87 protein-coding genes and 4 tRNA genes are annotated in these 114,512 nt (G+C 72.8%); 44 read left to right on the forward strand and 47 right to left on the reverse strand.

The features are described from left to right. The first annotated feature begins 122 nt into the window (after nt 1-122). Nucleotides 123-1,523 carry a choice-of-anchor A family protein gene (locus tag ACIQGQ_RS06450; RefSeq protein WP_402391414.1) on the forward strand — a complete coding sequence of 467 codons (1,401 nt, stop codon included), beginning with the start codon at nt 123-125 and terminating at the stop codon, nt 1,521-1,523. Between the two features lie 60 nt (nt 1,524-1,583). On the opposite strand, the gene ACIQGQ_RS06455 is transcribed toward ACIQGQ_RS06450, so the two are convergent. Both ACIQGQ_RS06455 and ACIQGQ_RS06460 read right to left on the reverse strand, forming a co-directional pair. Continuing rightward, complete coding sequence (locus ACIQGQ_RS06455) at nt 1,584-3,056, reverse strand: aminopeptidase (RefSeq protein WP_402391417.1); 1,473 nt, start codon at nt 3,054-3,056, stop codon at nt 1,584-1,586. A gap of 67 nt (nt 3,057-3,123) precedes the next feature. Then, on the reverse strand, nt 3,124-3,591 hold the full coding sequence (locus tag ACIQGQ_RS06460) for a hypothetical protein (RefSeq protein WP_402391992.1): 468 nt from the start codon (nt 3,589-3,591) through the stop codon (nt 3,124-3,126). 162 nt (nt 3,592-3,753) lie between these two features. Between ACIQGQ_RS06460 and ACIQGQ_RS06465 the strand changes: the two genes are divergently transcribed. After that, complete coding sequence (locus ACIQGQ_RS06465) at nt 3,754-4,275, forward strand: hypothetical protein (protein WP_402391419.1); 522 nt, start codon at nt 3,754-3,756, stop codon at nt 4,273-4,275. Nucleotides 4,276-4,296: 21 nt separating this feature from the next. On the opposite strand, the gene ACIQGQ_RS06470 is transcribed toward ACIQGQ_RS06465, so the two are convergent. The 3 genes from ACIQGQ_RS06470 to speB all read right to left on the reverse strand — a co-directional run bounded on the left by ACIQGQ_RS06470 (nt 4,297) and on the right by speB (nt 10,315). Further along, nucleotides 4,297-8,067: an ABC transporter ATP-binding protein gene (locus ACIQGQ_RS06470; protein ID WP_402391421.1), complete on the reverse strand. Its 3,771-nt coding sequence runs from the start codon at nt 8,065-8,067 to the stop codon at nt 4,297-4,299. A 112-nt stretch (nt 8,068-8,179) separates the two neighbouring features. Beyond that, a complete protein-coding gene (locus ACIQGQ_RS06475; RefSeq protein WP_402391424.1) occupies nt 8,180-9,157 on the reverse strand; it encodes a serine hydrolase in 978 nt (325 codons plus the stop codon). 189 nt (nt 9,158-9,346) lie between these two features. After that, nucleotides 9,347-10,315 carry an agmatinase gene (gene speB / locus ACIQGQ_RS06480; RefSeq protein WP_352273855.1) on the reverse strand — a complete coding sequence of 323 codons (969 nt, stop codon included), beginning with the start codon at nt 10,313-10,315 and terminating at the stop codon, nt 9,347-9,349. Nucleotides 10,316-10,471: 156 nt separating this feature from the next. Here speB and ACIQGQ_RS06485 point away from each other — a divergent pair, with 156 nt between their 5' ends. After that, on the forward strand, nt 10,472-11,971 hold the full coding sequence (locus ACIQGQ_RS06485; protein WP_402391427.1) for a PucR family transcriptional regulator ligand-binding domain-containing protein: 1,500 nt from the start codon (nt 10,472-10,474) through the stop codon (nt 11,969-11,971). Nucleotides 11,972-11,978: 7 nt separating this feature from the next. Here the strand turns inward: ACIQGQ_RS06485 and ACIQGQ_RS06490 are convergent, their stop codons facing one another. From ACIQGQ_RS06490 to ACIQGQ_RS06505, 4 genes are all read right to left on the reverse strand, one after another. Beyond that, the gene (locus tag ACIQGQ_RS06490; protein WP_402391430.1) at nt 11,979-13,169 is read right to left on the reverse strand and encodes a lanthionine synthetase LanC family protein; all 1,191 of its coding nucleotides are present in this window, start codon (nt 13,167-13,169) and stop codon (nt 11,979-11,981) included. A gap of 176 nt (nt 13,170-13,345) precedes the next feature. Further along, the gene (locus ACIQGQ_RS06495) at nt 13,346-13,510 is read right to left on the reverse strand and encodes a hypothetical protein (RefSeq protein ID WP_402391433.1); all 165 of its coding nucleotides are present in this window, start codon (nt 13,508-13,510) and stop codon (nt 13,346-13,348) included. After that, nucleotides 13,474-16,188, reverse strand: a complete 2,715-nt coding sequence (locus tag ACIQGQ_RS06500) for a lantibiotic dehydratase (RefSeq protein ID WP_402391436.1) — start codon at nt 16,186-16,188, stop codon at nt 13,474-13,476. The genes ACIQGQ_RS06495 and ACIQGQ_RS06500 overlap by 37 nt, the downstream gene beginning before the upstream one ends. Before the next feature lies 1 nt (nt 16,189). Continuing rightward, nucleotides 16,190-17,029 carry a thiopeptide-type bacteriocin biosynthesis protein gene (locus ACIQGQ_RS06505; RefSeq protein WP_402391439.1) on the reverse strand — a complete coding sequence of 280 codons (840 nt, stop codon included), beginning with the start codon at nt 17,027-17,029 and terminating at the stop codon, nt 16,190-16,192. Between the two features lie 537 nt (nt 17,030-17,566). Here ACIQGQ_RS06505 and ACIQGQ_RS06510 point away from each other — a divergent pair. From ACIQGQ_RS06510 to ACIQGQ_RS06525, 4 genes are all read left to right on the forward strand, one after another. Beyond that, nucleotides 17,567-17,980 (forward strand): peptidase inhibitor family I36 protein, encoded by a 414-nt coding sequence (locus tag ACIQGQ_RS06510; RefSeq protein WP_402391442.1) that lies wholly within the window; start codon nt 17,567-17,569, stop codon nt 17,978-17,980. A 160-nt stretch (nt 17,981-18,140) separates the two neighbouring features. Continuing rightward, the gene (locus ACIQGQ_RS06515; RefSeq protein WP_402391444.1) at nt 18,141-19,298 is read left to right on the forward strand and encodes an acyl-CoA dehydrogenase family protein; all 1,158 of its coding nucleotides are present in this window, start codon (nt 18,141-18,143) and stop codon (nt 19,296-19,298) included. Nucleotides 19,299-19,318: 20 nt separating this feature from the next. After that, nucleotides 19,319-20,194, forward strand: coding sequence for an acyl-CoA thioesterase (locus ACIQGQ_RS06520; protein WP_402391447.1), 876 nt, complete (start codon nt 19,319-19,321; stop codon nt 20,192-20,194). Nucleotides 20,195-20,589: 395 nt separating this feature from the next. After that, nucleotides 20,590-21,321 carry a DUF6308 family protein gene (locus ACIQGQ_RS06525; protein WP_402391450.1) on the forward strand — a complete coding sequence of 244 codons (732 nt, stop codon included), beginning with the start codon at nt 20,590-20,592 and terminating at the stop codon, nt 21,319-21,321. Between the two features lie 187 nt (nt 21,322-21,508). Here ACIQGQ_RS06525 and ACIQGQ_RS06530 read toward each other — a convergent pair whose 3' ends face one another. The 4 genes from ACIQGQ_RS06530 to ACIQGQ_RS06545 all read right to left on the reverse strand — a co-directional run bounded on the left by ACIQGQ_RS06530 (nt 21,509) and on the right by ACIQGQ_RS06545 (nt 26,160). Next, complete coding sequence (locus ACIQGQ_RS06530; RefSeq protein ID WP_352273845.1) at nt 21,509-22,294, reverse strand: phosphatase; 786 nt, start codon at nt 22,292-22,294, stop codon at nt 21,509-21,511. Between the two features lie 15 nt (nt 22,295-22,309). After that, nucleotides 22,310-23,833: a DUF6056 family protein gene (locus ACIQGQ_RS06535; protein ID WP_402391453.1), complete on the reverse strand. Its 1,524-nt coding sequence runs from the start codon at nt 23,831-23,833 to the stop codon at nt 22,310-22,312. Then, a complete protein-coding gene (locus ACIQGQ_RS06540) occupies nt 23,830-25,374 on the reverse strand; it encodes a glycosyltransferase (RefSeq protein WP_402391456.1) in 1,545 nt (514 codons plus the stop codon). The genes ACIQGQ_RS06535 and ACIQGQ_RS06540 overlap by 4 nt, the downstream gene beginning before the upstream one ends. A 177-nt stretch (nt 25,375-25,551) precedes the next feature. Beyond that, the gene (locus ACIQGQ_RS06545) at nt 25,552-26,160 is read right to left on the reverse strand and encodes a TetR/AcrR family transcriptional regulator (protein ID WP_402391458.1); all 609 of its coding nucleotides are present in this window, start codon (nt 26,158-26,160) and stop codon (nt 25,552-25,554) included. A gap of 98 nt (nt 26,161-26,258) precedes the next feature. On the opposite strand from ACIQGQ_RS06545, the gene ACIQGQ_RS06550 reads away from it, so the two are divergent. Genes ACIQGQ_RS06550 through ACIQGQ_RS06565 form a run of 4 tightly spaced genes read left to right on the forward strand, consistent with a single transcriptional unit; the run spans nt 26,259 to nt 32,133 of the window. After that, entirely contained in the window at nt 26,259-27,866 is a 1,608-nt protein-coding gene (locus ACIQGQ_RS06550) for a carboxyl transferase domain-containing protein (RefSeq protein WP_402391461.1), read from the forward strand. Nucleotides 27,867-27,873: 7 nt separating this feature from the next. After that, nucleotides 27,874-29,988 carry an acetyl/propionyl/methylcrotonyl-CoA carboxylase subunit alpha gene (locus tag ACIQGQ_RS06555; RefSeq protein ID WP_402391463.1) on the forward strand — a complete coding sequence of 705 codons (2,115 nt, stop codon included), beginning with the start codon at nt 27,874-27,876 and terminating at the stop codon, nt 29,986-29,988. Then, a complete protein-coding gene (locus tag ACIQGQ_RS06560) occupies nt 29,985-30,929 on the forward strand; it encodes a hydroxymethylglutaryl-CoA lyase (RefSeq protein ID WP_366296938.1) in 945 nt (314 codons plus the stop codon). Before ACIQGQ_RS06555 ends, ACIQGQ_RS06560 begins: the two co-directional genes overlap by 4 nt. 37 nt (nt 30,930-30,966) lie before the next feature. Continuing rightward, the gene (locus ACIQGQ_RS06565; protein ID WP_402391466.1) at nt 30,967-32,133 is read left to right on the forward strand and encodes an acyl-CoA dehydrogenase family protein; all 1,167 of its coding nucleotides are present in this window, start codon (nt 30,967-30,969) and stop codon (nt 32,131-32,133) included. Between the two features lie 74 nt (nt 32,134-32,207). On the opposite strand, the gene ACIQGQ_RS06570 is transcribed toward ACIQGQ_RS06565, so the two are convergent. The 3 genes from ACIQGQ_RS06570 to ACIQGQ_RS06580 form a co-directional block, all read right to left on the reverse strand. Beyond that, nucleotides 32,208-32,654, reverse strand: a complete 447-nt coding sequence (locus ACIQGQ_RS06570) for an RICIN domain-containing protein (protein WP_402391469.1) — start codon at nt 32,652-32,654, stop codon at nt 32,208-32,210. A gap of 274 nt (nt 32,655-32,928) precedes the next feature. Next, nucleotides 32,929-33,696 carry a hypothetical protein gene (locus tag ACIQGQ_RS06575; RefSeq protein WP_402391472.1) on the reverse strand — a complete coding sequence of 256 codons (768 nt, stop codon included), beginning with the start codon at nt 33,694-33,696 and terminating at the stop codon, nt 32,929-32,931. A 125-nt stretch (nt 33,697-33,821) separates the two neighbouring features. Beyond that, the gene (locus ACIQGQ_RS06580) at nt 33,822-35,264 is read right to left on the reverse strand and encodes an MFS transporter (protein WP_402391474.1); all 1,443 of its coding nucleotides are present in this window, start codon (nt 35,262-35,264) and stop codon (nt 33,822-33,824) included. A 193-nt stretch (nt 35,265-35,457) separates the two neighbouring features. Here ACIQGQ_RS06580 and ACIQGQ_RS06585 point away from each other — a divergent pair, with 193 nt between their 5' ends. The 3 genes from ACIQGQ_RS06585 to ACIQGQ_RS06595 all read left to right on the forward strand — a co-directional run bounded on the left by ACIQGQ_RS06585 (nt 35,458) and on the right by ACIQGQ_RS06595 (nt 36,983). Continuing rightward, complete coding sequence (locus ACIQGQ_RS06585; RefSeq protein ID WP_352273834.1) at nt 35,458-35,913, forward strand: MarR family transcriptional regulator; 456 nt, start codon at nt 35,458-35,460, stop codon at nt 35,911-35,913. Nucleotides 35,914-35,985: 72 nt separating this feature from the next. Continuing rightward, a complete protein-coding gene (locus ACIQGQ_RS06590) occupies nt 35,986-36,627 on the forward strand; it encodes a GNAT family N-acetyltransferase (protein WP_402391478.1) in 642 nt (213 codons plus the stop codon). Next, nucleotides 36,624-36,983, forward strand: a complete 360-nt coding sequence (locus ACIQGQ_RS06595) for a hypothetical protein (protein WP_402391480.1) — start codon at nt 36,624-36,626, stop codon at nt 36,981-36,983. Before ACIQGQ_RS06590 ends, ACIQGQ_RS06595 begins: the two co-directional genes overlap by 4 nt. 22 nt (nt 36,984-37,005) lie before the next feature. On the opposite strand, the gene ACIQGQ_RS06600 is transcribed toward ACIQGQ_RS06595, so the two are convergent. After that, entirely contained in the window at nt 37,006-37,923 is a 918-nt protein-coding gene (locus ACIQGQ_RS06600) for an NAD(P)-dependent oxidoreductase (RefSeq protein ID WP_402391483.1), read from the reverse strand. Between the two features lie 97 nt (nt 37,924-38,020). On the opposite strand from ACIQGQ_RS06600, the gene ACIQGQ_RS06605 reads away from it, so the two are divergent. From ACIQGQ_RS06605 to glmS, 4 genes are all read left to right on the forward strand, one after another. Next, complete coding sequence (locus ACIQGQ_RS06605; protein ID WP_402391486.1) at nt 38,021-38,362, forward strand: winged helix-turn-helix transcriptional regulator; 342 nt, start codon at nt 38,021-38,023, stop codon at nt 38,360-38,362. 33 nt (nt 38,363-38,395) lie between these two features. Then, nucleotides 38,396-39,301: a DUF4429 domain-containing protein gene (locus ACIQGQ_RS06610; protein ID WP_402391489.1), complete on the forward strand. Its 906-nt coding sequence runs from the start codon at nt 38,396-38,398 to the stop codon at nt 39,299-39,301. 108 nt (nt 39,302-39,409) lie between these two features. After that, entirely contained in the window at nt 39,410-39,685 is a 276-nt protein-coding gene (locus ACIQGQ_RS06615; protein WP_365245908.1) for a hypothetical protein, read from the forward strand. Between the two features lie 76 nt (nt 39,686-39,761). After that, nucleotides 39,762-41,591, forward strand: coding sequence for a glutamine--fructose-6-phosphate transaminase (isomerizing) (glmS, locus tag ACIQGQ_RS06620; protein ID WP_402391492.1), 1,830 nt, complete (start codon nt 39,762-39,764; stop codon nt 41,589-41,591). 181 nt (nt 41,592-41,772) lie between these two features. On the opposite strand, the gene ACIQGQ_RS06625 is transcribed toward glmS, so the two are convergent. After that, on the reverse strand, nt 41,773-42,294 hold the full coding sequence (locus ACIQGQ_RS06625) for a universal stress protein (RefSeq protein WP_352273826.1): 522 nt from the start codon (nt 42,292-42,294) through the stop codon (nt 41,773-41,775). 971 nt (nt 42,295-43,265) lie between these two features. Between ACIQGQ_RS06625 and ACIQGQ_RS06630 the strand changes: the two genes are divergently transcribed. The 3 genes from ACIQGQ_RS06630 (at nt 43,266) to ACIQGQ_RS06640 (ending at nt 45,360) form a co-directional block, all read left to right on the forward strand. Next, nucleotides 43,266-44,462, forward strand: a complete 1,197-nt coding sequence (locus ACIQGQ_RS06630; protein WP_366296950.1) for a helix-turn-helix domain-containing protein — start codon at nt 43,266-43,268, stop codon at nt 44,460-44,462. 9 nt (nt 44,463-44,471) lie between these two features. Further along, a complete protein-coding gene (gene orn / locus ACIQGQ_RS06635) occupies nt 44,472-45,074 on the forward strand; it encodes an oligoribonuclease (RefSeq protein WP_366296951.1) in 603 nt (200 codons plus the stop codon). A gap of 213 nt (nt 45,075-45,287) precedes the next feature. Then, a tRNA-His gene (locus ACIQGQ_RS06640) sits at nt 45,288-45,360 on the forward strand. A gap of 256 nt (nt 45,361-45,616) precedes the next feature. Here ACIQGQ_RS06640 and ACIQGQ_RS06645 read toward each other — a convergent pair. Continuing rightward, nucleotides 45,617-46,189: a suppressor of fused domain protein gene (locus ACIQGQ_RS06645; RefSeq protein WP_402391497.1), complete on the reverse strand. Its 573-nt coding sequence runs from the start codon at nt 46,187-46,189 to the stop codon at nt 45,617-45,619. A 223-nt stretch (nt 46,190-46,412) separates the two neighbouring features. Between ACIQGQ_RS06645 and ACIQGQ_RS06650 the strand changes: the two genes are divergently transcribed. Beyond that, complete coding sequence (locus ACIQGQ_RS06650) at nt 46,413-46,667, forward strand: hypothetical protein (RefSeq protein ID WP_402391500.1); 255 nt, start codon at nt 46,413-46,415, stop codon at nt 46,665-46,667. Between the two features lie 270 nt (nt 46,668-46,937). Then, the gene (locus ACIQGQ_RS06655; protein WP_402391503.1) at nt 46,938-47,468 is read left to right on the forward strand and encodes a TerD family protein; all 531 of its coding nucleotides are present in this window, start codon (nt 46,938-46,940) and stop codon (nt 47,466-47,468) included. A gap of 374 nt (nt 47,469-47,842) precedes the next feature. Here ACIQGQ_RS06655 and ACIQGQ_RS06660 read toward each other — a convergent pair whose 3' ends face one another. The 7 genes from ACIQGQ_RS06660 to ACIQGQ_RS06690 form a co-directional block, all read right to left on the reverse strand. Further along, a complete protein-coding gene (locus tag ACIQGQ_RS06660; RefSeq protein ID WP_402391506.1) occupies nt 47,843-48,874 on the reverse strand; it encodes a LacI family DNA-binding transcriptional regulator in 1,032 nt (343 codons plus the stop codon). Nucleotides 48,875-49,071: 197 nt separating this feature from the next. Further along, nucleotides 49,072-50,568 carry a GH1 family beta-glucosidase gene (locus tag ACIQGQ_RS06665; protein WP_402391509.1) on the reverse strand — a complete coding sequence of 499 codons (1,497 nt, stop codon included), beginning with the start codon at nt 50,566-50,568 and terminating at the stop codon, nt 49,072-49,074. A 135-nt stretch (nt 50,569-50,703) separates the two neighbouring features. Then, entirely contained in the window at nt 50,704-51,639 is a 936-nt protein-coding gene (locus ACIQGQ_RS06670) for a carbohydrate ABC transporter permease (protein WP_402391512.1), read from the reverse strand. 15 nt (nt 51,640-51,654) lie between these two features. Beyond that, nucleotides 51,655-52,653 (reverse strand): sugar ABC transporter permease, encoded by a 999-nt coding sequence (locus ACIQGQ_RS06675; RefSeq protein ID WP_366296957.1) that lies wholly within the window; start codon nt 52,651-52,653, stop codon nt 51,655-51,657. 121 nt (nt 52,654-52,774) lie between these two features. Further along, entirely contained in the window at nt 52,775-54,106 is a 1,332-nt protein-coding gene (locus tag ACIQGQ_RS06680; RefSeq protein ID WP_402391515.1) for an extracellular solute-binding protein, read from the reverse strand. Nucleotides 54,107-54,681: 575 nt separating this feature from the next. After that, the gene (locus ACIQGQ_RS06685) at nt 54,682-55,620 is read right to left on the reverse strand and encodes a spermidine synthase (protein WP_402391518.1); all 939 of its coding nucleotides are present in this window, start codon (nt 55,618-55,620) and stop codon (nt 54,682-54,684) included. 109 nt (nt 55,621-55,729) lie between these two features. Next, nucleotides 55,730-56,191, reverse strand: coding sequence for a hypothetical protein (locus tag ACIQGQ_RS06690; protein WP_402391521.1), 462 nt, complete (start codon nt 56,189-56,191; stop codon nt 55,730-55,732). A gap of 268 nt (nt 56,192-56,459) precedes the next feature. Here ACIQGQ_RS06690 and ACIQGQ_RS06695 point away from each other — a divergent pair, with 268 nt between their 5' ends. Beyond that, on the forward strand, nt 56,460-57,803 hold the full coding sequence (locus tag ACIQGQ_RS06695; RefSeq protein WP_402391524.1) for a tetratricopeptide repeat protein: 1,344 nt from the start codon (nt 56,460-56,462) through the stop codon (nt 57,801-57,803). An 88-nt stretch (nt 57,804-57,891) separates the two neighbouring features. Here the strand turns inward: ACIQGQ_RS06695 and ACIQGQ_RS06700 are convergent, their stop codons facing one another. Beyond that, nucleotides 57,892-58,488 (reverse strand): histidine phosphatase family protein, encoded by a 597-nt coding sequence (locus ACIQGQ_RS06700; RefSeq protein ID WP_366296962.1) that lies wholly within the window; start codon nt 58,486-58,488, stop codon nt 57,892-57,894. Between the two features lie 319 nt (nt 58,489-58,807). Here ACIQGQ_RS06700 and ACIQGQ_RS06705 point away from each other — a divergent pair, with 319 nt between their 5' ends. The 4 genes from ACIQGQ_RS06705 to ACIQGQ_RS06720 all read left to right on the forward strand — a co-directional run bounded on the left by ACIQGQ_RS06705 (nt 58,808) and on the right by ACIQGQ_RS06720 (nt 64,900). After that, nucleotides 58,808-59,812, forward strand: a complete 1,005-nt coding sequence (locus tag ACIQGQ_RS06705) for a phosphatase PAP2 family protein (RefSeq protein ID WP_402391995.1) — start codon at nt 58,808-58,810, stop codon at nt 59,810-59,812. Between the two features lie 1,062 nt (nt 59,813-60,874). After that, nucleotides 60,875-62,467, forward strand: coding sequence for a hypothetical protein (locus ACIQGQ_RS06710; protein ID WP_402391527.1), 1,593 nt, complete (start codon nt 60,875-60,877; stop codon nt 62,465-62,467). Beyond that, nucleotides 62,464-63,798 carry an AAA domain-containing protein gene (locus ACIQGQ_RS06715; protein WP_402391530.1) on the forward strand — a complete coding sequence of 445 codons (1,335 nt, stop codon included), beginning with the start codon at nt 62,464-62,466 and terminating at the stop codon, nt 63,796-63,798. The genes ACIQGQ_RS06710 and ACIQGQ_RS06715 overlap by 4 nt, the downstream gene beginning before the upstream one ends. 460 nt (nt 63,799-64,258) lie before the next feature. Then, a complete protein-coding gene (locus ACIQGQ_RS06720) occupies nt 64,259-64,900 on the forward strand; it encodes a class I SAM-dependent methyltransferase (RefSeq protein ID WP_402391533.1) in 642 nt (213 codons plus the stop codon). Between the two features lie 25 nt (nt 64,901-64,925). Here the strand turns inward: ACIQGQ_RS06720 and ACIQGQ_RS06725 are convergent, their stop codons facing one another. Continuing rightward, nucleotides 64,926-65,447 carry an Imm21 family immunity protein gene (locus ACIQGQ_RS06725; protein ID WP_402391997.1) on the reverse strand — a complete coding sequence of 174 codons (522 nt, stop codon included), beginning with the start codon at nt 65,445-65,447 and terminating at the stop codon, nt 64,926-64,928. Nucleotides 65,448-66,013: 566 nt separating this feature from the next. On the opposite strand from ACIQGQ_RS06725, the gene ACIQGQ_RS06730 reads away from it, so the two are divergent. The 5 genes from ACIQGQ_RS06730 to ACIQGQ_RS06750 all read left to right on the forward strand — a co-directional run bounded on the left by ACIQGQ_RS06730 (nt 66,014) and on the right by ACIQGQ_RS06750 (nt 84,018). Then, nucleotides 66,014-71,182, forward strand: coding sequence for an acyltransferase domain-containing protein (locus ACIQGQ_RS06730; protein WP_402391536.1), 5,169 nt, complete (start codon nt 66,014-66,016; stop codon nt 71,180-71,182). Then, nucleotides 71,179-74,418: a type I polyketide synthase gene (locus tag ACIQGQ_RS06735; protein ID WP_402391539.1), complete on the forward strand. Its 3,240-nt coding sequence runs from the start codon at nt 71,179-71,181 to the stop codon at nt 74,416-74,418. The genes ACIQGQ_RS06730 and ACIQGQ_RS06735 overlap by 4 nt, the downstream gene beginning before the upstream one ends. After that, the gene (locus tag ACIQGQ_RS06740) at nt 74,415-82,415 is read left to right on the forward strand and encodes an amino acid adenylation domain-containing protein (RefSeq protein WP_402391542.1); all 8,001 of its coding nucleotides are present in this window, start codon (nt 74,415-74,417) and stop codon (nt 82,413-82,415) included. Before ACIQGQ_RS06735 ends, ACIQGQ_RS06740 begins: the two co-directional genes overlap by 4 nt. Before the next feature lie 48 nt (nt 82,416-82,463). After that, entirely contained in the window at nt 82,464-83,015 is a 552-nt protein-coding gene (locus tag ACIQGQ_RS06745; protein WP_366296973.1) for a carboxymuconolactone decarboxylase family protein, read from the forward strand. A gap of 88 nt (nt 83,016-83,103) precedes the next feature. Beyond that, a complete protein-coding gene (locus tag ACIQGQ_RS06750; protein WP_402391545.1) occupies nt 83,104-84,018 on the forward strand; it encodes a hypothetical protein in 915 nt (304 codons plus the stop codon). A 198-nt stretch (nt 84,019-84,216) separates the two neighbouring features. Here the strand turns inward: ACIQGQ_RS06750 and ACIQGQ_RS06755 are convergent, their stop codons facing one another. Further along, on the reverse strand, nt 84,217-84,678 hold the full coding sequence (locus ACIQGQ_RS06755; RefSeq protein WP_402391548.1) for a MarR family winged helix-turn-helix transcriptional regulator: 462 nt from the start codon (nt 84,676-84,678) through the stop codon (nt 84,217-84,219). Between the two features lie 953 nt (nt 84,679-85,631). Between ACIQGQ_RS06755 and ACIQGQ_RS06760 the strand changes: the two genes are divergently transcribed. After that, entirely contained in the window at nt 85,632-85,985 is a 354-nt protein-coding gene (locus tag ACIQGQ_RS06760) for a hypothetical protein (protein ID WP_402391551.1), read from the forward strand. A gap of 353 nt (nt 85,986-86,338) precedes the next feature. Here ACIQGQ_RS06760 and ACIQGQ_RS06765 read toward each other — a convergent pair whose 3' ends face one another. Next, a complete protein-coding gene (locus ACIQGQ_RS06765) occupies nt 86,339-86,944 on the reverse strand; it encodes a TetR/AcrR family transcriptional regulator (protein ID WP_402391554.1) in 606 nt (201 codons plus the stop codon). A 69-nt stretch (nt 86,945-87,013) separates the two neighbouring features. On the opposite strand from ACIQGQ_RS06765, the gene ACIQGQ_RS06770 reads away from it, so the two are divergent. Both ACIQGQ_RS06770 and ACIQGQ_RS06775 read left to right on the forward strand, forming a co-directional pair. Further along, on the forward strand, nt 87,014-87,907 hold the full coding sequence (locus tag ACIQGQ_RS06770) for an NADP-dependent oxidoreductase (protein ID WP_402391557.1): 894 nt from the start codon (nt 87,014-87,016) through the stop codon (nt 87,905-87,907). A gap of 263 nt (nt 87,908-88,170) precedes the next feature. Next, on the forward strand, nt 88,171-88,578 hold the full coding sequence (locus ACIQGQ_RS06775) for an SDR family oxidoreductase (RefSeq protein ID WP_402391560.1): 408 nt from the start codon (nt 88,171-88,173) through the stop codon (nt 88,576-88,578). 379 nt (nt 88,579-88,957) lie between these two features. Here ACIQGQ_RS06775 and ACIQGQ_RS06780 read toward each other — a convergent pair whose 3' ends face one another. Both ACIQGQ_RS06780 and ACIQGQ_RS06785 read right to left on the reverse strand, forming a co-directional pair. Further along, entirely contained in the window at nt 88,958-89,302 is a 345-nt protein-coding gene (locus tag ACIQGQ_RS06780; RefSeq protein WP_402391563.1) for a hypothetical protein, read from the reverse strand. Beyond that, nucleotides 89,299-89,877, reverse strand: a complete 579-nt coding sequence (locus tag ACIQGQ_RS06785; RefSeq protein ID WP_402391566.1) for a DUF6232 family protein — start codon at nt 89,875-89,877, stop codon at nt 89,299-89,301. Before ACIQGQ_RS06785 ends, ACIQGQ_RS06780 begins: the two co-directional genes overlap by 4 nt. A gap of 334 nt (nt 89,878-90,211) precedes the next feature. On the opposite strand from ACIQGQ_RS06785, the gene ACIQGQ_RS06790 reads away from it, so the two are divergent. The 3 genes from ACIQGQ_RS06790 (at nt 90,212) to ACIQGQ_RS06800 (ending at nt 91,474) form a co-directional block, all read left to right on the forward strand. Beyond that, entirely contained in the window at nt 90,212-90,553 is a 342-nt protein-coding gene (locus ACIQGQ_RS06790) for a hypothetical protein (protein ID WP_366296191.1), read from the forward strand. Nucleotides 90,554-90,726: 173 nt separating this feature from the next. Further along, on the forward strand, nt 90,727-91,410 hold the full coding sequence (locus ACIQGQ_RS06795; protein ID WP_402391569.1) for a hypothetical protein: 684 nt from the start codon (nt 90,727-90,729) through the stop codon (nt 91,408-91,410). Then, nucleotides 91,401-91,474: transfer RNA gene (locus ACIQGQ_RS06800), tRNA-Lys, on the forward strand. Before ACIQGQ_RS06795 ends, ACIQGQ_RS06800 begins: the two co-directional genes overlap by 10 nt. Nucleotides 91,475-91,559: 85 nt before the next feature. Here the strand turns inward: ACIQGQ_RS06800 and ACIQGQ_RS06805 are convergent. Next, nucleotides 91,560-92,774, reverse strand: a complete 1,215-nt coding sequence (locus ACIQGQ_RS06805; RefSeq protein WP_402392000.1) for a M6 family metalloprotease domain-containing protein — start codon at nt 92,772-92,774, stop codon at nt 91,560-91,562. Nucleotides 92,775-93,208: 434 nt separating this feature from the next. Between ACIQGQ_RS06805 and ACIQGQ_RS06810 the strand changes: the two genes are divergently transcribed. Next, complete coding sequence (locus tag ACIQGQ_RS06810; RefSeq protein ID WP_402391572.1) at nt 93,209-95,095, forward strand: putative bifunctional diguanylate cyclase/phosphodiesterase; 1,887 nt, start codon at nt 93,209-93,211, stop codon at nt 95,093-95,095. Nucleotides 95,096-95,126: 31 nt separating this feature from the next. Here the strand turns inward: ACIQGQ_RS06810 and ACIQGQ_RS06815 are convergent, their stop codons facing one another. Continuing rightward, nucleotides 95,127-96,269: an LLM class flavin-dependent oxidoreductase gene (locus ACIQGQ_RS06815; protein WP_402391575.1), complete on the reverse strand. Its 1,143-nt coding sequence runs from the start codon at nt 96,267-96,269 to the stop codon at nt 95,127-95,129. A 62-nt stretch (nt 96,270-96,331) separates the two neighbouring features. Further along, a complete protein-coding gene (locus ACIQGQ_RS06820; protein ID WP_402392003.1) occupies nt 96,332-97,123 on the reverse strand; it encodes a decarboxylase in 792 nt (263 codons plus the stop codon). A gap of 196 nt (nt 97,124-97,319) precedes the next feature. Here ACIQGQ_RS06820 and ACIQGQ_RS06825 point away from each other — a divergent pair, with 196 nt between their 5' ends. From ACIQGQ_RS06825 to ACIQGQ_RS06835, 3 genes are all read left to right on the forward strand, one after another. Next, nucleotides 97,320-98,273, forward strand: coding sequence for a D-2-hydroxyacid dehydrogenase (locus ACIQGQ_RS06825; protein ID WP_402391578.1), 954 nt, complete (start codon nt 97,320-97,322; stop codon nt 98,271-98,273). A gap of 69 nt (nt 98,274-98,342) precedes the next feature. After that, a tRNA-Lys gene (locus tag ACIQGQ_RS06830) sits at nt 98,343-98,416 on the forward strand. Between the two features lie 168 nt (nt 98,417-98,584). After that, nucleotides 98,585-100,132, forward strand: coding sequence for an MFS transporter (locus ACIQGQ_RS06835; protein WP_402391581.1), 1,548 nt, complete (start codon nt 98,585-98,587; stop codon nt 100,130-100,132). 160 nt (nt 100,133-100,292) lie between these two features. Here the strand turns inward: ACIQGQ_RS06835 and ACIQGQ_RS06840 are convergent, their stop codons facing one another. The 4 genes from ACIQGQ_RS06840 to ACIQGQ_RS06855 form a co-directional block, all read right to left on the reverse strand. After that, entirely contained in the window at nt 100,293-102,008 is a 1,716-nt protein-coding gene (locus tag ACIQGQ_RS06840) for an AMP-binding protein (RefSeq protein ID WP_402391584.1), read from the reverse strand. A 26-nt stretch (nt 102,009-102,034) separates the two neighbouring features. Beyond that, the gene (locus tag ACIQGQ_RS06845; protein WP_402391586.1) at nt 102,035-102,625 is read right to left on the reverse strand and encodes a lytic polysaccharide monooxygenase; all 591 of its coding nucleotides are present in this window, start codon (nt 102,623-102,625) and stop codon (nt 102,035-102,037) included. Between the two features lie 148 nt (nt 102,626-102,773). Beyond that, the gene (locus ACIQGQ_RS06850; RefSeq protein WP_402391589.1) at nt 102,774-104,684 is read right to left on the reverse strand and encodes an SPFH domain-containing protein; all 1,911 of its coding nucleotides are present in this window, start codon (nt 104,682-104,684) and stop codon (nt 102,774-102,776) included. Between the two features lie 394 nt (nt 104,685-105,078). Next, complete coding sequence (locus ACIQGQ_RS06855) at nt 105,079-106,392, reverse strand: peptidoglycan-binding protein (protein WP_402391591.1); 1,314 nt, start codon at nt 106,390-106,392, stop codon at nt 105,079-105,081. Nucleotides 106,393-106,576: 184 nt separating this feature from the next. Here ACIQGQ_RS06855 and ACIQGQ_RS06860 point away from each other — a divergent pair. Continuing rightward, nucleotides 106,577-106,650 (forward strand) — tRNA-Lys (locus tag ACIQGQ_RS06860). Nucleotides 106,651-107,044: 394 nt separating this feature from the next. On the opposite strand, the gene ACIQGQ_RS06865 is transcribed toward ACIQGQ_RS06860, so the two are convergent. The 8 genes from ACIQGQ_RS06865 to ACIQGQ_RS06900 form a co-directional block, all read right to left on the reverse strand. Beyond that, nucleotides 107,045-107,635, reverse strand: coding sequence for a hypothetical protein (locus ACIQGQ_RS06865; RefSeq protein WP_402391594.1), 591 nt, complete (start codon nt 107,633-107,635; stop codon nt 107,045-107,047). Between the two features lie 73 nt (nt 107,636-107,708). Beyond that, nucleotides 107,709-108,497 (reverse strand): HAD-IIA family hydrolase, encoded by a 789-nt coding sequence (locus ACIQGQ_RS06870; RefSeq protein WP_402391597.1) that lies wholly within the window; start codon nt 108,495-108,497, stop codon nt 107,709-107,711. A gap of 112 nt (nt 108,498-108,609) precedes the next feature. Then, the gene (locus ACIQGQ_RS06875; RefSeq protein ID WP_402391599.1) at nt 108,610-109,671 is read right to left on the reverse strand and encodes a 2-aminoethylphosphonate ABC transporter substrate-binding protein; all 1,062 of its coding nucleotides are present in this window, start codon (nt 109,669-109,671) and stop codon (nt 108,610-108,612) included. Nucleotides 109,672-109,770: 99 nt separating this feature from the next. Next, nucleotides 109,771-110,568 carry an ABC transporter permease gene (locus ACIQGQ_RS06880; protein WP_402391601.1) on the reverse strand — a complete coding sequence of 266 codons (798 nt, stop codon included), beginning with the start codon at nt 110,566-110,568 and terminating at the stop codon, nt 109,771-109,773. After that, entirely contained in the window at nt 110,555-111,466 is a 912-nt protein-coding gene (locus ACIQGQ_RS06885; RefSeq protein WP_402391604.1) for a 2-aminoethylphosphonate ABC transporter permease subunit, read from the reverse strand. The genes ACIQGQ_RS06880 and ACIQGQ_RS06885 overlap by 14 nt, the downstream gene beginning before the upstream one ends. Then, nucleotides 111,459-112,559, reverse strand: coding sequence for an ABC transporter ATP-binding protein (locus tag ACIQGQ_RS06890; protein ID WP_402391607.1), 1,101 nt, complete (start codon nt 112,557-112,559; stop codon nt 111,459-111,461). The genes ACIQGQ_RS06885 and ACIQGQ_RS06890 overlap by 8 nt, the downstream gene beginning before the upstream one ends. Further along, nucleotides 112,556-113,263, reverse strand: coding sequence for a phosphonatase-like hydrolase (locus ACIQGQ_RS06895; protein ID WP_402391609.1), 708 nt, complete (start codon nt 113,261-113,263; stop codon nt 112,556-112,558). Before ACIQGQ_RS06895 ends, ACIQGQ_RS06890 begins: the two co-directional genes overlap by 4 nt. Nucleotides 113,264-113,267: 4 nt before the next feature. Then, entirely contained in the window at nt 113,268-114,392 is a 1,125-nt protein-coding gene (locus ACIQGQ_RS06900; RefSeq protein WP_402391611.1) for a TIGR03364 family FAD-dependent oxidoreductase, read from the reverse strand. Between the last annotated feature and the right edge of the window lie 120 nt (nt 114,393-114,512).

Consider the following 114,512-nt stretch of genomic DNA (forward strand, 5'->3'; position numbering starts at 1 on the left):
GTACCCCGTAAAACCCTGCCCCCTTTCCGCACTTCCCCTCTCCACCTGCTCCGACCGCGCAGGCGAGTTGATTCGCCATGCCCGGCCGCGCCCCTCCCGAAGAAAAGACAAGGATCAGAATCATGCACGTCACCGGAAGAAATGCCGGGCGGACCGGAAGCGCACTCGCCGTGCTCCTCTCCCTCGGGCTGCTCGGCACCGGCAGCGCGTTCGCGACCCCCGTCGCCGCCACCGACGGCGAGACGCGGTACTGCCCGTCCTCCGGGAAGCTTCCGGGCATCGGCAACACCCCGCAGTTCATCGACGGCAACGTGGCCCTCTTCGCCGGAGGCGACTACACCGTCGACGGCGCGTCCGCGGAGGCGGAGGGGCTGCTCGTCGTCAAGGGCGACGCGACGTTCGCCAAGAGCTCGGGCGGCGTCTTCAACGTCGGGCGGGTGGGGGCCGGATCCGGCATCCTGCCGGACGCGGGCGAGCTGATGCTCGCGGTCGGCGGTGACCTGACGATCGCCAAGGGCACGAGGGTGGACGTCGGCCACGGCATCACGTCCAAGTCCGGCTACGGCGGCGCCGTCCAGGTGGGGAAGAAGATCGACGAGAAGGGCGAACTGGAGACCAACGGCGGGAAGCGCTCGTCCGGCCTGGGCACCGACCCCGCCCTCAGCCCCTACCAGTCCTTCGACAGGACCATCGGCACCGAGTCGTCCTCCCTCGGGAAGCTGAAGGCCACCGGCACGACCACGCGCTCGGGCGACACCGTCACCTTCAAGAGCACCGGCGCGGGCAGCGGCACGCTCCAGGTCTTCGAGATCACCGCCGCCGAGCTCGACGGCGCCTCGTCGTTCGGCTTCGTCTCCATCCCCGACGGCGACTCCGTCGTGGTCAACGTGACAGGCGCGCAGCCGGTGTCCATATCGCCGATGTCCGTGGGCTTCAACAACGACCGCGTCGACGTCTACAGCTCCGCCGACTTCGGCGACGCCGCCTCGCGGATCCTGTACAACTTCGAGGGCTCCACCTCGCTCACCCTCGGCGGTGGCGGGAACTTCATGGGCTCGATCCTCGCCCCCAAGGCCTCCGCGGACTTCACCGCGAGCACCAACGGGCGGGTGTACGTCGGCGGCGACATGCGGACCCACGGCACGGGCAACGAGACCCACAACTACCCGTGGACCGGCTCCCCGGCCTTCACCTGCAAGCCCGGACCGGCCCGGCCCGGCACCCCGACGCCGAAGCCGTCCACGCCCGGACAGCCGTCGCAGCCGCCGGCCCGGCCCGGTACCCCGACCCCCTCGGCCCCGACGCCGGGCGCTCCGGCGCCGCAGCCGTCCGGGTCCGAGAAGTCCTCGCAGCCGGCGCCCGCCCCGTCCGCGCCCGCCGCCGGGCCGAAGGACGAAGGCGGCTTCCTCGCCAGCACCGGTGCGCAGGTCGGCTTCTACGCGACCGGAGCGGGCGTACTCGGCGTGCTCGGCGCGGGCCTGCTGATGTTCACGCGCCGTCGGCGCGCCCAGAGCCGGGGCTAGCCACCGGGCCGGGGTGTACGCGCACGACGCGTCGCACGTACACCCCGGTCCGAAGGCCGGTTACGGACGCAGTCGCCGCTCGTTCATCACGTCCTGCCTGTCCAGCCGGGCGTCGAACTTCGCGAGCGGCTGCGCCTTCGCCGGGTCGTCCCGCACGGCGGCCGGGGCGACGCCCGCCCAGCGCAGTACGGCGGCGGTGGCCCGCGCCCGGTCGCTCTCGGCGAGGGCGCCGACGGTGGCCCCGTGGTTGCCGCCGGGCACGGTCATGACGGCGCTGTCCCGGGAGCCCGCGCCCAGCCGGAACGGCTCGGCGCCGTACGGGTCGTTCTCGCCGTACACGTACAGCATCCGCTCGCCGTGGTGGCGCACCCAGCTGTCGACGTCGCGCATCACCGAGGGCTGGAACTTCATCGGGATGGAGCGCGGTACGAAGTTGCGCGGCGGCTGGTAGCCGTAGCGGCTGAGGTTGCCGAGCCAGGGCTGGCGGATGGTCGGCGAACCGAGCTGGGTGCCCGCCTGGTAGTAGTACGGGGTGTACTTCTCCAGGCCCTGGTCGGTGTAGGCGGAGAAGCCGGTGATCGCGTCGACGGAGTCCCAGATCTCCTGGTCGGTGGCGGACCTGGCGTCGGCGGGGATCGTGTCGCAGTCGGCGGGCAGGCTGTACTGCCAGAACGTCCAGTAGTAGTCCATGACCACGGCCTCGTACGCCCTGTCCAGCGAGCCGGTGGTGTCGAAGGTGTAGCCGTGCTCGGCGGCGTACGCGCGGTACTTCTCCTCCAGCGGCGCCCGGCGCACCAGGGCCTCGCGCTGGACGGCGCCGAGCCGGTCGCGGCACGCCTTGTCGCCGACCCGGGCGAGGAAGCGGTCGTAGGCCGAGTCCTCCTTGTCGACGACGTCGTTGGGCGCCACGTACGCGACGATGCCGTCCATGTCGCCGGGGTGGAAACGCTTGTAGTACGTGGCCGTCATGCCGCCCTTGGAGGCGCCGGTGGCCAGCCACTTGGCGGGGTAGATCCGCTTCAGCGCGGTGAACACCCGGTGCTGGTCGTCGGCGGCCTGCCGGATGTCGAGCTTGGACCAGTCGGCGGGCGACGGGCGGGACGGGGTGAAGTAACGGTACTCCAGGGAGACCTGGTTGCCGTCGACGATCCGGGTCGGCTCGGCGCGGCCGGGGGTGGTGGAGACGTTGTAGCCGCTGGTGGAGAAGACCGTCGGGCGGGAGGTGTCCTTGTGCAGCACGGTGATCCGCTGCTGGAAGGTGCCCCGGGACGGGTCGCGGTGGTCGACGGGCTGGGTGTATTCGAGGACGAAGTAGCGGTAGCCCGCGTACGGCTTCTCCTCGACGAGGCTCATCCCGGGGATCGCCAGGATGCGGTCCTTGATGTCCGTGCCCGTGCCGTCGTCGGCGGGTACGACCCCGCTGGTCACCGCGGCCGGTCCGACGGCGGTGGCCGCCCCGGCCGACGCCCCCGTCACCCCCACCGTCCCGATGAGCACCGCGAGCGACAGGAACCCTCTCAACGCCTTGCGCATACGACCTCCCTCGAATCGCCTTGTCGGCGGCGAGCCTAGGGGGTGTCCGGCCGGTTCGGGGAGGGTGTCAGCAGAGGATCCAGCCGGTGGAGCCGGACTTGCCGGAGATCTTTCCGGTGGCGCGGACGCAGCGGTTGAGGGCGTGGACCGTCACCGGGCCGGCCTGCTTGGTGTACCGGCCGCTGTCGGTGACGGGCTGGCCGCCGCGTGCCTGGATCGTCACGGACATCGCGCGGCGCGGGCCGGACTTCTTGGCGACCGCCAGCGCGCAGGCGTAGGAGCGGCTCTTGTAGACGCGCAGCTCGCCGGTGCCGAACGGGACGGTCTTCGCGGGGCGTCCGGCACAGACCGAGACGGCCCCCGCCGGGGCGACCGCGGGGCCGCCGAGCACCAGCCCGAGGGCGGCCACCACGGACAGGACCACCGGTCGCACCAGCCCCCGGCGCACCGCCCCGGCCCTGCTGCCGCTCCGGTCTCCGGTGGTGTCCGCGGACTCCCCGGGCCTCTCCGTCGCTGTGGTCACCCGTCGCCCCATCATCACTCGAACATACGCACCCTGATGCGGTACATGCGCATACAGGTGTACGACGCGGGAAGCCCGTCCGGAGGTTGCGTGCGCGGTGCCCGGTCCGTGGAGCGGCCGAGGCGCCAGCATGGCTCCACAGGACAGCCCCGCACGAAAGGCAGGAACACCCTCATGCCTCCTCTCCGCACCGCGTCGGGCCCCCGGCTCCGGCGCCCCGTCCGGCGGACGCTGCTCGCCGCCGCCCTGCTCACCGCCCTGGCCGCGGTCCCGGCGGTCGCGGCGGGCCCGCGGGCCCAGGCACCGGACCGGGCCCCGGCCCGTGCCGGGCTGAGCAGCTCGGCCCACCAGCAGGTCGCCCACTTCTACGGCGCCTACATCGACGCGGTGTCGGCGCCGGAAGCGGACAAGAAGCTCGCCAACGATCTGCGGGCGTTCTACCTGACGCCCCGGTTCCGGTCCCAGCTGGACGCCTGGGAGCGGCGCAACCACGCGGACGGGGTGCTCCGTGCCCAGAACACCCCGCTCGACTTCCGGGTCACCCCGGGGGACAGCGCCGCCGGGCACACCTGGTCGACGGTGCGGCTCACCTGGAGCACCGGGAAGCACCCCGCGTACACGTACCTGACCGTCCGCTCGGATCTGCGGACCGGGAAGGTCTCCGCCGTCTCCGACCGCTCCGACGACGCCGGGTGACCCGGCGGACGGGGCCGCCGCTCACACCGCGGCGGGCTCGTCCTCCCCGATGAAGGTCCGCCACAGCACGGCGTACCGCCCGTCCTGGGCGAGGAGCTCGTCGTGGGTGCCGTCCTCGACGACCCGGCCGTGGTCCATCACCACGACCCGGTCGGCGCGGGCGGCCGTGGTCAGCCGGTGGGCGACGACCAGGGTGGTGCGGCGGCCGGCCAGGCGGTCGGTGGCCTGGTTGACCAGGGCCTCGCTGGCCAGGTCCAGGGAGGCGGTCGCCTCGTCGAGGAGCAGGATGTCCGGGTCGACGAGTTCGGCGCGGGCCAGGGCGATCAGCTGGCGCTGTCCGGCCGAGAGGTTGCGGCCGCGCTCTGCGACCTCGTGCAGGTAGCCGCCGTCCAGGGTGGCGATCATGTCGTGGGCGCCGACCGCCCGTGCGGCGGCCTCCACCTCGGCGTCGGTGGCGTCGGGCCGCCCGTAGGCGATGGCGTCGCGGACGGTGCCCGCGAAGAGGTACGCCTCCTGCGGCACGACCCCGAGCCGGTGCCGGTACGCGGTGAGGTCGAGGCGGCGCAGGTCGGTGCCGTCGACGGTGACCCGGCCGCCGGTCGGGTCGTAGAACCGGGCGACGAGCTTGACCAGGGTGGACTTGCCCGCACCGGTCTCGCCGACGAAGGCGACCGTCTGGCCGGCCGGTATCCGCAGCTCGACACCGGTCAGCGCCTCCTCGGCGCCGTCGTCCGCCGTCCCGCCGCCCCCGTACGCGAAGGAGACGTCCTCGAAGGCGATCTCGCCGCGCAGCGACAGCACGTCCAGCGGTTCGTCGGCGTCCTTCGTGGAGGTCGGCTCGCGGAGCAGTTCCTGGATGCGGCCGAGGGAGACGGTGGCCTGCTGGTAGCCGTCGAAGACCTGGGAGAGCTGCTGGACCGGGGCGAAGAACAGGTCGATGTAGAGCAGGTAGGCGACGAGTGCGCCGGTGGTGAGGGTGCCGTTGTCGACCCGGCCCGCGCCGACGATCAGCACGGCGGCGGCGGCCACCGAGGACAGCAGCTGGACGAACGGGAAGTAGACCGAGATCAGCCACTGGCCGCGCACCCGGGCCTCGCGGTAGTGGTCGCTGCGGTCGGCGAACCGGTCGGCGCCGTCGCGCTCGCGGCGGAAGGCCTGCACGATCCGCAGCCCGGAGACGGACTCCTGGAGGTCGGCGTTGACCGCGCTGATGCGCGTCCGGGCCAGCTCGTAGGCGCGGACGCTCTTGCGGCGGAAGAAGAACGTGCCGACGACCAGCAGCGGCAGCGTCGCGAAGACGACCAGGGCCAGCTGCACGTCCAGCACGAGCAGCGCGACCATGATGCCGAGGAAGGTGACGACCGAGACGAAGGCGGTGACCAGTCCGGTCTGGAGGAACGTGGACAGCGCGTCCACGTCCGTGGTCATCCGGGTCATGATGCGGCCGGTCAGCTCGCGCTCGTAGTAGTCCAGGCCGAGCCGCTGGAGCTGGGCGAAGATCTTCAGCCGCAGCGAGTAGAGCACCCGCTCGCCGGTGCGGCCGGTCATCCGGGTCTCGCCGATCTGGGCGGCCCACTGGACCAGGACGATCAGCAGGGCCAGCGCGGACGCCGCCCAGACCGCGCCGAGTGCCAGCTGGGTGACGCCCTGGTCGATGCCGTGCCGGATCAGCACCGGCAGCAGCAGCCCGGCACCCGCGTCGACCGCGACCAGCACCAGGCTGACCAGCAGCGGGAGCCCGAAGCCGCGCAGCAGCCGGCGCAGCCCGTAGGAGTCCTCGGGGCGGACGGCGCGGGCCTCGTCGATGTCGGGGGTGTCGGTGGCGGGCGGCAGCGCCTCGACCTGGGCGAGCAGTTCGGGGGTGGCGGGCATCCCGGCGGTCGCGGGGTCGCCCTGCTCCTCCTTGCGGACCCACAGGTGGGGGCTGATGCCGCGCTCGGCGTCGAACTCGGCGTCCAGCTCCTCCTGGAGGGCGCGGTCGTCCTCGATGCCGGGGGCGGCGGGGGTGAGCGGCCGGTGGCCGGGCGAGGTGCCGCCCAGCCCGTCGGGGTCGGTGAGCAGCCGCCGGTAGAGCGGGGAGCGGCGCTCCAGCTCCTCGTGGGTGCCGATGTCGGCGAGGCGGCCGTTCTCCAGGACGGCGATCCGGTCGGCGAGGTTCAGGGTGGAGCGGCGGTGGGCGATGAGCAGGGTGGTGCGCCCGGCCATCACCTGGCGCAGTGCCTCGTGGATCTCGTGCTCGACGCGGGCGTCGACGGCGGAGGTGGCGTCGTCGAGGAGGAGCAGCCGGGGGTCGGCGAGGATGGCGCGGGCGAGGGCGACGCGCTGGCGCTGGCCGCCGGAGAGGGTGAGTCCGTGCTCGCCGACCTTGGTGTCGTAGCCCTCGGGCAGTTCGGCGATGAAGCGGTCGGCGCGGGCGGCGCGGGCCGCCTGGTCGATCTGTTCCTGGGTGGCGTCGGGGGCGCCGTAGGCGATGTTGGCTCGGACGGTGTCGGAGAAGAGGAAGCTGTCCTCCGGTACGAGGCCGATGGCGGCGCGCAGCGAGGACTGGGTGAGCTCGCGGACGTCGTGGCCGCCGACGAGGACGGCGCCGCGGGTCACGTCGTAGAAGCGGGGCACCAGGAGGGAGACGGTGGACTTGCCGCTGCCGGAGGCGCCGACCACGGCGACGGTCTCGCCGGGCTCGATGGTCAGCGAGAAGCCGTCGAGGACGGGGCGGTCCTCGGTATAGCCGAAGCGGACGTCGTCGAACTCGACGCCGGCGGGGGCGTCGGCGGGGAGGTCCTTGGTGCCGTCCTTCATGGTCGGTTCGGTGTCGATGAGCTCCAGGACGCGTTCGACGCCGGCGCGGGCCTGCTGGCCGACGGTGAGGACCATGGCGAGCATCCGGACCGGGCCGACGAGCTGGGCCAGGTAGGTGGAGAACGCGACGAAGGTACCGAGGGTGATCTGTCCCCGGGTGGCGAGCCAGCCGCCGAGGGCCAGCATGGCGACCTGGCCGAGTGCGGGGACGGCCTGGAGGGCGGGGGTGTAGCGGGCGTTCAGCCGGATGGTGCGGAGCCGTCCGGCGAAGAGGCGGCGGCCGACCTCGCGGAGCTTGCCGGTCTCCTGCTCCTCCTGCCCGAAGCCCTTGACGACGCGGACGCCGGAGACGGCCCCGTCGACGACTCCGGCGACGGCGGCGGCCTGCCCCTGGGCGTACCAGGTGGCGGGGAAGAGCCGGGCGCGGGAGTGGCGGGCGATGTACCAGAGCGCGGGGGCGACGGCGACGGCGATCAGGGTGAGCAGCGGCGACAGCCACGCCATGATCACCAGGGAGATGAGGAAGAGGAGGACGTTCCCGATGGTCATCGGGAGCATGAACAGGAGGCTCTGGATCAGCTGGAGGTCGCTGGTGGCGCGGCCGACGACCTGGCCGGTGGAGAGTTCGTCCTGCCGCTTCCCGTCGAGGCGGGTGATCGTCCCGTACATCTCGGTGCGGAGGTCGTGCTGTACGTCGAGGGCGAGCCGGCCGCCGTAGTAGCGGCGGATGTACGTGGCTATGTAGACGAGCACGGCGGCGGCTATGAGGAGCCCGGTCCAGACGGCGAGGGACCTGGTGTGGCCGACCACGACGTCGTCGATGATCACCTTGGTGATCAGCGGGACGAGGGCCATCACCGCCATGCCCGCCAGCGAGGAGCCGAGCGCCAGCAGCACATTGCGCCGGTAGCGCCATGCGTAGCCGCACAGCCGCCGGGCCCAGCCCGGGGCCCGTGCCGCGCGCTGTGCGTCCTCTGCCTCTGCGTCCGTCACCGGTGCCTCCCGTCAGACCTGGTCTACCGGAAGGCACCAACGCGGCCGGCCGCGGATTTCATCCCGCCGTTACAAAGACGGGTCTTTGGCCGTAGGCGGTCGTGGACGGGTCCTACGACCGCTGCGGCGTCGCGGTGAGCATGCGGACGGCGGGGGCCTCCGGTACCGCGGGGACGGCCTCCTGCGGGGCGGCGGGCGGGGCGACGGTCGTGGTGGTGCTCGCGGCGACCGCCGGGTTGAGGTCCTTGTGGACGGCGCGGGCGACGGCCTGGATGGTGTTGATGCCGTCGTTCATCGTCTTGTTGTCGTGGGTGAGCACGGTGATCGCGTAGTCGTGGCCCTTGCCGGTGAAGGCGCCGATGCTGTGGACGCGCCAGCCGTGGGTGGCGCGCGGCAGCCAGCCGTTCTTGACCTGGACGGTCGTACCGGTGGGGGCTCCGGCCGGGGTGCCCCAGCGCTGGGAGGAGACGACCTTCTTCATCAGCCCGAGCTCGTAGGCGCGGGAGTTGTCGCTGAGCACGCTGTTCTTCACGGTGAGCAGGTGCAGCAGCCGCAGCTCGTCCTGGGCGGTGATCTGGGTGAGTCCCCAGTAGCCGCCGGAGCCGGGCACGGTGCGCGTCATCCCGGCGGCCTTGAGGAAGCCCTTGATCTTGGTGACGCCGAGCTGCTTCCACAGGCTGGTGGTCGCGTCGTTGTCGGACTTGGTGATCATGGCCGTGGCCAGGTTGATCTCGCGCTGGGTGAGGTAGCGGTTCCGCTTCTTGTTGTCCCAGAGCAGGGTGGCCAGCACGGTCGCCTTCACGACGCTGGCGGAGTCGTACGTGCTGGTGGCGCGCAGGGTGCAGTTGGTCTTGGTGGTGCGGTCGTAGAGCGCCACGGCGGTGGTGGACTTGCGGCCCTTGAGCGCGGCGGTGATGTCCTTCGACAGCTTGGCGGCGAGTCCCGCCTTGCCGGAGGTGCAGCTCACCGTCGGTGTCGTCGCCGCGGCGGCGGGTGCGGCGCCGAGCGCCACCGGTGCGAGTACGCCGGCCGCGAGCGCGACGGACAGCGCGCCCCGCGTGCGGCGGGATATGTGGGATCCAGCGGTCATGAGGCTTCCCCGTTCCCCGAGTCATTTGTTTCGGGCGCGCCCCCGGCACGCCCGAAACAAATGACTCCTGGGGAACGGAAAAGTTGTACGAGACACGCGTCGCGCGGCTCACATCACCCGGCGGGGCGTGCCGGTGTCATGCGGGCGGCGCAGTCCCGGCGCCGGGCCGCCGACGGGTGCCGCGCGGGCTCACTTCGTACGGGCCGCCGCGATCTGCCGGGACATGATCGTGGTCAGCTCGTAGGCGGTGTGCGAGGCGGCGACGGAGGTGATCTCGGCGTGGTCGTACGCCGGGGCGACCTCGACGAGGTCGGCGGAGACCAGGTGGCAGGAGGCGAGGCCGCGGAGGATCTCCAGGAGCTCGCGGGAGGTCAGGCCGCCGGCCTCGGGGGTGCCGGTGCCGGGGGCGTGCGCCGGGTCCAGGACGTCGATGTCGATGGAGATGTACAGCGGGCGGTCGCCGATCCGCTGGCGGAGCTGGTCGGCGATCTCGTCGACGCCGCGCCGCATGACGTCGGCGGAGGTGACGATGCCGAAGCCCATCTTCTCGTCGTCGGTGAGGTCCTGCTTGCCGTAGAGCGGGCCGCGCGTGCCGACGTGGGAGAGGGCGGAGGTGTCGAGGATGCCCTCCTCGACGGCGCGGCGGAACGGGGTGCCGTGGGTGTACTCGGCACCGAAGTAGGTGTCCCAGGTGTCGAGGTGGGCGTCGAAGTGGAGCAGGGCGACCGGGCCGTGCTTCTTCGCGACGGAGCGCAGCAGCGGCAGGGCGATGGTGTGGTCGCCACCGAGCGTCATCAGCCGGGCACCGGTGCCGAGCAAGTCGTCGGCGGCGGCCTCGATCGTCTCGACGGCCTCGTTGATGTTGAACGGGTTCGCGGCGATGTCCCCGGCGTCGGCGACCTGGGCGAGCGCGAACGGGGAGGCGTCCTGGGCCGGGTTGTACGGGCGCAGCAGGCGCGAGGCCTCGCGGATCGCGTTGCCGCCGAAGCGGGCGCCGGGGCGGTAGGAGACGCCGGTGTCGAAGGGCACGCCGACGACGGCGACGTCGGTGGTGCCGACCTCGTCGAGGCGGGGCAGCCGGGCGAAGGTGGCGGGGCCGGCGTACCGGGGGACGCGGGAGGAGTCGACGGGGCCGCGCGGCGTTTCGTTGCTGCTCATGTGGGGTGCCTTTCCTTCGCTTCTCGATCACGTACGCGGAGGGTGTGCCGCCGGGGGTGGCAGGCGGCGTACGTGTCCGATGTTCCGACAGGAAGAACGGTAGGTGGCCCGCGCACCGCGCTGAAGAGTACGTTTCATCCATCATCACCGTTCCATATGGATGGATCGTCCATGTCCCAGCTCCCGCCCGGGTCCCCGCTGTCACCGGCCCCGCCGCCCACTCCCCCGGTGCCGCTGGCCGAGCTGCTCGCCCATGAGGAGCTGGGGCTGCGGCTGATCGCGGGGCCGGCCGACGCGGAGCTGCTGTGGGTGCACACCTCGGAGATGGCCGACCCGTACCCGTATCTGCTCGGCGGTGAGCTGCTGCTGACGGCCGGGGTGCAGCTGACGGACCCGGACACCTTCGTGGCCCGGCTGGTGGAGGCGGGGGCGGCGGCGCTGGGGTTCGGGGTGACGCCGGTGTTCGACACGGTGCCCCGGGGCCTGGTCGAGGCGTGCGGGCGGTACGGGCTGCCGCTGGTGGAGGTGGGGCCGGGTACGCCGTTCACGGCGATCGCCCGCGCGGTGTGGCGGCTGATGGCCGAGGCCCGTCTGCGCGAGCTTCGCCGGGTGACGCGGGCCCAGCAGGCGCTGGCCTCGGCGGCGGCCCGCCCGGACCCGGTCCCGGCGGTCCTGCGCCAGCTGGCGGTCCAGCTCGGCGGCCGGGCCGTCCTGCTCACCGCCGGGGGCGAGGAGCTGCACGCCTCGGGCCGCCTGCCGGCCCCGGACGTCCGGGCGGCGCTGGCCCGGCTGGTCCGGGTGGTCGCGGCCGGGGAGCGCCCCGGTCCGGCGTCGGCCGGTGACACGCTGCGGGAGACCCGGCTGTCGGCGTACCCGCTGGGCGGCGGGCAGGGGCTCGTCCTGGCGCTGGCGACGGACCGGCGGGAGGCGGGCGACCACACGATCGCCGGGGTCGCGGTCGTGCTGCTCTCCCTGCTGGCCGCCCCGCACCAGGGCGCGGACGCGGCGGGCCGGTCGGCGGCCCTGGTGCGGCTGCTGCTGGGCGCGGGCCCGCAGGACGTGGCGCCGCTGCTCGGGGGCGCCGAGGAGTGGACGGTGGTGCACGCGCGGCGCAGCGGGGACGGGCCGGTGGACCCGCTGACCACGGGGGCGCTGGGGGCGGCGCTCGGTTCGGCCCTGGTCGACGCGGGCCGGGGCGGCGACGCGGTACGGGTGCTGGTCCCCGCCCTCCCCGGCGGCGGCCGGATCACCCCGCAGCCGGGCTGGATCCTGGGCGCCTCCGCCCCCGCCGCCCTCCCCGACCTCGCCGACGCCGACCGGCAGGCCGCCCGCGCCCTGGGCCGCGCCGTCGCCACCCGTACCCCGCTGGCGCACCACCGCGACCCCACCGGCACCGGCCTGGCCGCCCTGGTCCCCGCCGACCGGGCCGAGGCGCACGCCCGCGCCCTGCTCGCCCCGCTCACCGAACCGCTGGCCGAGACGCTGCGCTGCTGGCTGAGCCTGCACGGCAGCTGGGACCGGACGGCCGCGGCCCTGCGGATCCACCGCAACACGGTCCGCCAGCGCATCACCCGCTGCGCGGCCCTGCTGGACGCGGACCTGGACGACATGGACGTACGGACGGAGCTGTGGTTCGCCCTGCGGAACCTGCGCTGAGGGCCTGTCAGCGCAGCCCGAGGCAGGGCAGCCAGTCGCGCGAGGCGGGGTGGGTGACGGTGAGCAGCGCCGCGAGGGCGCCGGGGGCGCCGTCGAGGAGGGCGGCGGACGGGCGGGCGGCGGCGAGGGCGTCGGGGAGGCGGCCGCCCAGGTGCTCGGTGAGGCGGGCGGCGAGCGGGGCGGCGGCGGGCACTCCGGCCCAGCGGTGGAAGGCGTCCGCCACGACGAGGACGCCCGCCGCTCCGTGGCAGAGCCCGAGCCGGTCGGTCAGCGGGGCGCCGTAGAGGTGGAAGGCCATGTCGTACTGGTCGGCGACGGTGGTGAAGGCGTGCGCCGCCCAGTCGGCGGCCTCCCGGTCGCCCAGGGCGTCGGCCGCGTCCCAGAGCGCCCAGGTGATGCCGGGGGTTCCGTAGCACCAGGCCTGCCGGGCCAGCGGGCCGGTGGGCGGCGGGCCGTCGAGCCCGGCCCCGTCCCAGCTGCGGACCGAGCGGGCGTCCTCGAAGGACTGCCGGGCCAGCCAGCGGACAGCGCGGCGCAGGGCGTTGGTCAGCCGGGGGCGTGGGCCGGTGCGGCGGACGGCGGCAGTGAGCGCGGCGGCGAGCCCGGCCACGCCGTGGCCCATTCCGGTGTTGACCCGGCCCTGGAGCCAGCCCAGATGGGGGTGGCCGGCGTACTGGCCGATGCGCAGCCGGCGCAGCTCCCCGTCGTCGCAGAGCAGCGCCAAGTGGGCGGCGAACGGCAGGAGTTGACGGCTGGTCGGTTCGGGTTCCCCGGCGCAGAGGGCGAGCAGCGTGCCGGAGGGGCCGCCGATGAGGTCGTAGTCGGGCAGGCCGACATCGGTCGTGCGCCAGGGGTGCGCGGCGGCCCGGTCGAGGAGGTGGTCGCGGAGCCGGTCGGCGGCGCGGTGCAGCGGCGGGTGGATGCGGGCGGCCATGCGCAGGCCGGTGAACGTACCGGCCAGGCCGCCGTCGTACAGGCCGTCGTGGGAGGGGCCCCGGCCGACGGTCCGCGCCCAGGCCGACACCGCGCGCCGGACGGTGTCGGTCGCGCCCGTCTCGTGGGTCTCGGCGACGAGTGCGGCCAGTACGGGGACGCCGGGGTCGGGGGTGACGTGGGGGCCCCGGGCGAAGTCGTCGAGGAACCGGACGGCGAGGTCGAGGGCGGCCCTGCGGGGCGGAGCCTGGTTACCTGGGTGCATCGGAGCTCCTCGTCGGGGAGCCACCCGTACCGGTCCGGGTGGCTCCGTTCAGCTCGACGACGGACACGGGGTGTCCGCGGGGGTGCCGTCGGCGGCGGTCCGCCGACGGGGGTGGTGGCTGCCGGCGGTGGCGCGGGCCGGCAGCCGTCGAGGGGTGGTCAGCGGTTGATGGGTGATCAGCAGTTGATGGCGGAACCGCAGACGGTCGAGCCGCCGCAGATGACGACCGTGGCACAGATGAGGCTGTCGGCGGCCTGGACGCCGGGCAGGTCGGCGCTGGTGATCCGCTCGTCCAGCTCGTCGATCAGGTTGTCGAGGTCGGTGAGCTCCATGATGGGCATGGCGTTTCTCCTTCGTTCTCTCCGGTGTTTCCTGTGGGTGTTGGCCGCCCCGGGCCGCCCGCACCACGTGCGGGCGGGCCGGGGACGTCGGGGAGGAGGGCGGCGGCCTCGGCCGCCGTCTCCAGGGGGGTCCGGTCGAAGGGGAGCCTGAGCAGCAGACCGGCGGCCACCGGTTCGCCCCGGTGCAGCGCGTCGCGCAGCACCGGTCCCCGCTCCCCGGCCTGCGGGCCGGGCAGCATCTCCTCCAGGACCAGTTCGTCACCGGGGGCGGCACGGACCCGCTCGATGACGTCGAGGGCGGTCAGCGCGTCGAGGTCGGCCGGTACCGGCTTCGCCCCGAACGCCGGCCGTACGAAGACGAAGCGCGGCAGCCCCGCGGTGCGCCGGAGCGTGCCGAGGATCCGGACCCGGTCGAGGTCGTCGTCCTCCCGCCGCCAGAGCAGGGCGCGCGGCACCCGCCAGGTGGCCGGGCAGACCACCAGGTCGCGGCCGGCCGTCACCCGGGGCGCGCGGACGACGGCGGGGCCGGCGGGATCCGCGGGCAGGGCTTCGGCGAGGCCGTCCAGGCCGGTCACGGTGCCCGCCCAGGGGTGCCCGGCGGCGAGCAGCAGCCGTACCAGGCGGTCGTAGGGCGGCATCGGGTTGCGGGTGGCGTGGTGGACGGGCAGGAGGCGCACCCCGTCCGCCTCGGCGACGATCCGGTGGCCCGACCGGCGCAGGGTGATGCGGTCCAGCGGCAGGTAGCGCTGTTCCGGGCCACCGGGCGCGAAGTACGCGGCCGGGTTGGGGTCGCCCGTCCACCAGCGGGTGAGGACGGGGCGCCGGACGGTGTTGGCGGCGCGGCCGTCGACCGGCGGCACCAGCAGTTCCACGAACCGCACACCCGCACGCCGTTCCACGGCGGCCAGGAACTCCCGGTAGGCGTCGGCGGTGTCGTAGCCGCCGTGCAGCGCCCGGAGCGACTCGGTGAACCGGGCGTCGACGATCCCGGCGGGCGAGGCCGTCTCCAGGACCGCGAGCGGGCCCGGCCCGGCCAGCGGGCGCAGCAGGCAGTCCAGCGGCCAGGGCGGTACGACGTCGTCGGCCGGCGGCGCCCCGAGGGCGTCCAGCAGGGCGTCGTCCACGTCCACGCAGGACTCGCCCGCGCGGTCGGCGAGGTGGGCGAGGAGCCGGGCGTATCCGGACGCGGGGTCGTGCGCCGGGTGCCAGCCGGGGTGGCGGTTCGGGCCCCGGGCGGGGGGTGCGGGCTCGTCCGGCGCCAGGAGCGCGGCAAGGACCGTGCCGAGCGGGCGGGGGTGCTCGTCGAGCCCCTCGGTGCCGGGGACGGGGGGTGGCGCGCCGGTGCCGGCGGCCCGGTCGGCGCGGCGCAGGGCGGCGATGCGGTGGGCGGTGCGCAGGGCGCGCTGGACGCGGGCGGCGGCCGGTCCGGGGACGCGGGCGCCCACGGCCCGGTACGAGTCGAGGAAGCGGTCGTCGTCCGTCCCGGGCTCCGCGCCCCGGTCCTCGGGGCGGGGCAGCGTGCCGGAGGCGGTGACCCGGGCGGCCGGGAACCAGGGGGTGTGGTGGCGGCGGGGTGCCGCGCAGGGCTGGAGCACGCCCAGACCGACGAGGTGGGCGAGGAAGCCGCGCAGGACGGCGGGGTCGGAGACCGGCAGCGCGTGCTCCAACTCCGCGAGGGTGCGCGGACCTTCGGCGAACACGGTGAGGACGCGGTCGAGGAGGGCGGTGCGCCGCAGGGCGGTCTGCCGCAGCCGTCCGGGGTCGGCCGGGTCGACCGCGTAGGCACGCAGGGTGCCGCCCGTCCCGGTGCCGTCGGCGCCGTCCTCGGTGAGGTACAGCGGGGCGAGGGCCAGCGCGGTCGCCGGGTCGGCGGTGCGCAGGTCCCGGGCGGCGGCCCGGGTCCGTACCGTGTGGACGTTCTCCACCACGGCGGCGGCCAGCGCGGCGAGTTCGGCGCCGGGGGTGAGGAGCCGCCCGCCCGCCGCCGGACCGCCGACCGGGACCGGGGCCACCTGCCCCACCCAGCCGCGCGGCGTGGTCTTCACCGCCGCCCGGCCCAGCACCCGCCACAGATAGGCGGATCGTTTGCGCAGCCGCTTCCCGCTCCACCGCTCCCCCGCGGCCAGCCGGGCGGCCACCTCCGCCACCAGCCCGGGACGGGCCGCGTCCAGGAACTCCCGCAGCACCGGATCCGCGCGGACCAGCGTCCAGCCGAGCCCCGCCACCCGCTCGCGCTCCGCCGCGGTCTCCCGCTCCAGGGCCGCCCGCTCCCGGCGGGCCCGGTCGGCGGCCCCGGACAGTTCGCCCGCCTCCCGGGCCGGGCCGACGGCCCCGGGCAGCCCCAGGAGGAAGCCGTGGTCCGCCCCGGTGGGCGCAGAGCCCGCGTGCAGCCGCCGTCGCAGGGCGAGCACCCGGCGGCGCTCGGCGGCCGTCAGACGCGGGTCGGGGACGAGGCCGCCCAGCTCCTCGGCCAGCCGCCGGGCGCGCGCGGCCCGCCGCCCGGCGTCGTCGGCGTGCGCGAGGACCCGGCCGAACAGCCCGGAGCCGCCCGCGGCCGTCCACGTCGAGCAGGGGACGCCGGCCGCCCGTACCAGCGCGGTGGCGCCGAGCAGCGGTACCCGGGCCGCGTCGGGGCGGGCGGGCGCCGGAACGGGGGCGGCGGTGCGGAATCCGGTCATGTCAGTCCACCGCCCCGTCGTCGGCCAGCGCCTCGGTGAGCAGGCTCTGCCGGGCGAACGAGAACCGGCCCCGGTTCCAGTGGAAGATCACGGCGTAGGCGGCGGCACGGCGCGGCCCGCGCACCGCGTCCCCGGACTCGAAGTAGCCGGTGCGCCAGTGGTCCGCGGCCCGGCGCACCGCGTCGCCGTGGCCATCGGCCACCGCCCGGCACTCCTCGGGCAGGGCGGCGAGGAGCTGGTCGCGGGGTTGCCGCCAGTGGGCGCGGATGCCCTCGGCGGCGCGGCGGAGCGTGGCGTCGCGCAGTCCGTCGGGCAGGCCGCGCCCGGTGTCGGTGCGGACCGCGTCCCAGACGCCCCGGTGCTCCCAGCCGACGATCCGGAGTCCGTCGAACATGTCGCGGAGCAGGAAGAGGGAGAGCCGCCAGTCCGCGGCGGCCCCGGCGTCGGTGCCGGCGGCGGGGCGGCGGGTGTGGTGGTCGAGCCAGGCCAGGGAGTCGGCGGTGAACAGTTCGTGCACCCAGGGCATGGAGCCGGGGCCGCCGAAGAGATAGGACTCCGGTTCGTAGACCGCGCACACCGGGGGCCCGGCCAGCCCGTCGAACTCCCCCAGTCTGCCGAGGAGTTCGGAGCGGAGCGGAACGGTTCCGCCCGCCCCGTACGCCTGGAAGCGCAGCCGCATCCCCGGTGGCTTGTGCATGAAGAAGAAGGCGCGCGCGGTGTCGGCGCCGAGGAGGTCGCGCGCGGTGCCGGCGAGCCATTCGTACAGGCGCGGCCAGGCCGTCGGCCGCGGGGTCAGGTTGACCTGAACCCAGCTCGCTTCCGGGTGGTTCACCCCCAGCATGGGACCTCCGTGTGTCGTACGGGTGCGATGCGGTGCGGTGCGTGGGCCGTGCGCGGCCATCGGTGCGTGTGCCGTGACGGCGTGGGGCGCGAGGGGCGGTTCGGGGGGCCGCCCGGTGAGTCCGCGGGGCCGTGGGGCCGGCCCGGGTGCGCACGGTGTCCGCGGAGCTTCGCGGTGGGGACCGGCTGCGCCGGACGGATGCGGAACCGTCCTTCTCGCCTGTGTCGGCCTTGCTCAGGCCCTTCGTCACTCACATTTCCCGGGGAAGCACCGGCTGAAAGAGATATGGGCATTAGTCATATCTTGGATGGGTGTGCGCTTGGCGTGACCGACGGGACGTGAGCGCGACCGGCCGCGCCGGTGCACACCGGGACACCCCGGTCCCGGAGCGGGCTCCGAGCGCCCCCGCGTCCGCCTGTCCGCGCAGGTCGCGGCCGTGCCACGCTGCTGGCGGGCCGGGCACCCCCGTGCGCCGGCCCCGGCTGGAGGAGCAGCCGCCGTCAGGAGAAGCAGCCGTCAGGAGAAGAGGTTTCCGCCATGCACCGCATCAGCGCGCTCACCGTCGCCTCGCTCGCCTTGGCCCTCGGACTCGGCACCGGCCCGGTGGCGGCCACCACCGCCACCGCCGCGCCCCCTTCGCACACCGCCACCGCCGCCGCCACGACCGCCAGGGCCGCGTACAACTGCAGTCCCGGGTACTTCTGCATCTACAGCGACTGGAACGGCGGCGGCACGCGCTGCCAGTGGTCCGACAGCCAGCGGGCCAACACCGCCGACGACTGCTCCTTCATCCAGAAGGGCAAGAACGTCCTCTCGGTCTGGAACGGCACCGGCCACCGCGTGCAGTACTACACCAAGACCAACTACAACGACCGGGTCGGCTCCACCGCCGCAGGCAGCGGCGGCAACCTCCAGGGCAGCTACCAGATCCGCTCGTTCAAGCCCCAGTAGTCCGGCCGGGTGCCGGGCCGGACCCCCGGGTCCGGCCCGGCGCGGCGTGCTGCGCATCACCTGGACAGTGCCGGTGACCCTTGGGTAACTTCTAACGGTCTGAGCAAGCGCTTAGCCAGTCCGGCCGAAGCCCGACCGCAGCCGACCAAGGAGGCATCCCGTGCGCCGTACGGTATACAACGAGGACCACGAGGCGTTCCGGGAGACCATCCGCGCCTTCATCGAGGCCGAGGTCGTCCCGCACTACGACGAGTGGTTCCAGCAGGGCATCGTGCCGCGCGAGTTCTACGGCAAGCTGGCCGACCTGGGCCTGTTCGGCATCAACGTGCCCGAGGAGTTCGGCGGCGCCGGGCTGGAGACGCACAAGTTCGAGGCCGTCCAGTACGAGGAGACGGCCCGCGCGGGCGTCAACTTCGGCGGGTCCAACGTGCACGTGCTGCTCGCCCTCCCGTACATCAAGATGCTCGCCACGGACGACCAGAAGAAGCGCTACCTGCCGAAGTTCGTCTCCGCCGAGGAGATGTGGGCGCTCGCGATGACCGAGCCGGGCACCGGCTCCGACCTCGCGGGGATGAAGACCACCGCCAAGCTCTCGGACGACGGCACCCACTACGTGCTCAACGGCTCCAAGACCTTCATCACCGGCGGCGTCCACGCCGACCGGGTGATCGTCTGCGCCCGCACCTCGGCGCCGACCGCCGAGGACCGCCGCTTCGGCATCTCGCTGTTCGCCGTCGACACCAAGTCCGAGGGCTACTCGATCGGCCGCAAGCTCGACAAGCTCGGCCTGCGCACGTCCGACACCGCCGAGCTGGCGTTCGTCGACGTGAAGGTTCCCGTCGCCGACCTGCTCGGCGAGGAGAACAAGGGCTTCTACTACCTCGGCCGGAACCTGCCGTCCGAGCGCTGGGGCATCGCCCACGGCGCGTACGCGCAGGCCAAGGCCGCCGTGGCGTTCGCCAAGAGCTACGTCCAGGAGCGCACGGTCTTCGGCAAGACGGTGGCGTCCTTCCAGAACACCAAGTTCGAACTGGCCGCCTGCCAGGCCGAGGTGGACGCGGCCGAGGCCGTCGCCGACCGCGCCCTGGAGGCGCTGGACGCCGGTGAGCTGAGCCCCGCCGAGGCCGCCTCCGCCAAGCTGTTCTGCACCGAGGTCGCGCACCGCGTCATCGACCGCTGCCTCCAGCTGCACGGCGGCTACGGCTACATGAACGAGTACCCGATCGCCCGCCTGTACGCGGACAACCGGGTCAACCGCATCTACGGCGGCACCAGCGAGGTCATGAAGTCGATCATCGCCAAGTCCATGGGCCTCTGAGGAACGACCCCGTCCCTCCCATGAGCACCGCACTCGATTCCCTGCTCGATCTGCTCGACCTGGAGCAGATCGAGCAGGACATCTTCCGGGGCACGAGCCGTTCCTCGCTCGTCCCCCGCGTCTTCGGCGGCCAGGTCGCGGCCCAGGCGCTGGTCGCCGCGGGCCGCACCGTCCCCGCCGAGCGGGGCGCCCACTCCCTGCACGCGTACTTCCTGCGGGCGGGCGACCCGGGCGCGCCGATCGTCTACAGCGTCGACCGCATCCGCGACGGCCGCTCCTTCACCACCCGCCGGGTCGTCGCCGTCCAGCACGGCCAGCCGGTCTTCCACCTCTCGGCGTCCTTCCAGACGTACGAGGAGGGCCTGGAGCACCAGGCGCCGATGCCGCCCGCCCCGGACCCGGAGACCCTGCCCACCGCCGCGCAGATGCTGCCCCGCCACGCGGACCGCTTCCGCGACCCGGGCGTGGTCGACCGGCTGATCGAGGCGCGGGCCGCGGTCGATCTGCGGTACGTGGACGAACCGCCCTTCGCCACCGTCGGCGAGCCCCGCGAACCCCGCTCCCAGGTCTGGTTCCGCACCAACGGCAAGCTGGCGGACGACCCGCTGCTCCACGTCTGCCTGGCGACGTACGTCTCCGACATGACGCTGCTCGACTCGGTGCTCCTCGCCCACGGGCGCGGCGGCTGGACGGTCGGCGACGTGGTCGGGGCGAGCCTGGACCACGCGATGTGGTTCCACCGGCCGTTCCGGGCCGACGAATGGCTGCTGTACGACCAGGAGTCACCGTCCGCGTCCGGCGGCCGCGGCCTGGGCCAGGCCCGGATCTACACCCAGGACGGCCGGCTGGCGATCACCGTCATCCAGGAGGGCGTCGTCCGCGTTCCCCGGGGCTGACTACATGCTGGAACGGGCCTCACCCGGCCTCCCCGATCGGTAGGATCTCGGCCGCGCGCGGCACGGGCCGGGGCTTCCTGGGGCACAGGCGGCCCCGGGGCCCGCACCCGTCCGCAGCCGCCCAGCGGGCCTTCCGCCACCGCGCCCGGATACCGACTGGAGCCCGGCAGTGCGCGGGGTCCAGAGGAGGCTGACGGTCGACACCCAGCCGTGCGACGACAACCACGCGGTGCACAACTCGGTGGGACGGCGGGAGCAGTTCGAACGAGCAGGCAGCCGTCCTCGTCGGTGGGTTGTTGTCGACCGCAGTCGCCCCAGTGCGTATTCCGCCCGAAAACGAGTCGGCGGATCCTTGGCCGACTATCATTTTCCGCTCGGAGGCCAAGGGGGCAAAAATGCGGTCGATTTCGTCGCGCACGGGGGAGGGCGCCACGCTCGTAGCGATACCGGCCGTGTCGGTTCAGCCACCACTCGTACAGCGCCTGCGCGACCTCGTCACCTCTGATCAGGCCGTAACCGATCTCCGGCGCTATTTCGGCACCGACCCGCACCACGACGCGATGCTGTTCACGGGCGGTCGTTTCGAGCGTCTGGCCGGCGGAGGGGATCGTGAGGAGGTGGCGAATGAAGTGACCTCCGACGACCTGATCGCGGTACAGACCCTGTCGGTCAGGGTTCCTGCCCAGGTGGCCCTGGACATTCTGGAAGGCCACCTCGGCGACCGATTGTCCGAGCTGCTGCGTTTCGTCCCCTTCGACCTCGACATGGCCGAGGTCGAAGCCGCCGTCCTGGCCGAGGGAGCACCCGCGCACACCGCCTGGCACGTCCTCTGCGATCAACCCGGAATCGGGCCGGTGACCGCCAGCAAACTCCTTGCCCGGAAGCGACCGCGACTGTTGCCCGTCTACGACCAGGTCGTTCGCTGCGTTCTCGGACGGCCGAAGTCATTCTGGCTCGACCTGCACAGCGCACTGCGTGCCGACGACCAGGCACTGCACCACGAGTTGACGGCCCTGCGGCGAGCCGCCGGCCTTCCCCCGGCCATCAGTGCACTCCGGGTCTGCGACGTAGTGCTCTGGATGCACCACCGTACGAATCACCGGCAGGGGAACTGCACCGGGACTTGAACCCCGCCGGACGCACACACGTGACCCGCCGGGGCGGAAGCCGACCCCGCGTCTCCGGCGGACCGTACTTCGTTCCACAGTTGCCGACCAGCGGTTCCGGCAGCCGTGGGGCGCGTCGCCCGGACCACGACGGCTCGCTCCGAACCGTCGCGGCAACCGCCCCTCCCCTGGCGGTCACCGGTGCGAATCAGTCCGCGTCCAGCCCCGCCGCGTTCAGCAGGTAGGCCGTCATCGGGTCGTAGAAGCGCGGGTCGATCACATGGTCGTCCAGTGGGACGGCGACCTGGAGGGTGCCTTCCGCCTCGCCGAGGAAGAGCGCGGGGTCGTTGCAGTCCGCGTACCCGACCGCGTCCAGGCCGCGCTGCGCGGCGCAGCCGGCCCAGCCGTGGTCGGCGACGACCAGGTCCGGCAGCGGGCGGCCCTCGCGCTCCAGGCCGTCCAGGATGGCGGCCATCGGGGCGGGCGAGTGGGTGTGCCAGAGCGTCGCGCCCCGCTCCTGCACGGCGACGTCGGCGAACTGGAAGACCATGCCCTCGTCGGCGACCAGCCCCGAGGGGATCCGGACGATCTCGCAGCCGGCCGCCCGCAGCGCCTGCGCGGTCTGCCGGTGCACGTCCAGCAGCCCGCCCGGGTGGCCGGTCGCGAACAGCACCCGTTCCGCGCCCGCCGCCGCCTTCCGCAGCCGGGCCGCCATCCGCTCCAGCGCGTCGACCGTCAGCTCCGGGTCGATGGTGTCCTGGCCGTACCGGTGCTCCGGGTCGTCGCTGACGCCGCAGCGCTCGGCCATCACCGCCAGCACGTCCTGCTCGTCGCGCCACCGGTCCCCGAGCTCCAGGCCCAGCCAGTAGTGGCGGTCGCCGTTGGCGAGCTGCCGGTAGTGGGAGAGGTTGTTGTCGCGCGGTGTGGCGACATCCCCGGCGATACGCGTACGGACGAGGTGTTCGACGAGGGCGGCACGGCTCGGTATCGGCATGAACCCATTGTGCCGTCAGGGGTGCGCTCCGTGCTGGGAGTACGTGACCTTGTCCAGACCGTAGTACTGGGCGACGCACTCCGCGGGCCAGGGCCGTTGCCCGTGCCTGCCGAACGGCTCCACCATCCGGCCGACCGACACCGGTGTGTACGGGAGCACCCGGGCGCCGTGCGCCGCCCCTTCGCGCAGTGCCCGGTCCTGGCGGTCCCAGCGCTCGGCCCGGACCTCCATCCGGGTGCCGAGCCGGAACAGGGGGGCGGCGAGTCCGACGCAGCTCAGCGCGCAGACGGCGGCGGCGACGGCGGCCACCGCCGTGCGGGCCCCCCACCTGGCCCGCACCGCGCGCCCCAGCAGGGCGCCGAGAGCGGCCAGCAGCAGGACGTACACCAGCAGGAAGTCGCCCCAGACCCGGGCCGCGTTCACCACCGTCGCGCCGAAGGCCGGGTACGTGATGACGGTGCAGAGGAAGCCGGAGACCAGGAAGGCGAGGGCCCCGGCGGCGGCCAGGAGCAGCGGCCTGCTCCGGAGCGGTCCGGGCGCCGCGCCCCCGTCCGGCGCGGCCGCGCAGGCCGTCCGCCCGGCGTCCCGGGCCAGCAGGCCGAGGAGCAGCCCGGCCGCGAGCGCCCCCAGGTACTGCCAGGTGGTCAGGACCGTGCCGAGGATCTCGCCGAAGGCCCGCAGCGCGGTGGCGAGCCGTCCCGCGTCGAGCATGGAACCGGCGTCGGCGCCGAAGCGCGAGCGCCGGGCGTGCGCGCCGGGCGAGGTGTACAGCACGGCCACCCCGGCGGCGATCCCGGCCAGGGCCAGCACGCACCAGCGGCGGACCAGGGCCCGGCCCGGCCCGGGGCGGGCGAGCGGGCCGAGCAGCAGCACCGTGCCGAGGAGCACGCAGGCGACGACCGAGGTCTCCTCGGAGAGCGTCCCGAAGAAGAACCCGCCCAGGAGCGCGATGCCGAGGGCGACCCCCCTGCCCCGCCGGGTCCGGGCCCGCAGGAGCGGGATCACGGCGGCGCAGACCAGCACCGGGGCGAGGGTGTGCGAGACGGAGTTGGCGGGCCAGTAGAAGACCTTGTACGTGTCGGGCGTCGCGAGGAAGAAGACCACCGCGACCACCGAGGCCGCCACCAGCGGCGTCCCGCGCGGCGCGGTCAGCCCCGTACGGCGGAGCACGGTGACGGTCAGCGCCCACAGGATGCCGACCATGACCACCCCGCTGACCAGTGCGTACCAGGGGTGCCCGGAGGCGCCGAAGACTCCGTACGCGACGACCATCAGGGCGTTGGCGACGCGCCCGTTGTCCTCGTAGTAGAACTTCGCGATCATCCCCGAGGCGCCCTCGTCGCGGACGACGGGGAGGAAGCACCAGTCGTCCGCCCCGGGGCGGACCAGGCGTCCGAACCAGAAGACCGCGGCGAGCAGGGTGAACGGGAAGAGGCCGAGCGCCGCCGTCCAGCCGGTGGCCCGGCGGCGTGCGTCCCGCCGCCCCCGGTCCCGTTCCCGCTCCGGTGCCCGCGGGGTTTCGAGGGTGTCCGTGGTCATGCGCGGGCCTCTCCTTCGCGCGGGGCCCGGGGGGTGCCGGAGTCGATCGCCCAGCGGGCGAGCAGGAAGGAGAACGGGGTGGCCAGCAGCCCCGCGGCCAGGGCGGCGAGGTTCTTGTCCATGCCCAGCCCGCTCACCCCGAGGGAGAGCAGGGCGCCGCTGAGCACGAGGTTGACCGCGCTCGACAGGGGGTAGCGGGCGAACGCCTGCCAGGTCGGCCGGGTACGGCAGGTGAGGTAGGAGTTGAGCAGGAAGGAGCCCACGACGCTGACCGCGTATCCGATGACATGGGCGGCCAGATAGGGCATCCAGCCGTTCAGCGAGGCGTACACGGCGAGGTACACCGCCGTGTTGACGACGCCGACCGCGGCGAACGTCAGGAACTGCCTCCCGGTCCGGGAGCCGGCGGTGCGGGCCCCGGCGTCACCGTGCGCCGGTTCCTCCCGTACCCGCGCCACCTCGACCCGGTCGCCCGGAGCGGACGGTGCGGAGCCTGCCGAAGAAGGCGAAGGAGAAGCGGGAGAGGGCGGGGAAAAGGAAGAGGCCGAATGGCGCGGGGCCGAATTCACCGTGACCAGCTCCGCCGGAATGCCGCGCATCAGAGCGGTTTCCAGGGATTCGCTCGTCTCCCGCACCAGGTAATGCGGTCTCCGTTTCGACTCGCAGTAGATGCGGCCCACGTATTCGCCGATCACGCCCAGGGTGGCCAGCTGGATTCCGCCGAGCGCCACGACGGCGGTGAGCAGCGTGGTGTATCCGGGTACGCCGACCCCGTGCAGCGCGACGCCCGCGATGATCCACAGGGCGTATCCGAGCGCCGCCAGGGCGAGGGCGAGTCCGGCGTGGATGGCGAGGCGCAGGGGGCGGCTGTTGAAGGAGATCAGTCCGTCGATCCCGTAGTTCAGCAGCCGTCTGCCGCCCCATTTCGAGCTGCCGGCCGCGCGCCGGACGTTGCGGTAGGTGAAGGCCACGGTGTCGAAGCCGATCCAGGAGAAGATCCCCTTGGAGAACCGGTTGGTCTCGGGCAGGGCGAGCACGGCGTCCACGGCCCGCCGCGACAGCAGCCGGAAGTCGCCCTCGCCGTCGACGACGTCCACGTCCATGCACCGGCCCATGGCGCGGTAGTAGGCGGTGGAGAGGAAGGTGCGCAGGGCGCCCTCGCCGCTGCGGTCGCGGCGGGCCACGACCTGGTCGTAGCCGTGCCGGCGCAGCTCCAGCATGCGGGGCAGGAGTTCCGGCGGGTGCTGGAGGTCGGCGTCCATGAGGACGACGGCGTCGCCGCGGGACATGCCCAGCCCGGCGAGCATGGCGGCCTCCTTGCCGAAGTTGCGGCTGAAGGAGGTGTAGCGGACGCGGTGGTCCGCGGCGGCGAAGGCGCGGACGCGGGCGCGGGTCCGGTCGCCGCTGCCGTCGTCGACGTACACGATCTCGAACGTCTGCCGAGTCGGTTCGAGGACGGCGATCAGCTCTCGGTGAAAGGACTCGATCACCTCGTCCTCATTGAAACAGGGAACGACGACCGAGACCTGGCATGTTTTCATTTCATTTCCCCAGCAGGCGCGGGCGAGACGCCTCAAACCATATGCCCGGGGATCACCGCGACACTCCGAGGAAATGGGCGAAGGAAGGTGGAAAAGGAGAAGGATTGAAGGAATCCCACACCTTTCGCGCATTAATTCATATGTTCAGCATTCCGCGGCGGGCGGGGAATTCACCGGTCAGGTGCGGACCGCCGCCGCCTCGAACGCCCCGCGCGCCAGCCGGTGCAGCAGCGCCGCGGTCTCCGCACGGTCCGGGCGCACGCCGGGGCGGCCCAGGTGCGGGGTGGAGTTGAGCAGGCCGAACACGGCATGGACGGCGGCGCGGGCCTCGTACTCGGGCAGGTCCGGGTAGATCGCGCGGACCACCTCCACCCACACCTCGACGTACTGCCGCTGGAGCTGGCGGACCCGCTTGCGGTCGGCCTCCCGCAGCCGGTCCAGCTCGCGGTCGTGGAGGGTGATCAGGGGGCGGTCGTCGAGGGCGAAGTCGATGTGCCCCTCGATGAGCGCGTCGAGCAGCGCCCGCGGGGATCCCGCCCCGGCCGCCGCGTCCTCCGCGACGCGCAGCCGCCCGCCGGCCAGCAGCCGCTCGCTGATGCCGACCAGCAGCTCGGCGAGCATCGCGTCCTTGCCGGGGAAGTGGCGGTAGAGGCCGGGACCGCTGATGCCGACGGCGGCGCCTATCTCGTCGACACCGACGCCGTGGAAGCCGCGCTCGGCGAAGAGGCGGGCGGCCTCCTTGAGGATCTGTTCGCGGCGGGTGGGGGCGTCCGTCCTGGTGGTCATGGATTCGATTCTAGACAGCCGGGTTAGCGAACGTTAACCTGAAGAACGGACGTTAACGTTCACTAACCACTGCGGTACGGGCAAGGGGGCTCGACACGATGCAGCAGGCACCGGTGCTGGCGAGCGCGGCCGATCCCGCCTCCGAGGCCTGGAAGGCCAACGAGGCGGCGCATCACGCACTCGTCGACGAGCTGCGCGAGCGGCTCGCCAGGGCCAGGCTCGGCGGAGGTGAGCGGGCCCGCGCCCGGCATGTGGCGCGCGGCAAGCTCCTGCCCAGGGACCGGGTGGACGCCCTGCTCGATCCGGGCTCCCCGTTCCTGGAGCTGGCTCCGCTGGCGGCCGAGGGGCTGTACGGGGGCGCCGCCCCGGCGGCCGGGGTGATCTCCGGGATCGGCCGGGTGAGCGGCCGGGAGTGCGTGATCGTCGCCAACGACGCCACGGTCAAGGGCGGCACGTACTACCCGATGACGGTGAAGAAGCATCTGCGCGCCCAGGAGGTGGCGCTGGAGAACCGTCTCCCCTGCCTCTACCTCGTCGACTCCGGCGGGGCCTTCCTGCCGATGCAGGACGAGGTCTTCCCCGACCGGGAGCACTTCGGGCGGATCTTCTACAACCAGGCCCGGATGTCCGGGGCCGGGATCCCGCAGATCGCGGCGGTCATGGGCTCCTGCACGGCGGGCGGCGCGTACGTCCCCGCGATGAGCGACGAGGCCGTGATCGTCCGCAACCAGGGCACGATCTTCCTGGGCGGCCCGCCGCTGGTGAAGGCCGCGACCGGCGAGGTCGTGACGGCCGAGGAGCTCGGCGGCGGCGAGGTCCACTCCCGTACGTCCGGGGTGACCGACCATCTCGCGGAGGACGACGCGCACGCGCTGCGGATCGTGCGCAACATCGTGGGCACCCTGCCGGACCGGGGCGCGCTGCCGTGGTCCGTGCGCCCCGTCGAGGCACCGAAGGCCGACCCCGCCGGACTCTACGGCGCCGTCCCGGTCGACTCCCGGACCCCGTACGACGTGCGGGAGGTGATCGCCCGGGTGGTGGACGGTTCGCGGTTCGCCGAGTTCAAGGCCGAGTACGGCACGACGCTGGTCACCGGCTTCGCCCACATCCACGGCCACCCGGTCGGGATCGTCGCCAACAACGGCATCCTGTTCTCCGAGTCCGCCCAGAAGGGCGCCCACTTCATCGAGCTGTGCGACCAGCGCGGCATCCCGCTGGTCTTCCTGCAGAACATCTCCGGGTTCATGGTGGGGCGCGACTACGAGGCCGGCGGCATCGCCAAGCACGGCGCCAAGATGGTCACGGCGGTCGCCTGCACCCGCGTCCCGAAGCTGACCGTCGTCGTCGGCGGTTCGTACGGGGCGGGCAACTACTCCATGTGCGGCCGGGCCTACTCCCCCCGCTTCCTGTGGATGTGGCCCAACGCGAAGATCTCCGTCATGGGCGGCGAGCAGGCCGCCTCCGTCCTCGCGACGGTCAAGCGCGACCAGCTCGGCGACGACTGGAGCGCGGCCGACGAGGAGGCGTTCAAGGCGCCGATCCGCGAGCAGTACGAGACCCAGGGCAACGCCTACTACGCCACGGCCCGGCTCTGGGACGACGGTGTGATCGACCCGATGGAGACCCGGCAGGTACTGGGTCTCGCCCTGACCGCCTGCGCCAACGCCCCCCTGGGCGACGCCGGCTTCGGCGTCTTCCGGATGTGAGGAACAGATGACGATGTTCGACACGGTCCTGGTCGCCAACCGCGGCGAGATCGCGGTACGGGTCATCCGCACGCTGCGGGAGCTGGGCATCCGCTCGGTCGCCGTCTTCAGCGACGCGGACGCCGACGCCCGGCACGTCCGGGAGGCCGACACCGCCGTACGGATCGGGCCCGCCCCGGCCGCGCAGAGCTATCTGCACGTCCCCGCGCTGCTGGACGCGGCCCGCCGCTCCGGCGCGCAGGCCGTCCACCCCGGCTACGGGTTCCTCGCCGAGAACGCCGCGTTCGCGCGGGCGTGCGCCGAGGCGGGGCTGGTCTTCATCGGACCGCCCGCCGCCGCGATCACGCTGATGGGCGACAAGATCCGGGCCAAGGAGACGGTCTCGGCGGCCGGTGTCCCGGTGGTGCCCGGCTCCTCGGGCAGCGGCCTCACCGACGCCCAACTGGTCGACGCGGCACGGGAGATCGGTACGCCGGTGCTGCTGAAGCCCTCGGCGGGCGGCGGCGGCAAGGGCATGCGGCTGGTGCGCGACGAGGCGCTGCTCGGCGACGAGATCGCGGCGGCCCGGCGCGAGGCACGGGCCTCGTTCGGCGACGACACCCTGCTGGTGGAGCGGTGGGTCGACCGGCCCCGGCACATCGAGATCCAGGTGCTGGCCGACGCCCACGGCAACGTGGTCCACCTCGGCGAGCGGGAGTGCTCGCTCCAGCGCCGCCACCAGAAGATCATCGAGGAGGCGCCGTCGGTCCTGCTCGACGCGGCGACCCGGGCGGCGATGGGCGAGGCGGCCGTGCAGGCGGCCCGCTCCTGCGGCTACGTCGGCGCGGGCACGGTCGAGTTCATCGTCCCGGGCGACGACCCGGGCGCGTACTTCTTCATGGAGATGAACACCCGCCTCCAGGTCGAACACCCGGTGACCGAGCTGGTCACCGGCCTGGACCTGGTGGAGTGGCAGCTGCGGGTCGCGGCCGGCGAACCGCTCCCCCTCGCCCAGGCCGACATCGCGCTCACCGGCCACGCGGTCGAGGCCCGGATCTGCGCCGAGGACCCGGCGCGCGGCTTCCTGCCCTCCGGCGGCACGGTCCTCGCCCTGCACGAACCGCAGGGACACGGGGTGCGCACGGACTCCGGGCTCGCCGAGGGCGGCGAGGTCGGCAGCCTCTACGACCCGATGCTGTCGAAGGTCATCGCGTACGGGCCCGACCGGGCCACCGCCCTGCGCCGGCTGCGGGCGGCGCTCGCGGGGACGGCGGTGCTCGGCGTGCCGACCAACGCCGGGTTCCTGCGCCGGCTGCTCGCCCACCCGGCGGTCGCGGCGGGCGAGCTGGACACCGGCCTGGTGGAGCGCGAGGCGGCCGGACTGGTCCCGGACGGGGTGCCCGAGGAGGTGTACGCGGCGGCGGCGCTGCTGCGTTCCGCCCGCTCCGGCGCCGCCGGGCCGGCCGACGCCACCGGCTGGGTCGACCCGTTCTCGGTGGCGAGCGGCTGGCGGCTCGGCGGCACCCCGGCCCGTACGGTGCTCGACTTCCGGCTCCCGGGCCACGACCCGGTGCAGGTGTCGCTGCGCTCCCGGCCCGACGAGGCGGGCGCCACGGTGCTGTGCTTCGGCCATGTCGGCGAGGGCGCGGAGCCGCCGCAGCCGGACACGGGGTGCTGCGGGCCGCTCGCCCCGCTGCCCGGCGGCCGGGAGACGGCCCGCGCGGTCCGGATCTCCGAGGGCCGGATCGCCTTCGAACTCGCCGGTGCCACCCACGCGTTCACCCATGCCGCCACCCCCGAAGGGGTGTGGCTCGGCCGGGACGGCGACAGCTGGTACGTCCAGGACCACGACCCGGTGGAGGCGTCCCTGTCCGGGGCGGGCCGCTCCGGGGCGGACACCCTCGCCGCGCCCATGCCCGGCACGGTCACGGTGGTGAAGGTGGCGGTCGGGGACGCGGTCGCGGCCGGGCAGAGCCTGCTGGTGGTGGAGGCGATGAAGATGGAGCACGTCATCTCCGCCCCGCACGCCGGGACGGTGACCGAGCTGGACGTCGTCCCCGGCGCCACCGTCGCCATGGACCAGATCCTGGCCGTGGTCACCCCCGCCGAAGCCCCCGCCGAGCCCTCCGGGGAGGAAGCATGACGAGCGACGCGCGCACCCTGCCCATGACCGTACCGGCGCAGGACCTGCCCGCCCGGGTCCGGATCCACGAGGTCGGCGCCCGCGACGGGCTGCAGAACGAGAAGTCCGTCGTACCGACCGAGGTGAAGGCGGAGTTCATCCACCGGCTGGCCGCCGCCGGGCTCACCACCGTCGAGGCCACCAGCTTCGTGCACCCCAAGTGGGTGCCCCAACTGGCCGACGCGGAGGACCTGTTCCCCCGTCTCGCGGACCTCGACGGGGTCGCCCTGCCGGTCCTCGTCCCCAACGAGCGGGGGCTGGAGCGGGCGCTGGCGCTCGGGGCGCGCCGGATCGCCGTGTTCGGTTCGGCGACGGAGACGTTCGCCTCCCGCAACCTGAACCGCACGGTCGACGAGTCGCTGGCGATGTTCGAGCCGGTCGTCGCCCGCGCCAAGGCCGACGACGTCCATGTGCGCGGCTACCTGTCGATGTGCTTCGGCGACCCCTGGGAGGGGCCCGTTCCGGTCCACCAGGTGGTGCGGGTCGCCAAGGCGCTGATGGACCTCGGCTGCGACGAGCTGTCCCTCGGCGACACCATCGGGGTCGCCACCCCCGGCCACGTGCAGACCCTGCTCGCCGAGCTGAACGAGGAGGGGGTGGGCACCGACGTCATCGGGGTGCACTTCCACGACACGTACGGCCAGGCCCTGTCGAACACCCTCGCCGCCCTCCAGCACGGCGTGACCACCGTGGACGCCTCCGCGGGCGGCCTCGGCGGCTGCCCGTACGCGAAGAGCGCCACCGGGAACCTCGCCACCGAGGACCTGGTGTGGATGCTCCAGGGCCTCGGCATCGAGACCGGGGTCGATCTCGACGCGCTCACCGCCACCAGCGTGTGGCTCGCCGACCGCCTGGGCCGCCCCAGCCCGTCCCGTACCGTCCGCGCGCTCTCGGTGCGATAGGCACCCCGTCCCCAGTCCCACAAGGAGTGACCCTGCCATGTCCCTGGACCACCGGCTGACCGCCGAACACGAGGAACTGCGGCGCACCGTCGAGGAGTTCGCGCACGACGTCGTCGCGCCGAAGATCGGCGACCTCTACGAACGGCACGAGTTCCCGTACGAGATCGTGCGGGAGATGGGGCGGATGGGCCTGTTCGGGCTGCCGTTCCCGGAGGAGTACGGCGGCATGGGCGGCGACTACCTCGCCCTGGGGATCGCCCTGGAGGAGCTGGCCCGGGTCGACTCGTCGGTGGCGATCACCCTGGAGGCCGGGGTCTCGCTCGGCGCGATGCCGGTGTTCCGCTTCGGTACGGAGGAGCAGAAGCGGCGCTGGCTGCCGAGGCTCTGCTCGGGCGAGGCGCTGGGCGCCTTCGGCCTGACCGAGCCGGACGGCGGCTCGGACGCGGGCGGCACGCGCACGACGGCCGTGCGCGACGAGGCGGCCGGCGAGTGGGTGATCAACGGCTCGAAGTGCTTCATCACCAACTCCGGCACGGACATCACGGAGCTGGTCACGGTGACGGCGGTGACCGGCCGCAAGCCCGACGGGCGGCCGCTGATCTCCTCGATCATCGTGCCGTCCGGCACCCCCGGCTTCACCGTCGCCGCCCCGTACTCCAAGGTCGGCTGGAACTCCTCGGACACCCGCGAGCTGTCCTTCTCCGACGTCCGCGTGCCGCTGGAGAACCTGCTGGGCGAGGAGGGCCGGGGCTACGCCCAGTTCCTGCGCATCCTGGACGAGGGCCGGATCGCCATCGCCGCGCTCTCCACGGGGCTGGCGCAGGGCTGTGTGGACGAGTCGGTGAAGTACGCGGCCGAGCGTCACGCGTTCGGCAAGCCGATCGGCACCAACCAGGCCATCCAGTTCAAGATCGCCGACATGGAGATGCGCGCCCACATGGCCCGTATCGGCTGGCGCGACGCCGCCTCGCGGATGCTGGCGGGCGAGCCGTTCAAGAAGGAGGCGGCCATCGCCAAGCTGTACTCCTCCACGGTGGCCGTGGACAACGCCCGCGAGGCCACCCAGATCCACGGCGGCTACGGGTTCATGAACGAGTACCCGGTGGCCCGCATGTGGCGCGACTCCAAGATCCTGGAGATCGGCGAGGGCACGAGCGAGGTGCAACGCATGCTGATCGCCCGGGAGCTGGGCCTCCCGGCCTGAGCCGGCGCGACAGGACGGGGGCGGGACCTCTGCGGAGGCCCGCCCCCGTCGTCCGCGTACGGCTCCGGGGGCCGTTACCTCCAGCGCTGGTTGCCGCCGTCGTTGCAGCCCAGTGTGTAGACCCTGCCCGAGCCGTTGCTGTCCAGGCACTTGCCGGTGGCGACGTTCTTCCACACCACGACGCCGGCGCCCGATTCCTGCGGCGTCCAGCGCTGGTTGCCGCCGCCGTTGCAGCCGAGCGCGTAGACGTCACCGGCGCCGTTGCTGTCCAGGCACCTGCCCGTCGCCACGTCCTTGAGCTCGCCACCGCCGGTGTCGTCGAGCCGCACCGTCCAGTGCTGGTTGCCGCCGCCGTTGCAGCCGAGCGTGTAGACCCTGCCCGCGTCGTTGCTGTCCAGGCATCTGCCCGTGGCCACGTTCTTGAACTGCACCTGCGGACCGGCGAACGCCGGGGCGGACACCGCCCCCACCAGGGCGCATCCCAGGCCGACGGTGGCCACCAGGGTGATGCGTGACCGCATGACCGAACCTCCTGCTCGAATCGACGGATCGAGGCTCGTGGGCTGCTCGCGACGGGCCCGTACCGACCCCGCGAAGGGAGCACCCGCCCCCTCGTACAGCGCGACCGCACCCGGGAGCCCCGGGACGCGGCCCATGCTCGCCACTGCTGTCACCTCGTCGCATCGAGGGCGGCGCCATGGATTCCGTCCCTTTGTACCGCACCACCGGGACGTATCCCGCCGGAAACCGCCGTGCCCCGCCGTCACCCCGCCGACGGCCGCGCGGCCACGGCCGTCAGTAGCGGTGGCCGGGCCAGTGCGGGTCCTCCCAGCGGGCGGGGCCGGTGAGGCCGAGCAGGCGCAGGCGGTGGAGCAGTTCGTCGGGCGCGTCGTGGGCGGCGAGGCGGGGCCGGGCGTGGTCGAGCAGCCAGGCCGTCAGGGTGGCGCGCTTGTCGTCCTCGTCGTCCCAGGCACTCCAGGGGAGTTCGTCGCCGAGGAGGTCGCGCTCCCAGTCGGCGGCGGCCCGGGCGAGGTGCCGGGTGGCGACGGCTCCGGTCCGTGTCTCCCAGTGGGCGAGCCACGGGGTGGGCGTGCCGGACGCCTCGGTGACCACGACGAGGAGTTCATGGGCCGGAACCGGCGGGGCCGGGTCGGTGAGCACGTGGTCCCACCAGGCGTGGAGGAACTCCGCCACCGAAGCGGCCTGCTCCTTCGGCCACCCCTGCCAGCGGCCCCGGTCGAAGGAGCGGCCGATCTCCTCCGGGCCGAGGAAGTGTTCGGCCCGGCCCGCAACAAGGCCCCGGGCGAACTGCGGGAGGATCCGCCGCAGCACCGCCGGGTGGTCGCTCCAGTCGGGGGCCTGCCAGGTGCGTCGGAGGAGGTCGTGGTCGAGCTCCACGTCCGGGACCTTGAGCAGGGCCAGTTCTTCGGCGCTGCCCCAGTGGCACACGCAGTTGTGCTCGTCGGGGTGGGCGGTCATGCCGCGGAAGGTGACCGCGAGTCCGTCCAGCGCGGCGTCGAGGCGGCGGGCGGAATGCGTGGCGGAGGAGGGCAAGGGGGTCATGGGCGCGATTCGCCTTCGGGACTCCGGGGCCTGCGCCGTCCGAAGATCGCCACGTTACCGGGAACCGCCGCCGCCCGTCCCCCACTTGTGCGGGGAACGGGCGGCGGCGGTAAGCGAGTCGCGGGTCAGACCTTGGCCGGGGCCGGTTCGGGCGTGGCGTCGGCGTCCTCACCGGTGCGGCGCATGGCCGGGATGAGGGCGGCGACGGCGGCCGCGACCAGGGCGACGCCGCAGCCGACCATGAGCCCGGTACGGAAGCCGTTCTCCGAGGTGAGGGTGTAGCCGCCCATGGTGACGGTCATCTGGGAGAGGACCACGCCGACCACCGCGGCGCCGATCGACGTGCCGAGCGAGCGCATCAGCGTGTTGAAGCCGTTGGCGGCGGCGGTCTCCGACAGCGGGACCGAGCCCATGATCAGCGCGGGCATCGAGCCGTACGCCAGGCCGACGCCGCTGCTGGTCACCATGCCGACCACCATCAGGCCCCACGCGGAGCCCATCAGCACCAGCGCCAGGCCGTAGCCGACCGCGATGACGAGGATGCCGCAGACCAGGGTGAACTTCGGGCCCCGGGCGTCGATGAGCTTTCCGCCGAGCGGGGAGACGATCATCATCATGATGCCGCCGGGCGCCATCCACAGACCCGCCGCGAGCATCGACTGGCCGAGCCCGTAGCCGGTCTCGGAGGGGAACTGGAGGAGCTGCGGCGAGATCAGCATGGTGGCGTACATGCCGAAGCCGACGAAGACCGAGGCGAGGTTGGTCATCAGCACCCGGGGGCGGGCGGTGGTGCGCAGGTCGACCAGCGGGTCACGGGTACGCAGCTCCCACACGCCCCAGGCGAGCAGCACGACCACCGCGGCGACGAACAGGCCGAGCGTCGTGGCCGAGCCCCAGCCCCAGTCCGCGCCCTTGGACACCGCGAGCAGCAGGCAGACCAGGCCCGCCCCGAGGCCGAGCGCGCCGAGCAGGTCGAACCGCTGCCCCTTGGCCCCGGCCGGGACGTCGGGGATCAGGAACCAGATCAGCGCCGCGACCACGGCGGCCAGGCCGGCCGAGCCCCAGAAGAGCACCCGCCAGTTGGTGTACTGGGCGACCGCCGCGGCGATCGGCAGGCCAAGGGCGCCGCCGATACCCATGGAGGCGCTGACCAGCGCGATGGAGGAGCTGAGCTTCTCCGCCGGGACCACGTCGCGCAGCAGCGCGATGCCCAGCGGCAGGACGCCCATGCCCATGCCCTGGAGGCCGCGTCCGACGATCATCGGGACGACGGACGACGACAGCGCGCACACCACCGAACCGGCTATCAGCGGCACGGAGCAGACGAGGAGCATCCGCCGCTTGCCGACCATGTCGCCCAGCCGGCCGGAGACGGGCACGCAGACGGCGGAGACCAGCAGGGTGACGGTGATCACCCAGGCCGCGTTCGAGGGGGTGGTGCTCAGGATCTGCGGCAGCTCGGCGATGAGCGGGGTGACCAGGGTCTGCATGATCGCCGCCGTGACACCGGCGATGGCCAGGGTGGCGACGATGCCGCCGCTGCGAGTTGATGGCTGGGGCGCGCCCATCCGGGACTCCTCGGGTGTGTATCGGGAAGAAGGCTATGTATCGTACACACTCAATGCATCCTGCATGTTATGTGTAGGCTACATAGCCTGTGGGAGAATGGGAGTCGGCCTCCGTGACCCATCGGACGCCGACGAAACACCGGGGCCCCGGACATCCGGACACCGCGGCGACGAGGGAAGACGGCAGGCACACATGACCAGGCCCACCCATGAGGTCGAGTACGAGCAGATGCTCCTCAGCCGCCACAGCCTGCTGCGGAACAAGGGCGGGCGGCGCAAGGGCGGCCTGATGGACCACAGCGCCTACGTCCTGCTCAGCCGCATCCGGGTCCAGGGGCCGATGTCGATCGGCGAGCTCAGCGACGCCTTCGGGCTCGACGCGTCCACCCTCAACCGGCAGACCGCGGCGGCCATGCGCGCCGGGCTCGTGGAGCGCATCCCGGACCCCTCGGGCGGCATGGCCCGCAAGTTCCGGATCACCGAGGAGGGCGCCCGCACGCTCGACGCGGAGCGCGAGGGCATCGTCGACTCCCTGGAGCGGGTCATGACCGACTGGTCGGACGAGGACATCTCCGGTTTCGCCGCCTACCTGCGCCGTTTCAACACCGACATCGAGCGCCTGGCCGGCCGCCCCTGGCCGCGCCCCTGACACCCGCGGGGCCCGGGGCCGGCCGCCGGAATCCGTTCGACAGCGCGGCCCCGCGCCCGGCAGAGTCCGGACATGACGCCACAGCACTGGCCCCTGTACGGGCTCCGCCTCCGCACGCCCCGCCTGGAGCTGCGCCTCCCGGACCTGGAGCTGCTCGACGACCTCGCCTCGGTCGCGGCCGACGGGGTGCACGCCCCGGGCGAGACGCCGTTCACGATGCCCTGGACGGACGCGCCGCCCGCCGGACGTGCCCGGGCCACCTTCCAGCACGTGCTGCACACCGTCGCCGACTGGTCGCCCCAGAACTGGGCACTCGGCCTCGCCGTGCTGCACGAGGGCAGGGCGGTCGGGCGCCAGGACCTGACGGCGAGGAACTTCGCGGTCACCGGCGAGGTCGCCTCCGGGTCGTGGCTGGGCCTCGCTCACCAGGGCCGGGGCCTCGGTACCGAGATGCGCGCCGCCGTCCTGCATCTCGCCTTCGCGGGCCTCGGGGCCCGGAGCGCGGTGTCGGCCGCGATGACCGACAACGCCCGCTCGCTGGGCGTGTCGCGCCGGCTGGGCTACCTGCCGGACGGCCTCTCGGTCACCGCCGTCCGCGACGTCCCCTACACCCTGCAGCGGCTGCGGATCGACCGCGCCCGCTGGGAGGAGTGCCGGAGCATCGAGGTCACCGTCGAGGGGCTCGACGACTGCCGGGCGGAGTTCGGGGCATGACCCTGCTCGTCCACACCTTCGTCCACGACGAGACCGGCCGGCAGCGGCTGCTCGACGACCCCGAGGACGGCGGCGACATGGCCGGGTTCGAACGGACCCGGACCAGGCTCTGGGGCTCGGAGTGCGCGCGGGCCCTCGGCGCCCGGTTCCTCCCGGAACTGGCCGACGGCAACCTCTCCGTACAGCCGGAGGACGTCGAGGACTTCCTGGCCGAGTGCGCGCTGCTGCGCGAACACACGGCCCGGCTCGCCGAGCACAGCGGCTACTCCGAGGACTACGTGGCCGCCCGGCTCGCCAACATCACCCGCGCCGCCCTGCGCGCCCGGTCCGTGGGCGGCGGGGTCCTGGTCTGGTGAGCGACGGGGACCGGTGGCGGGCTCAGCGCACCAGCAGGTCGACCACCCCCGTCAGGTCCTCGTCGCCGCCGCCCCCGGCCAGGCGGCGGCGCATCAGGTCGAAGTAGGGGCGGAGCAGTTCCGCGCTCACCCCCTGCTCCTCGGCGGCGCGCAGGAAGGCGGGCGTACCGGCCACCTGCATGGCGAGGTTGGACACCACGCCCTCGGTGTAGTCGCCGCTGCGCAGGTTCGCGGCCGTCCGGTGCACCGACGGGGCCATCGCGACGAGCCAGTCGGCCAGCAGCGGGGCGAGCGCCACGGGGTCGACGTCCTCCTTCCGGACCAGGGCGAAGGCGTGCGCGGCCCCGGCGAACATCCCGTACATCGCACCGAGCAGGGCCATGTCGTACAGGGCCGCGAACCCCGGGTCCGTACCGACCCAGGTGGCGCCGGCCGGGACGCCCAGGGTCTCCCGGTGCTCCTCGAACAGCTCCTGGGAGCCGCTGTGGAGGATGTAGCCGCCCGCGCCCGGGACGCCGATCATCGGGGGGACGGCCATGATCCCGCCGTCCAGGTAGCGGGCGCCGCGCTCCTGGGCCCACCGGGCGCGGGCGCGGGCCTCGGCCGGGGTGGTGGTGGTCAGGTTGACCAGGTCCTTGCCGGCCAGGTCGGTGCCGTCGAGCGCTTCCGACACGGAGGCGTCGTCCAGCAGGCAGACGACGACCAGCCGGTTCGCCGCGACCGCCTCGGCGGCATCGTCCCCGGCCCGCGCACCCTCGCCGACGAGCGCGGCCGCACGGGCGGGGGTGCGGTTCCAGACGGTGAGCGGATGCCCCTCGGCGAGCCAGGCCCGGGCCAGGGCCGTCCCCATGGCGCCGAGGCCCAGCAGCGTCAGGGGGGTCTTCGCGCCGGAGGTACCGGCGGTCTTCTTCTCGGTCGTCCCGACCAGATGCTGTGTCATGGGGTCGAGGCTGCTGGCCGCCACGGAGACGATCAAGTACGCACTTCGGAGTGGGTGGTTACCCTCGGGTGAGCAAGCACGTCGAAGGGGTGGGGGCATGGCGACGCTGAACCGGCCGGGCACGCCGGAAGGGCATGTCTGCGGGATCGACACCGCGATGGAAGTGATCGGCGGCAAGTGGAAGGTGCTCGTCCTGTGGGCGCTCCACGAGCACCCCCGCCTCCGCTTCGGCGAGCTGCGCCGGCAGCTGCCCGGGGTCACCGAGAAGGTGCTCGCCTCCCACCTGAGGGAGATGGAGGCGGACGGTGTGGTGCGCCGCGTCTCGTACGAGGAGGTCCCGCCCCGCGTCGAGTACTCGCTGACCGAGGACGGCGCCCGCCTCAACGAAGCGCTCCGCCCGCTGGCCGCCTGGGGCCGGGAGCGGACGGCCGCCCCCTGAGCCCCTTCCGCGCGGGCTGACAGAATCGACGGCATGGCGGACATCATCCAGCGCGACGGGACCTGGACCTTCGACGGCGAGGCGGTACGGATCGTGCCCGGCCGGGGCAAGGGCATCCATCCGATCCGGGAGGCGCTCGGGGAACGGGTCGTCCCGCTGGACGCCCTGGCGGGCATCTCCTTCGAGCCGGACCGCAAGGGCGGCCGGCTGCGGTTGCGGCTGCGCGACGGGGCGTGCCCGGTGCTGCGCGCCGCCGACGGCCGGCTGACGGGCGCGGCGGACCCGTACCAGCTGGCCGTGGAGAAGGACCGCGACGGGGTGGCGGAGTACTTCGTCGACGCGGTGCGCAACGCCCTGCTGGTCGAGCAGGTGCCCACCGGCCCGGTCGACGGCTTCCTGCTGCCGGGGCCCTCGCTGCCGGTCGCCGGTGGCGGCGGGGACGGCACGGCGTCCTTCGACGGGGAGACGGTCCGGCTCACCTGGAACTGGAAGGCGTCCGAGGCCAAGACCGCGCACGGCCCGGTGGTGTTCCCGGTGGCGGAGGTGACGGACGTGCGCTGGATGCCCGCCATCGGCCTGGAGAACGGACACCTCCGCTTCGTCCGGGCCGGGGTTCCGGCGTCGCCCCTCCCGCCCGAGAAGGACCCGTACTCGCTGGACCTGTGGGGGCTGTCGAAGAAGGAGCACACGGCGGCACTGGTCGCGGCGGCGGTCCTGGTGAGGCTGCCCGGCACCCCGGCCGGTGCCGGTACCGGCACCGGCCCGGACGCCCTGACCGACGCCGGTCCCGGGCCCTCGGCGATCGCGCCCCCGGCCGGGAACGACGACCACGACGCACTTCTGCGCAGGCTCCGCGAACTCGGCGACCTGCACCGCGCCGGGGTTCTCACGGACGACGAGTTCACCGCCGCCAAGCAGGCCGTACTCAAGCGCCTGTAGGCCCCGGCAGGCGCACCGTCCCGTCTTCGAGACCGCGATCACACCAACCCCTGCCCGATATCGGGCAGGATTGTTGCATAAGCGTCCCGCCGACCGCAGTATCAACGAGTGCTCGAACGCCGACCGTCGCACGACGACCTCATCGACCACCTGGTGCGCAGCACCGCGCTCCAGCGCGGTGAGGCCGCCCGGGTGATCCTCGACGTGCTCGCGTACTTCGACGAGACCACCGAGGACTTCGTCCGCCGCCGCCACCGCGAGCTGCAGTCCGGCGGCCTGGTCAACGCGGAGATCTTCGAACGGATCGCGGCCGAGCTGCCGCACCGCGCGGTCGCGCCGCCGGAGCTCTCGCTCCGCCAGCTGCGTCGCATCGTCTACGGCTGAAGCGGCCGCACCGCCCACGGGCGGGCGGACGGGCGCACGGGCACCAGGAACACATCGTCGGAGGGGCAGAGACTCTATGTGCGGAATCGTCGGATACATCGGGAAGCGCGACGTGGCTCCCCTGCTGCTGGAGGGGCTGCAGCGGCTGGAGTACCGGGGTTACGACTCCGCGGGCATCGTCATCACCGGCAAGGCGACGGCCCAGAAGCCCGCCGCGCTGCGGATGGTGAAGGCGAAGGGCCGGGTCCGCGAGCTGGAGGCCCGCGTCCCCAAGCGCTTCACCGGCACCACCGGTATCGCCCACACCCGCTGGGCCACCCACGGCGCCCCGAGCGACGAGAACGCGCACCCGCACCTGGACGCCGACAACAAGGTCGCCGTCGTCCACAACGGGATCATCGACAACGCCTCCGAGCTGCGCGCCAAGCTCGTCGCCGACGGCGTCGTCTTCCTCTCCGAGACCGACACCGAGGTGCTGGTCCACCTGATCGCCCGCTCCGAGGCGGACACCCTGGAGGAGAAGGTCCGCGAGGCGCTGCGCTCGGTCGAGGGCACGTACGGCATCGCCGTCATGCACGCCGACTTCAACGACCGCATCGTGGTCGCCCGCAACGGCTCCCCGGTCGTCCTCGGCATCGGCGAGAAGGAGATGTTCGTCGCCTCGGACGTCGCCGCGCTGGTCGCCCACACCCGCCAGGTCGTGACCCTGGACGACGGCGAGATGGCCACTCTCAAGGCCGACGACTTCCGCACGTACACCACGGAGGGCTCGTCCACGACGGCCACGCCGACCACCGTGGAGTGGGAGGCCGAGTCGTACGACATGGGCGGCCACGACACGTACATGCACAAGGAGATCTCCGAGCAGGCCGACGCCGTCGACCGGGTGCTGCGCGGCCGGATCGACGACCGGTTCGCCACCGTGCACCTGGGCGGCCTCAACCTGGACGCCCGCGAGGCGCGCGGGGTCCGCCGGATCAAGATCCTGGGCTGCGGCACCTCGTACCACGCGGGCCAGATCGGCGCCCAGCTGATCGAGGAGCTGGCCCGCATCCCTGCGGACGCCGAGCCGGCCTCCGAGTTCCGCTACCGCAACCCGGTCGTCGACCCGGACACGCTGTACGTCGCGGTCTCCCAGTCCGGCGAGACGTACGACGTACTGGCCGCCGTCCAGGAGCTCAAGCGCAAGGGCGCCCGGGTGCTCGGCGTCGTCAACGTGGTGGGCTCGGCCATCGCCCGCGAGGCCGACGGCGGTACGTACGTCCACGCCGGCCCCGAGGTCTGCGTGGTCTCCACCAAGTGCTTCACCAACACGGTCGTCGCCTTCGCGCTGCTCGCCCTGCACCTCGGCCGCATCCGTGACCTGTCGGTCGCCGACGGCAAGCGGATCATCGAGGGGCTGCGCAAGCTCCCCGCCCAGATCAGCGAGATCCTCGCCAACGAGGACGAGATCAAGAGGATGGCCGCCGAGTACGCGGACGCCAAGTCGATGATGTTCATCGGCCGGGTGCGCGGCTACCCGGTCGCCCGCGAGGCGTCGCTGAAGCTCAAGGAGGTCTCGTACATCCACGCCGAGGCGTACCCGGCCTCCGAGCTGAAACACGGGCCGCTGGCGCTGATCGAGCCCGCGATGCCGACGGTCGCGATCGTGCCCGACGACGACCTGCTGGAGAAGAACCGGGCCGCGCTGGAGGAGATCAAGGCCCGGGACGGCCGCATCCTCGCCGTCGCCCACCAGGTGCAGGAGAAGGCCGACCACACCATCGTCGTCCCGAAGAACGAGAACGAGCTGGACCCGATCCTGATGGGCATCCCGCTCCAGCTCTTCGCATACCACACGGCGCTGGCCATGGGCCGGGACATCGACAAGCCGCGCAACCTGGCGAAGTCCGTCACCGTCGAGTAGCCCCGCCCGCCCCGGACCCGTACGTCTCGTGCGCCGTCGCCCCGCCGGTCCGTCAACACCGTGCCTCCACGGACGAGTTGACTCAGGACCGGCGGGGCGACGCCCGTTCGGGGAACGACTCGGGGAATGACTCGGGAAACAAATCGGGCAAACGGATCGGGGAACGGATCAGGGGAACGGATCAGGGAATGACGACGACCGGGCGCTGCGCGCGCCGTGCGAGGCGACCGGCCACCGAGCCGAAGATGCGGCCGACGACGCCGTGCGTGGAGCCCACGACGATGGCGTCCGCCGAATACTCCCGCCCGACTTCCTCCAGCTCGTGGCAGATGTCCCCGCCGCGCTCGACCAGCACCCAGGGCACCTCGGAGAGGTAGTCCGCGCAGGCGAGCTCCAGCCCGAGGACCTCGGTGCGGTGGTCGGGCACATCGACGAAGACGGGCGGTTCGCAGCCCGCCCAGACCGTGGTGGGCAACCGGTTGGCGACATGGACGATGATCAGGCCGGAACCCGATCTTCGGGCCATTCCGATGGCATAGGCGAGGGCCCGCTCACTGGAGGTCGAGCCGTCGAAACCGACCACCACACCGTGGCGGAAGGCCGGATCGCAGGAATGACGTGCTTCTTCGACCGCCAGCGGGTCCGACAGGTGGTCGGCTACCTGCTTGCGGTCGGCGGGTTCGGGGATTTCGTGACCGGCCATCGATGTCTCGGCGAAGAGAGTCCTCGTGAGGAGAGCGACTGGGGAAGGTGCGTCAGCAGGCGGTGTTGCGGTGTCCGGGAATCATCTTCCCAACCCCTTACCCCCAAGGGTACGGCGCCACTCCTCCACCGCCCAGATCCGCGCAAAGCGCGCTCGACGTGTCACGGAGCATGCCCGAGGCGGTCCCGGATGGCAATGGCACCTGTGTCGTACACCGACGCCGCGAGCCCCCCGGCGGTCCCTCTCGGTGATCGCGCGCAGCCGAATGCGTCACCCCGCCGACGCGGAGTTCGGCCACCGGCCCCCGTACGCCCCGAAGCGCCCCGCGGCGCCGGCCGCCCGCCCCTCCGGAACGGCGGATCGCCCCAGGGGCCCCACCGCGCCCGCCACGGCCCGCCCGCCCCGCTCCCGCCCCCGGCGCACCCCGTTTCCGGCAGCCACATGGCCGGAGACACACACCTGGCCCGTGGGCGGAATCCAGTCGCCGCGTGTCGCCGGTGCCGTCTTGCCCGTAATCGACCGTCCTGCCTGCTCCGGGGGCGCACAGAAGCGGTTGTTCAGCCGGGTTGTGCGCCGGTTCACTGACCGAATCACGTATGCACAACCGTCTATTTCAAGCCAACTTCACCTCCCTGCCCGTTCCTTGCCGAAATGGCCGACCAACCCCCTTGCACCAGGCCAGAAGAGACCGCGCGGTACGCTTCTGCCCAACGGGGACGGGCCATCAATGCGCAGCGCACTTCCCTCTGCGTCCTCCAGATGCAACGCTTCGTGATCGAACGCTTCCCGCCAAGTGACCTTGTCGACATAACGCCGGTGGGCGAACTTGTCACCTCGGCACCACGGGACGCAGTAGATTCGATCTTGGGTTTCGAAGTCTGAGGGACCCGCGCAGGACCGAGGGGAAAAGTGCAGCAGCGACAGGCCCGTAAGGACCAGGGAGACGCGAACACCGAGGGGGGCTTAGCGTCATGAGCCAGGACTCCGCCACCGCAACGGAGGCTGTACGGAAGCTCAGCGGCCGTCGGCGACGTGAAGTCGTCGCCGTGCTGCTGTTCAGCGGCGGCCCCATCTTCGAGAGTTCGATCCCGCTCTCCGTGTTCGGAATCGACCGTCAGGACGCGGGAGTTCCGCGCTACCGCCTGCTCGTGTGCGGTGGCGAAGAAGGACCGCTTCGTACCACCGGCGGGCTCGAACTGACCGCGCCGTACGGGCTGGAGGCGATCAGCAGGGCAGGCACCGTCGTGGTGCCGGCCTGGCGCTCGATCACTTCGCCGCCGCCCGCAGAGGCACTGGACGCGCTCCGCCGCGCCCATGAGGAAGGCGCCCGCATCGTCGGGCTGTGCACGGGCGCGTTCGTGCTCGCCGCCGCGGGCCTGCTCGACGGCCGCCCCGCGACCACCCACTGGATGTACGCACCGACGCTGGCCAAGCGCTATCCGTCGGTGCATGTCGACCCGCGCGAGCTCTTCGTCGACGACGGCGACGTGCTCACCTCCGCCGGAACGGCGGCCGGTATCGACCTCTGTCTGCACATCGTCCGTACGGACCACGGCACGGAGGCCGCCGGGGCACTGGCCCGCCGGCTCGTCGTGCCGCCCCGGCGCAGTGGCGGTCAGGAGCGCTACCTCGACAGGTCTTTACCTGAAGAGATCGGCTCCGACCCGCTCGCCGAGGTCGTGGCCTGGGCCCTGGAGCATCTGCACGAGCAGTTCGACGTGGAGACGCTGGCGGCACGCGCCTACATGAGCAGGCGGACCTTCGACCGGAGGTTCCGTTCGCTCACCGGCAGCGCACCGCTCCAGTGGCTGATCACCCAGCGGGTGCTGCAGGCGCAGCGGCTGCTGGAGACGTCCGAGTACTCGGTCGACGAGGTGGCGGGCCGCTGCGGCTTCCGCTCGCCGGTCGCGCTGCGCGGGCATTTCCGGCGCCAGCTGGGCTCCTCCCCCGCGGCGTACCGGGCCGCCTACCGGGCCCGTCGCCCGCAGGGCGGGGATCCGGTGCCCCCGGTGCCGGAGACGGTGGTGCCCATCCAGGGCGGCGCGATGCTCCGGCGGGCCGCGGGCCCGCAGGTGATCACGCCGCCACCGCCCGAGCCGGGGAAGCCCGGACCCGACGCGTACACGACCGGACGCCCGACCCTGCCGGGGCAGCGCAGCGCCCCGTAGGGTGGGGCCATGAACGATCGCATGGTGTGGATCGACTGCGAGATGACCGGGCTCTCGCTGACGGACGACGCACTCATCGAGGTGGCCGCACTGGTCACCGACTCGGAGCTGAACGTGCTCGGCGAAGGGGTGGACATCGTGATCCGCCCGCCGGACGCGGCCCTGGAGACGATGCCCGAGGTGGTACGGCAGATGCATACCGCCTCGGGCCTCCTCGACGAGCTGGCCGGGGGCACCACCCTGGCCGACGCCGAGGCCCAGGTGCTGAACTATGTCCGCGAGCACGTGAAGGAGCCCGGCAAGGCTCCGCTCTGCGGGAACTCGGTCTCCACCGACCGCGGATTCCTGGCCCGGGACATGTCCGCCCTGGAGGGCTACCTCCACTACCGGATCGTCGACGTCTCCTCGATCAAGGAGCTGGCCCGGCGCTGGTACCCGAGGGCGTACTTCAACAGTCCGGAGAAGAACGGCAACCACCGGGCGCTCGCGGACATCCGCGACTCCATCACGGAGCTGCGCTACTACCGCGAGGCGGTCTTCGTACCGCAGCCGGGCCCGGACTCGGAGCGCGCGAAGGCCGTCGCGGCCCACGTCTCGCGCCCCGCGTCGTAGCGCCCCGCGAGCCGCAGTTCCGTGGCGTCCGCGCCGTGGGCCCGTGCGGTGGGCCCGTGTCGCGGACCCGTGTCGTAGCCCTCCGCGAAGCCGCTGGTCATGGCCTTTCCGCGAGCATTTCGAGGACATGAACCAGCGGCCGAACAACTTGGGAGCGAGCACCCTCTCGGACCCTGTACACTTTTTCTCGGCCGGTCGGAAAGACCGGACACGGTGGGTATAGCTCAGCTGGTAGAGCACCTGGTTGTGGTCCAGGATGTCGCGGGTTCGAGTCCCGTTACTCACCCTGAGGGAAGGGCCCCGGTCTTCGGACCGGGGCCCTTCGCGTTTCTCCTCGACCGTGAAAGCGGGTGACGCACGTCACGGTCACCGCGGGGCCTCGGAGCGACCGTCCGCAGGGTCCACCACGAGCGGGGCGGCGCCCGGCATCCAGTGCCGGCGGGCCTCCGGGCTTAGGGACCTCCTCGCTTCGGGCTTGAGGGGCTTCGGGCTCCGGCTTCTTTCGGCTTTCGTAGCGGCGGCCGGCCCATGAGGAGGAGTGCTCAGAGAGCGATACCTGCCCGGTCGAGGTCGATCAGGTCAGGATCCTGGGCGACGAGCTCCTGCTCAAACGCCTGCCAGCCCTTCTCATGAACGAAGTCGGCCTCGGCCGTGGTGATGGGGATCAGCCAGACGATCGCTACGTCGCTGCCGTTCTCGATCGTCACGGAACGGAAGTCGTCGTCGAAACAGACCGGCAGGGCGGCGTAGAGGGCCGTCTTGCCGCCCGGAAGCGGGGTCGGCAGAGGGATCACGTCCCCGCGCAGCACGGCGTGTTCCGCCTGCACCATGCGCTCGGCCACGAATTCCACCACGCTCGGCAACGGGCCGGCCTCACGGCCGTCCTCCCCCGCGTAGTCGCATGCCAGAAGTTCCAGGTGGTGGTGGCGCTCCGACGTCCCGGCACGCAGCGGCGTCCGGAACAGCCCGATCGTGGCGAATGCCTGAACCCGAGGGAGCCGCCCGCCCTGGAACCACGCCACTTGGGGGCAGCCCCCATGAGCCCCGTCACGGGCCGGCCAGGCTCCGCCCATACGGCCGAGTCGGCCTTCGAGGTGGTCTATCAGCTTCGCCACCGGGAGCTCCCCATCTTCCGTCGCGGCCCGCTCCACTCGCATCGGCGACAATCCCCAGACATTAGCCGGTGGCCCAACCGCATAGGCTCCTGCCCCGTCCGTCGCCCTCGTCGCACTCTTCGAGCACGGGATCGCCTCCCTGGGCTTCTTCCCCGCCCCGGTTTGAAGAAAGGTCGTCATGACGCCTCCATGCCCGCCCCCGCACTCGTCGCTGGCCCACTCCATGGCCGAGGCTTTGGTCGATGTCCTGTGGTTCATCGATGGCAGCGAGGACGAGCAGATGGATCCGGACGACGCGGTCAAAGTGCTGGAGGGCGTCGCCCACGCGATCGGCGCGCTGCCGGACGACCAACGGGAAGAGCTGACCGCGCTGATCGGGCAGATGGCGGCCGCCGAGACCGACCCCGATCGCCGCGAATTCCTGGAAGAGTTCCCGGAAGGCTTCGGACTGACCACCGACGCCCCCGACGCCCCCTGAACCAACTGCGGCCCCGTATGTGCGAATGGTCCCGCCCACGGAATCGTCGGTCTGCCGCAATCGGCGCGGGGACAGCTCAGCTCCGTTTCATCACCCTCTGTTTCGCCCCTCGGTATCGCCCCTCGGTATCGCCCCGACCGCGGGCTCGGGGTCGCTCACTGTCCACCGGAACGCGCTGGTGTAGGAACCCTTCTGACGTGCCATGATGAATGAAAGACCTTGGCTGCAAGCGATGTTGGCGCATGACCGCACGGAAGAGGAGGAGGGTTGGTGAACGGCACCAGAAAGGACGTTCGCAAGATAGAGGTGTCGCTGAAATGGCAACCGAGCCCCGCCGGTGAGCCTGCCAGCCACCTGGACATCGTCGCTGCGACCTACCTGACGGCTGCCCCGCACGGAGACCCCTCGTACATAGTGCATTGGGACAGCCGCTCCCCCGACGGCACCATCTACCTCAACCGGGACAGCAAGGACGGCAAGGGTTTCGGCTGGGACGAGGTCATGACGCTGGAACTCGACCGCCTCGACGCCCGGTACGGGCGCGTGGTCGTCGGCGTCGTCATCCACCAGAAGGCCCGCCGCAGGACGTTCGACGGCGTACTCGACCGCGGCCTGCGCCTGCGCGAGGGCTACACGGTCCTGGCCGAGGACGACTTCGGCGGCGTCCTGGACGCGACGGCGGCGACGGTCGGCGAGTTCGTACGCGAGGACTCCGGGCGGTGGAACTTCAACCCCGGGATCCGCGGATACGACAAGGAGCCGGACGCCTTCATGCGAGTCATGGGCAACCCCGTCGAGTAGTGACCGAGGTCGGCACCGCCCGCCCCCGCCACCTCGCCGCCCGACCCGGCAACTCCTGTTCCCGTGCGCCTCGATCACGCCCGCGGAACGCCCCCGCCCCTTCCTGCGCCATGGCACGGGGAGGGGCGGTCCCGTCGCTGTCGCGGATTACCGCGCTTCGGCAACCACGCGCTGGGCTGCCGCTACTTCGGCTTCGCCTCCCTGGGAGGCTGCCATGCTGAGAGGGTCGTCGGCATCGGCAAGATTGCTCGAAACCTGACCCTCCGCACCCATCGCCACAGGTCGCGGAGGCTGGTCCCCGCGCATGCGGGGCGGCCCTCCCACGTTCCGGGCTGGTGGAGGTTGAGCATCTGGTCCGCGTGTGTGCGGGGGGGTCAGGACGAGTCGCGGATCATCAGTTCGGTGGGGAGGATGATCTGGGGGCGTTGCTGGGGGTCGCGGTCGATTTCTTCGAGGAGGACCCGTGCCATGGTGCGGCCCATTTCCTCGATCGGCTGGCGGACGCTGGTGAGGGGTGGGTCCATGTGGCGGGCCACTGCCGAGTCGTCGAAGCCGATGAGGGCCACGTCGTCCGGGACGCGGCGGCCGGATTCGCGGAGGACCTGGCGGGCGCCTGCGGCCATGACGTCGGAGGCGGCGAAGACCGCGTCGACGTCGGGGCGGCGGGCGAGGAGTTCGCGCATGGCGTGGGCGCCGCCCTCCTCGGTGAAGTCGGCGGGGGCGATCAGCTGCTCGTCGGGGGCGAGGCCGGTGCCCGTGATCGCGTCCCGGTAGCCGTCGAGGCGGCGGCGGGCGCCGTACACGTCCAGGGGGCCGGTGATCGTGGCGATGGCGCGGCGGCCGCGGGCGTGCAGGTGGTCCACGGCGGCGCGGGCGCCCGCGAAGTTGTCGGAGTCGACGGAGGCGAGCTTCTCCGAGGCCGATCTGCGGCCGCTCATCACGGCCGGCATGCCGAGCTGTTCCAGCAGGTCGGGAAGGGGGTCGTCGGCGTGTACGGACACCAGCAGCACACCGTCCACGCGGTGCGCGGTCAGGTACTGGACCAGGCGGCGGCGCTCGCGGTCGTTGCCGACGAGGGTGAGCAGCAACTGCATGTCGGTGTCGGCGAGGGCCGCGCCGACCCCTCGGACGATGTCGGAGAAGAACGGCTCGGCGAAGAAGCGGGTCTCCGGCTCGGGCACCACCAGGGCGATGGCGTCCGTGCGGTTCCCGGCGAGGGCGCGGGCCGCGCGGTTGGGTACGTAGCCCAGTTCGGCGACGGCCGCCTCCACCGCCTCGCGGGTCCGTGCGCTGACCCGGGGCGAGCCGTTGATGACGCGCGAGGCCGTGCCTCGCCCCACCCCCGCCCGTGCCGCGACCTCTTCGAGCGTGGGCCGGCCACCGCTCCGTACTCGCGCTGCCGCCATGGCTGCCTCCCGTTCGCGGTCAATTTCTCATAGCCGGACGCCCGGACCAAAGTCCGGGCATCGGGCCCCGCAGCACCCGTACGGGTCGGGCGGCAGCTTCGCACCGCCTTTCTGGGAGCGCTCCCAATTCTAGGCGCGGGAGAGTGGCGGAGACCCGGACCGGGGTGGCCGGGTCTCCTGGAGGCGAGGGGGTGGGGTCAGGGGGTTGTGGGCGGGAGGGCGTTGCGGCGGATGACGTCGGTGTACCAGTGGGCGCTCGCCTTGGGGATGCGGCGCTGGGTGGAGTAGTCGACGTACACCGTGCCGAAGCGCTTGGAGTAGCCGTACGCCCACTCGAAGTTGTCCATCAGGGACCAGAGGAAGTAGCCGCGGACGTCGGCGCCGTCGGCGACCGCGCGGCGGATGGCGTCGAGGTGGCCGTGGAGGTAGGCGATGCGTTCGGGGTCGGCGACGTGGCCCTCGGGTGCGATGTAGTCGTCGAAGGCGGCGCCGTTCTCGGTGACCATCAGCGGCAGTCCGGGGTTCTCGCGGGCCACGTCGAGCAGCAGGTCGTGCAGGCCGTCCGGGTCGATCGCCCAGTTCATCGCGGTGCGCTCGCGGCCCTCTGCGAGGTGGAAGGCGACATGCTCGGAGCCGGGCCACGGGGAGTGGTCGCTGTTGCCGTGCCCGTCGTCGCGGGAGTCGCCGGCGCCGTCGGCGGGGGTGGAGACCACGGTGGGGGTGTAGTAGTTGACGCCCAGGATGTCGACCGGGGTGGAGATGGCGGCCAGGTCGCCGTCCCGGATCAGCTCCGGCCAGTCGACCAGGTGGCCGGTGTCGGCGAGCAGGTCCTCCGGGTACGCGCCGCGCAGCATCGGGCCGGTGAAGATCCGGTTGCCGACCGCGTCGATCCGGCGGGCGGCGTCCGCGTCGTCCGCGCTGCCGGTCAGCGGGCGGACGTGGTGGAGGTTGAGGGTGACCGAGATCTGCGCGGCAGCGGGGAGGTGGTCGCGCAGGATCCCGGTCGCCCGGCCGTGGGCGAGGTTGAGGTGGTGGGCGGCGCTCAGGGCGGCGGCGGGCTCGGTACGGCCCGGGGCGTGCACGCCGGAGCCGTATCCGAGGAAGGCCGAGCACCAGGGCTCGTTGAGGGTGGTCCAGGTGGTGACGCGGTCGCCGAGCGCGCGGCCCATGATGTCGGCGTAGTCGGCGAAGCGGTCGGCGGTGATCCGCTGGGGCCAGCCGCCCGCGTCCTCCAGGTCCTGGGGCAGGTCCCAGTGGTAGAGGGTGGCGACGGGGGCGATGCCCGCTTCGAGGAGCTCGTCGACGAGCCGGCGGTAGAAGTCGAGGCCGCGTTCGACGGCCGGGCCGCGGCCGGTGGGCTGCACCCGGGGCCAGGAGATCGAGAAGCGGTAGGCGGTGAGGCCGAGCCGCTTCATCAGGGCCACGTCGTCGCGGTAGCGGTGGTAGTGGTCGGCGGCGATGTCCCCGGTGTCGCCGTTGCGGACCTTGCCCGGGGTGCGGCTGAAGGTGTCCCAGATGGAGGGGGTGCGGCCGTCCTCGGCGGCGGCACCCTCGATCTGGTACGCGGCGGTGGCCGCACCCCAGACGAAGCCGGGCGGGAACTGCGCTGCCGGGTCGGTTCCGGGCCGCGGAGCGGTTTCGGGCTTCGGGGCGGTGGCGGACTTCGGGGCGGTTTCGGGTCGTACGGCAGTCATACGGGAGCGCTCCCAGGGTGTGCGGAGGGAATGGGGGGCAGGACGGGCAGGCGGAGGGGTGGGCCGGGGAGAGGCCCGGCCGCCCCCTGACGGCGGGGTGGCCGGGGCGGGGGTTGGGCCGGGACGGACCCGGTGTCAGCCCTTGACGGCGCCGGACATGATGCCGCCGACGATCCGCTTGCCGAAGATCACGAACACCACGAGCAGCGGCAGCGTGCTGATCAGGGCACCGGCCATGACGATGCTCTGATCGGGGGTGTAGGAGGCGCTCAGCTGGCCGAGGGCCACCTGGAGCGTGGGGTTCTGCTGGTTGAGCGCGAGGTAGGGCCAGAAGAAGTCGTTCCACGCCTGTACGAAGGTGAGCATGCCGAGCACCATCATCGCGGGGCGGGCGACCGGCAGTACGACGCTGAGCACGATGCGGAAGTTGTTCGCGCCGTCGATCTTGGCGGCCTCGACGAGTTCGTAGGGCAGCGCCTCGCTCAGGTACTGCCGCATGAAGAACACCCCGAAGGCGCTGACCAGGGTCGGGAAGATCACCGACTCCAGCCGGCCGCCCCAGCCGATGTCGGACATCATCATGAACAGCGGTACGACGCTGAGCTGCGGCGGGATGGTGAGCGTGGCGATGACGCCGGTCATCAGCGCGCCCCGGCCCCGGAAGCGCATCTTGGCGAAGGCGTAGCCGGCCAGGGTGCAGAAGAAGAGCGTCGCGGCGGTGATGCAGCTGGAGACGATGACGCTGTTGACGATGGCCTTGCCGAGGTTGGCGTCGTTCCAGGCCGCGTCGAGGTTGTGCAGGAGCCGCCCGCCGGGCAGGAACGGCGGGGTGGTGGCGAGGACTTCGTCCTGGGTGTGGGACGCGGCCACCAGCGTCCAGTAGAGCGGCAGCAGCGAGCCGATGCCGACGACGGCCAGGGCGATGTACGCGAACGGGCCGCCCTTCAGCTGCTGTCCCGCGCCGGGCCGGAAGCGGATCGGGCGCCGGGCCTCCCGGCGGGCGGCCGGGGCGGCCGGGGCGGCGGCCCCGGCGGTGGGGTCCGGGGCCTTCGTGGGGCTGGTCGTGGTCATGAGAGTCGCTCCCGGTCAGACCGCGGATGTGCGTACGAAGCGGCCGACGAGCCAGTTGGCCGCGGCGATGATCAGCAGCAGGGCGAGCATCGCCCAGGCGACGGCGGCGGCCGGGCCGAGGTGCCCGAGGTTCCAGCCGTAGTTGTAGAGGTAGACGCTGAGCGTCTCGTACTGATTCTCGTTGCCGCCGATGGCGCCGAGGCGGCCGCCCTCCAGCAGCAGCGGTTCTCCGAAGAGCTGCATGGAGCCGATGGTGGAGATGACGATCGTGAAGAGGATCGTGGGCCGCAGCGAGGGGATGGTCACCTTGCGGAACTGCTGCCAGCGCGAGGCGCCGTCCAGCGAGGCCGCCTCGTACAGATCGGTCGGTACGGCCTGCATGGCGGCCAGGTAGATCAGGGCGTTGTAGCCGGTCCAGCGCCAGATCACGATGACGGAGATAGCGATCTTCGAAGTCCAGTGCCCGTTGGCCCAGTTGGTGTCGCCGAGGCCGACGAAGTGCAGCACCCAGTTGAGCAGGCCGCCGTCGGCCCGGAAGACCAGGGCGAAGACGAGCGCGGCGGAGGCCACCGAGGTGGCGTACGGGGTGAGGACGACGGTCCGCCAGAAGGTGCTCGCGCGGAGCCGGTAGTTGAGCAGATGGGCCAGGCCCAGCGCGACCAGCAGCTGCGGGACCGTCGACATGACGCCGATCAGGAAGGTGTTGGCGACGGCCGTCCAGAACTCGGAGTCGTGCAGGATCGTGTCGAAGTTCCCCCAGCCGACCCACTCCATCTGGTCGAGCCCGGTCATCTCCACCCGGTGCAGGGCTATCCACCCGGTGTAGATCAGCGGGTAGAGCCCGAACGCGCCGAAGACCAGGAAGAACGGGGCGATGTAGGCGTACGGCGATGCCTTGTCGTCGAAGCGCCACAGCCGGCTCCGCCAGGGCCGCCGGGCGGCGGCGGCCGGGGCGTGCGGAGATCCGCCGGGTGGCGGGACGTGTGCGTCCCGGGTGGGAGTCGAGGGGGCCACGGGCGGGAGTCCTTCCCTGGGATGCGGGTGCGTACCGGCGGACGGGCTGCGGGGTGAGGGGTGAGGCGGCACGGGCCGGTGCGGGCGCGCCCGGAAGGGGCGGCGCCCGCACCGGTGGCGGTCAGCCGATCGCCTTGTCGATCGCGTCGGTCGCGGCCTTCCACGCCTTGTCGGGGTCGGTGCCCCGCTGCTCCATGTTGGTGATCTGGGTGGAGATGGTGTCCTTGATGGTGGCGTCCTTCGGGCCGAGCACCGCCTCGGGGATGGTCTTGGCCTCGTCGGCGTAGATCTGCCCGATCGGGGCGTCGTTGAAGTACGGGAGCTTCGCGTTCTTCACGTCGGGCAGTTCGTAGGCGCCCTTGTTGGACGGGAAGACCCCGATCGCCTTGAAGACGGCGGCCTGCTGCTCGGGGGCGGTCAGCCACTTCACGAGCTTGCCGGCCTCCTCGACGTTCTTGCCGGACTTGGGCACGGCGAGGAAGGAGCCGCCCCAGTTGGCGGCGGTGGCGCCGGGCGCGGTGGTGATGTCCCACTTGCCCTTGTTGCCCTCACCGGCGTTGACCGAGATCTGTCCGGCCATCCACGCGGGGCAGGTCACCGTGGCGACGGTGCCCTTGCGCAGGGCGGGGACCCAGGTGTTGGTGTCGAACTGGGCGAGCCCCTGGGAGAGCTTCTTCGCGGCGACCTCGGAGGCGAGCTTCCAGCCCTGCTGGACGCTGGGGCTCTCCTTGTAGACCGGCTTGCCGCTCTTGTCGTAGTACTGCTCGGCGTTGGAGCTGACCACGGCGTTGAACATGGCGCTCGCGGAGTCCATGAAGTACGTGCCCGCGGGGGCCTTCTTCTTGTACTCCTCGCCGAGCTTGAGGTAGTCCTCCCAGCCGCCCGCGATCCGCTTGGCGACCTCCTCGCGGTCGGTCGGCAGCCCGGCCTTCTTGAACAGGTCGGTGTTGTAGCAGAGCGACATCGGACCGATGTCGGTCCCCGCGCCGATCACCGCGCCGTTGGCGGCGGTGGCCTGCTTCGCCTTCCACGAGACCCACTCGTCGACGTCGATGACCTTGCTCAGGTCGGCGAAGGAGTCCGCCTTGGTGTCGACGATCTCCTTGATCCGGCCGACCTCGATGCCCTGGATGTCGGCGAGCCCGCTGCCCGAGTTCAGCTGCTGGAGCAGCTTGGGGTAGTAGACCTTCTCGTCGGCGGTGACGTCTTCCTTGATCGTGACGTTCGGGTGGAGTTCGTGGTACTTGGCGAAGAGCCCGGCCTCCTTGTAGCCGAACTGTCCGAAGTCGGCGATCGTCAGCGTGACGTTCCCGTCCTTGTCGGGCCCCTTGCTGCCCGACGTGTCCGAGTCGCTGCTGCAGCCCGTCAGCAGCAGGGCCGAGACCGTCAGGCCCGTGGTGGCCAGAACCGCGGCTCTGCGGCTCGGACCGGCGACGGTGCGGGTGATGCGCATTCCACTACTCCTTGTTCCGGGTGGGACGTGCCGGGGTGGGGCTCGGTGTTCCGGTCGCGCGGCACGGCCGGCGGCGGGAACGGGAGCGGGCGGTGGGGGACCCGTCCGACGTGGGAGCGCTCCCACGCGTCGATGTCGGAAGGTTCCTGCCTTGAAGGGGTGGGTGTCAAGAGTTGAAGACGCTTCCGTTGCCCGAGCGTGTCCGGTAAGTCATGGGACCGTGTCCCGCCCGGGTCTTGCCGCGCTCCGTATACGGGCCGGACGACTTCGGCCCCTCAGCGGGAACGCGCAGGCCGGAGCGGGTGACCGGGGGGCCGTACGGAGCGGGCGCCGCGGCGGGGCGCGTACGGGCCGGAGCGGACGCCGACCGGGCCGCCCGAAGGGTCCGCCCGCCGGAAGGTGAACGGGGCACGGCGCGGCGGGGCGGACGGGAGCGGATCGCCCGCCTTCCCCGTTCGAGGCTTCGAAGCCGGTGCGGAGTCGGCGGCCACAGCATGGGCGGCAAGGCGGCCCCGACGTCCACCTCCACATCGCCAAGGACATGCCCGTCGCCGACGGACCGCATCGCTCCGCGCTCAGCCGAAGGCGGTGGGCGGCGGGGCCGGGGAAGGACGGGCGTCCGCGTCGTGGACCGGTGCGGCGCCGCCGGTGAAGTCGGCCAGGGCCCGCCCGTGTTCGACGCGGCCGGGGTGCGGGTCGGTGGCCACCCTGCGGGTCAGCTCCGCGAGCCTCGGCGGCAGGTCGGAGGCGAGCAGCACCGCGTTGCCGAAGCGCTTGCCGCGCCACACGGCCGGGTCGGCTGCGAGCGCGAGCTCCGGGAAGACCGTGGCGGCGGTGGCGATCTGGCCGCGCAGATGGGCCAGCGGGGGCCCGTCGGCGAGGTTGGCGACGTAGCTCCCGCCGGTCTTCAGGACGCGGCGGACCTCGGCGAGGAATTCGGTGCTGGTGAGATGGGCGGGGGTGCGGGCCCCGCTGAAGACGTCGGCGATGACCAGGTCCGCCCAGCCGTCCTGGATCTTCCCGAGGCCGGCGCGGGCGTCGGTCGCCCGGACCCGGATCCTGGCCTGCGGGTCCAGCGGGAGTTCCCGGCGCACCAGTTGGACGAGGGCGGCGTCCACCTCGACGATCTGCTGGGTGGAGCGGGGCCGGGTCGCGGCGATGTAGCGGGCGAGCGTGAAGGCCCCGCCGCCCAGGTGGACGACGTGCAGCGGCTGTCCGGGCGGGGCGAGGAGGTCGACGGCATGGCCGATCCTGCGCTGGTACTCGAAGGACAGGAACGTCGGGTCGTCGAGGTCCACATGGGACTGCGGGGCCCCGTCCAGCGTCAGCGTCCAGGCCCGGGGCCGCTCCCGGTCGGGTACGAGCTCGGCGAGACCGCCGTCCACCGGTTCGGCGACGGGCTCCGTCCCGCGCCCTCCCCGGCCCCCGGCCGCGCCGCCGGCCTTCCCGGCCTTCCGGTCGGACCTCTTGCGGGCGCCCGCGCCCCCGTCCGACGACGTACCTCGACGTGCCACCGCTGCTCGTGCCCGCTCACTGCTCTTGGTTCCGGGCCGGTACGGGACCGGCCGTGGCGGAAGGACCCGCCCACCCGCTCAATTATGGGCGCATGGGCGGGGCGGGCGGTCAGCGACAGCTGTCGGCGGCCTCGATGAGCCGGGCCGCCCGGTCGAGCGCGACCCGCAGATCCGCCGGGTCGGTGACCGGGGCGTCGGCCTCGGGCAGCAGCCAGCCGCTGCCGATGACGGGCGGCTCGGCGGGGATCCGCAGCCCCCGTCCGGCGGTCCGGGTGCAGGCGCTGCCGGGTACGTCCCACGCGTCGGCGGTGCCCGGCGGCACCAGGAACCCGAGGGTGTCGCAGGCGCCGTCGTGCAGGACGGGGCCGACCCGCTGCTCGGCCTCGCGGCGCAGGATGTCCACGGCCTCCAGCCCCTGCCGGGCCGGTACGGTCACCAGATCGCAGGGGACCGCGCCGTACTCCTCCGGTGTGGCGCCGTACTCCTCGGGGAGCGCGGCGGACGCCGGGGGGTCGGCGGCGGCCGGGGTCGTCGCAGTGGTCGGTGGTTCGATCTCCGTGCCGAGACGCAACAAGGGACCTCTCCTCTCATCGCCGGGCGGAGCCGGATTCCGTGGTCACATGGACCAACGCGCCGACCACGTCAAGGGCTACGGTGGCACGCCGCCGCAAAGGGTGGCAGTTCATGGCGGATCCCGCCCGTAATGCCCTCTTTGTCAAGAAACGTCGTGTGTGGAGATCCACAACTGCCGGTACGTTTTAGCTCCGTCGGGTCATCCGCCGGGACACCGGACGCTTTGGGCCCGGCTGCAGAGGTGCTGCAGAAGAGAGGTCCCGCGCATGGTGTCGTCAGGGGCAGTGCCCAACCTCGCCTTCCGGCGGCTGCGCGGACAGCGCTCCGCCGGGGAGTTCGCTGCCGCCGTACGCAGATCGGCTCGTGAGATCGGCGAGCAGGTCGCGTGCGACGCCCGGTACATCGGACGCGTGGAGTCCGGCGAGATCCGCTGCCCCAACTACGCGTACGAACGGGTCTTCCTGCACATGTTCCCCGGCACGACCCTGGTGGACCTGGGCTTCTCACCGCGCGAATCCGTGCGCGGCCGGGCGGCGCGGTCCACCGCCCCCTCCCCACCACCCCCCACTCCCCACAGCAACCCCGACGAGGAGAGCGACGTGCTGCGTCGCGTGTTCATGACGAGCGGCACCACCTTGGCCGCATCCCTGGGTCTGGGTCTCGGCGGCGCGTCCGCCGCCGAGGCCTCGCTCCCCCACCCCCGCCGAGTCGGCGAGAGAGAGGTGAGCGCCGTCGAGAAGGCGGTGCGGCACATCCGGCTGCTCGACGACCGGCACGGCGGCGACGGCCTGTACCGCAAGGCCTCCCGCCCGCTGCGGATGGCGTACGCGCTGCTGGACTCCGGGCCCACCGCCCGGCGCTCCACCGCCGACCGGCTGCACGCCGGAGCGGGCGAGCTGGCCATCTCGGTGGGCTGGCTGGCCCACGACTCGGGACGGTGGGAGGACGCCCGCTCGCACTACGCGGAGGCGCTGGCCACGGCGCGGGTCTCCGGTGATCCGGCGCTGGAGGCGCACGCGTTCTGCAACACGTCCTTCCTGGCCCGGGACACCGGGCGGCACCGCGAGGCGGTGCGCGCGGCGGAGGCCGGGCAGCGGGTGGCGCAGCCGCTCGGCTCGCACCGGCTCCAGGCGCTGCTGGCGCTGCGGGAGGCGGGCGGCCGGGCCGGGCTCGGTGACCGTACCGGGTGCGAGCGGGCCATCGGCCGGGCGCTGACCGCCTTCAGCCGGGGGCCGGGCGACTCCGACCCGGAGTGGATGAGCTTCTTCCGGGAGGCGGAGCTGGAGATGCTGGAGGCGCAGTGCTGGTCGACGCTGGGCGACTGGTCGCGGGCGGCCCGGCACGCCCGGCGCGCCACCCGGCTCCAGGACCCGCACTTCACCCGGAACCTGGCCCTGTACCGCACCGAACTGGCCTGGGACCTGGCCCGCGCGGGCCGGGCCGAGGAGGCGGCGGCCACCGGCCACCAGGTGCTCGACCTGCTGGAGAACGTCCGGTCCACCCGGATCCGGGGGATGCTCGCGGCGGCGGTGGAGGCGCTCCGGCCGCAGCGGGCCACGGCCGAGGTGCGGGAGTTCCTGGACCGGTACGAGGCGGTGGCCCCGGCGTAGGACGTGTTCCAGGGGGAGCGTCGTCCGCCCGGATTCCCGGAAGGCGGCCCGGGGCCCTTCGCGGCCGGGGCCGCCTCGCGGGTGGCGCTCAGCTCTCCAGGTGTCCGGTGTCGTTCCAGCGGTGGATCGCGGGGGCGCCGTAGGCCCAGCCCAGTACGGAGAGCGAGGTCGGGTCGAGCCGGACGCGCGCCCCGAACGACAGGTCCTCGCCGAGCCAGCGCGCGCCCAGGGCCCGCAGGATGTGGCCGTGGGCGAAGACCAGTACGTCGCGGTCGGCCGAGCGGGCCCACGCCACGATCTCGTCGGCGCGGGCGGAGAGCTCGGCCGTGGTCTCCCCGTCCGGCACCCCGTCGCGCCAGATGAACCAGTCCGGCCGGATCGCCTTGATCTCGGCCGGGGTCATCCCCTCGTAGGCGCCGTAGTCCCACTCCAGGAGCGCGTCCCACGGCTCGGCCCGGTCGCCGAAGCCGGCGATCTCGCAGGTCTCGCTGGCCCGCACCAGCGGGCTGGTGCGCACCTCCACGTCCGGCAGCCCGTTCCACGGCGCCCGCCGCAGCCTCTCACCGAGGAGCTTCGCGCCCGCCCGGCCGGAGTCGAGCAGCGGGATGTCCGTCCTGCCGGTGTGGTTGCCGTTGACGGACCATTCCGTCTGGCCGTGCCGGGCGAGCAGGATACGCGGTGCCATGACGGCTCTCCCTGTGCTGACTGTGCCGAAGTCTGTGCTGATGAGGTCTGTGTCGAGGTCCGTAACGACCGTGCCGAGGTCCGGGTCCGGACCCGCTGGACCGGCCGGACCGGAAGGCCGGTGGCCCGGAACCGGGACGACACGGATCATCCGGTCGTACCATCATCCCGCACATGATCGGGAGGCAACCTCACGGGCCGGTGCGACGTCCCACTGCGCGGAGGAATCCGCACGCACCGGGCCCATACGGACCCCGGGGGAACCGCTGACGCACCGCACCGTACGGTTGAACGCCCGTCGTCGGTCGCATGAAATCATGATGGAGAGCTACCGGATGCAGGATGCCAGCACCGCGCCCGCGCCGCGCCCGCGGCCCCGTTGGTGGACCGAGCTGCCGCTGCTGGCCCTGGTGTACGGAGCCTACTCGGCGGGCCGTCTGGTGGCGCGCGGCGACGTGTCGACCGCCGTCGACCACGGGCTGGCGATCCTGCGGCTGGAGCAGACGTTCCGTATCAACTTCGAGCATCCGCTGAACCGGCTGTTCACCGCCCACCCCTCCATAGGCATACCCGCCGACTTCGCGTACGCGTCCCTGCACTACCTCGTCACGCCGGTCGTACTGGTCTGGCTCTTCCGCCGCCGCCAGGAGATCTACCGCAGGGCCCGCGCCTGGCTGATGACCTCCACGATGCTCGGCCTGATCGGCTTCACGCTGCTGCCGACCTGCCCGCCCCGGCTGCTGGAGGCCCGGCACGGCTTCGTCGACACCATGGCCCAGTACAGCTCGTACGGCTGGTGGGGCAACGAGGCCAGCGCCCCGCGCGGCATGGGCGGCATGACCAACCAGTACGCGGCGATGCCGAGTCTGCACGTCGGCTGGGCGATCTGGTGCGGCATCCTGCTCTGGCGCCACAGCCGGAACCCCTACGTCCGGGCCGCGGGCGTCGCCTACCCCGTGATCACCGTGCTCGTGGTGATGGGCACGGCCAACCACTACTTCCTCGACGCGGTGGCGGGCGCCGCCGTGATGGGGGTCGGGGCGCTGCTGGCCCGGCCGCTGATGCGGCTCGCGGACCGGATCGCGGAGCGGTTCTCCGTACGGTTCCCGGGGCTCGCGCCGAAGACGGTGGCCCCGGCCGCCGGTGCGGAATCCGCGAATGTCAGTGCCGGGTGCGAGACTTCGGCGGGTGAGCGCATCCCTGGCCAGCGAACCACCTCCGCAGACGCCGTCGTCGCCGCGACCGGCGGCACCTCCCGGCCCGGTTCCACCACCCCGGCGGGGACAGGAGCGGCCGGCGACGGCGCTCCGGCGGCAACTCGCTGAGCTGCGCGGACCGGCCGTCCCGCCGCGTCCGCTGGACGCCCGCGCACTGGCCGCCCTCGCCGCCAACCCCGGCTGCCGCCGCCGCGCCCTGCTGGACGGGGCCGGGGTCGACAAGGCCGCGCTGGCGACGGCACTCGGCTCACCCGCACCGTTCGGCCAGTCGCAGTTCGCCCTCGTCCGGGGCAACGCCTTCGAGGCCAAGGTCAAGGCCGACGGCGGCGCGGAGCTGATCCGGCTGCTGCACGAGCGGCTCGGCCCCGGCGGCGAGCCGCCGCGCGAGATCGCGGTGCCGGATCTGTCGGCGGCGGGCCCCGAGGGCCGCGCGGCGCGTACGGCGCTTGCGCTGCGGGAGGCGACGGAGGCGGGCGGCTGGGCGCTGCTGGACCATCCGATGCTGGCGCTGGAGGTGGCGGGCTCCCCCGCCTATCTGGAGCCGGACGCGGTGGCGGTGCGCCCGGACGGTACCTGGACGGTCGTCGAGATCAAGTCGTTCCCGATGATCGACGGCTCGGCCGACGCGGCGAAGGTCGGTGCGGCGGCCCGGCAGTCCGCCGTCTACGTGCTGGCGCTGGAGCGGGTCGCGGAGCGGATCGAGGGCGCCGGGGTGGACCACAGGGTGCTGCTGGTCTGCCCGAAGGACTTCTCCAACCTGCCGACCGCCTCGGTGGTGGACGTGCGCAAGCAGCGCGCGGTCACCCGCCGCCAGCTGGGCCGGCTGGCCCGGATCGAGGACATCGCGGCGGCCCTGCCCGAGGGCACCACCTTCGATCCGGCGTGCTCCCGGGAGCGGTTGGACGCGGCGGTGGAGTCGGTCGGCGCGGCGTACGCCCCGGAGTGCCTGGCCGCCTGTGAGCTGGCCTTCCACTGCCGGGCGAAGGCGCGGGCGGCCGGTGCGGTGGAGGCGCTGGGGCGGAGCGTGCGCGGGGAGCTGGGCGGGCTGACCACGGTGGGCGAGGTGCTGGCGGCCGCCTCCGGCGAGGAGGGCGATCCGGCGGACCCGACGGTCGCCGCGCTGCGGCGGGCGTCGGCGTTGCGGGCCGAGGCGCTGGCGGGCGGTGCGGCATGTCGCTGATCGGCACCCTGGCCCGGCTGGAGGCGGTGGAGAGCGGCCGGGCGCGGCCGCTGGCCACGGTCCGCCACCGCCATCTCACCGACCGGCCGCTGGTCCTGGTCCCGCTGACCACGGCGGGCGAGGCGGGCGCCCCGCTGGGCGCGCTCGTCGGCACGGACCGGGAGGCGCCCCGGCTGCTCACGGTGGCGCAGCCGCGCGACCGGGATCTGCGGTTCGCCTTCCTCGCCGAGCTGGCCGAGGCGGTGCTGCCGCACATCGGCTCGTACGAGGACGTGGTCGAGCCCGCCGAGCGGAACGAGACCGATCCGGGGACGGGGAAGCGGGCCAAGGTCGAGGTCGAGCTGTGCGTGGACGCGCCGCAGCTGATCGTGCCGAGCCGGGCGGGCATCGAGTACGTCCGGCTGCTGGGCCGTTCGATGCGGTTCCGGCGCACCGCGGAGGACGATCCGGACGCCCCGTACCCGGCGCCCGCCCGGGTGCCGTTGCTGGGCCGCTGGCTGACGCACTACGGGGAGCGGGCCCGGGTGCCCGGCTCCTCGCTGCTGCTGGCCGCGACGGATCTGCTGAACCGGCACTGGGCGACCGGGCAGAGCAGCCTGGAGGACCAGCACCTGGGCGCGCTGCTGGCCTGGATCGACCCGCCGGCGGGCGAGTCGGGCGCGGCGGCGGCGTACCGGGCGGAGCTGGGCCGGGACGGCGAGGGGCAGCTGCTGTGCCCGCCGGCCGGTCCGGCCACGGACCCGGCGTTCGACAACCGGCGGCTGGCGCCCGCGATCGAGCGGTACGACCGGGCGCGTACGTCGCTCGCCGCGGCCGAGGACGGCCTGGCGGCCGATGCCCGGCTGGGCGGGCTGACCACCGCCGAGCGGGAGATCCGGGCCCTGCTCGCCGACGTGACGCGGCCGACCTGGGACGCGGTGTGGCGGGCGCTGGACGTGCTGCGGGAGCTGCCCGAGGGGCCCCGGGCCGAGGAACGGTGGACGCGGGACCGTTGGTCGTTCACGGGGCACCGGGACCGGGTGCGCTCGGGCGAGCCGCCGCAGCCCCGCCGGGACGACGCGGTGACGGCGGCGCAGAAGCTGGCCGCGCGGGAGACGGCGCAGGCCCAGCTGGAGGCCCAGGAGGCGCTGGACGATCCGCTGGTGCTGGCCGGGCGGCGGCTGGCCGGTGAGGCGTTCGTGGCGGAGGTGACGGAGGTGGTGATGGCGTACAGCGAGTCCAAGCGCCCCGCCCCGCGGCCGCTGCTCACGGTCCGTACGGACGAGCAGCCGCATCTGGGTGAGCGCACCCGGGTGTACCGCTCGCTGGACGGCCGGGCGCAGACCGCGGAGTTCGTGGCGTACGACGACGAGGGCGGCCTGGTGCTGAGGGTGCTGGACCGGATGGGCCGGGGCAAGGAGCCGGCCCCCGGTTCGGTGCCGGGGCCGGGCGACCGGATCGCCTGGACGCTCTTCGAGCACGAGCAGCGCGGCGGCCCGAAGCTGCCCGACCCGGAGGACACGCCCTGGACGCACGGCGGCCCGCCGGGCGCCCCCGGGCGGACCGAGCTTCCCGACCCGGTGACCACGGAGGACCTGCTGTGACGGACGTTCTCGATCCGGGGACCCGGGCCGCGCGGGCGACGGAGGCGATCCTCGCCGACACCCTGGGCGGTACGGAGCGCGGCATCGTGGTGGACTCCCCGCCGGGCGCGGGCAAGTCGACGCTGGTGGTGCGGGCCGCGCTGGAGCTGGCGGCGGCCGGGCGGCAGCTGATGGTGGTCGCGCAGACCAACGCCCAGGTGGACGACCTGGTGGTGCGGCTGGCGGAGAAGGAGCCGGAGCTGCCGGTGGGCCGGCTGCACAGCAGCGACTCCGACCCGTACGACAAGGTGCTGGACGGGCTGGACAACGTACGGAAGTCGGCGAAGGCGGCCGATCTCGCCGGGCTCGACGTGGTGATCTCCACGGCCGCCAAGTGGGCCCATGTGAAGAACGTCGAGCCGTGGGGCCACGCGATCGTCGACGAGGCGTACCAGATGCGGTCGGACGCGTTGCTGGCCGTCGCGGGGCTCTTCGAGCGGGCGCTGTTCGTCGGCGACCCGGGGCAGCTGGACCCGTTCTCGATCGTGGGCGCGGACCAGTGGGCGGGGCTGTCGTACGACCCGTCGGCGAGCGCGGTCTCCACGCTGCTGGCGCACAACCCCCGGCTGCCGCAGCACCGGCTGCCGGTGTCCTGGCGGCTGCCCGCCTCGGCGGCACCGCTGGTGTCGGACGCGTTCTACCCGTACACCCCGTTCCGCAGCGGGACGGACCACGGCGACCGGCGGCTGTCGTTCGCCGCGGCGTCGGACGGCTCGGCCCCGGACCGGGTGCTGGACGAGGCGGCGGAGTCGGGCTGGGGCCTGCTGGAGCTGCCGGCCCGGCACACCCCGCGTACGGATCCGGAGGCGGTCCGGGCGGTGGCCCTGGTGGTCCGCCGGCTCCTGGACCGGGGCGGGCTGGCGAGGAGCGAGCGCTCGCCGGACCCGGTGCCGGTGACGGCGGACCGGATCGCCGTCGGCACCGCCCACCGCGACCAGGCGGCGGCGGTGCGGGCGGCCCTGGCGGAGCTGGGGGTGAGCGGCGTCGCGGTGGACACGGCCAACCGGCTCCAGGGCCGCGAGTTCGACGTGACGGTGGTGCTGCACCCGCTGTCCGGCCGCCCGGACGCGACGGCCTTCCACCTGGAGACGGGCCGCCTCTGCGTCCTGGCCTCCCGCCACCGCCACGCCTGCGTCGTGGTCTGCCGCGCGGGCGTCGCGGACCTGCTGGACGAGCACCCCTCGACCGAGCCGGTCCAGCTCGGCGTCACGGTCAAGTTCCCGGACGGCTGGGAGGCCAACCACGCGGTCCTGGCCCGGCTCGCGGAGCACCGGGTGTCCTGGCGGCCGTAATCCGTACGGCCGCGGGCGTCCTGGCCGGCACGGATGGCTTCGGTGGGTTCGGTAAGTTCAGTTCCTTCACACAGGGATGCCTCTTCAGCCGCCCCGACCGGCCGCCCCGGACTGCTGTTTATGCAAACACGCGCATAGTCGCCTTCGTGCATGGACGGCTCACCCATGCCGTTCGTACTGTCGTGACGACCGGCCCGCGGGACGCTACATCCACCACGTTCCACACCTGCCCGGCCAGGGAACGCAGCAGCCGCCCGCGCTGCGGGACACGGTCAGGGCCATCAAGGCTTCCGGCTTCGGGATCGACCCGGAGCTGTGGACCATGAAGGACGCGGCCGACTGCTCCCAGTGCCACGCCGGGTGCACGGACAGCCCCAACAGCGGGAAGTAGCAGCACAGCACGTGACCGGGACGGCTCCCCTCGGAGACGGGGGTAGCGTCCCCCTGTGAAGGGAACGGCATGGAGGTTGCTGAAGCCTGGGAGCGGTACGCCCAGGGCCGGACACCACGGAGGGAGACCAACGCTTCCGGTGCCCGTACGTGGTTGAACTGGACGCAGTACGCCGACCACGGCCCTGATGAATCGATCCTCGGGGACCTCCAGGGCCGGACCGTTCTGGAGCTGGGCTGCGGTACGGGCTGCAACCTGGCCCACCTGTCCACCCTGGGGGCCATCTGCACCGGAGTGGACATCGCACCCAGTCAGCACAAGAAGGCCGTAGCCCGATGGGGCGGCCTTCCCGGTCTCACCTTCCACACGGCAGAGGTGGCCGAGTACCTGAGCCGCACAGACACCCTCTTCGATGTGGTCCTGTCCATCTTCGGGCCTGTCTGGTTCACGGACCCCGAACAGTTCCTCCCTCTCATCCGGAAGCGGCTTTCTCCTGGCGGGGTGCTGACCTTCTCGCACAAGCCCCCGACAAAAGGCACGGAGCCGGTCGGCACCCTGAGAGAGGCCAGGGCGGTGACCAGGTGGGACTACACCCCAGAAGAATGGTCGGTGCTCCTGGCTTCCTCCGGGTACTCGAACTCCGGAGCCGAGACCGTCCCTCCCCCTGGGGACCAGGAGGCAGGAACCCTCCTGGTAAGGGCCTACGCATAGGACCCCGCCCTTGCCCGAATACCCCTCATCCGGCGGGCAGGAGCTGGACCAGACCGACCCGGTTCTCCCCGTCCGCCCAGGTCTGCGTGGCACGGACTCTCCAGCGGCCGGCGGGCAGCGGGACCGATGCCTGGGCGGGCACCCCGCCGCCGGGATGCTCGATGCCCAAGTCGCAACCAGATTCGGCGGAGTCCATGAGCACCGCCGGACCGTCCGAGACCCAGGTGCCGCACTCCCCCCACTCCGTGGCGGGGTCCGCGAGGACGGCATCCGCCGCGGCGCCCAGTCCGGCCTCGCTCTCGGCGGCGAGCCACCGCAGAAACGTTCGGTGCCGGGGCAGGTAGCAGCTGGTCGCCGGCTCGTCCGCCAGCACCAGTGCCTGCGCTCCATTCCCGTCGACGGGGATCACACCAGCCAGATCGTCCACCGCGCAGGCCCGGTCGTAGTCGTCCGGCGCGGTGGCATCTCCCGCCATGAGGCCACTCTCCATGCACCCGCCCCAGGACGCCAGTGCGGAAACGGGGACGACGACCAGGGGGCCGCCCATCGACTCCACCCAGACAGGGGAAGGGCGAGAAGCGTCGTCCGCGGCGGATGAAGAGGTGATCACTCAGTCAGTGTGCCCTCGCCCACGCCCAGGATGGCGCGCACCGCCGAGCGAACCGGAACCGTGGGAACGCCAAGGCCCCCGGAGCCACCGCACCTGTCCACCCGGCGAGCCCGTTGGCACCGGGGACAGGGGTGACCGGATCCCGCCCGGCGTCATCGCGCCACCACCCGGACTTCGAAGATCTCGTTCCGGGGCGCGAACTCGGGGCCGGCACGCGGCGCGGGCGCCATCTATCCAGGTCAGAGCCTTGCACTGTACGGAACATGAGACACCGTCACCGAAAACTGCGCGCCAACTCCCCCTTAAATACCGGTTGGTACGAACATTTTTCTCTCCCGCGCGCCGACCCCTTTGATATCGTCAACCTCGTTGACGATCATTAGGGGATTCGGGGGGTTCTCCAGCATGTCTTCCGGGCTGCCGTACCGATGTACCGTCGATCCGCTTCCGGATCTACCCACGTCCGGCATCGAAACAATCCGGCCTCGCACCGGGCGGTGCGCATGACCGGCACTCCGGCCGAACGGGACACGGCGGCCGTCGCCGACTGGGTCGCCGCGTATCTCTGCGCCGAACTGTCTCTCACTGTCGAGCAGTTGGACCGGGACGCGACCTTCTTCTCACTCGGCCTCACCTCACAGGCCGCCGTGGCGATGGTCAGCCGTCTGGCGGTGCGCCTCGGCCGTGACGTCCCCGTCGCCACGCTGTGGGCCTCCCCGACGGTGAACGGGTTCGCCGCCGCGGTGGTCTCCTCGGAGGACGGCGCCGATGTGCCGGAGGGCCGGCCGACCGCCGGGGCGCGGCCGGGTGAGCCCCTGGCGATCGTGTCGATGGCGGCACGGCTTCCGGGCGCCGACTCCGTCGCGCAGCTGTGGGAGCTGGTCCTCGCCGGCAAGGACGCGATCGGCCCGCCCCCGGAGGGGCGGTTCCCGGACGCCCGGGAGACGATGCCGGACGCGGGCTACCTCAGCCAGCGGCTCGACGAGTTCGACCACCGGTTCTTCCACCTCTCGCCCCGTGAGGCCGCGGCGCTCGATCCGGTGCAGCGGCTCTTCCTGGAGGTGTGCTGGGAGGCCGTCGAGGCGTCGTCGCTGCCCCGGACGGGGCTGCGGGGCAGCGCGACCGGGGTGTACGTCGGAAGCATCTGGAACGAGCACGGCGCGGCGTCGCGGCCGGGGCGGCACACGATGCACACGGCGACCGGTTCGAGCCTGTCGATGGTCGCGAACCGGATCTCCTACCTGTACGACCTGCACGGGCCGTCGGTCACGCTGGACTCCGCCTGCTCGTCCTCCCTGGTGGCCGTGCACATGGCCGCCCAGGCACTGCGGCTGGGCGAGATCGACGCCGCCGTCGTCGGCGGTGTCAACCTCCTCCAGTCGGCGGCCACCATGGACGACCTCACCGCCTTCGGAGGACTGGCCCCCGACGGGCGCAGCAAGGCGTTCGGCGACCTGGCGGACGGCTTCGGCCGCGGCGAGGGTGCCGCGGCCCTGGTCCTCAAGCGCCTCTCCGACGCGGAGCGGGACGGCGACCACATCTGGTGCCTGCTCCGTGGGACGGCGGTCAACAACGACGGGCACACCAACGGGCTGACCGCGCCCAGTCCCGTCGCGCAGCAGGCCGTCATCAGGGACGCGCACGCCCGGGGCGGGACCGACCCCGCCGAGGTCCGGTTCGTCGAGACGCACGGCACCGGGACCGCGCTGGGCGATCCGATCGAGGCGTCGGCGCTGGCCGCCGCGGTCCGGGGCGCCACCGCCCCGGTCAACCTCGGCACGCTCAAGGCCAACATCGGCCATCTCGAAGGCGCCGCGGGGGTGGCGGGGCTGGTCAAGGCCGCCCTGGTCATGCGTCACGGTGTCGTCCCGCCGTGCGTCCTCACCGGCGGGACCAACCCGCACATCGACCTGGACGCGCTCAACCTCGCCCTGCCCCTCGCGCCCGTGCGCCTGCCGTCCGACGAGCCCTTCCTCGGCGGGGTCAGCAGCTTCGGCTGGGGCGGGACCAACGCGCACGTCGTGGTCGGGCCGTACCTCCGCCCGGACGTACCGGCCCTGGAAGCCCCCGCCGAAGCGGCCGGTGAAGCGGCCGGAGCGGCCGACGGGACCGGCCGTGGACCGGCCTTCGTCTTCTCGCCGTTCGGCGGCCAGTGGGCGGGGATGGGCCGCGAACTCCTGCGGTCCGACCCGGAGTTCCGGGCCGCGGTCACCGCGTGCTCGCTCGGCGCGGAGCCGGTGCTCGGCCTCTCGCTCCTGGAGCTCATCGCCTCCGGCGCCGACCTCGAACCGTACGGCGTGGCCGTGGCGCAGCCCGCGGTCTACGCGGTCCAGGTCGGCCTGGCCCGGAGCCTGGCGGCCCGCGGCATCAGGCCCGCCGTGGTCGTCGGCCATTCGCTCGGCGAGATCGCCGGGGCGGTCGTGGTCGACGCGCTCACCGCGTACGAGGGCGGCCGGATCGTGGCCCACTACGCGGCGGCGCAGCAGCGGCTGACCGGCCGCGGCGGCGGTATGGCCGTGGTGGCGCTCTCGCGCGAGGAGCTGGCCCCGTACCTCGCGACCCGGCCGGGGATCGCGGTCGCCGGGATCAGCTCGGCGCGTTCGACCAACCTGTCGGGCCGGATCCACGAGTTGGACGAGCTCGTCTCGGTCCTCTCCGAGGAGGGCCACCGGGCCAGCCGGATCAACGTGGGGCTCGCCGCGCACGGCCCGGACATCGACGAGGTCCGCGACGACCTGGTCGAGGCGCTCGGGGAGATCGACCAGTACCCGCCCGCGCTCCCGATGGTGTCGGCGCTGGACGGCCGGATCATGGCGGCCGGCGGCTTCACCGCCGGGTACTTCGCGAAGGCCCTGCGCGAACCGGTGGACTTCGCCGCCGCGCTGGCGCACCCGTTGCTGAGCGCCCCGGACGCCCTGGTCGAGATCAACGCCCATCCCATCCTGGGCAGCGCCCTGCGCGAGACGTACGGCGAACGGGTGCCGGTCGTTCCGGCGTACTCGCGCTCCGGTCATGGCCTTGAGGGTGTCGCCGCCGTGTGCGCGGGGGTCGTACCGCCGTCCAGGGAGGCGCTGCTGACCCTGAGCGCGCACACCCCCGCGGCGCTGGCGCAGCGTTGCCGGGAGGTCGCGCGGTGGTGGCCGGCGGACGGCACGCCCGCCGCCGTCGCCCCCGTGCTGGAGGGCCTGGCGACCCTTCCGTACCGGGCGAGCTTCGTCGCGGACGACCGCGACGGGACGGTGGCCCGGCTGGCCGAGCACGCGGAGGCCCTCGACGGCCCGGGTGCGTCGGCCGCCGCCGGTACGGCCCCCCGTGTCGTCTTCGTCTTCCCGGGCCAGGGCGGGCAGTGGCTGGGCATGGGCCGCGATCTGTACGCCCGCGACGCGGTGTTCGCCCGGGAGCTGCGGCGGTGCGACGCGGCGGTGCGCGAGGCGTGCGGCGCGCGGATCCTGCCGCTGCTGCTCGACGGCGACGACGACGAGGCGTTCACCAACGTCGCGACGGCCCAGCCGCTGCTGTTCGCCGTGCAGGTGGCGCTGGCCCGGACGTTGGCGCACTACGGTGTCGCCCCGCACGCGGTGGTCGGCCACAGCATGGGCGAGGCGGCGGCCGCGCACATCGCCGGTGCCCTGTCGCTGCACGACGCGTCAGCGGTCATCGGCCGCCGGTCCCGGCTGATGGACGGCCTCAGCGGGACGGGGGCGATGCTGGCCACCGAGCTGACGCTCGCCGAGGCCGAGGCCGTCTGCGCCGGCACGCCCTCCATATCGGTGGCCGTCAGCAACTCGGCCCGTTCGACCGTGCTGTCCGGGGCCGCCGCCGACATCGAGCGCACGGCGGGCGAACTCACCGGACGGGGGGTCTTCAACCGGCCCGTCCGGGTCCAGGTCGCCTCGCACAGCCCGCAGATGGACGCGATCCTCCCCGCGCTGGTCGAGGCCGTCGCGGACGTCTCCCCGGTCTCCTCGGCGCTGCCGCTGTACTCGACCGTCCTGGGCCGGGTGGCCGACGGGGCGGAGATGGACGCCGGCTACTGGGCCCGGAACCTCCGCGACCCCGTGCTGTTCGCGGACGCCGTGGGCCTGTTGCTGGACGACGGGTTCTCCTGCTTCGTCGAGATCAGCCCGCACGCGGTGCTCAGCCCGGCCGTCGAGGAGACGGGCGCGGGCCGGGACCCGCTCGTCGTCCCGGTGCTCCGCAAGGAGCAGCCGGAGTGGCCGACGCTGCTGGCCGCGCTCGGCCGGCTCCACGACGCCGGTGTTCCGGTCGACCGGGCCGCGCTGAACCCTGCGGGCCGTCCCGCGCCGCTGCCCCTGCCGTATCCGTGGCAGCGGGTCGCCTCGCCGGTCCTGACCGGCACCGTCGGCCGTGGGAGCGGCGATCCGCTCGGGGTCCGTACGCAGGTTCCGCACGATCCCGCGCTGTCCGTGTACGCCGGCCGGCTGAGCCCGTCGACGTGGTCGCTGGAGGACCATGTCGTCGGCGGCCGGGCCATGGTGCCCGCCGCCGCCTTCGCGGCCGCCGCGCTCCAGGTCGCCGGTCCCGGGCCGGCGGACGGTCCGGTGTCCGTGCGCGACCTCGTGCTGACGGCGTCCCTGGAGGTGCCCGGCGAGGACACGGCGCTCCAGACCACCGTACGGACCGACGGCGGGACGTCCCGGGTCGAGTTCTTCGGCAGGGAGGGAGAGGCGTGGGTGCGCGTCGGGACCGCCGCGGTCGAACGGGCCGTCACCGGCGCTCCGCTCCCCGGACGGCCCGCCGGTGACGGGTCCCCGGCCGACGAGCTGTACGCGGGGTTCGGCGCGCGGGGGCTGGACTTCGGCCCGCAGTACCGTCGGATTCGCCGCCTGGACGCCGGGGAGGACGGCGCGAGCGCCGGGATCGAGTGGAACCCGCGCCACGCCGACGCCCGGCTCCCGGTCGACCCCCGGCTGCTGGACGCGGCCCTCCAGGTCGCCGCCGCGCCCCTGCTGGCCGGTCCGGGTGCCGTGGGGGCCGACCGGTCCCTGCTCACCGCGGTGGTCCGCGAGGTGTCCGTGCTGTCCGAGGTGGGTGCCGATCCGCGGGCGGTGGCGACCGTCACGACCGGTCCGGGCCCGGACACCCGTCTCGCGGACGTCGACCTGATCAGCGGCGACCGGGTGGCCGTGCGTATCCGGGGGGTCGAGATCCGTCTGGTCCCGGTCGCGCCGTCCGGCACGGCCGACGGGGCCGCGCCGGCGCTGCGGGACGAGCTGTCGGCGCTGTCGCCGGCGGAGCGGCTGGCGCGGACGGCCCGGGTGGTGCAGGAGGCCGTCGGCGAGATCGCGGGCCTCACGACCGCCGAGGTGGACCCGGCCGAGCCGTTCCACAGCCTCGGACTCAACTCGATCATGGGGCTGGAGCTCCGCAACCGCCTGGAGCGCCTGCTCGGGACGGTCCTGTCCTCGACCGTGGTGTGGAACTACCCCACCGTCGACGCCCTCGCCGCCGAGCTCACCGCCCGGCTGGAGGAGGCCGGAGCGGACCGTACGGCACACCGGCCGGGCACCGCCGAGCAGCCGCGCACCACCGAACGGCCGGTTGCCGCGGGCCGGGAGCCCGCGGCCGGGGAACCGTCCCCGGACGGGAACGATCTCGACGCCCTCCGCCGCGAACTGGCGGAACTGGAAGAACTCATGGGGGAGATATGACGGAGCAGGGCGAGTCCGACATAGCACTGAGCACCGCCCTGACGGCCGTCAGGGGCCTCCGGGCCCGGGTCGAGGAACTGACGCGGGCACGGCGGGAACCCATCGCGATCGTCGGCCTCGGCGTACGGCTGCCCGGTGGCATCACCACGCCCGGCGCCCTGCACGAGTCGCTGGCCGACGGGGTCGACGCGATCCGCGAGATCGGGTCGGACCGCTGGGACCACGGCGCCTTCTACGACCCCGATCCCGAGGCGGTCGGGCGCACCCACATGCGGCATGCCGGGCTCATCGACGACGTGGACACCTTCGACGCGGCGTTCTTCGGGATCGCGCCGCGCGAGGCCGCCCATGTCGATCCCCAGCAGCGCCTTCTTCTGGAGGTCGCCTGGGAGGCCTTCGAGGACGCCGGGATGCCCGCGGGCCGGCTGGCCGGTTCGGGGACCGGTGTCTACGTCGGCGCCAACTCCACCGACTACCTCACCATGCAGCTGGCCCGGCCGGAGACCGTCGACCTGTACACCGTCGTCGGCGGCACCAACTGCATCATCGCCAACCGGCTGAGCTACCAGCTCGACCTGCGCGGCCCCAGCCTCTCCGTCGACACGGCCTGTTCGTCCTCCCTCGTCGCGGTGCACCTGGCCGTCCAGGCGCTGCGCTCCGGCGAGTGCGACTCGGCGGTCGCGGCCGGGGTGAACCTCCTGTTGTCCCCGGCCAGTACGGTCGCCCACTCCAAGGGGCTGCCGCTCTCCCCGGACGGGCGGTGCAAGACCTTCGACGCCGCCGCCGACGGCTATGTGCGCGGCGAGGGCGTGGTCGCCGTCGTCCTGAAGCGGCTCTCCGACGCGATCGGCGACCGCGACCGCGTCTACGCGACCATCCGCGGCTCGGCGGTCAACCAGGACGGCCGGACCAACGGGCTCACCGCGCCCAGCGGGCGCGCCCAGCGGGAGTGCATCACGTCCGCGCTGAGGAACGCCGGGGCCGAGCCCTCGCAGGTGAGCCTCGTGGAGGCGCACGGCACGGGCACCAGCCTCGGTGACCCGATCGAGGTCGAGGCCCTCGCCCAGGTCTACGGCACGGCCTCCGGCCCGGCCTGCCACCTGGGGTCCCTGAAGACCAACATGGGCCATCTGGAGGCCGCCGCGGGGATCGCGGGGCTGGTGAAGGCGGCCCTGTCCGTGCACCACCGGACCGTCTACCCGTCGCTGCACCTGAAGAAGGTCAACCCGCACCTCCAACTGGACGGCGTACGGCTGGTGCTGCCGCGCGACCGGGCCCGCGCCTGGGAGGCGGAGGACGGGCAGCGGCTCGCGGCCGTCTCCGCGTTCGGCGCGGGCGGGACCAACGCGCACGTGATCCTGGGGCCGGTGGACGGGCGTCTTCCGGACGCCGGGTCCGAAGCCGGGGCCGACGAGGGGTCCGGCGCCGCGCCGCTGACCCTGCGGATCTCGGCCGCCGCACCGACCGCCCTGGCCCGGCTCGCGGGCCGGTACGCCGACCTGCTGGAGGGCGCCGACCCGGCGTACGTCCGGGACGTCGTCCGGGCGGCCGACCACCGCAGGACCGTGCTGACCAGCCGGCTGTCGGTCTCCGGTGCCTCACCGGCGGAGCTCGTCGCGCTGCTGCGCGAGGCGGCCGCGGGCGGGCCCGGTCCGGCCGGGGTGACCGGACCGGCCAGGGCGACGGGCCGTACGGTCTTCGTCTTCCCGGGCCAGGGGCCGCACTGGATCGGCATGACGGCCCGGCTCCAGGCCACCGACCCCGCGTTCGCCGCGGCCACCCGCGAGGTGGACCGGGCCATGCGTCCGGTGCTGGGCCGCAGTGTGCTCGAACTGATCGCCGAGGGCGACCGGGGGCGGCTCCCCACCGAGTTCGTCCAGCCGGCGCTGTTCACGGTCGCCGTCGGACTGGCCGCGATGTGGCGCGCGGCCGGGGTGGTCCCGGACGCGGTCATCGGGCACAGCATGGGCGAGGTCGCTGCGGCGTACGTCGCCGGTGCCCTGCCGCTGCCGGACGCCGTGCGGGTGATCTGCGAGCGCTCGCGGCTGCTGGCCCGCATCGCCGGGCAGGGCCGCATGCTCGTCGTGGGCGTCGGCCACGAGCGGGCCCGGCAGCTGTGCGAGGGGTACGACGACATCTGCGTGGCAGTGATCAACTCGCCGCACTCCACGGTGCTGTCCGGGGCGGGCGCGTCGTTGGAGCGGGTCGCCGCCGGGCTCGCGGCCGAGAACGTGTTCAGCAAGTTCGTCGCCGTGGACGTCGCCTCGCACAGCCCCCAGATCGACGGGCTGCGGACGGGGCTGCTGGAAGCGCTCGACGGAATCCGGTCCTCGGCCCCGCGGGTGACGATGGTGTCCACGGTGACGGGCGCGCCCCTCACCTCGGCCCCCGCGCCGGACTACTGGTACGCCAACATGCGCGAGACCGTCCGCTTCACCCAGGGGGTCGAGGCGCTGCTCGCCGACGGCCACGACACCTTCATCGAGATGTCGCCCCATCCGACGCTCGTCGACGCGCTCGACGGGCTGTGCGCGGAGGCCGACGGTCCGGCCGCGGCCACCTGGACGCTCCACCGCGACCTCGCCGACGACATCGCCGTACAGCGGAACTTCGGGTTCATGTACACCCACCGGCGACGCGGCCCCTGGCCGCACCGGGGCGACGGCCCGGCGGACCCGGCGGTGCCCATGGTGTCGCTGCCGTCGTACCCCTTCGCCCGGACGCGCTCCTGGTTCACCGAGGACCGGTGGAGCAACCCCTGGGCGGCCGGTCCGGCACCCGCCACCACCGCCCCCGCCACCACCGTCGAGGCCCCGGCGCCGACGGCCACCGGGTGGACCCGGCGGGAGGCGGCCTCGGCCGTCGTCGCCGCCGTCGCGGGCACGTTGGGACTGGATCCGGACCAACTCGACCTGGACGCGGGCTTCTTCGCCCTCGGCATGGACTCCATGCTCGCCACCCGGGTCAAGAACGACCTGGCCCGGACCTTCGGACTCCCCCTGCCCACCCGGGTGATGTTCGAGTACCCGACGACGTCGGAGCTGGCCGCGTTCCTCGTGGACTCCGTCTGCCCGGAAGAACCGTCCGGCGAGGCCCCCGGCACCGCGCCGGGGAGGCCCGGCGCGGTCGAGCCGCCGCCCTCGGCACCGGCCGCGCTCGCCGACGACGAACTCATCAACGCGCTCGAAGCCGAGATCGAGCGGTCGTACCAGCCGACGCCCGGGGGACACGCATGACCACCCAGATACCCGAACACGCGCGTGAGCTGCTGAGCTCGGCGCTGGACCGCATCAAGTCCCTGACCAGCGAACGGGACGCGCTGCGGGCCGAGACCACCGAACCGATCGCCGTCGTCGGCATGGGCGCGCGGATGCCCGGCGGGGCCGACGACACGGCCGCGCTGTGGGAGCTGCTGGCCGAGGGCCGGAACGCGGTGGCACCGTACCCGCCCGCCCGGCTGGACGACGTGCCCGGCGGGTTCCCGGAAGGGGTGCCCTCGGGCGGATTCCTGGAGTCGGTCGACAGCTTCGACGCCGGGTTCTTCGGGATCTCCCCGCGCGAGGCGCGCTACATCGACCCGCAGCAGCGGCTGCTGCTGGAGGTCGCCTGGGAGGCGCTGGAGAACGCCGGTGCCAGGCCCGCCTCCCTGAAGGGCGACAAGGTCGGCGTCTACGTCGGTGTGACCAACAACGACTACATGCAGTCGCTGCTCACCCATGTGGCGCCCGAGGAGCTGGAGGCGTACGCGCTCACCGGCAACGCGTCGACGTTCGCGGCCGGCCGGATCGCCTACTGGCTCGGGGTCCACGGCCCCAGCCTGTCCGTGGACACCGCGTGCTCCTCGTCGCTGGTCGCCGTCCACCTCGCCGTGCAGGCGCTGCGGAGCCGGGACGCCGACATGGCGCTGGCCGGCGGCGTCAACGTGCTGCTCTCACCGGAGTGGTACACCGTGCTCGGCAAGGCGAACATGCTCTCCCCCGACGCCCGGTGCAAGACCTTCGACGCCGCCGCCAACGGCTACGTGCGGTCCGAGGGGTGCGGTGTCGTCGTCCTCAAGCGGCTGTCGGACGCGCGGGTCGACGGGGACCGGATCCTCGGGGTCGTCCGCGGCAGCGCGGTGGGCCAGGATGGCCGGGCCAGCGGCATCACCGTGCCCAACGCCAAGGCGCAGCGAGACGTCATACGCACCGCCCTGTCCGCGGCCGGGCTGGCCGCGGAGGACATCGACTACGTCGAGGCGCACGGCACCGGCACGGCGCTCGGCGACCCGATCGAGGCGGGTGCGCTGGCGGACGTGCTGTGCCCGCAGACCCGTACCACTCCCCTGATCGTGGGGTCGGTGAAGACCAACCTCGGCCACCTCGAACCGGCGGCCGGCGTCACCGGTCTCATCAAGGTCCTGCTCAGCCTGGACCACGGCCTGATCCCGCCCCATCCCGGGCTGTCGCAGGTCAACCCCGAGATCGACCTGGACCGGCTCAAGCTCGCCGTGCCGGTCGAGGGCCGGCCCTGGCCCGCGGGGGAACGGGTCCGGCGCGCGGGCATCAGCTCGTTCGGCGCCAGCGGCACGAACGCGCACATCATCGTCGAGGAGGCCCCGGCCCGGGAGGCCGACGACGCCCCGCGGGACGCCCCCGGCACCTGCGTGCTGCCGCTGTCGGCCCGTACCGCGGACGGTGTCCTCGAACTGGGCCGCAAGTACCTGGCGCGGCTCGGCGAGGACGACGGGACCGCGGCGGCCGGCACGGCGCTGGCGGACCTGGCCTACACGGCCGGCGCGGCCCGGGACCACTGGCCCGTCCGGTACGCCGCCGTCGCCGGGACGGCGCCGGAGATGCGCGCCGAGCTGCGGCGGCTGGTCGACGGGGAGTGCGGGCCGCTCGGCGCGGTGTCCCGGTCGCGCGGCCGGACCGCGTTCCTGTTCACCGGGCAGGGCTCGCAGTACCCCCGCATGGGGGCCGGTCTCTTCGCGTCCTCGCCCGTCTTCCGCAGCAGCCTCCAGCACTGCGCCGACCTGGTCGACGGGCTGCTGGACCGTCCGCTGCTGGACGTCATGTTCGCCGCCGACGACCCCGCGGTCCACGACACCCGCTACACCCAGCCGGCGCTGGTGGCGCTGGAGTGGTCGCTGGCGCGGATGTGGCGCTCGCTGGGCATCGAGCCCGATGTCGTCGTCGGGCACAGCGTGGGTGAGATCGCCGCGGCCGCGGTCGCCGGAATCCTGGACATCGGGGACGCGCTCGCCGTGGCGGCCGCCCGTGGCCGGCTGATGGCGGAGCTGACCGGGCCGGGTGCGATGGCGGCGGTCTTCGCGCCCGTGGCGGCCGTACGCGAGCTGATCGAGGACCCGGACCGCATCGGGGTGGCCGCCGTCAACGGGCCGGAGCACGTGGTGGTCTCGGGCCACCCCGAGGACGTGCGCGGCGTACTGGACCGGGCCGCCGCGCGCGGTCTGCGCGGCAAGTCGCTGCCGAGCGGCCGGGCCTTCCACTCGCCGCTGATGCGGCCGATGCTCGACGCCTTCGAGCGCGAGCTGTCCGCCCTCGCCTTCGCCGCCCCCGCCGTTCCGCTGGTGTCGACGCTGACGGCGCGGCAGGTGGGCCCCGGGGAGTGGAACGCGGCCTATCTGCGGGAGCACGCGCTCCAGCAGGTCGACTTCCACGGTGCGATGACGACGCTCATGGAGAGCGGGGTCGACCACGTCCTGGAGCTGGGACCGGCCCCGACGCTCGTCGCGGCGGCCCGCAGGTTCGTCCCGGAGGAGCGGCGCGCGGGGCTGTGGGGCGCGTCCCTGCGGCCGGGCCGCGCCGACCACGAGACCGTCGCCACCGCGGTGGCCGAGGCGTACACCGCCGGTCTGGACATCGACTGGCTCCAGCTGTGGTCCGGCCGGTCCGCCGCGCCGGCCGACGCCCCGACGTACCCGTTCCAGCGGTCGCGGCACTGGTACGTGCCGAGCCGCGCGGTCGGCGGCGGGGCGGCCCGGCGGGAGCCCGCCGCCCTTCTGCCGGGCGGCTCCGGCTCCCTGCTCGGGACGCGTGTGCCGGCCCCCGGTTCCGGCGCGGCCTTCCTGACGACGCTGGACAGCGCCGACGACCCCGCCCTCGCCGACTGCGTGATCGGCGGCGAGCCCATCGTCAACGTGGGCTTCTTCCTGGAGGCCGCCGTGCAGGCGGCCCGCGCGGCCGGCCGGCGGGACACCGTCCGGCTGGAGAACGTCACGGTGCTGCGGCGCCTGGGGTACGACAGGGAGCACCGCCCCACGGTCGCGCTCACCCTGGAGCCCGCGCCGGACGGGACGCTGGGCTTCGCCTACCGGTCCGACCCGGGCGACCCGGCCCTGGCCTGGCACCTGCACTGCCGTGGCCGCGTCTCCGGTGACGGGGCGGCCCCGGCGGCCCCCGCCGGTCCGGCCGCGGACCTTCCGCACCGGATGACCGGCGGCGAGTTCTACCGGCAGATGTGGTCCCGCGGCCTGTACCTGGGCGACGGCGCCAAGTGGCTGGAGGAGGTCGCCTTCGACCGCGACCGCGCCTGGGCCCGGATCCGGCCCGCCACCCCGGAGGAGGCCGGCCGGTACGTGGTGCCGCCCGGTCTGACCGACGCGATGTTCCAGGCGCTGTTCGCGCCCCTGACCGCCCGTGGCGCGTCGGACACCGCCTTCATGGTGGTGGGGATCGACGCGTTCGCCGTGCGCCCCGGGCTGCCGTCCGGTCCGCTCCAGGTGCGGTTGCGGCTGCGCGAGGGCGCGGCCGACGCGCGCACCCTCGTGGCCGATGTGTTCCTGCTCGACGAGGCCGGTGCCTGCTGGGTGTCGGTGTCGGGCGTGACGCTCGCCCAGGCCCCGTCCCACGGGCGCACCGGGGCCGAGGCGGACGGCGGGGCCGTGGACGCGCAGGCGTGGCAGCCGGTGACGGCCCCCGAGCCGTCCGGACGTCCCGCCGTGCGGGAGGAGGCGCTGGACCCGCTGACGGTGGTGACCAGGGCGTGCGCCCGGTCGCTGCGCACCGACCCGGACAGCATCCCCCGGGACGAGCCGTTGCAGAACCTCGGCCTGGACTCGCTGATGGCCCTGGAGATCAAGGACGCCGTCGCCGCCCTCGGCGACGTGTCGATCCCGCTCGCCGTGTTCCTGGACGGGGCGAGCCTCGCCGAGCTGGCCGCCTACGTCGAGGAGCACTCCCCCACCGCCGTCCACCGGCCGGTGCCGGTGCCCCGGACCGGCGGAACGGACCCGGCCGGTGCGCCCGGCCGTGAACTGGCCGTCGATCCCGCCGCCCGGTACGAGCCGTTCGAGCTGACCGACCTTCAGCAGGCCTACCTGGTCGGCCGGTCGGAGGGGATCGAGCTCGGCGGCGTCTCGACCTTCTTCTTCATCGAGACCGATCTGCGCGGGCTGGACGTCGCCCGGTTCGAGGCGGCCGTCGACGCGGCCGTGGCCCGGCACGACATGCTGCGTGCGGTGATGACCGACGACGGCCGGCAGCGGGTCCTCCCGGAGACGGAGGTCGGGCACTACCGCGTCGACCGCCTGGACCTCGCCTCGGTACCGGAGCAGCGGCTGGCGGAGGAACTGGCCGAACGGTCGGGGACGTTGTCCACGCAGGTCTTCGACCCGACCGTGTGGCCCCTGTTCCACCTGGCCGTAACGGAGCTGCCCGGCGGGGTGAGCCGCCTCCACGTCGGCATCGACGCCCTCATCATCGACGCCTGGAGCACGGCGCTCTTCTTCGCCGAGCTGGCGCAGTCGTACCACGGGCAGGACCTCGCCCCGCTCGAACTGACCTTCCGGGACTACGTCGGGCACATCCGGGCCCTGGAGTCCGAGCCGGCGTACGCCGAGGCGCGGGCGTACTGGACGGACCGGATCGCCGCCCTGCCCCCGGCGCCGGAACTGCCGCTGACCGCCGACCCGGCCACGATCGGACGGCCGGAGTTCGCCCATCTGAGCGGGACGATCCCGCCGGAGCGCTGGGAGCGGTTCAAGGCCCACGCGAGCGCCGCGGGGGTCACCCCCTCGGCGGCCGTCGCCGCCGCGTACGCCGAGACCATCGCCCGCTGGTCGGCGAACCCGCACTTCACGCTGACGCTGCTGTTCTTCAACCGCAGGCCGGTCCACCCCGAGGTGCGTTCGGTGCTGGGCAACTTCTCCACCACCACGCTGCTGGAGGTGGACACCCGGGGCCCGGCCGACTTCGCGGCCCGCAGCAAGCAGTTGCAGGGCCAGCTCTGGCGCGACCTGGAGCACAGCGCGTTCAGCGGGGTGCAGGTCCTGCGCGAGCTGTCCACGCTGCACGGTTCCGCCAAGGCCGGCCGCGCGCCCGTGGTCTACGCCAGCACGCTCAACTTCTCCTCGGACGAGGGCCACGCGTCCAGTGCGCTGACCGACCACCTGATCGCGCTGACCGGCGACGGCCACGAGGTGTCCTCGTTCATCCGGACGCCCCAGGTGTGGCTGGACCACCAGGTGATCGAGGACGCCAGCGGGCTGCGCCTGAACTGGGACTACGTACGCCAGCTGCTCCCCGAGCCCATGGTCGCGTCCATGTTCGCGAGCTACCGCGGCCTCATCGAGCGGCTCTGCGACGACGAGCGGGCGTGGAGCAGCGCGCCGGAGATCGAGCTGGGCGAGCAGGAGCTCGCACCGCGCCGGCAGGCCAACGCCACCGCCGGGGAGCGCCCCACCGGGCTGCTCCACCACGGCTTCGAGCGGGCCGCCGCGCGATGTCCGGACGCGGTCGCCGTGGTGTGCGGCGAGGAGTCGCTCGACTACGCCGGTCTCGACCGGCGCGCCCACGAGCTGGCGCGCCGTGTCGCGGCCCGTACCGGTCCCGGCTCCGAGGAGCTGGTGGCGGTCATGCTGCCCAAGGGGATCGACCAGGTCGTGGCCGTCCTCGCGGTGCTGAAGGCCGGCAAGGCGTACGTGCCCGTCGCCGCGGACCTGCCGCCCGAGCGGGCCCGCCGGACGCTGGAGCTGTCGGGCGCGGTGCTGACCGTGGCGGACCCCGGGGTCCGCGCGGCGCACCCGTGGCTCGACGCGGTCCCGGTGCTGGACGTCACGGAGGCGGCCCCGGACGGTGCGGCCACCGGTGAACTCGCCATGGTGGCGGCCGAACCGGACGACATCGCCTACGTCATCTTCACCTCCGGCTCCACCGGGCAGCCCAAGGGCGTGGTGATCGAGCACCGCGCCGCCCTGGGAACGCTCCAGGACGTCGGCGAGCGGTACGGGATCGGGCCCTCGGACCGGGCGCTGGGGCTCTCGGCGCTCAACTTCGACCTGTCGGTCTTCGACGTCTTCGGCATCCTGGCGGCGGGCGGCACGCTGGTGCTGCCCGCACCGGATCAGCAGCGCGACCCGCAGGCGTGGGCGGAGCTGGTGCGCGAGCACGGCATCACGGTGTGGAACTCGGTGCCCGCCCTGCTCCAGATGCTGGTCGACCACCTGGAGGGTCAGGACGCCACGGTCGGGTCCCTGCGCACGATCATGCTCAGCGGTGACTGGATACCCACCCGGCTGCCCGACCGGGCGCGCCGGTGCGCGCCCGGCGCACGGGTCAACTCGCTGGGCGGTGCCACCGAGGCCAGCATCTGGTCGATCGCGTACCCGGTCGACGCCGTGGACCCGTCGTGGTCGTCGATCCCGTACGGGAAGCCGCTGCGCAACCAGTCCTTCCTGGTGCTGGACGAGCAGTTGCGGCACCGGCCCACCTGGGTTCCGGGAGATCTGTACATCGCCGGTGACGGTCTGGCCCGCGGCTATCTGGCCGATCCCGACCGGACCGCGGCGAGCTTCGTGGACACCCCGCACGGGCGGCTCTACCGCACCGGGGACCTGAGCCGGTACCTGCCCGACGGCAACCTGGAGTTCCTCGGCCGCCAGGACGGCCAGGTCAAGATCCAGGGGTACCGGATCGAGCTGGGCGAGATCGAGAGCGCGCTGGGCGCGATGCCCGGCGTCCGCGCGGCGGTCGCCGCGGCGGTCGGCGGTTCCATGGAGTCCAGGGCCCTGGTGGCCGCCGTCGTCCCGGAGACCCCGGGGGCGGATCTCGACGCGCTCACCGCGGCGTTGCGCGCGCAGCTGCCCGCGTACATGGTTCCCGGCCGGCTGGTGGAGCTGGACGCCGTGCCGATCACCGCCAACGGCAAGGTGGACCGCCGTGCCCTGGAGGAGGTCTGCCGGGCGTCGGCGCCCCGGGCCTCGGCCGAGCCGCCGCGGGACGGGACCGAGCGGGCCGTGGCAGAGCTGTGGGCCCAGCTCCTTCCGAACGCCCCCGCAGGCCGGGACGACGACTTCTTCGCGCTCGGCGGGAACTCCCTGCTCGGCGTGCAGCTGATGTCCCGGATCAGGGCCGCCCTGGGAACGACGCTCCCGCTGTCGGTGCTGTTCACCCACTCCACGGTCGCGGCCATGGCCGGGGCGGTCCGCGACGGGCGGGCGCTGCGCACGACGCTGGTGCCGATCCGCTCCGAGGGGACCGGCCCCACCTCGTACTGGATCCACCCGGTGGGCGGTGACGTCGTCTGCTACCGCGGCCTGGCGCAGCTCCTCGGCATGCCGGTGACGGGTGTCCAGGTCCCCGACGGCCTGGCCTCCTCGTTCGGTCTCGACGAGCTCGCGGAGCTGTACGCCGACGCGATCGCCGACGACGCCACGGGTCCGGAGGTACGGATCGCCGGCTGGTCGATGGGCGGGGTCCTCGCGCTGGAGGTCGCCGAGCGGCTGGCGGAACGCGGCCTCGCCGTGGCACCGGTCGTCGCGCTCGACCTGATGGAGCATCCCGACGAGGACCACGGCGAGGTGTCCCACGCCGAGCTGCTGGCCTGGTTCGCCCGGGACGTCGCGCACATCGCCGGCGCCCCCGATCCGCTGGCCGGGCACGACCTGGCGGCGGACGAGGACCCGGCCGCCGTACTGGCCGAGCGGCTGCGCCTCGGCGGACTGCTGGGTCCGGACACCGACGACGAGACGATCGGTGCGCTACTGGCCCGCTTCACCGCCAACTCCCGTGCCCTGTCCGCCCATCGGCCCGGCACCTACCGTGTTCCCGCGGTACTGGTCCGCGCCGTCGACGGGGCGTCCCGGGACGTGACGTCGGCGTGGGCCGGCCGCCTCAAGGACCTGGTCGCCGTCCACACCCTCGACGGTGACCACTACTCCGTGCTCCAGCCCGACCGCGTCGAGAGGTTCGCCTCGGTGGTGCGCGCGAGCTGGGACACAGAAGACCACTGAGCGACAACCCCGTCGCTCGCCTCACACCCCTCAGAAAAGGAAGTCATCATGTCTTTCACCCGTCACGACGCCGCCTCGGCCCCCGAGCAGTCCCGCCCGATCGTCGAGAACACCGCCAAGGGCTTCGGGTTCCTGCCCGCGCCGGTGGCGCTCATGGCCGAGTCGCCGGAGCTGCTGGAAGCCTTCATGACCGGCAACGGGCTGTTCAACAAGACGAGCCTGAGCCAGCTGGAGCGTGAGGTCTTCATCCTCACGATGGCCACCAAGGTGGAGTGCCACTACTGCGTGGCCATGCACTCCTCCATGCTGACCCGGTCGAAGGCGGAGCCGGCCCTCATCGAGGCGCTGCGCGCCCGCAAGCCCCTGGACGACGCGAAGCTGGAGGCCATGCGCGTCTTCACCCTCGCCGTCATGGAGGGGCACGGGTACGTGGAGCCGGAGACGATGGAGGCGTTCCTCTCCGCCGGCTACACCCGCCGCAACGCGCTGGAGGTCGTCCTCGGCCTGGGCGTGTACACCATCTCGACGTACGCGAACCGTATGACCGAGGCCCCGCTCGACGAGCCCTTCAAGTCGTTCGAGTGGCACTCCGAGCACTGAGTCTGCGGGCACTGAGGCACTGAGGTGCGCGCGGCGTGACCCGCGCGCACCGACCACAGGTAGGAACCAAGGGGGGAGAAATCAACCGATGAAGATATCCGCAAGCCGTGTGCGCTGGTCGCTGGTGGGCCTCGCGTTCGGTGTCACCACGATGATCGGGCTCGCACCGGTGGTCTCGGCGATGAACGCCTCGGACACAGCGGTGGGAGCGACGGAAGACCTTCCGGCGCTCAAGCTGTTCAACCAGGTATCCCTGGGCGACGGTTTCGTCCAGACCCTGTACGCCACCGACGCCTCGAACCGTCCGAAGGTCCTGGCGGTCAAGATCGACGCGGCGGCCGTGAACACACTGCCGACGACGCCGACCCACGACGGCCAGACCTGTTTCGACAAAGACGGCGACGGCATCAACCTGGAGACGGACTGCGCGAGCGGCCACGAGCGGAACCTGTGGTTCCCCAAGATCCCGGGGCTTCCGTTCAAGTGGCTGATGTTCAACTGGCAGCGCAACGGCCACGGCCCGACCCACGTCTTCGACAAGCCGCACTTCGACTTCCACTTCTTCATCCAGGATTTCACGGAGCGGAACAAGATCCGGACCGGGCCGTGCAACCTCGTCATCAACTGCGACGACGAGGCCACCGCGATGAAGCCGGTACCGGCGCAGTTCATGCCCGCGGGCTGGGGCATGCCCGGCGCCGCCGGCCGCATGGGGAACCACATCGTGAACCCCAACGCGGCTCCGGCCAACGGTGATCCGTTCACCCAGGCGTTCGCCTACGGCGTCTACGACGGACACGTCACCTACTGGGAGCCGGTCGTCAACAAGGACTGGGTCGTCGCGACCAAGCCCGCCAAGACGTGCCAGCCGATCACCCAGGCGCCGGAGGTGGAGCTGTCCGGCTACTACCCGACCCAGATGTGCACCCGCTACAACTCCGCCGGTGATGTCACGTTCACCATGGAGAACTTCGTGCAGCGCACGGCCCCGAGCGGTTCCTGACCTCCGATGCATCCCCATCGGACCCCGGCCCGCGCGCCAGCACCCTGACGCCGGGCCCGTCGCACCGTGCCCGTGCGGCTCACCGACCGTGAGCCGCACGGGCACCACGCTTTCCCCACCACTTCCCGCGCGCCCGTCCACCGGCACTCCGACCCCGTACGCGGTCGCGGTCCCCGCGACGGCCGGGCCCCGCGACGGTCAGGACCCCAGCCAGCCCATGACACGTTCGATCCCGCCGGGCCGGGCGACCCGGGCCAATGTGTCCTCGACCAGGGTCATCTCGGGCCCGCCCACGGTCTCGGCCCACTCCTCGCGCAGCTCGTTGAGGATGTCGCCGGACAGCACGAGCGCCTCCATCCCGCGTTCCGTGAGGACGACGTCGACCTGACGCTGATCCCTGGCGCTCGGGGTCCGCCGGACATACCCCAGCTTCTCCAGCCCTCCGACCGTCTTGTGGGCAGCCTGCTTGGACACCCCCAGCCGCCGCCCGAGGTCGGAGATGCTCCCGCCCTGCCTGATCATTTGCATGGCGAAGCCATGGGCCGGCCTGAGATCGGGATGCCCGGCCTCGGCGAGGCGGACATGCAGCTCGTCGATCAGCGTGCGGAAAGCCTGGAGAAGAAGAAAGGGAAGCGCATTCCCGGGGCGGTGCGAAGGCATAAGGAGACCCGATATACGTGCGTTCACTTTATTTAAAGTAAAACTGTATCAGCTCCTGGAACCCCGATACGCAACCCCACCCGGAACGATCACAGAATCTTGCCCCCAGGCTTCCACCCGGCCGATCACTATCGAACTTGTATCCACTACGTAACATTTCGCCTCCGCCCGAACAAATGAACCGCTTCTCCTGCCGCTTCGCCTCCACCGGCCACCGGCCACCGACCACGCCCCCCTTCCGGGGCGGTCGGCGCCGCGCGAGGGGCGGCATCCCGGGCCGCCCCCGGATCCGGACATCACACAGACCGGGCGACGAAGCGCCCGGCCACGGGTCCGACCACATGGAGCAAAGTCGCGCGACGACCCGACGGACCGAATTTCCCGTTCCCTCAACCGGACTGCCGTGACTCGCCCGAACCCCCCGGGTGGCTGTTACCGGCGACGGCATGCGGGAAATCGTGAGATCTCACCCCCATAGGATGAGCACTCGCATGCCCGCTCCCCTCCGCCGAATGACGGGCAGAGCACGGCTCCCTAGCGGCGGTCCCCCCTGGAACCGCACTGCGGAGAAGAAGTTTTACGGAAGGCCGAACGGGGCCACTCGAGGGAATCCGCGACGAGTTCTTGAGGCAACAGGAAACTGGCGAGAAGTGCACGGCAGGTGGCGGATTCCGGGGATCGTCGCGACACGTGATCACTGACGTGCGGTGGCGAGCAGCGTATGCAGGCGCCGGACCGGGAAGCCCCGGCCGAGCGTTCCGAGGGGACCGTTGTCGAGCTCGGCGGCAGCAGCCTGCACCTCCTGGCGGCCGCACCCGGCCGGAGAGTCTCCGACTCGTCGACCGCGAGCGCACGTTGAAAACAGGTCAACCTCATACAGAGCGCTTTACGGGGTGCCCAGTTCGGGCAGTACTTGTCGGCACACACTGCGAAATACCGACCAAAGGGGCCCAATGGGAAAGATCATGCGATCGAGGCTGACGGTCACGCTGGCTGCTGCCGCCGTCGTCGGCCTTGCCCTTCCGGGAGTTGCCGGTGCGGCGGATGGCTCGACCCAGGTCAGGTCCAACACGGCCTGCAACGACGGCAAGGCGACAGCGGCGGAAAACGTGGCCATCCGCACCAGCGCCAGCCCCACCGCCGCTCTGGTGACCACCGCCCTGAAGGGGCAGACGTGGGCCTGTGCCTCAAGTGACGTCATCCTGGGCAGCCGGTATACCGCTTGCGGGACATCGAACGGCAACGGTTGGTTCCGCGTCTACAACGCCAACTACGAGGGCTATACCGCGTCGGCTTGTTGGGGGTGACGCCGCCCGCGTGACACCTCCCACCACCAAGAGGCGCATTCCGGCGGTCGCCACGTCACAGTGATCAACCGGCTTCCTTCAGGAGCCTCGCGAGGCGAGGCGCTCGGCCGGGGTGTCCCGGCCGAGCGTTTCGCGTGGTCGGCTGGTGAGAGGCACCGCAGGCCGTGGGGCCGACGGTGCTCCCTTCTTCTTGCCGGTCGCGTTCGTTCCGTGACAGCCAACGCCGGCCGGTTCGACGGATTCGCGACAACCACTGGGGCGCGGGGGCTTCCACGCGGGAAGGCCGGCCCGCCCACTGATCCGCTCCGCGGCTGGGGTTCGGCGAAACGGCGCGGGGCATGGTCGAGTCCCGACTACGGCCCGGCCGTGCCGGTGGAGTTTCCGGAGGGACGGGTGACGGCCCAGGCCGCCTCGATCATCTGAAAGATCTCGCCGACCGCGGCCTGCGGATCGGCCGCCTCACGGGCCAGCGAATAGGCGTCGATCACGAACCTCGCGATCGCCCGGCAGGCCGTTGGGGTCCCTGACAGGTCGGGATCGGCGGCGATGGCCGTTGCCAGCGACTCCGCGTGGCGCAGCCGCATCGACTCTTCGTACTCCCGCAGGGTGGGTGATGCGTCGATCATGCGCCAGATCGGGGCGGCGCCGTCCGCCGTGCAGTGCCGCACCAAGGCCTGGACCTCGCGGCGCAGCGCGGGGACGAGCGGCTCGTGCGGCGCCCGGTCGGTGACCGCCCGCGTGAGGCGCTGCTCGAAGTCTTCGTCCTGTTCGAAGACCAGGGCCTCTTTCGAGGCGAAGTGGGAGAAGAGCGTGGTGACGGCCACGTCGGCCTCGGCGGCCACGTCACGGATGCCCACCGCGTCGTACCCGTGCTCCAGGAAGAGCCGCAGGGCGGCGTCAGCGATCTTCTGGCGGGTCGCGGCCTTCTTGCGCTCACGGCGTCCGGTCGGCACGGTCATACCCTCACGCTATCAGGTGCAAATCCATAACGGATTCAAAACCCTAACGGTTAGTGCTAAGTTCGACGCATGAAGAAGGTGAGCTTCGCCGAGTTCGGCAGTCCGGACGTTCTGCACCTCATAGATGCCGAGGATCCCCACGCGGGCCCCGGCCAGATACGCATCGCCGTACGGGCGGCAGGCGTGAACCCCGTCGACTGGAGGCTCCGTGAGGGCCAGGTCCTGGGGGCCCATCCGATCGAGTTGCCTGCCGGAGTCGGGCTGGACGCCGCCGGGGTGGTGGACGAGGTCGGTGAAGGCGTCGAAGGGGTCGAAGTCGGTGACCGCGTGTTCGGCGAAGGCGCGAGCACGTATGCCGAGTTCGCCGTGCTGTCGGCCTGGGCCCGTATGCCCGAGGGCCTGACGTTCGAAGAGGCGGCCGGCTACCCCTCCGTGGTGGAGACCGCGCTACGCATCATCCGCGAGGTCGGTGTGCGGTCCGGGCAGACGCTGCTGGTCAGCGGCGCGTCCGGGGGAGTCGGATCAGCGGTGCTGCAGATCGCCCGCGACCGCGGCATCACGACGATCGGGACCGCTGGGGCAGCGAACCAGGACTACCTGCGCAGCCTGGGCGCCCTCGCCACGACATACGGCGAGGGCTGGGTCGAGCGGGTGCGGCGGCTCGGCCATGTCGACGCAGCCCTCGACCTGGCCGGCTCGGGCGTGATCCGCGAGCTCGTCGAACTGACCGGGGACCCGCAGAAGGTGGTCTCCATCGCCGATCTCGGTGCGCCGGAGCTCGGTGTCCGATTCTCCGGCGTGGCCGGGAGCGTGCCGGAAGCGCTCGCCGAAGCCGTCGGCCTCATCTCGCGGGGAAAGCTCCACATCCCGGTCGAGAAGTCGTACACACTCGCCGAGGCCGCGGCGGCGCACATCGACAGCCAGTCCGGTCACACACGCGGACGGCGGGTCCTGGTTGTCTGAGAACCAGCTGCGCGTCGTCCTCGAACAGAAATTGAGGACGCCGTTGGCCGGAATCCCGCTACTTGACCGTAAGACAGCGGGGCCGGCATCCGATCGGAAGGGCCAACTACCGGTCGACGTCACACCTGGGGCATCGGGACTGGCGCCTCGGACACGATCGCGAAGACCCCGGGGCGCCGACACGGTGGCGATCGAGGCGGACCTCGCCGATCCCGAGGCCCCCGGCGCGAGTCTTCGAACAGGTCCAGAGCCGTCTCGGCCACATGACCATCTTGGTGATGTGCCACCGCGAGTCGGTGGACTCCGGCATGCTCGACACGACCCTGGAGAGCTTCGACCGCCACTTCGCGGTCGACTCCCGCGCCTCCTGGCTGCTGATCCGTGAGTTCGGCCGACGCTTCCAGGGCACCCCAGGAACCGGACGGGTGATCGCCCTCGCCAGCGACCGCATCGTCGGCAATCTGCCCTACGGGGCGAGCAAGGGCGCACTCGACCGCATCACCCTGGCCGCTGCCCACGAACTCGCCCGCCTCGGGATCACTGCCAACGTGATCAACCCCGGTCCGGTCGACACCGGCTGGATGTCCGACGACATCCGCGACCACGTACTGCGCCAGTCCCCGCTGGGACGTCTGGGCAGCCCGCAGGACACCACCCGCCTGGTGGGCTGACCGACCTGGCCGTGCGGCCTCCTCACGCTCGACCAGGACGCCGTTCCTGAACCTGGCGCCGGACCGGACCAAGGCGACGCGGTGGGCGCCAGTGATCGCCCGCCAGGGATCCTGGGCGGACTCGACGAGCGGACATCACGGGACCATCGGGAAGGTGCGCCTTCTGCATCCCGCCCTGGAACTGATCCATAAGTCCTGAGCATTGCTCCCGACGGAGCTCTTCGCCTGGACCGGGCCGACGCGCCGCCGCCGGCAGCCGCGCTGGAAGAGTCCGCCGAGCCGGTGGGCCCGGCCCTGTTCCGGGGTGTCCGAGCGGGTCGGTACGGGGCGGCCTGGTCACCGCGTACGCGGTCGCGGCCCCGTACCGCCCGGATCGCCGCTACACGCCGAGGAGTTGGCGGATCCCGTTGATCGCGTTCTCGATCGGCTCGCGCAGTGCCCCGGCGGTCGCGACGATGCCCGCGATCGCCGTGAGGGCGTTGGCGCGGGCCTGCGGCTGGACCGCCGCGTCGGGGGCCAGGTGCCCGAGGGAGCCGTCGATCGTCCGCGCGTCCTCGGGCGGGACCGTCTCGCGCAGCTCCCGGAGCATGATGGTCAAGTCGGCCAGCGCGGCCTGGAGTTCCGGGTCGACGGGGGCCGGTGCGGCGTTCTTCACGATGCCGATGTTGCCGGTTCCGTGCACGTTGACGTTGTCGCCCGCGATGTGGAAGGTATCGCCGCTCACTGTTTCACCATTCCGCTGTTGCCCGAGCCGCCGTACATGTTGACGTTGTCGCCGAACTGGTAGTTCTTCGGATTGATCATCAGGGTGTCGACCTTCACCCGGAACTCGGCGTCGGGGTTCTCGATCGCGTTCACGACATGGCCGACGAGTTCATGGAGGTGGGGGATGTTCCTGCTGGTCACCAGCGCCGTCGACAGGCCGGATGTCTCGACGGCCAGTACCCAGTGGGAGCGGGCGGAGAGGACCATCACCAGCTCGGAGGCGGCGAAGACGAACGCGACGAGGCCGCCGATTTGGACGACCCCGGCGATCATCTCCGAGTCCTCGCTCGAACCGAAGCGGGTGATCCCGTTGAGGGTGGCCAGACCGAACGTCACCGCGAGGATGAGTGCGAGCTGCTTGAAGAAGCGCACGGCCGCCTGGCCCCGCTTCGGGGTGAGCAGGAAGGTGTACACCCGCGTGATGTTCCGCAGTGGGTAGGCCGCGCCACCGACCCACAGCAGCCGCTTGCCGACCCGCAGCTCGATACTGCCGCCCAGGTGCGGAGGGATCGTCGGCGGGGGAAGCGCGGGCACCCTGTTGTGCCAGGGCCGATCGTCGCCGCCGTCGGCCGGCCGGGGTTTCCCGTCCGGTCGACGGGACGGCATCGGTGGTGGGCTCGACGGTGGACTCGGCGGCGGATCCGCCGCCGGTTTCTCGGGCTCTTCCATGACCTGCCGACCCCCCAAAGAATGTGACGTCCCTCACCGGGAGCTGAAGGGTAGCGGCGCGCCTCTCCGCAGTACCGGCCCTTTCCAGCCATACAGCGCACCCGGCGATCGGCGCGGTACGGCGGAAGGGGGCTTGCGGGGCGTTGGACAATGGAGGGTGGCATCGGGACGGTCCGGCGATCCAAGGAGGCAGCCTCACATGTCAGAAGCCGAGCGGAACGGGCAGCAGCGGATGCGCCCCGCGCCCCTGCTCTTCGAGCCGTCGGAGGCGGTCGCCGACCCCGAGCACTTCTTCGACCTGGAGTCCATGGACGACCCCCGGGAGCTGCTGTCCCGCGCCACCGAGCTGACCCTCGCGTTCCGGGCCGCGACCGACCGCGCGGTCGAGTTCCAGGCGATCGCCGCCGCGCAGCTCGCCGATCCGCGCCGGTTCGACCGGCTCACGACCGGGGACATCGCGGAGCGCGCGCAGTGGACCGAGGACTATGCCAAGAAGATGGTCGAGTTCGGCAGAAGCCTGCTGCGCGGCACCACGCCCTGACCGTCGTAGCAGCTCGGGAGCCACGTACCGGCCCGTCGCACACCGGCCGGTTCTGACGTCGGGCAGCACCTCTGGCATATGCCCGAGCGCAAGATACTCCCTCCTCCCCCGAGCTGTCCCGGTTTCCGGCAACTCTCGGAACGCGTCCGATCACTCCCGGTAGATATGTCGGCATGACCGCATGGCTACCGGAACACACGCCCCTGCACCCCAGCGACGCCCCGCACCACCGCACCGAGCTCTTCGCCGTTCCGCGCGACCAGACGGCGGCCCGGACGGAGCACGTCACGGCGGCCGGTGCCGCCTGGCTCGCCGGCGCCTCCGCGTATCCGCGCAGCACGCTGGCGCAGTGGGAGGCGCACCCCGCCCTGCCCGGGGTGCTGCCGTGCGGCTCGGCCTTCGACGTGGTGAACGTGCCCACGCTCTTCGGGCGCCGGATGCTGGAGCACCTGTGGTCCGACGGGCCCGGTTCCGGGCCGGTGGCCACGCACCGGGGGCGGATGCTGCTCTTCGCCTCGCCCGGCACCGCCCAGCGGCTGCCCTCGCTGCTCGACTGGGAGGAGTGGGGCGGCTGTGCCGGTGCGGAGGGCGGCGGCGAGGGGCGGGTGCCTCCGCTGCTCTGCCACGGCACCGGGGACGCGGTGACCGTTCCTCCCCTGGCCTGCGGCCCGGCCGCGTCCGGCCCCCGCTGGGTGGTCGCGCCGGACACCCGTACCCCGTGGCTGCCCGGTCCCGACGTGCTGCTGTGGGCCTGTGTACGGGTGGCCAGGTCAGCGCCCCCGTCGGCGGTCCGGGATTCGATTTTTCCTCCTGCGGATCCGGATGCTAATGTCTACGACGTCAGCAGGCGCCGCTAGCTCAGTTGGTTAGAGCAGCTGACTCTTAATCAGCGGGTCCGGGGTTCGAGTCCCTGGCGGCGCACAGACGGAAGAAGCCCCTCGCGGAAGCGGGGGGCTTCTTCGTTGTGGGGTCCACGTCCACGGGGCTTTCCCCGGCCTCGGGGGCATCAGGGGTTCGCGGTGGGGATTCCGGTGGTGATGTGGACCGTCCAGGCGCCCGACGCGGTCCGGCCCGCGACCTCGATCCGCGCGTGCCCCTCGGGGAGGCTGTACGTCTCACCGACGCGCAGCGGGGCGTCGGCGAGCGGGGCGTAGACCGAGCGGTCCCAGCAGGCGTCGGTGCGGGGGTGGGTGTCGATGACCTGGACCGGTCCGCCGCCGGACGGGGTCTCGTTGCGCACCCGGTAGAGCAGGACGCCCTCGGTGCAGGTGGTGGTGTCGTTGCCGGTCGCGCCGCGGGCCTCGATGGCGACGGCGGTGTTCTCGCCGGTCCTGATCACCGCGAGCCGGGTGCCGATGGAGGCGCCGGGGCCGGGTGCGGCGGCCATCGGCACCAGGGTGAGGTCCCGGTCGCTCTGGACGCAGGCCACCTGGCGGCGGTCCAGCCAGCCGAGCTTCCACTTGTGCCAGCCGAAGAGGTCCGGCGCGAGTCCGAACTGGCTGCCCATCACGTCCCAGTCGCCGACGTGGGTGTCCCAGTCGCCTTTGCCGTCCGACGGCCGGTGGTAGAGGTCCGGCAGGTCGAAGACGTGCCCGGTCTCGTGGGCCAGCACGTTGTGGTCCGGCGGGTGCTGTTCGAAGACGGTGACGACGCGGCGGATGTCGGTGCCGTCGGCGCGCAGCGGCCGGTCGAAGTTGACGACCTTGGTGGCGTCGGAGTCGACGCCGGGGGCGTCCGGGTCGGCGACCAGGTAGACGATGTCGTACCGGGAGAAGTCGACCACCGGATCGGCGGCGGCCACGGCGTCGCGCAGGTAGGTGCCGCGCCCCTCGTCGTCCCAGTCCCGGTGTATGCCGTACCGGTCGGAGGCCCTGGGCATCCGGATCCACTGCTTCAGCGGGTGCGCGCGCAGCGTGAACTTCCCGTAGGAGGCGCGCTGGAAGAACTGGGTGGTGGCGGGGAAGTGGTCGGCGGCGAGCCGGTCGGGCGCGATGTCCGGGCGGTGGTCCGGGAAGGACAGGAAGATCATGACCGCGTCGAGCGGGCGGTCGGGCCGGGGATAGGCACTGTTCCAGCCGTCGACACCGAGTGAGTGGTGTGCCCCGGTGCGGGGCAGGGCACAGGGTCCGGGACCGGCGGTGGCGGCGACGGCGGGTCCGGCGACGAGGGAGGTGGCGGCGAGCGCCAGCAGGGAGGTCACGGCGGCCCCCGTCGCGCGCAGCCGGGACCGCTCCCCTCCCCCGGATCCCTGCGGACGCGGCACGGCTACCTCCGGTACCTCCGGGTACAAAACGCGGTGACCCCACCCACCCTGGGTCGGGGGCGGCGTTTCGGCCTGTTGGGCTGCACCAGTCGAGTCAGGGACCGACCGCGCCCCTGACCCTCACAGAACGTCACATTCGATCAATGACGCATCGTGGGAGAAGGTGAACGTTCCCAAGTGATCGGTTACGGGCAAAACGGAACCTTGCGTGAAGGGCGCGTGCGGGGCGTACGCGGGGCGTGCAAAGGTCGGACGCTGGAATGGCCGACACACCAAGCTCTATGCTTCACCAGGCTTTCCCGCGTGGACACCGCCTCCGAACCAGGCACTCCGCGCGGCGGGCCAGTCCGGCCACACCTGTTCAGGACAGAACTGCACGGCGGGAGCGAACGGTGAGCGGAACCTCCGAAGGGGCCGGGTCCGCGGCGGGCACACCTCGGTGCTCCGCGGGACCGACGGTCTCGGATCGTCACGTTCCGTGGCCGCCCGCCGGAGCCAGGAGTTCCGAGCCGCACGGCTACCGGGCCGCCTTCCTCGCCGCCACGCTCCCGATGGCCGTCGTCGACCACGAAGGCCTGGTCGTCACCGCCAACGAGGCCCTCGGCGACCTCCTCGGCCTGCCCGCCGCCGCGCTGACCAGCCAGTCCGCCGCCGACCTCCTGGACCTCGCGGCGGACGGCCGCACCTGGCACGCGTACCGCGAGGTGCTGCACGGGCGGCGGGCGCGCTTCCGGCGTACGCACCGGCTCAGGCACCCCGACGGGCGCACGCTGTGGGTCGAGGTCACCGTCGTACCGATGCCCGAGTGCGAGGGCCGGGCGGGGCGGGAAGGGTGCGAGGGGGCGGGCCGGGTGCTGCTCTCCGTCGCGGACGTCAGCGACCGGCGCGAGCTCCAGAAGCGGCTGCGCCACCTCCAGATGCACGACCCGGTGACCCGGCTGCCCAACCGGACGCTCTTCTTCGAACGGCTTTCGGCCGCCCTGGAGGCCACGGCGGACGGGGCCCCGGCGGGCGACGGCTCCGGGGAGCCCCGGATCGGGCTCTGCTATCTGGACCTGGACGGTTTCAAGGCCGTCAACGACACCATGGGCCACCGCACCGGCGACCGGCTGCTGGCCGCCGTCGCCGCCCGGCTCACCGAGTGCGCCGCCCAGGCCGGCCCGCGCCGGGGCGGCGGCGCCCGTCTCGTCGCACGGCTCGGCGGCGACGAGTTCGCGATCCTGGTCGAGAACTCCACCGGTACGCGGCAGCTCACCGACCTGGCCCGCGCGGTGCTGGCCGCCCTCCAGCGCCCCTTCGACCTGGCCGGGCAGCGGATCTCGGTCTCCGCCTCGATCGGGGTGGTGGAACGGCCGGTCGCCGGCACCTCGGCCACCGGTCTGATGCAGGCCGCCGACACCACGCTGTACTGGGCGAAGGCGGACGGCAAGTCCCGCTGGACGGTCTTCGACCCGGAGCGCAACGCCCACCGGATGACCCGCCAGACGCTCGCCTCCACGCTGCGGCCGGCGGTGGAGCGCGGCGAGTTCACCATCGAGTACCAGCCACTGGTCGGTATGGCCGACGGGATGGTGCGCGGGGTGGAGGCGCTGGTCCGCTGGAACCACCCGCAGTTCGGGCTGCTCTCGCCGAATCGGTTCGTCGCGATCGCCGAGGAGGACGGCTCGATCGTCCAGCTCGGCCGGTGGGTGCTCCGGTCCGCCTGCCGTCAGGCCCGGCGCTGGCAGCTGGAGCACCCCACCGATCCGCCGCTGTTCATCAGCGTCAACGTGGCGGTGCGCCAGGTCTGGGACTCCGACCTGGTCACCGATGTCGCGGAGATCCTTGCCGAGACGGGGCTCGACCCCTCGCTGCTCCAGCTGGAGCTGACCGAGTCCGCGGTGATGGGGTCGGCGGGCCGCCCGATCCAGGCACTCCAGTCGCTCAGCGACATGGGGGTGCGGATCGCCATCGACGACTTCGGCACCGGCTACTCCAACCTCGCCTATCTGAGCCGGCTGCCGGTCTCGGTGCTGAAGCTGGACGGCTCCTTCGTCCGCGGATTCCGCTACGACGACGGCGCGCACCCCAGCCCGGCCGACGAGACGATCGTCGAGGCGATGGTGCAGCTGGCCCACCGGCTGGGCCTGACCGTCACCGCCGAGTGCGTGGAGACGGCCGGTCAGGCCGAGCGGCTGCGCCGGATCGGCTGCGACACCGGGCAGGGGTGGCTCTACTCGCGCGCGGTGGCCCCGGAACGGATCGCCGAGCTGATCGGCGCGGGTCCGTTACGGGGCTGAGGGCACGGGCGGGCGGACGCGACCGGCGGGGTCAGGCCGCCGGGAGGCCGTACGCGTCCGCGATCAGCTCGTAGCTGCGCAGCCGGGCCTCGCCGCCGTGGGCGTTGGCGGTGATCATCAGCTCGTCGGCGCCGGTCCGCTTCGCCAGGTCGTTCAGGCCGGTGCGGACCTGGTCGGCGGTGCCGTGCACGATGTTGGTGAGCCAGCCGTCGACGAACTCGCGCTCCATCGGCGTGTAGTCGTACGCCTCCGCCTCCTCGGGCGTGGGGACCAGACCGGGGCGGCCGGTGCGCAGCCGGACCATGGACAGGGCGCCGGAGAGCACCTGGCGACGGGCCTCCCGCTCGTCGTCGGCGGCCAGGGCGGCGACGCCGATCAGCGCGTACGGGGCGTCGAGCACCGCGGAGGGCCGGAAGGACTCCCGGTACAGGTCGAGCGCCGGAATCGTGTTCTGCGCCGAGAAGTGGTGGGCGAACGCGAACGGCAGCCCCAGCACCCCGGCCAGCCGGGCGCTGAACCCGGACGAGCCGAGCAGCCAGAGCGGCGGGCGGCCCGGGGACTGGACACCGCCGTCGGACGTGGCCTGGACCGGGCCCGGAACGGCGTGGATCCGCGCGTACGGGTGCCCGTCGGGGAAGTCGTCGTCCAGGAACCGGGTCAGCTCGGCGAGCTGCTGCGGAAAGTCGTCGGCCCCCTCGTTGAGCCGGTCGCTGCGGCGCAGGGCGGCGGCCGTGGCGCCGTCCGTGCCGGGGGCCCGGCCGAGGCCGAGGTCGACGCGGCCGGGGGCCATGGCCTCCAGGGTGCCGAACTGCTCGGCGATGACGAGCGGGGCGTGGTTGGGCAGCATCACGCCGCCGGAGCCGAGCCTGATGCGCTCGGTGTGCGCGGCGAGGTGGGCCAGGATGACGGCCGGCGAGGAGGACGCGACGCCGGGCATCGAATGATGCTCGGCGACCCAGTAGCGGTGGAAGCCTCGGCGCTCGGCGAGCCGGGCCAGCTCCACGCCGGTGCGCAGGGCCTGGGTGGCGGTGCGGCCCTTGCCGACGGTCATCAGGTCCAGCACGGAGAGCGGTACGGGGGCCGATCCCTCCGCGGTGCCGTGGATGCCCGTGTCGTGGGTGCCCGTGTCGCGGCGCTCGTCGCCCCGGTGCCCGTCGCCTCGAATCTCGTCCACTTCCTGGCCCTCTCCGGTGGTGCTTCGGCTTCCGGAAGGACGTAACAGGAGGTGATCTCCGGTTATTCCCGGTGGCTGCCCCGTCCGCTGTGCGCGCGGGCCCGGCCCTCGCCCCAGACGGGCACCGGGGCGGGCGGCGCCTCCCGGCCGGCGAAGAGCCTGCCCAGCCGGGGGGACCATGCGCGGCGGCCGGCCAGGCGCAGCCCCTCGCGCACGGTGGCCTGGTTCCCGGTGAGGACGGGCTTGCCGAGGAAGGCCTCCAGCTCCTCCTCGTGCCCGGCGGTGTGCAGCGCGGTGTCGGGGAGCAGCACCACGTCAGCCTCCGGCCGGTCCGCCGCGGCGGCCAGCTCCTTCACCCGGTCGAGGTCCCAGGCGGCGGCCTCGGCGGCGGAGCCGAGGGCGGCGGCGGTGGTCGCGGCCGTCTCGATGTCCGCGGCGCGCAGGAATCCGGCGAACGCGGCGGTGACCTCCTCGGAGTAGGTGGAGGCGACGGCGACCCGCCCGGCACCCAGCTCCCGTACCGCGTGCACCAGGCCGAGGGAGGTGCTGGAGGCGGAGACGCCGACCGCGCGGGCCAGGGCGGCGGTCTGCTCGTGGGCGCCCTCCCACCCGTACAGGAAGCTGCCGGCCCCGCTCGCCCACACGACGCACTCGACACCGGCGCGCTGGAGGTCGGCCACTCCGGCGGCCAGCCGCTCGGGCTCACCGGTCCGCAGCAGCGCCTCGGCCGCGTAGGAGTCGTCCGCCACCCCGGTGTGGTGCACCACCAGCCGGACGGCGTCGAGCAGGATCTCCATCCGGGGGTAGTCGTCCTGGGCGAAATGGTCCGGGTAGAGGATTCCGACGGTCGTCATGTCCACCTGTCCGCCCTCCTGCGCGCTTCCGGCGTACGCCCGGCCTTCCTTGCGGCCGGGCGCTCCTGCCGCCGCCCGTTCCTTCCAAGTATTCCCCCATATGCGGCGAATCCTCCGATGCCCTGTTGACGGGTGGCGGGGCGGCTGCGAGCGTGGTCGTCCCGCACCCCCGGACGCAGCGGAGCGAGCGACTCTCATGCCGGAGCCCACCGTGCTCGTCCTGGACACCGCCCCCTCGCCGCGCCTGGGCCGGCTGACCGGCCGGGCCCGTGTCCGGTACACGGACGGGGCCGGGCTGACCGCCCTGCTCCCCACCGCCGACGTGCTGCTGGTGTGGGACTTCACCTCCGACGCGGTACGGGACGCCTGGCCCGGCGACGGGAAGCGCCCGGCCTGGGTGCACACCGCGAGCGCGGGGGTGGACCGGCTGCTCTGCCCGGAGCTGACCGCCTCCGACACCGTGCTGACCAACGCCCGGGGCATCTTCGAGCGGCCGGTCGCCGAGTACGTCACCGGGCTGCTGCTGGCGTTCGCCAAGGACCTGCCCGGCACCCTGGACCTCCAGCGGCGGCGGCAGTGGCGCCACCGCGAGACCGTCCGGCTCGCGGGCAGCCGGGCCGTCGTCGTCGGCGCGGGTCCGATCGGGCGGGAGATCACCCGGCTGCTGATGGGGCTGGGCATCAAGGTGGCGCTGGTGGGGCGGACCGCGCGGCGCACCGTGCACGGCATCGGGGATCTGGACCGACTGGCCTCGCTGGCCGACTGGGTGATCGCCGCCGCCCCACTGACCGACACGACCCGCGGCATGTTCGACGCCCGGTTCTTCGGGCTGATGCAGCCCTCGGCCCGCTTCGTGAACGTGGGGCGCGGCCCGCTGGTCGTCGAGGAGGACCTGGCCGAGGCGCTGCGCAGGCGGTGGATCGCCGGTGCGGCGCTCGACGTGTTCGAGCGGGAGCCGCTGGAGCCCGGGAACCCGCTGTGGGACGTACCGGATCTGATCGTGTCCCCGCACATGAGCGGGGACACGGTGGGCTGGCGGGACCGGCTGAGCGAGCAGTTCGTGACGATGTTCGACCTCTGGGCGGGCGGGCAGCCCCTCCCGAACGTGGTGGACAAGCGGCGTGGCTACGTACCCATGCCCGAAACATAACGGTAAGCACCTATTCGACCGGGTGGCATCGACATCCTTCCGGACCAGGTATGATTTTCAAGTCAGCAGGCGCCGCTAGCTCAGTTGGTTAGAGCAGCTGACTCTTAATCAGCGGGTCCGGGGTTCGAGTCCCTGGCGGCGCACAGACAACGCACTGGGCGGTTCACGTACACACGTGAACCGCCCAGTGCGTTTTGCGCTGCCCGCACCCCTCCCCGCCTCCCCCTCACCGACCCCTGCCCGAGGAAATGTACAAGCGTTTTAAACGCTCGTACTAGACAAGCGTTTTATACGTCCGTACATTGCTTGTCATGCCGAACGCCACGAGCACGACGCGCACCACCGCCGCACAGGGTCCCCTCGCGGGACGCCGGGAATGGACCGCCTTCGTGGTCCTCCTGCTGCCCCTCCTCCTCGTCTCGATGGACATCTCCGTCCTCTTCTTCGCGATCCCGTCCATCGACCGGGACCTCGCCCCCAGCGCCACCCAGCAGCTCTGGATCTTCGACGTGTACGCCTTCGCCCTGGCCGGGCTGCTCATCACGATGGGCTCGCTGGGCGACCGGATCGGCCGCCGCAAGCTGCTGCTCCTGGGGGCGGTGGCGTTCGGGACCGCGTCGGTCGGTGCCGCCTACGCCGACAGTCCGGAGATGCTGATCGCCGCCCGCGCGCTGCTCGGGATCGGCGGGGCGACGCTGATGCCGTCGACCATGGGACTGGTGCGGAACATGTTCCGCAACGAGCAGCAGCGCACCCGCGCCGTGGGGATCTGGTCGGGGGCGATGGCGGGCGGGGTCGCGCTCGGCTCGGTGCTCAGCGGGGTGATGCTCCAGCACTTCTGGTGGGGCTCGGTCTTCCTGATCAATGTGCCGGCGATGGTGCTGCTGCTCGTCCTGGTGCCGGTGCTGGTCCCCGAGTTCAAGGACCCGAACCCCGGCCGCTTCGACCTGCTGAGCGTGCCGCTGTCGCTGGGCTCGGTGCTGCCGGTCATCTACGGCGTCAAGGAGACGGCCGCCCACGGCTTCGGCCTGCGCAACACCCTGATCGCCGCCGCCGGGCTGGTCGTCGGCTGGTTCTTCGTCCGCCGCCAGCGGGTCCGGCGCGACGCGATGATCAGCCGGGAACTCTTCCGCGACCGCAACTTCTCGGCCGGGATCGGGCTGAACGCGATGGCCGCGTTCGCGATGATGGGTTCCTCGTTCTTCACCACGCAGTACCTCCAGTCGGTGCTCGGCATGGGCACGTTGGAGGCGGCGCTGTGGAGCCTGGCTCCGTCGCTGGCCGTGGGCGCCGCGGCCCCCACCGCCACCGCGGTCGCCCAGCGGGCCGGACGGGCCCGGGTGATCTGCGCCGGCTTCGTCATCGCCGCCGCGGGCTTCGGCCTCCTCGCCCTGACCGGTACGGACGCGCTGTGGCTGCTGCTGGTCGGCTGCGCCGTGATGAGCAGCGGCATCGTCACCGTGATGGCGCTGGTCTCGGACCTCGCGCTGTCCACCGCCCCGCCGGAGAAGGCGAGTTCGGCGGCCTCGCTGCTGGAGACCGGGCAGGAGTTCGGCGGCGCGATGGGGATGGCCCTGCTGGGGGCGGTGTCCACCGCGATCTACACGGCGGACATGCCTGACTCGGCCCCGGAGATCGCCCGCAAGACCCTGGCGGGTGCGGTGGCCACGGGCGACGGTTCGCTGATCGCGGCGGGACGGGAAGCCTTCGTCCACAGCATGCACAGCGCCTCGGCGGCCGGTGCGGTGCTGCTGCTGGCGGGTGCGGTGCTGGCCGCGACGGTGCTGCGCCGGGCGGCGCGGCCCGACGAGCGGGAGGCCACTGCGGATGTCGCCGCGGAAGCCGCGCCAGTGGCTTAGGGGGTGTCTGATAAATGAGTGCGGGTGAAGGAGCGGGGTCCGGTGCGTGCGATCGCAAGGCGCCGGGGCGTCCGCGTGGCGGAGCCACGTGGGCGGTTCGGCAACGCCGCGAGCGTGCGTGCCGGACCCCGCGACGCCGCAGGCATTTGTCAGACACCCCCTAGGGCTGGGACTCGTCGTTCGGGCCGTGCTCCGGTGCCGGTCGGGCTCGCTGGTCGAGTCCGGGCGGCACCGGCGTGCCGTGCGCGGTGTACGCGGCCGCCAGCGCCGACAGCCCCTCGTCGGTGAGCGGGGCGTACGCCCCGTCCGGGCCCCGGTGCCAGACCGGGTCGCCGCACCAGAACCCCTCCCGGCGCAGGCCCGCCCGGTGCACCTTGTTCGTCGCCGTCACCGGCATCGCGGGCACGATCCGTACGAAGGCGGGGGCCATCTTCGTCCCCAGGTCCGGCTGGGCCGCGAGGAACCGGGCGAAGGCGGCCGGGGCGAAGGCGGCCCCCGCCCGCAGCGCCAGCGCCGCCATCACCTGGTCCCCGGCGGCCGGGTCCGGCACCGCGTACACCGCCGCCGCCACCGCGTCCGGCCACCGGGCCAGGATGTTCTCGATCATCGCGGCGGCCAGGTTCTCGCTGTCCACCCGGAGCCGGTCGTCGGTGCGGCCCGCGAAGTAGTAGAAGCCCTCGGCGTCCCGGAAGAAGAGGTCCCCGGTCCAGTACCAGCCGCCGCGCACCCGTTCCGCGTCGGCCGCCGGGTTGCGCCAGTACCCCTCGAAGGGGGTGGGGCCCCGGTTGACCAACTCCCCTATCGCCTCGGCCCCGTTGACCAGTCGTCCCGCCCCGTCGAAGACGGCGGCGGCCCGCTCCCGCCCCGTCTCCGGATCGACCACCGCGAGGTCGTCGCGCGCGGCGGCCCGGCCGACCGCCCGTGCCGGGGTGTCCGGGGTCCGCTGGATCGCCGCGCCGCCCTCGGAGGAGCCGTACCCCTCGACCAGCCGCACCCCGAACCGCTCCCGGAACCGGGCCGCGTCCACCGCCCCGGCCTCCGTGCCGAAGCCGAGCCGGAGCCGGTGCTCCCGGTCGTCCGGCCGCTCGGGGGTGGCGAGCAGGTACTGCACGGCGCGGCCGACGTAGGTGAAGTACGTGGCCCCGTGGGCGCGTACGTCGTCGAGGAAGCCGGAGGCGGAGAAGCGGCGGCGCAGCGCGACGGCGGCCCCGCCGGCCAGCGCGGGGGCCCAGTCGGCGATCACCGCGTTGCCGTGGAACATCGGCATGCAGACGTAGTGGACGTCCTCGCGCCGGACCCGGAAGTGGCCGGCCAGCGAGGCCCCGGCGGCCGCCAGCCGCCCCTGGGTGCAGATCGCGGCCTTGGGCGCGCCGGTGGAGCCGGAGGTGAAGTAGAGCAGCATCCGGGTCCCGGGGCCGGTGCCCGGCCGGGCGACGGCGGCGGGCTCGGCCCCGGCGTACGGGGCGAGGAGTTCGGCGTACGCCTCGGTGCCGGTCACCAGGACGCGGACGCCCGGGAGGTCCAGCCCGGCGAGGAGCGGCAGATGGGCGCGCTCGGTGACCAGGATCCGGCAGTCGGTGTGCAGGATGTCGCGGGCCAGTTCGGCGCCGCGCCGGGTCGGGTTGATCCCGGCGACGGCGGCCCCGGCCAGGGCCGCCGCGCTCAACCAGAGAGGAAACTCCGGGGTGTTGTCCAGCAGCACTCCCACGTGCGGTTCGCCGCCCGCCGGCAGCAGATCCGCCAGGAGCGCGGCCCGAGCGGCAGCGCCCGAGGCGACCTGGTGATGGGTGAGGACGGTGTCCTCGTACCTCAGTCCGGGCCGGTGGTCGCCCCATTGGCGCTGTACGAGCTCCGCTGCGGTGCCTGCGCTCCCCATGGCGCCGCACGGTAACTGACTATACGTCAGAACTGAACATCGGAGCAGGCGTAGAACGCGTTGGTCGTGTCGGCGACGTTCCAGACGCTCAGGATGATGTGCTTCCCGGTCTTCTGGGTGGGGATGGTGCCCTGCTGGGTGAGGGTCGCCGGGGGCTGCTTGCCGCCGTACGGCACCGTCATGAAGGGCTGGGACTCCAGGTCGGCCCTGGTGAGCGGCTTGGTGGGGTCCCAGCCGTCCTTGGTGATGTAGTAACGGAAGTCCGACGTGGCATGGCGGGCGGTGAACTGCCAGCGGAACTGGAAGCCCTGGCCGCCGGTGACCTGGGTGGCGGGCCAGTTGCCGCCGCGCGGGTCGTCCAGCTGGGCGAACTCGCCGTGACCGCCGGAACAGATCTTCCCATCGGCCGGACCCGCCGCCGGGAACCCCTTGGGGCCCTCGACGCTCTGCGGCTCCCACTGGATGTTGCCGCAGCCGGTCACCGTGCCGTTGGCACAGAGCTTCTGGCGGCTGATGGGGTTGTCGGTGTAACCGTGGCTGCTGGCGCTGCTGGTCGCGAACATCGAAACGCCCACGACGGCCAGGCCGACCACGGCCGCACTCACCTTTTTACGCATGTGCTGTCGCTCCTTCAGAACGGGGGGAGGTTCCATGAGCCGTACTGCGCGCGTTTCCTGCGGTCTAGACCAAGTCTTAGGTTATGGACGGGACATGAACATGTCCAGACCAATCGAAGGTGGATTCCGGTTACCGGTCCGGTTCGGCTCAGGACCCCTCCCGGCCGTTGCGGCCGGTGTAGAAGGCCACCGTCAAGTCCTTGACGAGGGACTTCCGTTCGTAGTCGTCCAGCTCCACGATGCCGCGTGCGGTGAGCCGGTTGACGGTGTCGTCGACCGCGTCCACCACCGAGGTGAGCACGCTGTCGCGGTGCTTGGCGTCGAGGACGGCGATCCGGCGGCGCTGCATCGCGGCGGCGACCTCGGGCGCGTACTCGATCCCGGTCGGCTGCGCGGAGTAGACCTCGATGCCGACCGGCTCGCAGTCCGCCTTCAGCAGCCGGGTCAGCGCGTCGCCGACCGCCTCCGCGTTGCGCAGGGTGTGGGTGTCCTCGTGGAAGGCGTCGGCGGGCAGCTGGGAGAGGACCCGGGCCATCGCGGCCTCGACCTGCTCGCGCAGGTACGCCTCGTGGTCGGCGACCCCGAGCGCCGCCCGTGCGGTGTCGTCGATCCGCCACACCACGAGGACGACGACACGCAGCGCGGTGCCGTTGGCGTCGACGGCGGGGAGCGGTTCGCTGCGCCAGTGCCGCAGCCGTACGTCGATGCGGCGGCGCAGCAGCAGCGGGCTGATCCACATCAGCCCGGTCCGCCGTACGCTCCCCCGGTACTCGCCGAACAGGGTCAGCACCCAGGCGTGGCCCACCCGGCCCCGGCTCAGGCCGCCGAGCGCGAAGAGCACCAGCGAGGCCAGCGCGGCGAGCGCCGCCCAGGCGCCGAGGCCGACCCCGTGGTCGGGGCGCGGCGTGAGCCCGAACCGGACGAGCGCCCCGGCGGGCAGGGTGCCGTTCCACCAGAGCACCGCGCCGACACCGGTCGCGCCGGTCAGGGCGGTGAACAGCGCCAGCCAGCCGGGGATCGCGGGGCCCGGCCGTTCGGCGAGGCAGGGATCGCCGGCCGGGGCGGGCCGGGTGGAGGGCCTGACCTGCGGCCCTCTCGGCAGGGGCGGTCTGTGCGCGTCCGGCCGGGGCGGCTCGCCGCCACCCCACCAGGGGCCGTCGGCGGGCGGGTCCTCGGGCGGGGCGGTACGGGATCCGGCGCGGGCCGCCTCGGCGGCGTCCTCGCGGAAGAGCAGGTGGACCGGGATGGTCGAGGTGCGCCCGGAGGCGATGACCGCCTGGTGCCGCCCGGCCGCCCGGAGCGGTTCGGCGGCGGCCACGGGCACGGGCGCTTCACCGCCGGACACCGGCAGCGAGTCGAAGACCGCCTCGCGGGCCGGGCTGGGCCGGGGCGCGGGCGGGGCGCCGACCTCCTGGTCCGTGGGGTCGGCGGGGAGCGGCACCAGTGGCCGGCCCTCCGCGGCCGGGAGCGCCGGAACCGAGACCGAGGCCGAGGTCGTACCGAAGCCCGCCTCCGGAGTGTCGCCCGGGACCAGGTCCAGTACGAGATCGACGACCGGTTCCGGGCCGACACCCCGGAACGGCTCCGGAGCCGGTTCCAGAACCGGAGCCGGAGCCGGAGCCGGATCAGGGACGGCCGGGGCAGGGACAGCCGGGGCAGGGTCGGCCCGGTCCGGGCCGACCCAGTCCGGAACAACCTCGTCCGGAACGACCTCGTCCGGAGCGGCCCCGAACGGGGCGGGCCGGTCCGAGGCGACCCCGGGCGAGGTGGCCCCGAACGAGGCGGTGCCCTCCCACTCGGCGGTCTCCCACTCGGCGGCCTCCCGGCCGAAGGCCCCGCGGCCGGGCGGCTCGTACCGGGGAGCCCCGCGCCCGGGCGGCTCCCACCCGGGCGCGTCCCACACCGGCACGTCCCGGCCGGGCTCCTCCCACTCGGGAACGGCCCGCCCGAACACCGCCCGGTCGGGTACCTCCCACTCGGGCACCTCCCGGCCCGACACCGCCTGACCCGACACCGCCTGCCCCGTCGCCTCCCACTCGGGCACGTCCCGTCCAGGCACCTCCCGACCGGACACGGTCCGCCCCGTCGCCTCCCACTCGGGCGCGTCCCGTCCAGGCACGTCCTGACCGGGTACCTCCCACCCGGGCATCTCCCGACCGGACACCGTCCGCCCCGCCGCCTCCCACTCGGGAGCTTCTCGGCCGGGCCCCTCCCGGTCGTACGGCTCCCACCCCGGCGGCTCCCATCCGGGCGGCGCCGCCCGGTCCGGGGAGGGCGGTGGGACCGGCGCCCGGTCGCCCTCGCCCGGCCTTCCGTCCTCCGGGGTCCCGGAGCTGCCCGACACCGTGGATCGCATACCCGCCTCCGTCATGTCCGTCGTGTCACCCGAAGAGTCGTGTTCGGCCGGGGGGTCGCGCCCGGCCGAAGAGCGGCGCCCGGCCGAGGAACCGTGTTCAGCCGAAGAGCCGCCGCCAGGTCTCCGGCCCGGGGTAGCCGTCGGCCGCCGCGCCCCGCCAGCCCTGTGCGCGCTGGAAGGCCTCGACATTGCGCCGGTCGGCCTCGGTCCACCGGGGACCGGGACCTGACGTGTAGTACTTACCGAATCCCTTCTTCACCAACTGTTTGCCGAGCCGCTCGACATGGCTGTTGCTCTGTCCGGACCGGAAATAGCCCCGCCCGGGGTACTTCGAATCCTGGTTCGACGTGTGGTGTCCGCCGCCGGAACCGCCTCCCGCGGCGGGGATGTCGCGGCCCGTGCCGTTCACCAGCAGCCGCCAGGTGCCCGGGCCGGGGATGCCGTCCGCTTCCCGCCCCTTCCACCCCTGGGCCCGCTGGAACGCCTGCGTCGCGCGCCGGTCCGACTCACCCCAGGCCGGGCCGGGCCCCACCCGGTAGAAGCGCTTGCCGCCCCGCGCGATCAGCATCCGGCCGAGCTCGGTGACATGGGCGTTGCGGGCGCCGGGCCCGAACTTCCCGGTGCCGGGATAGGCCCTCGACACCGCACCGGCCGCACCGCCCCCGGTCAGCCCCCGGTAGCGGTACGCGACGTAGCTGCCGGAGTGGGACCAGTACGCCATCGGCGCCGTCACCCGGCGGGTGTGCGGCTTCGTCTGCTCGTACGCCGTGTAGTGGCGGTGCGAGGAGTCGGTCCAGCCGCCGAAGATCGTGACGTGCGAGCCCTTCGTGGGGTCGGCCGGATTGTGGAAGAGCAGGATGTCGCCGGGCTGGAGCTGTGCCCGGGGGATCCGGGTGCCGAACGCGGCGAGGCTGCCGGTCCACTCGTTGCCGGGCAGGTCCCAGGCCATCGACACATAGCCCGAGCAGTCCCGCCGGTAGCCGTCGGTCCAGTACCCGGAGAGGCTGTACGGGACCTGGGCGGTGACCCACCGCCGTGCCCGCTGGATGATGGCCTCGCGGGTGGTGGGGCGCAGCTTGGGTGTGGTGGTCGTGGTCGAGGGCGGTCCGGCCGCCCCGGCGCCCCGCAGCGGCCCGGGCCCGCCCTGCGGGCTGTCCCCGCCCTGCTCGGCGCGGGCGGCCCCGGCCGCTCCGGCCACCGGGCCCGTGAGGCCCGCCGCCTCGGCGACGCCGCTGCTCAGCACCACCCCGGCCGCGGTGGCCAGCACCAGGGCGCGGCGGGCGCCGTGGGCGGCCGGATGGCCCCCGTACCGCACGGGCAGGGCGCGGGCGGCGGTCCGCCGCCGTGCGGCGCACCCCGCGCAGGCGCAGTCGGCGGCGGGCTCGTACTCCTCGAATGCCGGCACAGTCATGCGATCCCCTCCGCACTGGTCAAGATCTTCCGGGAACGTCCGCTCGGACACCGGTGTCTCAACTCTCCTGACATAAGACATTTTGACGGACAGAAGAGAAAAAACGACCATCCGACAGGCCGCGAACGAACGCCGATGGTCCGGAGCACTCTCCGGCTTCGGGTAGAGTTCTCCAGGTCAGCAGGCGCCGCTAGCTCAGTTGGTTAGAGCAGCTGACTCTTAATCAGCGGGTCCGGGGTTCGAGTCCCTGGCGGCGCACGCAGAGCCGAAGCCCCCTCATCGAGCATGAGGGGGCTTTCGCGCGTCCACGCACCCGCACCGCACCCCCTCGCCGGACCTCCCGCCCCGGGGCGCCCTCGATGACGCCCTTCTGAATCATTACCCGAATGGGCGGCGCACAGTCACCGAACGGTTACCCAGAGGCGCGAAGCGGATTCTCATACGCCGCCACGTGCGCCCTCCGCAAGGGGGACCCGAATCGTACGTACGCCCGGCGGGCGTCGAAGCGGGCCGGGGCGAGGAGCTGGATGTCGTCGGCGGTGAAGACCGCGACGGTGCCGTCCGTTCGGGTGAGCTCGGCCTCGGCCCACCGGCCAGGCGGACAGCCGCCCCGGCCCGGGGTTCCGTACCGGGCCGGGGCGGGGCGCTCAGGTCAGTCCGTGGTCCGGCGGCCCCGGCGGCGGGTGCCGCGGAGCACCACGGCGACGGCCGTGACGGCGGCCAGGACCAGTCCGGTGACCGTCTGCGCGGTGCCGGGGCCCTCCTGGCGGCCGTCCCCGGTCGCGAACAGGGCAACGCCGCCGCCCGCGGCGACCGGGGCGAGCGGAGTGGCCCGGCCCCGGTCGATCACGGCGACCGTGCCGGTACCGGTGGTTCCCGTGGTATCGGCGGTGCCCGTGGTGTCCTGGCTGCCTTTGCCGTCCGTACCGGCCGCGCAGGTGACCCGGACGGCGTGGTCGCCGGGCCGGGCGTCCGAACTGATCCGGGTCCGGGCGACGAGCCCCCCGTCCGGGCCGGGGGCGAAGCCCGCCGGGGCGACGAAGGCGTCGGACCGGCCGGTGGCCGCGCGGCCCGCGCAGCCCGTCAGCCTCAGCTCCACCTCACCGCCCGCCCCGACGGAGCCCGGACTCGCCGTGAGCGAGACCCCCGGGGCGGGCCCGGATTCGGCCAGTGCGGTGGCGGCGGGCGCCAGGGTCGCCGTGACCACCGCTGCGGCACAGAACGTGAGGAGCGTGAAGCGCATCGTGAACCTCCTTCGAGCAGGTTCACGCGTCCCGGCGCGTTCCGCATCCGCAGGAGCGGGGCGCCGGGGCCCCTCAGGGGGTTTCGACCAGGTCGACGAGGTCGGCGATCGAGTCGACGACCTTGGACGGCCGGAACGGGTGCTTGTCCATGTCGGCGACCGTGGTGAGCCCGGTCAGGACGAGGAAGGTCTGCATCCCCGCCTCCAGACCGGCCAGCACGTCGGTGTCCATCCGGTCGCCGATCATGGCGCTGGACTCGGAGTGGGCGCCGATCGCGTTGAGCCCGGTGCGCATCATCAGCGGGTTGGGCTTGCCCGCGAAGTACGGCTCCTTGCCGGTGGCCTTGGTGATGAGGGCGGCGACGGAGCCGGTGGCGGGGAGCGGGCCCTCGGCGGACGGGCCGGTCTCGTCGGGGTTGGTGCAGATGAACCTGGCCCCGCCGTTGATCAGCCGGATCGCCTTGGTGAGCGCCTCGAAGCTGTACGTACGGGTCTCGCCGAGGACCACGTAGTCGGGTTCGTGGTCGGTGAGGACGTACCCGATGTCGTGCAGGGCGGTGGTGAGCCCGGCCTCGCCGATGACGTACGCCGTGCCGCCGGGGCGCTGGTCGTCCAGGAACTTGGCGGTGGCCAGCGCGGAGGTCCAGATGTTCTCCACCGGCACGTCCAGGCCCATGCGCTTGAGGCGGGCGTGCAGGTCGCGGGCGGTGTAGATGGAGTTGTTGGTGAGGACGAGGAAGGGCAGGCCCGATTCGCGCAGCCGCTTGATGAAGGCGTCCGCCCCGGGGATCGGGGTGCCCTCGTGGATCAGGACACCGTCCATGTCGGTGAGCCAGGATGAGATCGGCTTGCGCTCTGCCATGTGCGGGACTCCTGCCGTACGCCGTGTGCGGGGACGCCGGCGGCACCGCGTTGTGCAGCGCCGACGTCCCCGATTTTAGAGCGTGGGTCCCTCGGGACCCCGGGCCGGCCGGTCAGCTGCCGGTGGCGGACTTCCAGGCGCCGACGTAGTCGTCCAGGTTGGTGCCGATGTCCGACCAGTCGGGCTCGAAGATCTCGACGCCGTCCATCAGCTTGGCCAGCTCGATGGCGTTGGCGTCGGTGGCCTCGACGTCCTTGCGGGCGGAGAAGCCGCCGCCGACCGCGCTGACGTCCTTCTGGGCCTGCTCGGAGAGCATGAAGTCGAGCAGCTTCTTGCCGTTCTCGGTGTGCGGGGCCTTGTTCACCAGGCCGGCCGCGTAGGGCAGGGCGAAGGTGGTGGGCTTGCCGCCCTGCTTCGCGGGGAACCAGAGGCCGAGGTTGGGCATGTCCTTGGACTGCGCGAAGTTCATCTGGACGTCGCCGTTGGCGGCGAACAGCTCGCCCTTGTCGACCTTGGGGGCCAGCTTGCCGGTGGAGGCGGACGGGCCGACGTTGTTGGCCTGGAGCTTCTTCAGGTACTCCATCGCCGGCTCCTTGCCGCCGAAGTCGTGCATGGCCTTGATGAGGACGGCCGTGCCGTCGCCGGCGACCCCCGGGGTGGAGTACTGGATCTTGTTCTTGAACGAGCCGTCGAGCAGCGCCTCCCAGGTGCCCGGCGCCTTCTTCAGCTCCTTCTTGTTGTAGATGAAGCCGAAGTAGTTGTTGACGACCGAGGTCCACTTGGCGTCGGAGGCCTTGTCGGCGCCGTCGACCTGGTCGGCGCCCTTCGGCGCGTACGCGGCCAGCAGCCCCTTGGCGTCGGCCTGCTGGATGAACGGGGGCAGGGTGACCAGGACGTCCGCCTGGGTGTTGGACTTCTCGCGGACGGCGCGCTGCACCATCTCGCCGGAGCCGCCCTCCACGTACTTGACCTTGATGCCGGTCTTCTTCTCGAAGTCCTTGAAGACCTTGTCGTACCAGCCGTCGCCGTTCTCGCCCTTGAGGCCGTCGGCGCTGTAGACGGTGACGACCTTCTCGTCGGAGGCGGCGGAGGAGCCGCCGCAGGCGGAGAGGGTGGCGGCCAGGGCGAGGGCGCCGGTGACGGCGGCGATGGGCTTGAGGTGGTTCTTGCGCATGGCGGGTCGTATCTCCTGGATGTCGGCCGGAAGCCGGCCGGAGTCGTTACGGGGGTCCGAGGTCGTTGCGGGGGACGCCGGAGGACCGGCGGAAGCGGATCAGCGGTACGAGGCCCTGGTGCGGATGCGGGAGACTCCGAGCAGCACCAGCAGCGTCGTGCCCATCAGGACCACGGCGACGGCCGCTCCGGTGAACAGCGAGCCACGGTCGGTGGCCGCGAAGATCTGCACCGGGAGCGGTGTCCAGTCGGGCGGGTAGAGCATCATCGTGGCGCTCAACTCACCCATGGACAGCGCGAAGCAGAGCCCCGCCGCCGCCGTGAGCGACGGCAGCAGGAGCGGCAGCCTGATGCGCCACAGGACGTAACCGGGGCGGGCGCCGAGGCTGGCCGCCGCCTGTTCGTACATCGGGTCGAGACGCACTATTGCCGCCGAAACCGACGAATAGGCGAACGCCGTGACAAGAATGGTGTGCGCCAGGATCACGATCCAGCGCGTGCCGTTGAGGAGCATCGGCGGCTTGCTGAACGCGACGAGCACGGCCAGGCCGACGACCACCGACGGCACCGCCACCGGCAGCATGAACAGCGCGTCGAGGAACCGCTTGCCGCGCCTGCGCAGCGAGGCGGCGGCCAGCGCGGCCCAGGAGCCCACGGTCAAGGCCAGCAGGCTGGCGCTGACGGCGGTGATCAGGCTGGTGGTCAGGGCCTGGAGGGAGTCGCCCCCGGTGGCCGCCGCGTAGTGCTTGGTGGTCGGCCCGGAGGGGAAGGCGCCGGACCAGTTGGTGGTGAAGGACGCGGCGAGGACGACCAGCAGCGGCACCGCGAACAGCGGCACGAAGAGCAGGAAGAACACGGCCCAGCTGGCCCACTTCCCGCTACGGCTATGCACCAACACGGCGGCTCACCATCCGATACAGGCTGTAGAGGCCGACGGAGATCGCGATGTTGACGACGGCGACGACACAGGCCGCCGGGTAGTCGGACTCCAGGATCGCCTTGCTGTAGACGAGCATCGGCAGGGTCGTGACGCCCTTGGCGCCGGTGAAGAGCACGATGCCGAACTCGTTGAGGCACATCACCAGGACCAGGCTGCCGCCGGCGGCGAGCGCGGGCAGCGCCTCGGGGAGGATCACCCGCCGCACGATCCGGCCGGGCCCGGCCCCCAGCGAGGAGGCCACCTCCAGCTGCGCCGTGTCGAGTTGGGAGAACGCGGCGAGCAGCGGGCGCATCACGAACGGGGTGAAGTAGGTGATCTCGGCGAGCAGGACGCCCCACGGGGTGGTGAGGAAGTCGAAGGGACCGCTGGCCGCCCCGGTGACGTCCGTCCACAGTCCGTTGGCCATGCCGACGCTGCCGTAGATGAACAGCAGGGCGAGCGTGATCAGGAAGGACGGGAAGGAGAGGAAGACGTCGATGAACTTGGCGACGGCCCGGCCGCCGGGGAACGGCACGAACGAGATGATCATGGCCAGGACGAAGCCCAGCACCAGGCAGCCGACCGTGGCGCCGACCGCCAGCCAGACCGTGGTGGTCAGCGCCGAACGGAACGACTCGGAGGCGAAGACCTCGCCGTACGGGGCGAGCGAGGTGCCGCCCTCGTCGGGGCGGACGGACTGCTGGACGACCAGGGCCAGCGGGTAGAGGAAGACCACGGCGAGGACCGCGACGGGCGGCAGCGCCCAGACGAAGCGGGGTACGCGGCGGGGCTCGCGGGCCGGGGCCTGCGGCTCGCCGCCCGGTCCCGCTCCGTGCGTGTCCCTGGCCGCGGCGAGGGCCGGTGCCGCGCTAGCCATCGGCTCCTCCCCCGGTTCCCGGGGCCGCGCCGGCGGGCAGCAGCACCGCGTCCTCGGCCGCGAAGTGCAGGGTGACCCGGTCGCCGAGGGCGGGGGTCTCGCGGAGTTCCTTGACGTCGGCCTTGACGCGGTGGCCGTCGACGTCGACGTAGAGGCGGTGGGTGGAGCCGCGCCACTGGACCTCGGCGATCGTTCCGGCGAGCGCGTTGGGTCCCTCGCCGAGCCCGACCAGGTGGGGGCGGACGCAGAGGGTGGCAGTGGCGCCCCGGGCGGCCTCGCCGGTCGGTACGGAGAGGGCGCGCCCGGCGAAGCCGACGCTGTCGGCCGCCTCGGCGACGGTGACCGGCAGCAGGTTGGCGTTGCCGACGAAGGAGGCGGTGAACTCGGTGCGCGGGCGCCGGTAGAGGTCCTGCGGGGTGCCGCAGTCCTGGAGCCGCGCCTTGTCCATGACCGCGATCCGGTCGGCGAGGGTGAGCGCCTCGACCTGGTCGTGGGTGACGTACAGGATGGAGACGTCGGGCAACTCCCGGTGCAGCCGCGCCAGTTCGGCGAGCATTCCGGAGCGGAGCTGGGCGTCGAGGGCGGAGAGCGGTTCGTCGAGCAGCAGGACCCCGGGCCGGATGGCGAGCGCGCGGGCGATGGCGACGCGCTGCTGCTGGCCGCCGGAGAGCTCGCGCGGGAAGCGCGTGGCGTAGGTGGCCATGCCGACCATGTCGAGGGCCTCGGCGACGCGCTCGGGGATCTCGGACTTGGCGGCCTTGCGGGCCTTGAGCCCGAAGGCGACGTTGTCCTGGACCCGCATGTGCGGGAAGAGGGCGTACTGCTGGACGACCATGCCGATGCCGCGCTTGTGCGGCGGCAGGGCGGTGACATCGCGGTCGCCGAGGTAGACCCGGCCCGAGGCGGGCCGGACGAATCCGGCGACGGCGCGCAGGGCGGTGGTCTTGCCCGAGCCGGAGGGGCCGAGCAGGGCCATGACCTCGCCGGGTTCGACGGTCAGGTCGAGCCGGTCGAGGACGGTGTTGCCCCCGTACGCGACGCTGACCTGGTCGAACCTGATTCCGCTGCGGACGGACCGCTCTCCGCCGGTCATGCCTCGGCCCGCGCGATCAGGTCGGGCAGCTCGGCGACGGAACCGAGGACGTGCGTGGCGCCGTTGCGGCTCAGCTGGTCCTTGTCGTGGGCGCCGGTGAGCACCCCGGCGACGATCCCGGCACCGGAGCGGACCCCGCTGAGCATGTCGTACGAGGTGTCGCCGGCGACCACGATCTGCTGGACGCCGTCGACGGCGCCGGTGCGCAGGAAGGCGGCGAGCACCATGTCCGGGTAGGGGCGGCCGCGGCCGCCCGCGTCGGCCGGGCAGAGGGTCAGGTCGACCAGGTCCTGCCAGCCGAGCGCGGCCAGGATGGCGTCCTGGGTGACCCGGGCGAAGCCGGTGGACAGGACCACGGTGCGGCCCTCGTCCTTGAGCCGCTCGATGGCGTCGCGGGCGCCGGGGACCGGGGCGATCCTGCCCCCGTCGACCAGCTCGCCGTAGGCCGTCTCGAAGGCGGTGTTGGCCTGCTGGGCGCGCTGCTCGTCGCCGAAGAGGTGGCGGAAGACGGAGATCTTGGACTCGCCCATGGTGGCGCGTACGTAGTCCAGCTTCCCGGCGTGGTCGGCGGAGCCGGGTTCGACGCCGAGGCGCTCGGCGGCCACCGAGAACGCCTGCTCGACGAGCCCGCCGTCGGCGACGGTGGTGCCGGCCATGTCGAGCACGATCAGGTCGAGGGGGGTCTTGGGGTTCTGCGGGGTCATGTCGTCACCAGCCCAGTTCGTCGGCGGTCGTTTCGGCGATGGCGGGCGAGCAGGTCATGCCCCGGCCGCCCGGCCCGGTGACCAGCCAGACGCCGTCCCGCACCTGCTGGCGGTGGACGACCCGGCTGGTGTCGGTGCACTGGGCGTAGACCCCGGCCCACCGGTGGCGGATCCTCGGCAGCGGGCGGCCGAGGAAGGACTCGACGACCGCGGTGAGGTGCTCGTACGGCTCCTCGACGGTGTCGAAGGCGAAGGGGTGCTCGTACTCGTGGGTGTCGCCGATGGTCAGCCCGCCGTCGCGGCGCTGCACCATCAGCAGCTGCATCCGGTGCTCGGCGGCGGTGGGCGCCTGGGCCTGGCCGGCGTTGAGCGCGTCGAGCGCCTCGCCCCGGTACGCCGGGTAGTAGCGGAAGCTGTCGGGGTCGGCGACGGAGGTGGTGAGCGGCTCGCCCAGCGGGTCGGTCTGCATCATCTGGAGGCGGACGCGGCGCACCGGCAGGTCGGGACCGGCCAGTTCGCGGACGAGCCCGCCGAGCCAGGCGCCGGTGGCCAGGATCACCGCGTCGCCGGTGTGGACGTCGCCGTGGTCGTCGCGGACGGAGGCGGTGCCGACCACCTCGCGGACCTCGCGGCCGCCGAGGAAGGTGTACCGGCCCGACTTCAGCAGCTCCTGCTTCAGGACCCGCTGGGCGGTGCGCGGCTCGACCGCGGCGTCCCGCCCGCACCACAGGGCGGCGGCGAACTCGCCGCGCAGCGCGGGGTTGATCGCACGGGCCTCGTCGGCGGTCAGCAGCTTGTAGCCGCGTGCCTCCGCGTCGGGCCGGGCGACGGCCGCCTCGGCGACCGCGGTCTCCAGCCCGGTGCGGACCGGGGTGAGCGAGCCGCAGGCCCGGAAGCCGAGACCGGGGACCTGGGCCCCGATGGACTCCCAGAGCTCACGGGCGCGCAGCGCGGTCTCCAGCTCCTCGCCACCGGCCCGGCCGCTGACCCATATCTGTCCGAAATTGCGGAGCGATGCCCCGCGCGCCTCGCTCTCGCGCTCGATCTGTACGACCTCGTGGCCGCGGTTCACTGCGTGCCAGGCGTGCATGGTTCCCACCACGCCGGCTCCTACGACGATGACTCTCACGGCGGTTACGCTCCTCGGGGCGGGTGACCCGTTCGGATCCGTACGGCAACGGGACGGTGAACTGGGCCCCAAGCTTGGCCTAGACCCGTTACCTTTCCGTTATCGACCTGGGTGGGCGCA

Source organism: Streptomyces sp. NPDC092952 (assembly GCF_044754785.1).
Lineage (GTDB): Bacteria > Actinomycetota > Actinomycetes > Streptomycetales > Streptomycetaceae > Streptomyces.

Excerpts from the sequence above, each read along its gene's own strand:
- ACIQGQ_RS06550 (WP_402391461.1), top strand. The coding sequence starts at position 26,259 with ATGCAGCAGGCACCGGTGCTGGCGAGCGCGGCCGATCCCGCCTCCGAG.
- ACIQGQ_RS06600 (WP_402391483.1), bottom strand. The coding sequence starts at position 37,923 with ATGACACAGCATCTGGTCGGGACGACCGAGAAGAAGACCGCCGGTACC.
- ACIQGQ_RS06610 (WP_402391489.1), top strand. The coding sequence starts at position 38,396 with ATGGCGGACATCATCCAGCGCGACGGGACCTGGACCTTCGACGGCGAG.
- ACIQGQ_RS06765 (WP_402391554.1), bottom strand. The coding sequence starts at position 86,944 with ATGACCGTGCCGACCGGACGCCGTGAGCGCAAGAAGGCCGCGACCCGC.
- ACIQGQ_RS06475 (WP_402391424.1), bottom strand. The coding sequence starts at position 9,157 with ATGACCGCTGGATCCCACATATCCCGCCGCACGCGGGGCGCGCTGTCC.
- ACIQGQ_RS06585 (WP_352273834.1), top strand. The coding sequence starts at position 35,458 with ATGACCAGGCCCACCCATGAGGTCGAGTACGAGCAGATGCTCCTCAGC.
- ACIQGQ_RS06710 (WP_402391527.1), top strand. The coding sequence starts at position 60,875 with ATGTCGCTGATCGGCACCCTGGCCCGGCTGGAGGCGGTGGAGAGCGGC.
- ACIQGQ_RS06625 (WP_352273826.1), bottom strand. The coding sequence starts at position 42,294 with ATGGCCGGTCACGAAATCCCCGAACCCGCCGACCGCAAGCAGGTAGCC.
- ACIQGQ_RS06510 (WP_402391442.1), top strand. The coding sequence starts at position 17,567 with ATGCACCGCATCAGCGCGCTCACCGTCGCCTCGCTCGCCTTGGCCCTC.
- ACIQGQ_RS06770 (WP_402391557.1), top strand. The coding sequence starts at position 87,014 with ATGAAGAAGGTGAGCTTCGCCGAGTTCGGCAGTCCGGACGTTCTGCAC.
- ACIQGQ_RS06775 (WP_402391560.1), top strand. The coding sequence starts at position 88,171 with ATGACCATCTTGGTGATGTGCCACCGCGAGTCGGTGGACTCCGGCATG.
- ACIQGQ_RS06535 (WP_402391453.1), bottom strand. The coding sequence starts at position 23,833 with ATGACCACGGACACCCTCGAAACCCCGCGGGCACCGGAGCGGGAACGG.
- ACIQGQ_RS06580 (WP_402391474.1), bottom strand. The coding sequence starts at position 35,264 with ATGGGCGCGCCCCAGCCATCAACTCGCAGCGGCGGCATCGTCGCCACC.
- ACIQGQ_RS06455 (WP_402391417.1), bottom strand. The coding sequence starts at position 3,056 with ATGCGCAAGGCGTTGAGAGGGTTCCTGTCGCTCGCGGTGCTCATCGGG.
- ACIQGQ_RS06745 (WP_366296973.1), top strand. The coding sequence starts at position 82,464 with ATGTCTTTCACCCGTCACGACGCCGCCTCGGCCCCCGAGCAGTCCCGC.
- ACIQGQ_RS06895 (WP_402391609.1), bottom strand. The coding sequence starts at position 113,263 with ATGACCCCGCAGAACCCCAAGACCCCCCTCGACCTGATCGTGCTCGAC.
- ACIQGQ_RS06500 (WP_402391436.1), bottom strand. The coding sequence starts at position 16,188 with ATGACCGGATTCCGCACCGCCGCCCCCGTTCCGGCGCCCGCCCGCCCC.
- ACIQGQ_RS06755 (WP_402391548.1), bottom strand. The coding sequence starts at position 84,678 with ATGCCTTCGCACCGCCCCGGGAATGCGCTTCCCTTTCTTCTTCTCCAG.
- ACIQGQ_RS06565 (WP_402391466.1), top strand. The coding sequence starts at position 30,967 with ATGTCCCTGGACCACCGGCTGACCGCCGAACACGAGGAACTGCGGCGC.
- ACIQGQ_RS06465 (WP_402391419.1), top strand. The coding sequence starts at position 3,754 with ATGCCTCCTCTCCGCACCGCGTCGGGCCCCCGGCTCCGGCGCCCCGTC.
- ACIQGQ_RS06555 (WP_402391463.1), top strand. The coding sequence starts at position 27,874 with ATGACGATGTTCGACACGGTCCTGGTCGCCAACCGCGGCGAGATCGCG.
- ACIQGQ_RS06460 (WP_402391992.1), bottom strand. The coding sequence starts at position 3,591 with ATGGGGCGACGGGTGACCACAGCGACGGAGAGGCCCGGGGAGTCCGCG.
- ACIQGQ_RS06705 (WP_402391995.1), top strand. The coding sequence starts at position 58,808 with ATGGAGAGCTACCGGATGCAGGATGCCAGCACCGCGCCCGCGCCGCGC.
- ACIQGQ_RS06670 (WP_402391512.1), bottom strand. The coding sequence starts at position 51,639 with ATGACCACGACCAGCCCCACGAAGGCCCCGGACCCCACCGCCGGGGCC.
- ACIQGQ_RS06660 (WP_402391506.1), bottom strand. The coding sequence starts at position 48,874 with ATGGCGGCAGCGCGAGTACGGAGCGGTGGCCGGCCCACGCTCGAAGAG.
- ACIQGQ_RS06845 (WP_402391586.1), bottom strand. The coding sequence starts at position 102,625 with ATGCGTAAAAAGGTGAGTGCGGCCGTGGTCGGCCTGGCCGTCGTGGGC.
- ACIQGQ_RS06855 (WP_402391591.1), bottom strand. The coding sequence starts at position 106,392 with ATGACTGTGCCGGCATTCGAGGAGTACGAGCCCGCCGCCGACTGCGCC.
- ACIQGQ_RS06495 (WP_402391433.1), bottom strand. The coding sequence starts at position 13,510 with ATGCCCATCATGGAGCTCACCGACCTCGACAACCTGATCGACGAGCTG.
- ACIQGQ_RS06490 (WP_402391430.1), bottom strand. The coding sequence starts at position 13,169 with ATGCACCCAGGTAACCAGGCTCCGCCCCGCAGGGCCGCCCTCGACCTC.
- ACIQGQ_RS06545 (WP_402391458.1), bottom strand. The coding sequence starts at position 26,160 with ATGACCACCAGGACGGACGCCCCCACCCGCCGCGAACAGATCCTCAAG.
- ACIQGQ_RS06735 (WP_402391539.1), top strand. The coding sequence starts at position 71,179 with ATGACGGAGCAGGGCGAGTCCGACATAGCACTGAGCACCGCCCTGACG.
- ACIQGQ_RS06575 (WP_402391472.1), bottom strand. The coding sequence starts at position 33,696 with ATGACCCCCTTGCCCTCCTCCGCCACGCATTCCGCCCGCCGCCTCGAC.
- ACIQGQ_RS06820 (WP_402392003.1), bottom strand. The coding sequence starts at position 97,123 with ATGACGACCGTCGGAATCCTCTACCCGGACCATTTCGCCCAGGACGAC.
- ACIQGQ_RS06520 (WP_402391447.1), top strand. The coding sequence starts at position 19,319 with ATGAGCACCGCACTCGATTCCCTGCTCGATCTGCTCGACCTGGAGCAG.
- ACIQGQ_RS06870 (WP_402391597.1), bottom strand. The coding sequence starts at position 108,497 with ATGGCAGAGCGCAAGCCGATCTCATCCTGGCTCACCGACATGGACGGT.
- glmS (WP_402391492.1), top strand. The coding sequence starts at position 39,762 with ATGTGCGGAATCGTCGGATACATCGGGAAGCGCGACGTGGCTCCCCTG.
- orn (WP_366296951.1), top strand. The coding sequence starts at position 44,472 with ATGAACGATCGCATGGTGTGGATCGACTGCGAGATGACCGGGCTCTCG.
- ACIQGQ_RS06695 (WP_402391524.1), top strand. The coding sequence starts at position 56,460 with ATGGTGTCGTCAGGGGCAGTGCCCAACCTCGCCTTCCGGCGGCTGCGC.
- ACIQGQ_RS06525 (WP_402391450.1), top strand. The coding sequence starts at position 20,590 with ATGCGGTCGATTTCGTCGCGCACGGGGGAGGGCGCCACGCTCGTAGCG.
- ACIQGQ_RS06595 (WP_402391480.1), top strand. The coding sequence starts at position 36,624 with ATGACCCTGCTCGTCCACACCTTCGTCCACGACGAGACCGGCCGGCAG.
- ACIQGQ_RS06590 (WP_402391478.1), top strand. The coding sequence starts at position 35,986 with ATGACGCCACAGCACTGGCCCCTGTACGGGCTCCGCCTCCGCACGCCC.
- ACIQGQ_RS06700 (WP_366296962.1), bottom strand. The coding sequence starts at position 58,488 with ATGGCACCGCGTATCCTGCTCGCCCGGCACGGCCAGACGGAATGGTCC.
- ACIQGQ_RS06650 (WP_402391500.1), top strand. The coding sequence starts at position 46,413 with ATGGCCGAGGCTTTGGTCGATGTCCTGTGGTTCATCGATGGCAGCGAG.
- ACIQGQ_RS06450 (WP_402391414.1), top strand. The coding sequence starts at position 123 with ATGCACGTCACCGGAAGAAATGCCGGGCGGACCGGAAGCGCACTCGCC.
- ACIQGQ_RS06630 (WP_366296950.1), top strand. The coding sequence starts at position 43,266 with ATGAGCCAGGACTCCGCCACCGCAACGGAGGCTGTACGGAAGCTCAGC.
- ACIQGQ_RS06505 (WP_402391439.1), bottom strand. The coding sequence starts at position 17,029 with ATGCTGGGGGTGAACCACCCGGAAGCGAGCTGGGTTCAGGTCAACCTG.
- ACIQGQ_RS06790 (WP_366296191.1), top strand. The coding sequence starts at position 90,212 with ATGTCAGAAGCCGAGCGGAACGGGCAGCAGCGGATGCGCCCCGCGCCC.
- ACIQGQ_RS06750 (WP_402391545.1), top strand. The coding sequence starts at position 83,104 with ATGAAGATATCCGCAAGCCGTGTGCGCTGGTCGCTGGTGGGCCTCGCG.
- ACIQGQ_RS06680 (WP_402391515.1), bottom strand. The coding sequence starts at position 54,106 with ATGCGCATCACCCGCACCGTCGCCGGTCCGAGCCGCAGAGCCGCGGTT.
- ACIQGQ_RS06865 (WP_402391594.1), bottom strand. The coding sequence starts at position 107,635 with ATGCGCTTCACGCTCCTCACGTTCTGTGCCGCAGCGGTGGTCACGGCG.
- ACIQGQ_RS06570 (WP_402391469.1), bottom strand. The coding sequence starts at position 32,654 with ATGCGGTCACGCATCACCCTGGTGGCCACCGTCGGCCTGGGATGCGCC.
- ACIQGQ_RS06740 (WP_402391542.1), top strand. The coding sequence starts at position 74,415 with ATGACCACCCAGATACCCGAACACGCGCGTGAGCTGCTGAGCTCGGCG.
- ACIQGQ_RS06485 (WP_402391427.1), top strand. The coding sequence starts at position 10,472 with ATGGATGGATCGTCCATGTCCCAGCTCCCGCCCGGGTCCCCGCTGTCA.
- ACIQGQ_RS06840 (WP_402391584.1), bottom strand. The coding sequence starts at position 102,008 with ATGGGGAGCGCAGGCACCGCAGCGGAGCTCGTACAGCGCCAATGGGGC.
- ACIQGQ_RS06530 (WP_352273845.1), bottom strand. The coding sequence starts at position 22,294 with ATGCCGATACCGAGCCGTGCCGCCCTCGTCGAACACCTCGTCCGTACG.
- ACIQGQ_RS06560 (WP_366296938.1), top strand. The coding sequence starts at position 29,985 with ATGACGAGCGACGCGCGCACCCTGCCCATGACCGTACCGGCGCAGGAC.
- ACIQGQ_RS06890 (WP_402391607.1), bottom strand. The coding sequence starts at position 112,559 with ATGACCGGCGGAGAGCGGTCCGTCCGCAGCGGAATCAGGTTCGACCAG.
- ACIQGQ_RS06540 (WP_402391456.1), bottom strand. The coding sequence starts at position 25,374 with ATGAAAACATGCCAGGTCTCGGTCGTCGTTCCCTGTTTCAATGAGGAC.
- ACIQGQ_RS06730 (WP_402391536.1), top strand. The coding sequence starts at position 66,014 with ATGACCGGCACTCCGGCCGAACGGGACACGGCGGCCGTCGCCGACTGG.
- speB (WP_352273855.1), bottom strand. The coding sequence starts at position 10,315 with ATGAGCAGCAACGAAACGCCGCGCGGCCCCGTCGACTCCTCCCGCGTC.
- ACIQGQ_RS06720 (WP_402391533.1), top strand. The coding sequence starts at position 64,259 with ATGGAGGTTGCTGAAGCCTGGGAGCGGTACGCCCAGGGCCGGACACCA.
- ACIQGQ_RS06835 (WP_402391581.1), top strand. The coding sequence starts at position 98,585 with ATGCCGAACGCCACGAGCACGACGCGCACCACCGCCGCACAGGGTCCC.
- ACIQGQ_RS06665 (WP_402391509.1), bottom strand. The coding sequence starts at position 50,568 with ATGACTGCCGTACGACCCGAAACCGCCCCGAAGTCCGCCACCGCCCCG.
- ACIQGQ_RS06875 (WP_402391599.1), bottom strand. The coding sequence starts at position 109,671 with ATGCGCAAGAACCACCTCAAGCCCATCGCCGCCGTCACCGGCGCCCTC.
- ACIQGQ_RS06825 (WP_402391578.1), top strand. The coding sequence starts at position 97,320 with ATGCCGGAGCCCACCGTGCTCGTCCTGGACACCGCCCCCTCGCCGCGC.
- ACIQGQ_RS06885 (WP_402391604.1), bottom strand. The coding sequence starts at position 111,466 with ATGGCTAGCGCGGCACCGGCCCTCGCCGCGGCCAGGGACACGCACGGA.
- ACIQGQ_RS06725 (WP_402391997.1), bottom strand. The coding sequence starts at position 65,447 with ATGGGCGGCCCCCTGGTCGTCGTCCCCGTTTCCGCACTGGCGTCCTGG.
- ACIQGQ_RS06795 (WP_402391569.1), top strand. The coding sequence starts at position 90,727 with ATGACCGCATGGCTACCGGAACACACGCCCCTGCACCCCAGCGACGCC.
- ACIQGQ_RS06760 (WP_402391551.1), top strand. The coding sequence starts at position 85,632 with ATGGGAAAGATCATGCGATCGAGGCTGACGGTCACGCTGGCTGCTGCC.
- ACIQGQ_RS06605 (WP_402391486.1), top strand. The coding sequence starts at position 38,021 with ATGGCGACGCTGAACCGGCCGGGCACGCCGGAAGGGCATGTCTGCGGG.